At 71.7% G+C, this 114,611-nt stretch carries 93 protein-coding genes and 2 tRNA genes (1 of these 95 running past the window's edge); 52 read left to right on the forward strand and 43 right to left on the reverse strand.

The window, feature by feature from the left end:
- Window positions 1-64: 64 nt before the first annotated feature.
- Window positions 65-457, reverse strand: coding sequence for a VOC family protein (locus tag ACWGJ2_RS13390; protein WP_453346192.1), 393 nt, complete (start codon window positions 455-457; stop codon window positions 65-67).
- 170 nt (window positions 458-627) lie between these two features.
- Between ACWGJ2_RS13390 and ACWGJ2_RS13395 the strand changes: the two genes are divergently transcribed.
- Window positions 628-1,230, forward strand: coding sequence for a DUF2165 domain-containing protein (locus ACWGJ2_RS13395; protein ID WP_453346193.1), 603 nt, complete (start codon window positions 628-630; stop codon window positions 1,228-1,230).
- Between the two features lie 154 nt (window positions 1,231-1,384).
- Here ACWGJ2_RS13395 and ACWGJ2_RS13400 read toward each other — a convergent pair whose 3' ends face one another.
- The 6 genes from ACWGJ2_RS13400 to wrbA all read right to left on the reverse strand — a co-directional run bounded on the left by ACWGJ2_RS13400 (window position 1,385) and on the right by wrbA (window position 6,912).
- Entirely contained in the window at window positions 1,385-2,119 is a 735-nt protein-coding gene (locus ACWGJ2_RS13400) for a DUF3618 domain-containing protein (protein WP_453346194.1), read from the reverse strand.
- Window positions 2,116-2,559: a phage holin family protein gene (locus ACWGJ2_RS13405; protein WP_453346195.1), complete on the reverse strand. Its 444-nt coding sequence runs from the start codon at window positions 2,557-2,559 to the stop codon at window positions 2,116-2,118. Before ACWGJ2_RS13405 ends, ACWGJ2_RS13400 begins: the two co-directional genes overlap by 4 nt.
- 55 nt (window positions 2,560-2,614) lie before the next feature.
- Complete coding sequence (sph, locus tag ACWGJ2_RS13410; protein WP_453346196.1) at window positions 2,615-3,688, reverse strand: sphingomyelin phosphodiesterase; 1,074 nt, start codon at window positions 3,686-3,688, stop codon at window positions 2,615-2,617.
- Between the two features lie 145 nt (window positions 3,689-3,833).
- Window positions 3,834-3,906 (reverse strand) — tRNA-Arg (locus tag ACWGJ2_RS13415).
- A 116-nt stretch (window positions 3,907-4,022) separates the two neighbouring features.
- On the reverse strand, window positions 4,023-5,903 hold the full coding sequence (locus ACWGJ2_RS13420; RefSeq protein ID WP_453346197.1) for a glycoside hydrolase family 3 protein: 1,881 nt from the start codon (window positions 5,901-5,903) through the stop codon (window positions 4,023-4,025).
- Window positions 5,904-6,288: 385 nt separating this feature from the next.
- Window positions 6,289-6,912: an NAD(P)H:quinone oxidoreductase gene (gene wrbA / locus ACWGJ2_RS13425; protein WP_453346198.1), complete on the reverse strand. Its 624-nt coding sequence runs from the start codon at window positions 6,910-6,912 to the stop codon at window positions 6,289-6,291.
- Window positions 6,913-7,439: 527 nt separating this feature from the next.
- Here wrbA and ACWGJ2_RS13430 point away from each other — a divergent pair.
- Together ACWGJ2_RS13430 and ACWGJ2_RS13435 are read left to right on the forward strand one after the other, a co-directional pair.
- On the forward strand, window positions 7,440-8,129 hold the full coding sequence (locus ACWGJ2_RS13430) for a TetR/AcrR family transcriptional regulator (RefSeq protein WP_453346199.1): 690 nt from the start codon (window positions 7,440-7,442) through the stop codon (window positions 8,127-8,129).
- Window positions 8,130-8,564: 435 nt separating this feature from the next.
- The gene (locus tag ACWGJ2_RS13435; RefSeq protein ID WP_453346200.1) at window positions 8,565-10,115 is read left to right on the forward strand and encodes an MFS transporter; all 1,551 of its coding nucleotides are present in this window, start codon (window positions 8,565-8,567) and stop codon (window positions 10,113-10,115) included.
- Between the two features lie 161 nt (window positions 10,116-10,276).
- On the opposite strand, the gene ACWGJ2_RS13440 is transcribed toward ACWGJ2_RS13435, so the two are convergent.
- Window positions 10,277-10,792, reverse strand: a complete 516-nt coding sequence (locus ACWGJ2_RS13440) for an N-acetyltransferase family protein (RefSeq protein ID WP_453346201.1) — start codon at window positions 10,790-10,792, stop codon at window positions 10,277-10,279.
- Window positions 10,793-10,966: 174 nt separating this feature from the next.
- Here ACWGJ2_RS13440 and ACWGJ2_RS13445 point away from each other — a divergent pair, with 174 nt between their 5' ends.
- From ACWGJ2_RS13445 to ACWGJ2_RS13460, 4 genes are all read left to right on the forward strand, one after another.
- Window positions 10,967-11,983 (forward strand): sigma-70 family RNA polymerase sigma factor, encoded by a 1,017-nt coding sequence (locus ACWGJ2_RS13445; protein WP_453346202.1) that lies wholly within the window; start codon window positions 10,967-10,969, stop codon window positions 11,981-11,983.
- Window positions 11,984-12,291: 308 nt separating this feature from the next.
- Entirely contained in the window at window positions 12,292-13,077 is a 786-nt protein-coding gene (locus tag ACWGJ2_RS13450) for a DeoR/GlpR family DNA-binding transcription regulator (RefSeq protein WP_453346203.1), read from the forward strand.
- A gap of 5 nt (window positions 13,078-13,082) precedes the next feature.
- Window positions 13,083-14,087, forward strand: coding sequence for a 1-phosphofructokinase (pfkB, locus tag ACWGJ2_RS13455; protein ID WP_453346204.1), 1,005 nt, complete (start codon window positions 13,083-13,085; stop codon window positions 14,085-14,087).
- On the forward strand, window positions 14,084-16,291 hold the full coding sequence (locus ACWGJ2_RS13460) for a fructose-specific PTS transporter subunit EIIC (RefSeq protein ID WP_453346205.1): 2,208 nt from the start codon (window positions 14,084-14,086) through the stop codon (window positions 16,289-16,291). Before pfkB ends, ACWGJ2_RS13460 begins: the two co-directional genes overlap by 4 nt.
- 209 nt (window positions 16,292-16,500) lie before the next feature.
- Here ACWGJ2_RS13460 and ACWGJ2_RS13465 read toward each other — a convergent pair whose 3' ends face one another.
- The gene (locus ACWGJ2_RS13465) at window positions 16,501-17,553 is read right to left on the reverse strand and encodes a P1 family peptidase (RefSeq protein ID WP_453346206.1); all 1,053 of its coding nucleotides are present in this window, start codon (window positions 17,551-17,553) and stop codon (window positions 16,501-16,503) included.
- Window positions 17,554-17,597: 44 nt separating this feature from the next.
- On the opposite strand from ACWGJ2_RS13465, the gene ACWGJ2_RS13470 reads away from it, so the two are divergent.
- On the forward strand, window positions 17,598-17,840 hold the full coding sequence (locus tag ACWGJ2_RS13470; RefSeq protein WP_453346207.1) for a hypothetical protein: 243 nt from the start codon (window positions 17,598-17,600) through the stop codon (window positions 17,838-17,840).
- 139 nt (window positions 17,841-17,979) lie between these two features.
- Here ACWGJ2_RS13470 and mscL read toward each other — a convergent pair whose 3' ends face one another.
- The 5 genes from mscL to ACWGJ2_RS13495 form a co-directional block, all read right to left on the reverse strand.
- Window positions 17,980-18,558, reverse strand: a complete 579-nt coding sequence (gene mscL, locus ACWGJ2_RS13475; protein ID WP_453346208.1) for a large conductance mechanosensitive channel protein MscL — start codon at window positions 18,556-18,558, stop codon at window positions 17,980-17,982.
- Between the two features lie 978 nt (window positions 18,559-19,536).
- Window positions 19,537-20,367: an S-methyl-5'-thioadenosine phosphorylase gene (locus tag ACWGJ2_RS13480; RefSeq protein WP_453346209.1), complete on the reverse strand. Its 831-nt coding sequence runs from the start codon at window positions 20,365-20,367 to the stop codon at window positions 19,537-19,539.
- Window positions 20,368-20,571: 204 nt separating this feature from the next.
- Window positions 20,572-20,928, reverse strand: a complete 357-nt coding sequence (locus ACWGJ2_RS13485) for an FmdB family zinc ribbon protein (protein WP_453346210.1) — start codon at window positions 20,926-20,928, stop codon at window positions 20,572-20,574.
- A gap of 67 nt (window positions 20,929-20,995) precedes the next feature.
- Window positions 20,996-22,462 (reverse strand): MFS transporter, encoded by a 1,467-nt coding sequence (locus ACWGJ2_RS13490; protein WP_453346211.1) that lies wholly within the window; start codon window positions 22,460-22,462, stop codon window positions 20,996-20,998.
- 327 nt (window positions 22,463-22,789) lie between these two features.
- Window positions 22,790-24,298, reverse strand: a complete 1,509-nt coding sequence (locus tag ACWGJ2_RS13495; protein WP_453346329.1) for a potassium/proton antiporter — start codon at window positions 24,296-24,298, stop codon at window positions 22,790-22,792.
- Between the two features lie 318 nt (window positions 24,299-24,616).
- Between ACWGJ2_RS13495 and ACWGJ2_RS13500 the strand changes: the two genes are divergently transcribed.
- Entirely contained in the window at window positions 24,617-27,325 is a 2,709-nt protein-coding gene (locus tag ACWGJ2_RS13500) for a penicillin acylase family protein (protein ID WP_453346212.1), read from the forward strand.
- A gap of 134 nt (window positions 27,326-27,459) precedes the next feature.
- Here ACWGJ2_RS13500 and ACWGJ2_RS13505 read toward each other — a convergent pair whose 3' ends face one another.
- Window positions 27,460-28,116 (reverse strand): 5-formyltetrahydrofolate cyclo-ligase, encoded by a 657-nt coding sequence (locus tag ACWGJ2_RS13505; RefSeq protein ID WP_453346213.1) that lies wholly within the window; start codon window positions 28,114-28,116, stop codon window positions 27,460-27,462.
- A gap of 61 nt (window positions 28,117-28,177) precedes the next feature.
- On the opposite strand from ACWGJ2_RS13505, the gene galU reads away from it, so the two are divergent.
- The 8 genes from galU (at window position 28,178) to ACWGJ2_RS13545 (ending at window position 35,356) form a co-directional block, all read left to right on the forward strand.
- The gene (gene galU, locus ACWGJ2_RS13510; protein WP_453346214.1) at window positions 28,178-29,080 is read left to right on the forward strand and encodes a UTP--glucose-1-phosphate uridylyltransferase GalU; all 903 of its coding nucleotides are present in this window, start codon (window positions 28,178-28,180) and stop codon (window positions 29,078-29,080) included.
- A 4-nt stretch (window positions 29,081-29,084) separates the two neighbouring features.
- Window positions 29,085-30,389 carry a molybdotransferase-like divisome protein Glp gene (glp, locus tag ACWGJ2_RS13515; protein ID WP_453346215.1) on the forward strand — a complete coding sequence of 435 codons (1,305 nt, stop codon included), beginning with the start codon at window positions 29,085-29,087 and terminating at the stop codon, window positions 30,387-30,389.
- Between the two features lie 275 nt (window positions 30,390-30,664).
- Window positions 30,665-31,198 carry a cyclic pyranopterin monophosphate synthase MoaC gene (gene moaC / locus ACWGJ2_RS13520; protein WP_453346216.1) on the forward strand — a complete coding sequence of 178 codons (534 nt, stop codon included), beginning with the start codon at window positions 30,665-30,667 and terminating at the stop codon, window positions 31,196-31,198.
- Between the two features lie 14 nt (window positions 31,199-31,212).
- A complete protein-coding gene (locus ACWGJ2_RS13525; RefSeq protein WP_453346330.1) occupies window positions 31,213-31,782 on the forward strand; it encodes a MogA/MoaB family molybdenum cofactor biosynthesis protein in 570 nt (189 codons plus the stop codon).
- Window positions 31,779-32,408, forward strand: coding sequence for a GNAT family N-acetyltransferase (locus ACWGJ2_RS13530; protein ID WP_453346331.1), 630 nt, complete (start codon window positions 31,779-31,781; stop codon window positions 32,406-32,408). Before ACWGJ2_RS13525 ends, ACWGJ2_RS13530 begins: the two co-directional genes overlap by 4 nt.
- A gap of 166 nt (window positions 32,409-32,574) precedes the next feature.
- Window positions 32,575-34,095 carry a divisome protein SepX/GlpR gene (gene sepX / locus ACWGJ2_RS13535; RefSeq protein ID WP_453346217.1) on the forward strand — a complete coding sequence of 507 codons (1,521 nt, stop codon included), beginning with the start codon at window positions 32,575-32,577 and terminating at the stop codon, window positions 34,093-34,095.
- A 165-nt stretch (window positions 34,096-34,260) separates the two neighbouring features.
- Window positions 34,261-34,334: transfer RNA gene (locus tag ACWGJ2_RS13540), tRNA-Ala, on the forward strand.
- Between the two features lie 224 nt (window positions 34,335-34,558).
- The gene (locus tag ACWGJ2_RS13545; protein ID WP_453346218.1) at window positions 34,559-35,356 is read left to right on the forward strand and encodes a hypothetical protein; all 798 of its coding nucleotides are present in this window, start codon (window positions 34,559-34,561) and stop codon (window positions 35,354-35,356) included.
- A 1,080-nt stretch (window positions 35,357-36,436) separates the two neighbouring features.
- Here ACWGJ2_RS13545 and ACWGJ2_RS13550 read toward each other — a convergent pair.
- Both ACWGJ2_RS13550 and ACWGJ2_RS13555 read right to left on the reverse strand, forming a co-directional pair.
- Entirely contained in the window at window positions 36,437-36,955 is a 519-nt protein-coding gene (locus ACWGJ2_RS13550; RefSeq protein ID WP_453346219.1) for a GNAT family N-acetyltransferase, read from the reverse strand.
- A gap of 153 nt (window positions 36,956-37,108) precedes the next feature.
- A complete protein-coding gene (locus ACWGJ2_RS13555) occupies window positions 37,109-37,606 on the reverse strand; it encodes a DUF1269 domain-containing protein (RefSeq protein WP_453346220.1) in 498 nt (165 codons plus the stop codon).
- 71 nt (window positions 37,607-37,677) lie between these two features.
- Between ACWGJ2_RS13555 and ACWGJ2_RS13560 the strand changes: the two genes are divergently transcribed.
- Complete coding sequence (locus ACWGJ2_RS13560) at window positions 37,678-38,388, forward strand: HdeD family acid-resistance protein (RefSeq protein WP_453346221.1); 711 nt, start codon at window positions 37,678-37,680, stop codon at window positions 38,386-38,388.
- A 156-nt stretch (window positions 38,389-38,544) separates the two neighbouring features.
- Window positions 38,545-39,561: an ACP S-malonyltransferase gene (locus ACWGJ2_RS13565; protein ID WP_453346222.1), complete on the forward strand. Its 1,017-nt coding sequence runs from the start codon at window positions 38,545-38,547 to the stop codon at window positions 39,559-39,561.
- A 387-nt stretch (window positions 39,562-39,948) separates the two neighbouring features.
- Here ACWGJ2_RS13565 and ACWGJ2_RS13570 read toward each other — a convergent pair whose 3' ends face one another.
- The gene (locus ACWGJ2_RS13570) at window positions 39,949-40,425 is read right to left on the reverse strand and encodes a GNAT family N-acetyltransferase (RefSeq protein WP_453346223.1); all 477 of its coding nucleotides are present in this window, start codon (window positions 40,423-40,425) and stop codon (window positions 39,949-39,951) included.
- Between the two features lie 88 nt (window positions 40,426-40,513).
- On the opposite strand from ACWGJ2_RS13570, the gene ACWGJ2_RS13575 reads away from it, so the two are divergent.
- The 3 genes from ACWGJ2_RS13575 (at window position 40,514) to ACWGJ2_RS13585 (ending at window position 43,978) form a co-directional block, all read left to right on the forward strand.
- Entirely contained in the window at window positions 40,514-41,320 is an 807-nt protein-coding gene (locus tag ACWGJ2_RS13575) for an exodeoxyribonuclease III (protein ID WP_453346224.1), read from the forward strand.
- Between the two features lie 226 nt (window positions 41,321-41,546).
- Window positions 41,547-42,380, forward strand: a complete 834-nt coding sequence (locus tag ACWGJ2_RS13580) for an alpha/beta fold hydrolase (RefSeq protein WP_453346225.1) — start codon at window positions 41,547-41,549, stop codon at window positions 42,378-42,380.
- A 287-nt stretch (window positions 42,381-42,667) separates the two neighbouring features.
- Window positions 42,668-43,978, forward strand: a complete 1,311-nt coding sequence (locus tag ACWGJ2_RS13585; protein ID WP_453346332.1) for a cytochrome P450 — start codon at window positions 42,668-42,670, stop codon at window positions 43,976-43,978.
- 54 nt (window positions 43,979-44,032) lie between these two features.
- On the opposite strand, the gene ACWGJ2_RS13590 is transcribed toward ACWGJ2_RS13585, so the two are convergent.
- Entirely contained in the window at window positions 44,033-45,307 is a 1,275-nt protein-coding gene (locus tag ACWGJ2_RS13590) for a hypothetical protein (RefSeq protein ID WP_453346226.1), read from the reverse strand.
- A gap of 813 nt (window positions 45,308-46,120) precedes the next feature.
- Between ACWGJ2_RS13590 and ACWGJ2_RS13595 the strand changes: the two genes are divergently transcribed.
- A complete protein-coding gene (locus ACWGJ2_RS13595) occupies window positions 46,121-48,280 on the forward strand; it encodes an ATP-binding protein (RefSeq protein ID WP_453346227.1) in 2,160 nt (719 codons plus the stop codon).
- A gap of 274 nt (window positions 48,281-48,554) precedes the next feature.
- Window positions 48,555-48,884: a hypothetical protein gene (locus tag ACWGJ2_RS13600; RefSeq protein ID WP_453346228.1), complete on the forward strand. Its 330-nt coding sequence runs from the start codon at window positions 48,555-48,557 to the stop codon at window positions 48,882-48,884.
- A 128-nt stretch (window positions 48,885-49,012) separates the two neighbouring features.
- On the opposite strand, the gene ACWGJ2_RS13605 is transcribed toward ACWGJ2_RS13600, so the two are convergent.
- Window positions 49,013-50,368, reverse strand: a complete 1,356-nt coding sequence (locus tag ACWGJ2_RS13605; RefSeq protein WP_453346229.1) for a hypothetical protein — start codon at window positions 50,366-50,368, stop codon at window positions 49,013-49,015.
- 337 nt (window positions 50,369-50,705) lie between these two features.
- Between ACWGJ2_RS13605 and ACWGJ2_RS13610 the strand changes: the two genes are divergently transcribed.
- Entirely contained in the window at window positions 50,706-54,122 is a 3,417-nt protein-coding gene (locus ACWGJ2_RS13610; protein ID WP_453346230.1) for an AfsR/SARP family transcriptional regulator, read from the forward strand.
- A 28-nt stretch (window positions 54,123-54,150) separates the two neighbouring features.
- Here the strand turns inward: ACWGJ2_RS13610 and ACWGJ2_RS13615 are convergent, their stop codons facing one another.
- Both ACWGJ2_RS13615 and ACWGJ2_RS13620 read right to left on the reverse strand, forming a co-directional pair.
- The gene (locus ACWGJ2_RS13615) at window positions 54,151-54,321 is read right to left on the reverse strand and encodes a hypothetical protein (protein ID WP_453346231.1); all 171 of its coding nucleotides are present in this window, start codon (window positions 54,319-54,321) and stop codon (window positions 54,151-54,153) included.
- A 181-nt stretch (window positions 54,322-54,502) separates the two neighbouring features.
- Window positions 54,503-55,426, reverse strand: coding sequence for a MerR family transcriptional regulator (locus ACWGJ2_RS13620; RefSeq protein WP_453346333.1), 924 nt, complete (start codon window positions 55,424-55,426; stop codon window positions 54,503-54,505).
- Window positions 55,427-55,724: 298 nt separating this feature from the next.
- Here ACWGJ2_RS13620 and ACWGJ2_RS13625 point away from each other — a divergent pair, with 298 nt between their 5' ends.
- From ACWGJ2_RS13625 to ACWGJ2_RS13640, 4 genes are all read left to right on the forward strand, one after another.
- Complete coding sequence (locus ACWGJ2_RS13625) at window positions 55,725-57,314, forward strand: flavin-containing monooxygenase (RefSeq protein WP_453346232.1); 1,590 nt, start codon at window positions 55,725-55,727, stop codon at window positions 57,312-57,314.
- Window positions 57,314-58,372, forward strand: coding sequence for an alpha/beta fold hydrolase (locus ACWGJ2_RS13630; protein ID WP_453346233.1), 1,059 nt, complete (start codon window positions 57,314-57,316; stop codon window positions 58,370-58,372). The genes ACWGJ2_RS13625 and ACWGJ2_RS13630 overlap by 1 nt, the downstream gene beginning before the upstream one ends.
- The gene (locus ACWGJ2_RS13635; RefSeq protein WP_453346234.1) at window positions 58,369-59,253 is read left to right on the forward strand and encodes an SDR family oxidoreductase; all 885 of its coding nucleotides are present in this window, start codon (window positions 58,369-58,371) and stop codon (window positions 59,251-59,253) included. The genes ACWGJ2_RS13630 and ACWGJ2_RS13635 overlap by 4 nt, the downstream gene beginning before the upstream one ends.
- A 353-nt stretch (window positions 59,254-59,606) precedes the next feature.
- Window positions 59,607-60,152 (forward strand): hypothetical protein, encoded by a 546-nt coding sequence (locus ACWGJ2_RS13640; protein WP_453346235.1) that lies wholly within the window; start codon window positions 59,607-59,609, stop codon window positions 60,150-60,152.
- A gap of 168 nt (window positions 60,153-60,320) precedes the next feature.
- On the opposite strand, the gene ACWGJ2_RS13645 is transcribed toward ACWGJ2_RS13640, so the two are convergent.
- Window positions 60,321-60,557 carry a DUF397 domain-containing protein gene (locus tag ACWGJ2_RS13645; RefSeq protein ID WP_453346236.1) on the reverse strand — a complete coding sequence of 79 codons (237 nt, stop codon included), beginning with the start codon at window positions 60,555-60,557 and terminating at the stop codon, window positions 60,321-60,323.
- Window positions 60,554-61,426, reverse strand: coding sequence for a helix-turn-helix domain-containing protein (locus ACWGJ2_RS13650; protein ID WP_453346237.1), 873 nt, complete (start codon window positions 61,424-61,426; stop codon window positions 60,554-60,556). The genes ACWGJ2_RS13645 and ACWGJ2_RS13650 overlap by 4 nt, the downstream gene beginning before the upstream one ends.
- 210 nt (window positions 61,427-61,636) lie before the next feature.
- Here ACWGJ2_RS13650 and ACWGJ2_RS13655 point away from each other — a divergent pair, with 210 nt between their 5' ends.
- Together ACWGJ2_RS13655 and ACWGJ2_RS13660 are read left to right on the forward strand one after the other, a co-directional pair.
- Window positions 61,637-62,062 carry an ATP-binding protein gene (locus ACWGJ2_RS13655; RefSeq protein WP_453346238.1) on the forward strand — a complete coding sequence of 142 codons (426 nt, stop codon included), beginning with the start codon at window positions 61,637-61,639 and terminating at the stop codon, window positions 62,060-62,062.
- 25 nt (window positions 62,063-62,087) lie between these two features.
- A complete protein-coding gene (locus ACWGJ2_RS13660) occupies window positions 62,088-62,348 on the forward strand; it encodes a hypothetical protein (RefSeq protein ID WP_453346239.1) in 261 nt (86 codons plus the stop codon).
- On the opposite strand, the gene ACWGJ2_RS13665 is transcribed toward ACWGJ2_RS13660, so the two are convergent.
- On the reverse strand, window positions 62,282-65,938 hold the full coding sequence (locus ACWGJ2_RS13665) for a S41 family peptidase (protein WP_453346334.1): 3,657 nt from the start codon (window positions 65,936-65,938) through the stop codon (window positions 62,282-62,284). The two genes, ACWGJ2_RS13660 and ACWGJ2_RS13665, sit on opposite strands and share 67 nt — an antisense overlap.
- Before the next feature lie 328 nt (window positions 65,939-66,266).
- Between ACWGJ2_RS13665 and ACWGJ2_RS13670 the strand changes: the two genes are divergently transcribed.
- A complete protein-coding gene (locus ACWGJ2_RS13670; RefSeq protein ID WP_453346240.1) occupies window positions 66,267-68,564 on the forward strand; it encodes an MMPL family transporter in 2,298 nt (765 codons plus the stop codon).
- An 87-nt stretch (window positions 68,565-68,651) separates the two neighbouring features.
- On the opposite strand, the gene ACWGJ2_RS13675 is transcribed toward ACWGJ2_RS13670, so the two are convergent.
- Together ACWGJ2_RS13675 and ACWGJ2_RS13680 are read right to left on the reverse strand one after the other, a co-directional pair.
- Window positions 68,652-69,503: a PP2C family protein-serine/threonine phosphatase gene (locus ACWGJ2_RS13675; protein ID WP_453346241.1), complete on the reverse strand. Its 852-nt coding sequence runs from the start codon at window positions 69,501-69,503 to the stop codon at window positions 68,652-68,654.
- On the reverse strand, window positions 69,500-69,919 hold the full coding sequence (locus ACWGJ2_RS13680) for an SsgA family sporulation/cell division regulator (protein WP_453346242.1): 420 nt from the start codon (window positions 69,917-69,919) through the stop codon (window positions 69,500-69,502). Before ACWGJ2_RS13680 ends, ACWGJ2_RS13675 begins: the two co-directional genes overlap by 4 nt.
- Before the next feature lie 207 nt (window positions 69,920-70,126).
- Between ACWGJ2_RS13680 and ACWGJ2_RS13685 the strand changes: the two genes are divergently transcribed.
- The 5 genes from ACWGJ2_RS13685 (at window position 70,127) to ACWGJ2_RS13705 (ending at window position 76,196) form a co-directional block, all read left to right on the forward strand.
- Window positions 70,127-71,776 carry a sigma factor gene (locus ACWGJ2_RS13685; protein WP_453346243.1) on the forward strand — a complete coding sequence of 550 codons (1,650 nt, stop codon included), beginning with the start codon at window positions 70,127-70,129 and terminating at the stop codon, window positions 71,774-71,776.
- Between the two features lie 151 nt (window positions 71,777-71,927).
- Window positions 71,928-73,193, forward strand: a complete 1,266-nt coding sequence (locus ACWGJ2_RS13690; RefSeq protein WP_453346244.1) for an energy-coupling factor ABC transporter permease — start codon at window positions 71,928-71,930, stop codon at window positions 73,191-73,193.
- 1 nt (window position 73,194) lies between these two features.
- The gene (cbiQ, locus tag ACWGJ2_RS13695; protein WP_453346245.1) at window positions 73,195-73,971 is read left to right on the forward strand and encodes a cobalt ECF transporter T component CbiQ; all 777 of its coding nucleotides are present in this window, start codon (window positions 73,195-73,197) and stop codon (window positions 73,969-73,971) included.
- Window positions 73,959-74,774: an energy-coupling factor ABC transporter ATP-binding protein gene (locus ACWGJ2_RS13700; protein WP_453346246.1), complete on the forward strand. Its 816-nt coding sequence runs from the start codon at window positions 73,959-73,961 to the stop codon at window positions 74,772-74,774. Before cbiQ ends, ACWGJ2_RS13700 begins: the two co-directional genes overlap by 13 nt.
- Before the next feature lie 147 nt (window positions 74,775-74,921).
- Complete coding sequence (locus ACWGJ2_RS13705) at window positions 74,922-76,196, forward strand: serine hydrolase domain-containing protein (RefSeq protein WP_453346247.1); 1,275 nt, start codon at window positions 74,922-74,924, stop codon at window positions 76,194-76,196.
- Window positions 76,197-76,245: 49 nt separating this feature from the next.
- Here the strand turns inward: ACWGJ2_RS13705 and ACWGJ2_RS13710 are convergent, their stop codons facing one another.
- A complete protein-coding gene (locus tag ACWGJ2_RS13710; RefSeq protein ID WP_453346335.1) occupies window positions 76,246-77,115 on the reverse strand; it encodes an arylamine N-acetyltransferase family protein in 870 nt (289 codons plus the stop codon).
- A gap of 177 nt (window positions 77,116-77,292) precedes the next feature.
- Between ACWGJ2_RS13710 and ACWGJ2_RS13715 the strand changes: the two genes are divergently transcribed.
- Window positions 77,293-78,084: an SDR family NAD(P)-dependent oxidoreductase gene (locus ACWGJ2_RS13715; protein WP_453346248.1), complete on the forward strand. Its 792-nt coding sequence runs from the start codon at window positions 77,293-77,295 to the stop codon at window positions 78,082-78,084.
- Between the two features lie 477 nt (window positions 78,085-78,561).
- Here ACWGJ2_RS13715 and ACWGJ2_RS13720 read toward each other — a convergent pair whose 3' ends face one another.
- From ACWGJ2_RS13720 to rsmI, 6 genes are all read right to left on the reverse strand, one after another.
- Complete coding sequence (locus ACWGJ2_RS13720; RefSeq protein ID WP_453346249.1) at window positions 78,562-79,485, reverse strand: 4-(cytidine 5'-diphospho)-2-C-methyl-D-erythritol kinase; 924 nt, start codon at window positions 79,483-79,485, stop codon at window positions 78,562-78,564.
- Window positions 79,482-80,465, reverse strand: coding sequence for a 16S rRNA (adenine(1518)-N(6)/adenine(1519)-N(6))-dimethyltransferase RsmA (gene rsmA, locus ACWGJ2_RS13725; protein WP_453346336.1), 984 nt, complete (start codon window positions 80,463-80,465; stop codon window positions 79,482-79,484). The genes ACWGJ2_RS13720 and rsmA overlap by 4 nt, the downstream gene beginning before the upstream one ends.
- A 120-nt stretch (window positions 80,466-80,585) precedes the next feature.
- Entirely contained in the window at window positions 80,586-82,046 is a 1,461-nt protein-coding gene (locus ACWGJ2_RS13730) for a ubiquitin-like domain-containing protein (RefSeq protein ID WP_453346250.1), read from the reverse strand.
- Between the two features lie 112 nt (window positions 82,047-82,158).
- On the reverse strand, window positions 82,159-82,974 hold the full coding sequence (locus tag ACWGJ2_RS13735) for a TatD family hydrolase (RefSeq protein WP_453346251.1): 816 nt from the start codon (window positions 82,972-82,974) through the stop codon (window positions 82,159-82,161).
- Window positions 82,975-83,087: 113 nt separating this feature from the next.
- A complete protein-coding gene (locus ACWGJ2_RS13740) occupies window positions 83,088-83,405 on the reverse strand; it encodes a hypothetical protein (protein ID WP_453346252.1) in 318 nt (105 codons plus the stop codon).
- A 154-nt stretch (window positions 83,406-83,559) separates the two neighbouring features.
- A complete protein-coding gene (rsmI, locus tag ACWGJ2_RS13745) occupies window positions 83,560-84,435 on the reverse strand; it encodes a 16S rRNA (cytidine(1402)-2'-O)-methyltransferase (protein WP_453346253.1) in 876 nt (291 codons plus the stop codon).
- Window positions 84,436-85,622: 1,187 nt separating this feature from the next.
- Here rsmI and ACWGJ2_RS13750 point away from each other — a divergent pair.
- From ACWGJ2_RS13750 to ACWGJ2_RS13780, 7 genes are all read left to right on the forward strand, one after another.
- Complete coding sequence (locus tag ACWGJ2_RS13750; RefSeq protein ID WP_453346254.1) at window positions 85,623-87,377, forward strand: dolichyl-phosphate-mannose--protein mannosyltransferase; 1,755 nt, start codon at window positions 85,623-85,625, stop codon at window positions 87,375-87,377.
- 281 nt (window positions 87,378-87,658) lie between these two features.
- Window positions 87,659-89,308: a penicillin-binding transpeptidase domain-containing protein gene (locus ACWGJ2_RS13755; RefSeq protein ID WP_453346255.1), complete on the forward strand. Its 1,650-nt coding sequence runs from the start codon at window positions 87,659-87,661 to the stop codon at window positions 89,306-89,308.
- A 197-nt stretch (window positions 89,309-89,505) separates the two neighbouring features.
- Window positions 89,506-90,006: a YbaK/EbsC family protein gene (locus tag ACWGJ2_RS13760; protein ID WP_453346256.1), complete on the forward strand. Its 501-nt coding sequence runs from the start codon at window positions 89,506-89,508 to the stop codon at window positions 90,004-90,006.
- Entirely contained in the window at window positions 90,003-90,875 is an 873-nt protein-coding gene (locus tag ACWGJ2_RS13765; RefSeq protein ID WP_453346257.1) for an EamA family transporter, read from the forward strand. Before ACWGJ2_RS13760 ends, ACWGJ2_RS13765 begins: the two co-directional genes overlap by 4 nt.
- Before the next feature lie 616 nt (window positions 90,876-91,491).
- The gene (locus tag ACWGJ2_RS13770) at window positions 91,492-93,342 is read left to right on the forward strand and encodes an ABC-F family ATP-binding cassette domain-containing protein (RefSeq protein ID WP_453346258.1); all 1,851 of its coding nucleotides are present in this window, start codon (window positions 91,492-91,494) and stop codon (window positions 93,340-93,342) included.
- Between the two features lie 289 nt (window positions 93,343-93,631).
- On the forward strand, window positions 93,632-95,569 hold the full coding sequence (locus ACWGJ2_RS13775; RefSeq protein ID WP_453346259.1) for an outer membrane protein assembly factor BamB family protein: 1,938 nt from the start codon (window positions 93,632-93,634) through the stop codon (window positions 95,567-95,569).
- A 219-nt stretch (window positions 95,570-95,788) separates the two neighbouring features.
- Window positions 95,789-96,571 (forward strand): helix-turn-helix transcriptional regulator, encoded by a 783-nt coding sequence (locus tag ACWGJ2_RS13780; protein ID WP_453346260.1) that lies wholly within the window; start codon window positions 95,789-95,791, stop codon window positions 96,569-96,571.
- Window positions 96,572-96,655: 84 nt separating this feature from the next.
- On the opposite strand, the gene ACWGJ2_RS13785 is transcribed toward ACWGJ2_RS13780, so the two are convergent.
- Window positions 96,656-97,015, reverse strand: coding sequence for a hypothetical protein (locus ACWGJ2_RS13785; RefSeq protein ID WP_453346261.1), 360 nt, complete (start codon window positions 97,013-97,015; stop codon window positions 96,656-96,658).
- 23 nt (window positions 97,016-97,038) lie between these two features.
- Window positions 97,039-98,709: a sodium:solute symporter family protein gene (locus ACWGJ2_RS13790; RefSeq protein WP_453346262.1), complete on the reverse strand. Its 1,671-nt coding sequence runs from the start codon at window positions 98,707-98,709 to the stop codon at window positions 97,039-97,041.
- Between the two features lie 238 nt (window positions 98,710-98,947).
- Here ACWGJ2_RS13790 and galT point away from each other — a divergent pair, with 238 nt between their 5' ends.
- From galT to galK, 3 genes are read left to right on the forward strand one after another with little or no spacing between them, the layout of a single operon-like run.
- A complete protein-coding gene (galT, locus tag ACWGJ2_RS13795; protein ID WP_453346263.1) occupies window positions 98,948-100,051 on the forward strand; it encodes a galactose-1-phosphate uridylyltransferase in 1,104 nt (367 codons plus the stop codon).
- Window positions 100,044-101,078, forward strand: coding sequence for a UDP-glucose 4-epimerase GalE (gene galE / locus ACWGJ2_RS13800; RefSeq protein ID WP_453346264.1), 1,035 nt, complete (start codon window positions 100,044-100,046; stop codon window positions 101,076-101,078). The genes galT and galE overlap by 8 nt, the downstream gene beginning before the upstream one ends.
- Window positions 101,078-102,289: a galactokinase gene (gene galK / locus ACWGJ2_RS13805; RefSeq protein WP_453346337.1), complete on the forward strand. Its 1,212-nt coding sequence runs from the start codon at window positions 101,078-101,080 to the stop codon at window positions 102,287-102,289. The genes galE and galK overlap by 1 nt, the downstream gene beginning before the upstream one ends.
- 292 nt (window positions 102,290-102,581) lie before the next feature.
- On the opposite strand, the gene ACWGJ2_RS13810 is transcribed toward galK, so the two are convergent.
- On the reverse strand, window positions 102,582-103,025 hold the full coding sequence (locus ACWGJ2_RS13810; RefSeq protein ID WP_453346265.1) for a GNAT family N-acetyltransferase: 444 nt from the start codon (window positions 103,023-103,025) through the stop codon (window positions 102,582-102,584).
- A 230-nt stretch (window positions 103,026-103,255) separates the two neighbouring features.
- Between ACWGJ2_RS13810 and ACWGJ2_RS13815 the strand changes: the two genes are divergently transcribed.
- On the forward strand, window positions 103,256-104,017 hold the full coding sequence (locus ACWGJ2_RS13815; protein ID WP_453346266.1) for a LuxR C-terminal-related transcriptional regulator: 762 nt from the start codon (window positions 103,256-103,258) through the stop codon (window positions 104,015-104,017).
- A 36-nt stretch (window positions 104,018-104,053) separates the two neighbouring features.
- On the opposite strand, the gene ACWGJ2_RS13820 is transcribed toward ACWGJ2_RS13815, so the two are convergent.
- From ACWGJ2_RS13820 to ACWGJ2_RS13830, 3 genes are all read right to left on the reverse strand, one after another.
- Window positions 104,054-106,078 (reverse strand): beta-galactosidase, encoded by a 2,025-nt coding sequence (locus ACWGJ2_RS13820; RefSeq protein ID WP_453346267.1) that lies wholly within the window; start codon window positions 106,076-106,078, stop codon window positions 104,054-104,056.
- A gap of 38 nt (window positions 106,079-106,116) precedes the next feature.
- Window positions 106,117-106,905: an SDR family NAD(P)-dependent oxidoreductase gene (locus ACWGJ2_RS13825; RefSeq protein WP_453346268.1), complete on the reverse strand. Its 789-nt coding sequence runs from the start codon at window positions 106,903-106,905 to the stop codon at window positions 106,117-106,119.
- Between the two features lie 998 nt (window positions 106,906-107,903).
- Window positions 107,904-108,401 carry a MarR family winged helix-turn-helix transcriptional regulator gene (locus ACWGJ2_RS13830; RefSeq protein WP_453346269.1) on the reverse strand — a complete coding sequence of 166 codons (498 nt, stop codon included), beginning with the start codon at window positions 108,399-108,401 and terminating at the stop codon, window positions 107,904-107,906.
- Window positions 108,402-108,473: 72 nt separating this feature from the next.
- Here ACWGJ2_RS13830 and ACWGJ2_RS13835 point away from each other — a divergent pair, with 72 nt between their 5' ends.
- Window positions 108,474-109,322 (forward strand): methyltransferase domain-containing protein, encoded by an 849-nt coding sequence (locus ACWGJ2_RS13835; protein WP_453346270.1) that lies wholly within the window; start codon window positions 108,474-108,476, stop codon window positions 109,320-109,322.
- 20 nt (window positions 109,323-109,342) lie between these two features.
- Window positions 109,343-109,726: a VOC family protein gene (locus ACWGJ2_RS13840; protein ID WP_453346338.1), complete on the forward strand. Its 384-nt coding sequence runs from the start codon at window positions 109,343-109,345 to the stop codon at window positions 109,724-109,726.
- Window positions 109,727-109,756: 30 nt separating this feature from the next.
- Here the strand turns inward: ACWGJ2_RS13840 and ACWGJ2_RS13845 are convergent, their stop codons facing one another.
- Together ACWGJ2_RS13845 and ACWGJ2_RS13850 are read right to left on the reverse strand one after the other, a co-directional pair.
- Complete coding sequence (locus ACWGJ2_RS13845; protein WP_453346271.1) at window positions 109,757-110,419, reverse strand: TetR/AcrR family transcriptional regulator; 663 nt, start codon at window positions 110,417-110,419, stop codon at window positions 109,757-109,759.
- Window positions 110,416-111,432: an acyl-CoA desaturase gene (locus ACWGJ2_RS13850; protein WP_453346272.1), complete on the reverse strand. Its 1,017-nt coding sequence runs from the start codon at window positions 111,430-111,432 to the stop codon at window positions 110,416-110,418. Before ACWGJ2_RS13850 ends, ACWGJ2_RS13845 begins: the two co-directional genes overlap by 4 nt.
- 246 nt (window positions 111,433-111,678) lie before the next feature.
- On the opposite strand from ACWGJ2_RS13850, the gene ppc reads away from it, so the two are divergent.
- Window positions 111,679-114,444: a phosphoenolpyruvate carboxylase gene (gene ppc / locus ACWGJ2_RS13855; protein WP_453346273.1), complete on the forward strand. Its 2,766-nt coding sequence runs from the start codon at window positions 111,679-111,681 to the stop codon at window positions 114,442-114,444.
- Between the two features lie 71 nt (window positions 114,445-114,515).
- On the opposite strand, the gene ACWGJ2_RS13860 is transcribed toward ppc, so the two are convergent.
- Window positions 114,516-114,611, reverse strand: the 3' portion of a protein-coding gene (locus ACWGJ2_RS13860; RefSeq protein ID WP_453346274.1) for a hypothetical protein. Its footprint extends 417 nt past the window's final position; 96 of the gene's 513 nt are visible here — the last part of the coding sequence; the start codon falls outside the window, past its right edge — the gene reads right to left on this strand; its stop codon occupies window positions 114,516-114,518.

Genomic DNA, 114,611 nt, shown 5'->3' on the forward strand with positions numbered 1-114,611 from the left:
GGCCGGGACACACTGTCCCGGCCCGCAGTCGTGCGCCCCGTGGTCCAGGAGATGGCGCTTCGCGTCAGCTACCGCTTCCGCTGCCGTAGGGGCGGGTGATGATCTCCAGGATGTGGCCGTCGGGGTCGGACCAGTAGACGCCGCGGCCCCCGTCGTTGTGGTTGATCTCGCCGGGGCGCTGGCGGTGCGGGTCCGCGTAGTAGGTGATCTTGCTGTCCTTGATGCGGCCGAAGATGGCGTCGAACTCGTCCTCGGACACGATGAACGCGTAGTGCTGCGGGGTGATCGGCCCGTCGCCGGCGTCGGCGAAGTCGAGAGCTACCTCGTTGCCGGTCACGACGGGGATGAACGGCCCGTACTGCGGCTGCACTTCGAGGCCGAGCAGGGTGGCGAGGAAGTCCGCCGACGCCTTCTTGTCAGTGGCATGGACGATGGTGTGATTGAGCTGAACAGACATGGCCGGTCTCTCCTGACGTCCCGGTGGTACGGCTCTGCTGACAGGCTTGTCCATTCCAACGGGAGTGACAAGCAACGCTATTTCGGAATGTGCTCGGCCTTTCGGCTTAGTCCTCGGGGCCCAGAACGGGACACCCGAGCACCGGGGCGCGGGGACGGGGAGGGGAAGCGATGAGGGAGAAGGAACGTACGGGGAGACGGCCGTCGGCCCGGGCCGGTGTCGGCGGCGGAGGCGGCGGTGGCGCGCGGGGAGGGGTGCTGCGGCTGGGCACGCTGCCCGTCGTGGCCACGGCCCTGACGGGCACGCTCGCGCTCTACATGGCGCTGGTGGCCTTCGGCAACATCACGGACTTCGGCACGAACCAGCAGTTCGTGCGGCACGTGCTCGCCATGGACACCACGTTCAAGGACGAGGACCTGATGTGGCGCGCGATCGAGTCGAGAGGGCTCCAGGACGCCGCGTACGTCGCGATCATCGCCTGGGAGACGGTGACGGCCCTCGTGCTGGTCTGGGCGACGGCGCTGTGGGCGGGCGGGCTGCGCCGCCCCGGCACGTACGAGCGGGCCCGCAGGGCGAGCACGCTGGGGCTGGTGATGCATCTGCTGCTGTTCGGCGCGGGGTTCATAGCTGTCGGCGGCGAGTGGTTCGCGATGTGGCAGTCCTCGGACTGGAACGGCCTGGACGCGGCGGCGCGCAACTTCGCCGTAGGCGCCTTCGTGCTCGTCCTCGTCCACCTGCCGTCCCGCCAGTGGAGCGCCGCGGGGAAAGACTGAGGCCGCGCGGCGACGCGACGCGCGCCACGGGGCGGGCCGACGGACACGACGAGCGGGCGGGCCCGGCCCGGACCCGCCCGCCGCGTCGGCGCTGACGCCGGTGGCCGTGACGGACCGGCGGTCCGTCACCGGCCACCGGCACCGTTGCCGTCGGTCAGTGGTGGACCGCGTCCTTCGCGCCGCGCTTCGCCGCGCCGACGGCCTTGCCCGCCTTGTAGGCGAGGGCGGTGCTGCCGGGCACGGAGTCGTACCAGTGCCGCTTCGCGAACGGCACGGTGTGCCGCGCACCCCTGTACCACCGCTTGCCGTGCTTGCCCGCCGCCTTGCTCGCGGTCCGGCTCGCGCGCCTGCTCGCCGACCCTGCCGTGTCCGCGGTCCTGCGCGCGCTGCGCGCGGTCTCCCGCGCGGCACGCTGGGCGGTCCGCCTGGCCGTCTTGCCCGCGCTCTTCCCCGCGGCCTTGCCCGCCGCGCCGAGCGCCTCGGCGTGCTCGCGCACGGCGGGCGCGTTCAGCGCGTCGAGGCGGCGCAGGGCGCGTGCCCGTCCCGCGCCGTGGCCCTTGCCGCCCAAGCGGCGGCGGGCCAGCAGCCCGGCGGCGGTCACGGCGACGAGCGCGCCACCGGCCGCGGCGATGGGCTTGGCGTTGCGGCGGCCGGATTCCACGGCGTGCGCCGCGGCCTCCTGGGTCCGCGTCTTCACATCCGCCTTGGCCACCAGTTCCTCGATGGTGGTGCCCAGTTCGTCGCGCGTGCGGTCGATCCTGGCGCGCAGGCCGTCGGTGTCCGTGACGCCGTCGGAGTCCGCGGCGCCCGCGCCGTTGGCCGCGCCCTTCGCGTCGGTGCGCGTATCGGCGCGTGTATCGGTGCTGGTACGGGTGTCCTTCGAGGTCATCGGCGTGTCCTGCCCTTCGTCCTGATCGTCTCGATGTCCGCCTGCACGCCCTCGATCGCCTGCCGCGGTACGGGCGGCGCCGCCTTGCGCAGCTGCGCCCTGCCCATCAGCGCGAGCACGCCCGCGAGGGCGAGCAGCACGCCGGTGACGACGAGCGCGGACAGCCACACCGGCCAGACCTCGGCCGGCCCGGCGATCCCCGCCGCCACCCCAGCCATGGCCGCGAGCAGCCCGAGGAGCCCGGCGGCGCCGTACAGCCCACCGCCGCGCCCGGCGCTCCGGCCCTTGACGTTCAGCTCCACCCAGGCCAGCCGCATCTCGTCCCGAACGAGCTGAGAGAGCTGCGCGGAGGCGCGGGAGACGAGCGTGCTGACGGGCGTGCTGACGGGCGTCTGCCCGTCCACGTGCCGCTTCCCTGTCTGCTGCGCTACGTCGGTCACGCCGGGCCGGGTACCTCACCTCGGGCCGTCTAATCGGCCTTCTCGCCGTGCCTGCTCAGCCCGCCGTCAGCGGGTAGTGGTCCGAGAGGTTGACGTAGGTGTAGTCCTTGCCCCAGCTCGACACCGTCCAGGGCTCGCTCTGCTCCTTCACCACGTGGTTCCGCCAGTTGTCCGGGCGGGCGTGGCCGCGGCGGTGCAGCACGTGGTCGAGGTCCTCGCTCGGGTCGTCGGGGTAGCGCTCGGCGGCGATGGAGTTCTCGTCCGTGTCGAAGGAGTACGGGTGCCCCGTACGCGCGTCGGCGGGCACGGCACCGGCGTTCGCCAGCATCGATTCGTACTCGTCGCCGTGCGAGTCGACGTTCAGGTCACCGGCCAGCATGACCTGCTCGTCCGAGGGGATGTGCTTCGCGTCGAGGAAGGCGTCGATCTGCCGGAACTGCGCCGCGCGGTCGGCGACGGCCTCCCCCTTGCCGCAGCCCGAGTCGGTGGACTGGGTGTGCGTGCCGACGATGTGCACCTTGGTGCCGTGCACGTCGAGCACCGCGTACAGGAAGCCCTTGTTGGAGTACGCGTCCGAGCCGCACGCGTCCGGATACACGTACTGCTCCTGCCGTACGATCGGCCACTTGCTCAGCAGCGTCACGCCGCCGTCCTCGGGGGTGGTCGCCGAGTACGCGCCGCCCGTGGCGTCCCACCCGCTCCTGCTACGTCCGACGACGGGCGTCTGGTGCGGGTACCGGTCGGCCGCGTTCCGCTTCAGTGCCTCGGACGAGGAGTTGTCGAACGCCTCCTGGAGCACGACCACGTCCTGCCCCTGGAAGAAGTCCGCCGCGGGAATCGCCTGGGCCCGGTGGTCCTGGCCCCAGTTCGGGTACAGGGCCCGACTCATCAGGAACGCGTTGTACGTGAGGACCTTCAGCCGGGGCGTCTCCGTCCGCGTCTCCGTCCGCTGTTCCGGAGCCTGACGGGAGGTCTTCCTGGCGGCCTGCCCTGACGCGTGGCCGACGGCTGTGGCGGGCACGGCCGCCGCCAGTACCGCCACGGCGGCCCCGACCCCGACGACGGCCCCCGCCGCCCTGCCTGCCCGTACCCGTATCCGAACCGGAATCCGCGCTATCCGCTTGCGCACTGCGTCTCCTGCGATGTGGGGGGTTTGCATGAGCCCACCCATCAAAGCAGCCCGCATTACTGGCGGGTATACACGCGTCCCACGGCACTGCTCCCTGGGACGCGAAAGGCCGCCTGCCCGGGTGGGCAGACGGCCTTCTGTCCGGTGCCCCCGGCAGGATTCGAACCTGCGACACCCGCTTTAGGAGAGCGGTGCTCTATCCCCTGAGCTACGGAGGCGGGAGGCCCCGTCGAGGAGCCCAGGACAGGTTAGCTGATCCGGCGTCGGGGTGGGGAACGAGTAAGGAGCCGGGGGCGGACGGCACGTCGGTACGGCAGTACGTCGGCGCGTACTGTCAGTAGGACAGCCCGTGCCCGAACCCGTAGAGCGTGGTGGACGGGGAGTCCAGGGCCGGGACGGTGACCGGGAGTTTGCCGCGTGGGGGCACCGTGCCGAAGAGGACGCGGGCGAGGGAGGTGAGGGCGGGGGCCCCGTAGGAGTACGTGGCGAGGTAGGCGGGGACCTCGGGGAAGCGGCGGATGTCGTACGGGTTGCGCACGGCCGCGACGATCACCGGGATGCCCGTGTCCATGAGCGCCTTCACCAGCGCCGCCTGGGCGACGCCCTTCTCCGCCCCCGCCGCGGCCGCGTTCGAGGACACCAGCACCACGTCGTGGGTACGCGCCACCGCCGCGGCCTCGTCGATCGCGGCCTGCTTCGGCACCGTGCCCGTCTCCAGGCCGGTCGCGGACTGCCCCTCGTACGCCGAGACCGCGGTCACCAGGTTCTTCACCTGCGTCGCACCCCACCCGGTGACCAGGACCGAGCGCGCAGTGGCGGGGGAGAGCGGGAGGACGCCCTCGTTCCGTACGAGGGTGACCGCGCGGTCGGTCAGGGAGGCCGCGGCGGAGAGGTGGGCCGCGCTGCCGACCGTACGGGCCGCGGCGGTCTCGCTGACGAACGGCCGCGGATGCAGGCCACGGCGCAGCTTGTGGGCGAGGATGCGCGTGACGGACGCGTCGAGCCGGGACTCCGTGACCTTGCCCGAGCGGACGGCGTCGAGGACGGCCGCACGGGCGACGTCGAGCTTCGGTGCCAGCACGAGCTGGTCGCAGCCCGCCTGGAGGGCCCTTACGGGGGCGATGTCCGGCGGGAAGTCGCCCGTCGCGCCGCCCATGTCGAGGGCGTCGGTGACGATGAGCCCGTCAAACCCCAGTTCCTCGCGCAGCAGCCCCGTGATGATCGGCTTCGACATGGTCGCCGGGACCCCGCTGGCGTCCAGGGACGGGACGACGATGTGCGCGGACATGATCGTGTCCACGCCCTGCTTGATCGCGGCCCGGAACGGGGGCAGGTCGATGCGTTCCAGCTCCGCGCGGCTGTGCGTGATCACGGGCAGCCCTGTGTGGCTGTCGGTCTCCGTGTCGCCGTGGCCGGGGAAGTGCTTGGCCGCGCTGGAGACGCCGCCCTCGTGGTAGCCCCGTACGGCCGTGGCCACCAGCGACGAGCACAGCGCGGTGTCCGACCCGAAGGAGCGCACGCCGATGATCGGGTTCTCGGGGTTGATGTTGACGTCCGCTACGGGGGCGTAGTTCTGGTTGATGCCCATGGCCGCCAGCTCCGCGCCGATGATCTCCGCGGCGCGGAGAGTCTCCTTGCGCGAACGGGTCGCCGCGAGCGCCATGTTGCCCGGGAACTGGGTCGCGGGCTCGACCATGCGGTAGACGACGCTGCCGCCCTCCTGGTCGATGGAGACGAGCAGGGGGACGCGGGCGCCGGTGCGGAGGGCGGCGCGCTGGAGCCCGTTGGAGAGCGCGGCGACCTGGCGGGGCTCGCGGACATTGTCGGGGCCGCGCCGCGCGTCGAAGTAGATGACCCCGCCCGGCTGGTACTTCGCGACGACCTCGGCGGGCGTCGCGACCCCGTACAGCGCCTGGTTCCTCGGGTGCGAGGTGTCGGCGGCCTGGCCGTAGACCTCGACCACGAAGAGCTGGCCGACCTTCTCCTCCAGCGACATCCTGCGCATCAGGGCCCTGGCGCGGGCCTGTACGTCCGCTGAGGCCGCCGAGGCAGTCGCGGTCGCCGAGGCCGCCGCTGAGCCCGCAGACGCGCCTGTGGCGGCCGTGGACGCGCGGGCGGCACCCGTCACGCCGAAGGCCGCGGCGACTCCGGCGGCCGAGGCGAGCACCTGTCTACGGGTGGCGGACTGCTGCTGCGTCGAACGCGTCGGGCGCATCGGAGCTCCTCACAGGGCGCGGGCGGGACAAGGGCGGACACGGCTGATCGGGTGGAGCGGGGGGCTCGACGGTTCCGGTGGTCTGGACGGGCGGGGCGGTCGGCGTGGTCGGGGCGGGGCACAGGGATGCCCGAGGGCGGGGAGGGCGGGCACGTGGGGTTCGCCGTACGGGGTACGGCCCGCGGAGCCGTACCGAGTCCTACGGAGAGGCCACATCGTCGCAGCGGCCCGGGGCGGAAACCAGATGCCACACGGGACTTCATGGGTCCAGTCCACTGACGGCCCCGGGCCGCTCAGGGCTGCTCAGCGCCGTCAGTGGCTGCGCGGAGGCAAGGGGACGCTGGGGGCTCGGGGAGGCCCGAGGCCCGGGGGCGCCGGAGGGGGCTCAGGCGGAGAGGCCCGCCTTGAGCGCGGTGGTCATGCGCACGACGCGCTCCGCCTGGACGCGCGCTGCCTTGCGGGCGGTGTCGTCGACGGGGTTCTCGCCCTGCGCGTCGACGTGGGAGGTGCCGTACGGGTTGCCGTCGACGAACTTCGACGCGGCCGTGTAGCCGGGCGCGACCAGGATGCCGCCGAAGTGGTGGACGGTGTTGTAGAGGGCGAGCAGGGTCGACTCCTGGCCGCCGTGCAGCGTGGCGGAGGAGGTGAACCCGCTGTAGACCTTGTCGGCCAGCTTGCCCTCGGCCCAGAGGCCGCCCAGCTGGTCGATGAACTGCTTGAGCTGCGATGTCACGTTTCCGAAGCGCGTCGGGCTCCCGAAGATCACCGCGTCCGCCCACTCGACGTCCTCCGGGACGGCCTCGGGGATGTCGGCGGTGGCCCGTACGTTCGCCGCCCACGCGGCGTTGGACTCGATCGCTGCCGGGGGCGCCAGCTCGGCCGCACGGCGCAGCCGCACCTCGGCCCCGGCCTGTTCCGCGGTGTTGGCGATCTCCTTGGCGAGGGCGGCGTTGGTGCCGGTCGAGGAGTAGTAGATGACGGCGACCTTGGCGGGGGCGGGAGTGGCCATGTGCGGGTGGCTCCGTTCGGGTTTGGGACAGGGGACGGCGTGGAGACGGACGGGCGTCGGCCAGCGCCGGTGTCAGTGCTGGTGTCAGTTCCGGTGTCGGCGCCGGTGCTTGGCCGGGGGCGGTCGGACGGTGGGTTCACATGCTTATGCCCGATTCTGGACCGGAGTGGCCGCCGGGGCATCCGTTGCCGGGTCGAGTGTCGCGCCGGATTCACCCGGCGGGGCTCCATGGGCCCATGGGGGCCTTGTGGGGTCCTGTGGCGGCCTGCGGGGCCTACGGGAGCCTGTTAAGCCTCGCGAGCCCCCTGTGACGCAGGACACGTCGGAGCCCCGAAATAAACGGGGAAGCTTTCCCCGTTTGAGCCTGTGTCTCCGCAAAGCGGGGAGCCAGTCCCCGGAACGTTCCGGAGGCGGAGCCCTACAGGGTTCTCCGTCTTCCGCGAGCGGCCCGGAACCGGAACCAGAGCTGGAACCGGGACCGGGGCCAGGGACCGGCAGTAGACGGACCAGAGTCGAGGAGCCAGGCCATGGGCAGCATCGGCACCGCACCCGCGGCGAACCGCAAGCACGCGGCCCCGAAGGTGCGCGCGGACGCCACCCGTAACCGGGAGCGGATCATCTCCGCCGCCCGGGAAGCCTTCGTCATCCACGGGGCGGACGCGCCCCTGGATGAGATCGCCCGGCACGCCGGGATCGGCAACGCGACGCTCTACCGGCACTTCCCCGACCGCGACGCGCTCGTACGGGGCGTCGTACTCGCCGTGACCGACCGGATCGCCACCCGTGCGCGGACCGCGATCCAGGAGGCGACGGCCGAGGCCGGAGGGGGCGGCGACGGTGCCGCCTTCGAGGCGGTGCGCCGCTTCGTCTTCGGTGCCGTGGAGGAGCGCGTCGGCGCGCTCTGTCCCATGCTCTCGGCCCGCTTCGACAAGGCGGACCCCGAACTCCTCGCCGCGCGTCAACGCCTGGAGGGGCTCGTCGAGGAGCTGATCGACCGCGCACAGCGTGCGGGGGAGCTGCGGCCCGATGTGGCCGTCGGGGACCTGATGGTCGCCCTCAGCCAGCTCACCAGGCCGCTGCCGGGCTCCGGCTGCGCCGAGATCGGCCGCTTCGTGGACCGTCACCTACAGCTCTTCCTCGACGGGCTGCGCGCCCCGGCGAGGTCCACGCTGCCCGGTCACGCCGCCACCCTGGAGGAGCTGCGCAAGGGCTCTTGAAACGGAACCAGGCGGAACCCGCCATGTGAACCGGACTTCCCTCCCCGTAGCGCTTCGTTTTCCCCGACCGGCTGGCCGGCCGACCGGTCCGGGACCACTGGCTGACGCCGTCACCGCGGCCGAGCCGTACCCGCGCCGTACGCGCAAAGACGCCCGTACCCGCCACCCGTATCCGCACCCTCCCCTTCCGCATCCGTAACCGAGGCTCTGGGCGGCCGTCCGTGGCCCGCGACCAACCGCCCGCACGGCCCCCGCCCGTCACTCCCTGGCAGCGACGCGCACCGTGACGCCACCCGGCGCCACGGCGCGGACCGCGCGCGCCGTACCCGCGCACCTGCGTGCCTGCGCCTGTGCACCTGTGTGTACCGGCGCATGTCATTTACGTGGCATTACGTCCCGTTTTCACTTACTCCGCACCGTGAGGTAGACCCACCCATGTACGATTCCGTGAGCCAGCTCGATCCGAGACGCTGGAAAGCGCTCGCCTTCATCGCCATAGCGCAGCTCATGGTCGTGCTCGACGCGACCATCGTGAACATCGCGCTGCCCTCTGCCCAGGCCGACCTCGGCATATCCGACGGCAACCGGCAGTGGGTCATCACCGCCTACGCCCTCGCCTTCGGCGGGCTCCTCCTCTTCGGCGGCAGGATCGCCGACCTGTGGGGACGCCAGCGCACCTTCGTCACCGGCCTGGTCGGCTTCGCCGCGGCCTCGGCGCTCGGCGGCGCCGCCATGAACACCGAGATACTGCTGGGCGCCCGCGCGCTCCAGGGCCTCTTCGGCGCGCTGCTCGCGCCCGCCGCGCTGTCCCTCCTCGCGGTGATGTTCACCGACGGCAAGGAGCGCGCCAAGGCGTTCGGCATCTACGGGGCCATCGCGGGCGGTGGCGGCGCCATCGGCCTGATCCTGGGCGGCGTACTGACCGAGTACCTGGACTGGCGCTGGACCTTCTACGTCAACATCCCCTTCGCCGTCATCGCGGCCGTCGGCGCCCTGCTCGTCATCAAGGAGCCCGCCGAGGCGCGCAACCGCTCCTCCCTGGACATCCCCGGAGTGGTGCTTTCGACGCTCGGCCTGGTGGCGCTGGTCTACGGGTTCACGCGCGCCGAGTCGCACGGCTGGGGCGATGGCGGCACCATCGCCATGTTCGTGTCGACGGTCGTGCTGCTGGCGGCCTTCGTCGCCGTCGAGGCGCGGGTGAAGGCCCCGCTGCTGCCCCTGCGCGTGATCACCGACCGGAACCGCGGCGGTGTCTACCTGTCGCTGGGCCTCGCGATCATCGCGATGTTCGGGCTGTTCCTCTTCTTGACGTACTACCTCCAGATCGTCAAGGGCTACTCCCCGGTGAAGACCGGGCTCGCGTTCCTCCCGATGATCGCGGGCATGATCACCGGTTCCACGCAGATCGGCGCCCGCCTGATGACGCGGGTGCAGCCGCGGCTGCTGATGGGCCCCGGCTTCGTGAGCGCGGCCCTCGGCATGCTGATCCTGACGCAGATGGAGGTCGACAGCTCGTACGCGACCCTCATCCTTCCGGCACAGTTGCTGCTCGGCCTGGGCATGGGCACGGCCTTCATGCCCGCCATGTCGCTGGCCACGCAGGGTGTGCGGCCCGCCGACGCGGGGGTGGCCTCCGCGATGGTCAACACGTCGCAGCAGGTGGGCGGCGCCATCGGTACGGCCCTGCTGAACACGATCGCGGCCAGCGCCACCACGTCCTACGCGGCGGCGCACGCGGCCGGGGCCACCACTGAGCCCGCGCGCCGTCTGCTCACGCTCCAGAGCATGGTCCACGGCTACAGCTCGGCCATCTGGTGGGCCGTCGGCATCCTCCTGACCTCTGCCGTGATCGCCGTGACGCTGGTGACGACGCGCGGCGGCCAGGGCGGGAGCGCGGCAGCCACCGACGGGTCCGACGGTGCCGCGCTCGGCGACGACAGCGCCGACGAGGCGGAGGCGCAGCGCATACCGGTGATGGTGCACTGAGCGTCCGCTGCTGAGCGCCTGAGTGCCTCAGCGGCCTGACCGTGCCGAGGGCCCCGTTCCCCAGGGAACGGGGCCCTCGGCGTGCGAGTGGGGGCCGTGGCCCGGAGTGGTCGAGGACTGCTTGAGAAACTGCTTCTTGAGGACTGCTCCTCGAGGGCTGCTCAGAGCCGCTTCGCGTAGTAGTGGACGTCATGGAAGCGCCCGAATTTGCGCCCTGCTCCGTCCAGTGTGCCGACGTGCTCGAAGCCGAAGCGGCGGTGGAGGCGGACGGACGCCTCGTTCGGAACCACGATCCCGGCGAACGCGCGGTGCAGATCCTGGCCCTCCAGGGCCTCGAAAAGGTGCTTGTAGAGCAACGTTCCGAGACCGCGGCCACCCGTGTCGGGGGCCAGGTAGACGCTGACCTCGACGGAGGTGTCGTAAGCGGGTTTCGGGCGGAACTGGCTGCTGGTGGCATAGCCGAGCACGCGAGAGGTACCGGTCTCCAGCGCAACCATGAGGCGGTGCGGACCGTCTTCCAGATGGGAGAGCAGCCAAGGACGTCGCTCTTCTGGGGTGAACGGTTCGATGTCGAATGTGATCGGCGTCTCACGGATGTAGTGGTTGTAGATGTCTGTGAGCGCCCCGAGGTCACCCTCGACGCCCGCTCTGACCAGTACCTCCGCGACGTCCGCCACCGTGGCCTGCCCCCTTCGTTGGCCGGGCAGGGTACTGCATGATCGGGAAAATGATGCGCGAGTTTGGGAATTCTGTCCGGATTCCCCTCGTTGAATCCCTCAGATGCAGGGCACTCGGAGAGTGTCCGAAGCAGCCACCCGGCCAGTTTTGAGTCCACTCGCAAGGGAGCACGCATGGCAACCCGTGCCGTCGCCCGTCGTCAGGCAACCGCGACCGGTGCCAATGACACGGCAAGCAGTGTTCGCGCCGCAGGCAGCGAAGTCGCGGACCGCGACCTGGTCGGCATGTATCTCGACGAGATCGCCCGCACTCCGCTGCTCGACGCGGCGAAGGAAGTAGAGCTCTCGCTCGCCATCGAGGCGGGGGTGTACGCGCGTCGAATACTGGACGGGGACGAGAAGCCCCTGACCTCGGACTCGGCGAGCGCGACAGCGTCCCGCGAAGAGCTGGAAGGCGTCGTCGCGGAGGGCGAGCGGGCGAAGGACGTCTTCATCCGCTCCAACCTCCGCCTGGTGGTGGCCGTGGCGCGGCGTTACCCGCGCAGCGGGCTGCCGCTTCTGGACCTCATCCAGGAGGGGAACGCGGGCCTGGTCCGCGCGGTCGAGAAGTTCGACTACACCAAGGGCTTCAAGTTCTCCACGTACGCGACGTGGTGGATCCGGCAGGCCATCACGCGGTCGATCGCCGACCAGTCCCGCACCATTCGGCTGCCCGTCCACCTGGTGGAGGAGCTGGGCCGTATCCGGCGCGTGCAGCGGGAGTTCAACCGCGAGCACGGCCGCGAGCCCGAGCCCGAGGAGATCGCCGCCGAGCTGAGCTCCACGCCCGAGCGCGTCACCGACGTGCTGGACTGGGCGCGCGACCCGGTCAGCCTCAACATGTCGGTGGACGACGAGGGGGAGACCCAGTTCGGCGATCTGCTGGAGGACACCTCGGCGGCCTCGCCCGAGCAGTCGGTGCTGACGCTGCTGCGCCGCGAGGAGCTGGACGATCTCATCGGCCGCCTCGACACCCGTACCGCCTCGATCATCAAGGCGCGGTACGGCATGGTCGACGGCCGGGAGCGCACCCTGACCGAGGTCGGCAAGCAGCACGGGCTGACCCGGGAGCGGATCCGCCAGATCGAGAAGCATGCCTTGCTGGAACTGAAGAAGATGGCCCACGACACGGGCTTCGACGAGGCGGCGTAACCGCGCACGATCGACGGCCGACCGCCCTTACTGGAGACGGCGCGAAAGCCGCCGCCCACCCCCTGAACGAGCCCCGATCCACTCCCCCGAGGGTCGGGGCTCTCTGCTGTCCGGGGGGAGAGAGGGCTGAGGCCTCTGGCGTGGGGCGGGACATGGCCCCGCACCGGGGGCGAGGGGAGGGGGAGGCGAGGCGAGGTGGGTGTCCGGTTGAGTCTGCGGGGGTGCCCGAGTCTGTTTACTTTTCCGTTCGGTAGTCGTAACGTGACGAGGAAACCACAGGAACGGGCACTGAACGGACCCAAACCCACATGTACGCACCGGAGCGTCAGCAGGAGATCCTCCGCCTCGCCCATGAGCGCGGACGGGTCGACGTGCCGTCCCTCGCGGCGGAATTCCAGGTCACCCCGGAGACCGTACGTCGCGACCTCAAGGCCCTGGACCGCTCCGGACTCGTACGACGGGTGCACGGTGGAGCCATCCCGGCCGGGCGGCTCGACTTCGAACCCGACCTGAGCGAACGCGAGTCCTCCGCCACCGAGGAGAAGGACCGCATCGCGCAGGCGGCGGTCGAGGAACTGCCCTCCGAGGGCAGCGTGCTGCTGGATGCGGGGTCCACCACAGCCCGGCTCGCCGCGGCCATCCCGGTGGAAGCGGACCTGACGGTCGTCACCCATGCCCTGCCCCTCGCGGCCCGGCTCGCCGACCACCCCGGCATAGACCTGCACGTCGTCGGCGGACGCGTACGACACCGCACCCGCGCCGCCGTCGACGCCTGGGCCCTGCGAACCCTGGCCGAGATCAACGCCGACGTCCTCTTCCTGGCCACCAACGCTTTCTCGCTCGACGGCGGCCTCACCACACCCGACCTCGCCGAGGCGGCAGTGAAGCGCGCCCTCATCGCGGCGGCCGGAGGCACCTCGCCAGGGGGGTGGGGCAAGGTCGTGCTCCTGGCGGACTCGACGAAGTTCGGCCGGACCCACTTCGCCCGCTTCGGCGACCTCTCCCACGTCGACCTGCTCATCACCGACACCGGCCTCAGCCCAGACGACGCCCGCGCCATCGAGCGTCAGGGCACCCACGTAAGGCGCGTTTGAACCCCATGACCGTCATCAACACCATCCTCACCGTCACCCCGAACCCCAGCCTGGACCGCACCTACGAGATCGTGGCCCTAGACCGCGGCGCAGTGCTGCGCGCGAGCACCGACCAGGTCGACCCGGGCGGCAAGGGCGTCAACGTCTCCCGCGCGGTGGCCGCCGCTGGACTCCGCACCGTCGCGGTGCTCCCGGTCGGGGGACCGGAAGGGGCACTTCTGACGCGACTGCTCGGCGACCTGGGAATCGAGGTGGCGGGCGTGCCCGTTCGCGGCTCAACCCGGGTCAACATCTCACTCGCCGAACCGGACGGCACCCTCACCAAGATCAACGCTGCGGGGCCCGAGGTGTCCACGGACGAGGCGGAAGCACTGCTGGAGACGGTCAACGCCCAGGCGTCGGCGTCCGGCGTCGGCTGGATCGCCTGCTGCGGCAGCCTGCCCCGGGGCCTGGCGCCCGAGTGGTACGCCGAACTGGTCGCCCGCGCCCACTCGATCGGCGCCCGTATCGCACTCGACACGTCGGGCCCAGCACTGGGCGCCGCGCTACGGGAACGCCCGGACGTCGTGAAGCCCAACGCCGACGAACTGGCCGAGGTCGTCGGCCGCCCGCTCGCGACAGTGGGCGACGCGGTCAAGGCCGCCGAAGAGGTACGGGCCGCAGGCGCCCGCACCGTACTCGCCAGCCTCGGTGCCACCGGACAACTTCTGGTCGACGGCGCCGGCACACATTTCGCCAGCGCCCCCGTCGAGGCCGTCCGGAGTGATGTCGGAGCCGGAGACGCCTCGCTCGCGGGTTTCCTCGCGGCGGGCGGTGCAGGGGCCGACGCGCTGGTCTCGGCCGTCGCCCACGGAGCCGCTGCGGTCCAGTTGCCCGGCAGCCAGATGCCGACACCCGCCGACCTCCGCCAGGACGCGGTCCGCGTCACGGCCGATATCCCCCTCGACCACCCCTTGGGCCACCCCCTACTCCCCGAAGTGCCCGACAGCGCCAATGGAGCCGTGCGATGAGCCAGTTGATCAATGCGGAGCTGGTCGATCTCGACCTGACCGCCTCTACCAAGGAAGAGGCCGCGCGCCTGCTCGCCCAGCGCATGGTCTCCGAGAGCCGCGTCACGGATCTGGAGGGATTCCTCGGTGACGTGGCGGCCCGTGAGGAACAGATGCCGACCGGCCTCGAAGGCGGCATCGGCATACCCCACTGCCGCAGCGCCCACGTCACCGAGCCCACGCTCGCCTTCGGCCGTGCCATCACACCCGTGGACTTCGGTGCCACAGACGGCCCCGCCGACCTGATCTTCCTCATCGCCGCCCCCGACGGCGCCGACAGCGACCACCTCACCATTCTGTCCAGCCTCGCCCGGCACCTCATGGACGAGGAGTTCACCGGCGCCCTCCGTGCAGCCGCCGACCCAGAGCAGACAGCAGCCCTCATCCGGGGCGACGCACCAGCGGAGGAGACCACGCCCGCCCCGGACGCCGCGTCCTCAGAGGGCGGGTCCCCAGGGCCGGACGAGTCGTCCACCGAACCCCGCGAGGGCGCGACCGGCGACCCCAAGTCCCGCGAGAGCGACCCCCGCGATGAAGCGGCCTCCCTTCCCGAGTCGCCCGAGAACACGTCCGGCGAGACTCACACCCCCGGAACAGCGCCCAGTACCGGGGGAGGCCGCCCCTTCCGCATCGTCGGCGTGACGTCGTGCCCCACCGGCATCGCCCACACCTACATGGCCGCCGAGTCCCTGGAACGCGCCGCGGGGGAAGCCGGAGCGGAGATCGTCGTCGAGACCCAGGGCTCCGCCGGGTTCGAACGGCTCGCCCCTGACATCATCGCCGCAGCCGACGGCGTGATCTTCGCCCATGACGTGGAGGTCCGTGAGAAGGAACGCTTCGCGGGCAAGCCCACCGTCGACGTCGGTGTGAAGGCAGCCATCAACCGGCCGGCCGAACTCATCGAAGAGGTACGCGGCAAGGCGGAACGCGGCGAGAGCAGCGCTCCCGCCTCCGTGGCACCCATGGACAACGAAGCCGAGAGTGGGGACGGCTTCGGCACCCGGCTGCGTAAATGGCTGATGACCGGTGTGAGTTACATGGTCCCGTTCGTCGCCGCGGGCGGCCTCCTCATCGCCCTCTCCTTCGCGCTCGGCGGATACGAAATCACCGAAGCCAAGTCCGTGGCCGACCACTTCGTGTGGACCGAGGTCCATAGCTGGGCCGCTCTGCTCAACCAGGTCGGCAGCCTCGCCTTCAGCTTCCTCGTGCCCGTACTCGCGGGATACATCGCCTACGGCATGGCCGACCGGCCCGGCCTGGTGCCCGGCTTCGTGGGCGGCGCCATCGCTGTCCAGATCGACGCCGGGTTCCTCGGCGGTCTTGTGGCAGGTCTCCTCGCCGGGGCCGTGGTGATGGCGATCCAGAAGGTGAACATCCCGCCCGTGCTGCGCGGCATCATGCCCGTCGTGGTCATCCCGCTGATCTCGTCGGCGGTCGTCGGAACGCTGATGTTCGTGGTGATCGGTACGCCCATCGCCACCGCCCAGAAGGCCATGACCGACTGGCTCGGCGGCCTCACCGGCGCCAATGCCGTCCTCCTGGGCCTGCTCATCGGCCTCATGATGTGTTTCGACCTCGGCGGCCCCGTCAACAAGGTCGCCTACGCCTTCGCGACCGGCGGCATCGCCACCGCGGACCCGGGCAACGGCAGCCTGATGGTGATGGCCGCGGCAATGGGCGCAGGCATGGTCCCGCCGCTGGGCATGGCCCTGGCCACAACTGTGCGCGGCAAGCTCTTCAACAAGGCCGAGCGCGAGAACGGCAAGGCGGCATGGGTGCTCGGCGCCTCCTTCATCACCGAGGGCGCGATCCCCTTCGCTGCCGCTGACCCGCTGCGCGTCATCCCCTCCTCCATGGCGGGCGGCGCCGTGACCGGGGCCCTGACGATGACTTTCGGGAGCACTCTCCGCGCCCCGCACGGCGGCATCTTCGTCGTGCCGCTCATCGGAATGCCGCTGCTCTACCTGGTCGCCATCGCGGCCGGTACCGCGGTCACCGCGGCGCTCGTCATCTTGCTCAAGGGAGTCGGCGCCCGTAAGCACGCCGCCGACGGGCGGGAGGCCGACCGGAACGTGCAGTCTGGCGCCACCACCGAGGCGGGAGCGGCCCAGGCCGGCTCCGGCTCCGCGAACGGCACCGACGGCAAGGTCGGCGTTCCCGCCTGACACCTTGTCGGACAGCCGCCGCCGGGTCTCCGGCGGCGGCTCCGTCCGCTCCATACGTCGTCGGCCCGGAAACCGGCAGAGGTGCCCACGTCCCTGCTCGTGCCCATCCACGTGCCCTGGCAGGGCTTCCGTCCGGGGCATCGGCACCGCGCCTCGGACGGCACCGGGGCCGAGCCCGCGCCGGGACGACCGGGGCACGCTCGGCGCGTTCAGCCCTGGCGCCTCGCGCCGTAGAGGTCGCCGTACGACGGGAAGATCCCGCCCGGGGTGTCCGCGCTCTCCGCTGCCAGGACCGCTTTGACCACCGCACGGGTCAGCACATCCGCTCCGGCCGCCAGCAGGTCGTTCAACTCGCCGTCCCCCAGAGCCCGCTCCTCCGTGGCCATCGCGAAGATGGTGTCCCCGTCGTGCATCAGGTGCACCGGCCGGACCGCCCGGGCCAGACCGTCGTGCGCAGCGCCCGCCAGTTTCTGGGCCTGCGGCCGGGTCAGCCCGGCGTCGGTCGCCACGACCGCAAGAGTCGTGTTGAGCGGTGGTCGCAGGGGCCCCGCCGTGCGCCTTGCCGTCTCCTCCCTGGCCTCGGTCAGTCGCCGCATCGCCTCCGCGTGCGTGTCCTCCTCCGGAGCCTGGGGGCGGCCGCCGAACAGCTCCCCGTACAACGCGCCCGTCACCGGGTCCAGCGCCGAGCCCGCCGCGTTCACCACGGCCAGCACGCCGACCGTCGTGCCCGACGCCAGCACTGTGCTCGCCGAGCCGACCCCGCCCTTCAGCCCGCCCACCACGGCTCCGGTCCCCGCTCCCGTACAGCCCTGCGGCACGGGCGCGCCCGCCTCTGTACGGAAGGCGGCCTCCGCTGCCTCCTTGCCCAGGTCCGGGCCCGGCCGGGCGCTCCACTGGCCCCCGCGTCCCAGGTCGAACAGGACCGCTGCCGGGACCACGGGTACAACCTGCGCCGGGTCGGGACCGACCTGGACGCCGCGGCCGTGCTCCTCCAGCCAGCTCATGACGCCGGAGGCGGCGTCCAGCCCGAAGGCGCTGCCGCCGGTCAGCGTCACCGCGTGGATCCGCTCCACCAGGTTCCGCGGATCCAGCGCGTCCGTCTCCCGGGTGCCGGGGCCACCCCCGCGCACGTCCACCGCTGTCACGGCCCCGCCCTCCGGCGCCAGCACCACCGTCGTGCCCGTCAGCCAGCCGTTCCCGGCCTTCTGCGCGTGTCCGACCCGCAGTCCCCGTACGTCCGTGAGTGCGTCGTGTGTCTCCATGTGGCATGGATACCAGTGCGGCGGGGCCGCCGTACCCTTGAAGAATGAGCACGAGCCCGCAACAGCCTGGCCGGGGCCCGCGACAGCCGGGCGATTCCATTCGGCGCGAGCCGGCCGATCCGGCTGCCGCGCTGATCTTCGACGACCCGCTGAGTCTGCCGTCCTCGGACGACACCGACCGTGGCTGGGGCGACCGGCCCTCCGGCGGAACTGGGGCCTCCGGTGACGCGGGTGCGGCAGCCGACCTCGCCCGTTTCCTGAACGAGAAGCCGCCGCACCACATCTGACCGCGCCACCTCTGGTGCGGAGCGTGGGCCGACGCGGTGACCCGGGTGCGGGCGCCGCTCACGGACGCCGCCCGCGTTGCGTTTCCCGCGTTTCCGCTACGGGCGGTTCCCTCGGACCGCGTGGTTTCTCCGCTGGGCGCTACTTCTCCATGGAGGCCGGGCCGCTGCCCGTGCCTCCGGTGCCGTCGCTCGAGCTGTCCGGAGAGCCCGTCGAGGCCGGGCCGGGGGAGTCCGCGCCGGGAGCCGTCGCGCCGTTGCGCTGGGCGACGAGCGCGTCGCGGATCTCCGTCAGCAGCTCGACCTCGGTCACTTCGTTCGGCATCTCGTCGAGCCCGGCCTTGGCCGCCCGGCGCTCCTTGTACTTGCTCATCGGCAGGATCATGAGGAAGTACACGACCGCCGCGGTGATCAGGAACGTCAGCGAGGCGCTGAGTACCGGACCCCACTTGATCGGCACACCGCTGATCACTTCGCCGGTGGTCTCGTTCACCTCGCACGGGGACTTGAGGCAGGACTCGTACTGGTCCAGATCCTGGGTGCCGATCGCGCCCACCAACGGGTTGATGAGTCCCTTGACAATGGCGTCCACGATCTTGCTGAAGGCAGTTCCGACGACGACGGCAACGGCCAGTTCGACCACGTTGCCCCGCATCAGGAATTCCTTGAATCCCGCCAGGAGTCCTGTCTTCCCGCTCTCGGCGGCTTTCTGCTCGCTCAACGAACTGCCTCTTCCCGAACCAACTGATCCAACTGCGTACACGGCGCACGGAGCGGATCACACGCGAAGCCAGCGCGTCCAGAAGCCTCAGCACAGTGTCACCGCCAGTCGGGAGGTGGCAGCCGCGCCGACGAGTTCGGTCGCCGTTTTTCGCGGCACCGCGAGCACGACAAGCGCCCCGTCGCCCGGGACAGTGTCGCCGGACTCGGGGACATCAGCCACTCGGACATTACGTGCCACTACTCGCGCAGAAGTCGACTCCCTGCTGCTCGCGATCACGTCTACCCGGTCATCGCGTTCCAACAACCGGACGGTCGCCGCGTCCGAGATCCGCACCGGCGCGATGACGGTGGCGCCCTCAGAGCCGCCGACCCGTTTCCCTTCCGGACGGGCAAGGGAACGGCTGCCGGAGTCCGCACCCGCCCCGGCCCCTCGCGGCGGTCCCGACGTGATCTGGCCGTCTTCCGTACGGGGAGTGGAGGCCAGCAGAGCGGTCGCCGCGACCGCTGCCACGACAGCCAGCAGCCGTCGCCTTCTCCGCATGAACCGCCGCAGCCCGTAGCGTCCGCGCCCGGCCCGTACCGGTGTGAATTCCGGCACAGTGCGACGGGAGAGCGGGGGCTGTGGGGATCGGACGGGTTCTCTCGCGCCACCTGAGCCGGGCGCACGCCTGGGGTCGAAGTCTTGGGACACGACGCTCACCGCCTGCGGTCGAAGAAGTCGGTCTACCGCAGCTACAGTGCAGGCTTTCCGAAAATCCCGCTGGCGCCTGTGGCTGGCCGGGCCACTGTGGAAAACGCGTTCACCCTCACGCGTCCAACCGGTCTCACCCGGCATTCAGAACCTCAGCGGTCCCGCCCCTGCGCGCCACGGTGACGTTCCCGAAGCCTCCGAGTACCGGGCCGCCTCGGCGGCCCGGTCAGTCCCCGCTCGGTTCGGCCAAGCCCGGCCTCATCAGCCGGACCCGGGCAGGCACCCTTACGGCAGCGCGATCCCGGTGTCGAGCCCGGCCAGCGCGTTGCCGCAGCCGCAATCGCGCTTGGTGGGCAGCTTGCCGACAGCGTTGAAGAGCACCTCACGCAGTCGCCCGACGTTCTCGCCGAAGACCCGCAGGACCTCCTCGTGCGAGACGCCCTCGCCGGTCTCCGCACCCGCGTCGAGGTCGGTGACGAGAGTGAGGGAGGAGTAACAGAGTTCCAGCTCACGGGCGAGCACGGCCTCGGGGTGGCCGGTCATGCCGACGACGGCCCAGCCCTGCGCGGCGTGCCACTGCGACTCGGCGCGAGTGGAGAAACGGGGCCCCTCGATGACGCACAGCGTGCCCCCGTCGACCGGCTCCCAGCCGTACTCGCGCGCGGCGGTCAGCGAGGCTTGGCGTCCGGCCTCGCAGTACGGGTCCGCGAAGCCCAGGTGCACGACGTGGGGGACGCTGCCGTCGGGAAGGGGATGGCCGTCGTAATACGTCTGTACGCGCGACTTGGTGCGGTCCACCAGCTGGTCGGGCACGAGCAGAGTGCCGGGCCCGTACTTGGTCTGGAGCCCGCCGACCGCGCAGGGCGCCAGGACCTGACGCACGCCCGCGGCGCGCAGGGCCCACAGGTTGGCGCGGTAGTTGATGCGGTGCGGCGGCAGGTGGTGCTTGCGGCCGTGCCGCGGCAGGAAGGCAACCCGTCGGCCCGCCAGTTCGCCGAGGAAGAGCGAGTCGCTCGGCTCTCCGTAGGGGGTCTCGACAGTGACCTCTGTCACGTCGTCGAGGAATGAGTAGAAGCCGGACCCGCCGATGACGCCGATCTCTGCCTGTTCGCTCATGCCGCTCACCCTAAGGGCCGCTGCGCGGGCAGTGGACGGGGGCCGTACACGCGAGAGCGGGCGCCCTGCGACAGGGCGCCCGGCATCAAGCGTAGGTCAGGCTGGGCCGTACCCGGGACGAGTAAAGCTCGGGCAAGGGGCCGGATGGAGAGGGCCGGGAGCCGTTGTGGCGGTCGGTCGGCAGGCCCGGTGACCGGTCTCCGGTCAGGCGGCCGAACTGCTTGCCTTACTCGTGCTCTTGGAGTCGCCCTTGCTGGACGTGCTCGACGAACCGGAGTCCGAGGAGGACGAGGACGTCGAGGAGCTGGAGTCGCTGTCGCTCTTGGACGAGGACGACGAGGAGTCCGAGGAGCCCTTCGAGGCCGGGGTGCTGCTCGACGTGGAGCTGCGGCTGTCGTTGCGGTAGAAACCGGAGCCCTTGAAGACGATGCCGACGGCCGAGAACACCTTCTTCAGGCGGCCCTCACAGTTGGGGCACTCGGTCAACGAGTCGTCGGTGAACTTCTGCACCACCTCAAGGCCCTCGCCGCACTCGGTGCACTGGTACTGGTAGGTCGGCACGTTCTTCCTCCTGGCACTCTCACTCATTGAGTGCTAACGACGCTCCATAGTGCAGTATTCCCGCGCGTCAGTCCACTGCGACCGGCGTACGGTGACCGACTCCACGTGCTGTGACCCTTCCTTCGGAGGGCGTGGCGAGCCGTCCGCGGAAGGCAACGAGCACGGTCAGAGCCAGTCCCGTGCCCACGAGCGGCGCGAGGAATCCGCTGCTCGCGCCGAAGCTGTCGGTGAGCTGTCCCGAGGCCGTCGTACCGGCCGCCTGGCCCAGTGCTACCGCACCCGTCAGCCAGGTGAACGCCTCCGTGCGAGCGGTCGCGGGGACCAGCATCTCCACCAGCGTGAAGCTCGTGATCATGGACGGGGCGATGCAGAGCCCCGCGAGGAGGCCCAGACCGCCCAGCAGCGGTGTCCACGGTCCCAGCTGCGCCACGCCCGCCAGGGCCATGGTCGCCAGCACGAGTGCGGGGTAGGCCGCCAGGAGGCGGGCCCGAGGGCTGCGCTTCCAGTGGATGGCGCCGACGGCGAGGGCCGCGAGCATGTTTCCTCCGGCGAAGACCCCGTAGAGCACGCCGTTGATGCCGGGCTGGCCGGAGGACTGCGCGAAGGCGGCCAGGGAGACCTGCATGCCGCCGAAGACCGCGCCGATGCCGAAGAGGAGCGCGATGAGCACGCGGACACCGGGCGCCGAGAGCGCGGACGCCCGCTTCTTCCGCGCCCGGTCGGCGCCGCCGTCGACGTCCTGGCCCGCGTGCGGGGCGGCGTGGGGCCTGTGGCGTGCTGGTACCGGCTGGGTGCGGCGCTGCGCCGCGAAGACCAGTCCGCCGAGCGTCATCAGCACGGCCTCCGCGATCAGTCCGGCCGCCGGATGTACGCCGGTGCACAGGGCCGTGGCGATGACCGGGCCCACGACGAAGGTGAACTCGTCCGTGACGGACTCGAAGGCCGCCGCCGTCGTCATCAGCGGAGAGCCCTCCAGCCGAGCCGCCCAGCGGGCACGCACCATCGGGCTGATCTGCGGGGTGGTCGCGCCCGCCGGTACGGCGGCGGCGAACAGGGACCACAAGGGCGCGTCCAGCAGCGCCAGCGCCGTCAGCAGGCCGATGAACAGGGCGTGCAGGAAGATGCCGGGAACCAGCACGGCACCTTGCCCGAAGCGGTCGGCCAGCTTGCCGCTCTGCGGGGCGAGCAGGGCCATGGCGACACCGGCGGTCGCCGATACGGCGCCGGCCGTGCCGTACGAGCCGGAGGTGTGCTCGACCAGCAGAACGATGCCGATGGTGAGCATCGCGAACGGCTGTCGGGCGAGAAATCCGGGGAGCAGGAACGTCCACGCGCCGCGGGTGCGCAGGAGCTGGCCGTATCCGGGGCGTGATGCGCCCTTGTCGCTGTCGTGAGAAGTGGTGGCCGGGGGTCTCACGGCCGGGCCTTTCTGCCACCTGGTAGCGCGGTTGATCACGTTCGATCGCAGACGTTCCTGCGCGAACGCGTTGTCACGCCCTTGCGTGAACGCGCCGAGGGCTGTCCTCTCGCGCATGACCTGTCCAGGCCGCGCCAGCCCTGCATCAGGCAGAGTCGGGTGAAACTTGCCTTCAAAAGGGTAACGGCTGACGGCGCGTCCCCGCGAAGGGCCGCGTCCCGGCGCAGTGCGGGAGTGCGGCGACCGGAGCGCGCGCCTTCCTCCAGGAGCGCCCGCACCCGAGGACCGCTCGCGCTCGGCTCGCCCCGCGCCTCGGTTCTCGGCGTCGAAGGCCCCGCGGGCCACCGCTCCCCCGGAGGGGGCGGAAGGGGCAGTCGGGCTGCCCTCCACGTTCGCGCGCGCCGATCTGCCCCTCCCCGCCCTTCCGAGCGTCCCCGCCGTCCCTCAGCGCCGTAGGCCCGTGCTGCCGCCCGTGCCGAGCCAGCCCGCCAGCTTGCCGCCCCGGCCGACGGCCAGGAGGCGCCGTTCCGCCGCGTCCCGCACCTCGTCCGTCGCCACCACCAGGAGTTCGTCCCCGTGCCGCAGCACGGTCGTGGGCAGGGGGACGAAGCTGGAGCCGCCCCGTACGACCAGGGTGACGGCGGCCCCGTGGGGCAGGCGCAGTTCCGTGACCTCCACGCCGTGCATCTTGGAGGCGGCGGGGATCGAGACCGACAGCAGGTGGCCGCGCAGTCGCTCCAGGGGAGCGGATTCGATGTCGACGTCGAGGGCCTCGGAACCGTTGCCGAGTTCCAGTTTGCGCGCGAACCAGGGCAGCGTCGGGCCCTGGACCAGGGTGAAGAGGACCACGAGCACGAAGACGATGTTGAAGATCCGCTCGCTGTCGTCCACTTCGGCGACTCTCGGGATGGTCGCCAGGACGATCGGCACAGCCCCGCGCAGGCCCGCCCAGGAGAGCAGCGCTTTGTCCTGCCAGGGGTGGCGGAACGGAATCATGCTGACCAGAACCGAAAGCGGACGGGCGACCACGGTCAGCGCTAGTCCGATGACGACCGCGGGCAGGAAGTCGTCGCCCAGGTCGTGCGGGGTGACGAGCAGGCCCAGCAGCACGAAGAGCCCGATCTGTGCCAGCCAGGCCAGTCCGTCGGCGAAGCCCCGTACGGCGGGGCGGTGCGGCAGCTTCGCGTTGCCGAGGATCAGCGCGCACACGTAGACGGCCAGGAAGCCGGAACCGTGTGCCAGTGCGCCACCGGCGTAGGCCAGGACGCACAGGGCCATCACGGCGATGGGGTAGAGGCCGGAGGCGGGCAGGGCCACACGCCCCAGGCCGAGCGCGCCCAGCTTGCCGACGGCCAGGCCGATCAGGAGGCCGATGGCCAGTTCCAGCAGGATCTCGCCCAGCAGCAGGTACCAGTGGTCGGGGCTGAAATCGAGCGTGGAGAAGGCGACGACGAGGATGACGACCGGAGCGTCGTTGAAGCCCGACTCGGCCTCCAGGACGCCCGTGAGGCGCTTGGGCAGGGGCACCCTGCGCAGCACGGAGAAGACCGCCGCCGCGTCGGTGGAGGAGACCACGGCGCCCATCAGCAGGGAGGTCTGCCAGTTGAGGCCGACCAGGTAGTGGGCTGCGCAGGCGGTGACCGCCACGCTCACGCCGACGCCCAGGGTGGAGAGTACGGCCGCGGCGGGTACCGCCGGGCGGATCTCGTGCCACTTGGTGCCGAGGCCGCCTTCGGTGAGGATCACGACGAGGGCCGCGTAGCCGAGCACTTGCGTCAGTTCGGTGTTGCTGAAGTCGACTCCGAGGCCGTCCTGCCCTATGGCGATGCCGATGCCCAGGTAGACGAGCAGGCTGGGCAGGCCGCTGCGCGAAGAGAGGCGTACGGCGACGACGGCGACGAGGAGGACCAGGGCGCTGAGGAGCAGCAGTTCGTTGAGACGGTCGACAGTCAGGGGCGGATCCTCTCTTCGGGGCCTTGGCCTCGCTGCCTCGCCGCTCCGCCACCGTCCCGGTCAGGAGGGGCGCGCGACGGCTCGCTGCCTTGTGGCGTGCTGGCTTCGCTGGGGCGTGGTCGGCCGTTTCCTTGCCGATTCCTTTTTGATCTTCTTAGTTCGTTTGGGTAGCTAATAATTTACCATTGCTTGAACGTTCCAGCTTCGTAGCTGGTGGCTCGCTGCACGGCCGTGCGAGGGCTCGTCCTATGGTTGCTCCAGCACGGATCCGTCCGGGCCTTCACGCACAAGGTCCACCCTGCCGCTCGAAGGACAGCGATGCCCGCCAAGAAGACCTCGCGACGCGCCCGCCTGATCGTGATCGCAGTCGTGTTGCTGCTCGTGGCTGGCATCGGCGGCGGCACGTTCTGGACCATCAGTACGGTGCGGGACTCCTTCCCGCAGACGACTGGCTCCCTCAAACTCAAGGGCCTCTCCGACCCCGTCACGGTCAAACGCGACAGCAGCGGCGTCCCGCAGCTCTACGCGGACAACTCCAAGGACCTCTTCCAGGCCCAGGGTTACGTCCACGCCCAGGACCGCTTCTGGGAGATGGACGTACGCCGCCACATGACGTCTGGGCGGCTCTCGGAGATGTTCGGCGCGGGCCAGGTGGAGACCGACGCGTTCCTGCGGACGCTGGGCTGGCGGAAGGTCGCCGAGCAGGAGTACGCGAAGCTCTCCCCCGAGACCAAGAAGAACCTCCAGTCCTACTCGGCCGGCGTCAACGCCTACCTGAAGGACCACAAGGGATCCGCCGCCTCCGTCGAGTACGCGGCCCTGGACATCACGGGCGACTACTCGCCGCCGAAGTGGAGCCCCGTCGACTCCGTCGCCTGGCTGAAGGCCATGGCCTGGGACCTGCGCGGCAACATGTCCGACGAGATCGACCGCGCCCTGATGTCCAGCAGGCTGACCAAGGACGAGATCGAGGATCTCTACCCGGAGTACCCGTACGAGCGGAACAAGCCGATCGTCGACGGCGGCTCGGTCGATCCCGCGACCAAGGAGTTCGACCCGGAGGGCGGCGAGACGGCCTCCGAGAGTGCGTCGGGCCAGGGGTACCAGCAGGCCGCCAGCAACGCGGGCACGCAGTTGGACCGGATCTCCAAGAAGCTCGACGAGATTCCCTCGCTCCTGGGGCCCAACGGCAGCGGCATCGGCTCCAACTCCTGGGTGGTCTCCGGCAAGTACACGACCACCGGCAAGCCTCTGCTCGCGAACGACCCGCACCTGGCGCCGCAACTGCCCTCCCTCTGGTACCAGATGGGCCTGCACTGCCGCACCGTGAGTTCCTCGTGCCCGTACGACGTCTCCGGGTTCACGTTCTCCGGGATGCCCGGCGTCGTCATCGGCCACAACCAGGACATCTCCTGGGGCATGACCAACCTGGGCGCGGACGTCACCGACCTGTATCTCCAGAAGATCAGGGACGGCGGGTACGTCTACGACGGCAAGACCGTCCCGTACAAGACCCGCAAGGAGACCATCAAGGTCGCGGGCGGGAAGAACCGCGAGATCACCGTCCGGGAGACCAACAACGGGCCGGTCATCTCCGACCGTGACTCCGAGCTGCGGAAGGTCGGCGACGAGGCGCCCGTCGACAACGCGGCACCCGACCGCAGCGACGGCTACGCGGTCTCCCTCCGCTGGACCGCGCTGTCGCCCACCAAGTCCATGGAAGCCGTCTTCGAGCTGAACAAGGCGTCGGACTTCAAGGAGTTCCGCGCGGCGGCCCGTGACTTCGCGGTGCCCTCGCAGAACCTCATCTACGCCGACACCAAGGGCAACATCGGCTACCAGGCCCCCGGCCGCATCCCCGTCAGGGGCGCGGGCGACGGCCGCTACCCGGCGCCGGGCTGGGACCCGCGCTACCGCTGGAAGGGCTACGTCCCCCAGTCCGCGCTGCCCTGGGAGTACAACCCGGACCGCGGCTACATCGTGACCGCCAACCAGGCCGTCATCGATCAGGAGAAGTACCCGTACCTGCTGACCGAGGACTGGGGCTACGGCGCCCGCAGCCAGCGGATCAACGACCTCATCCAGTCGAAGGTCGAGGACGGCGGGAAGATCTCCATGGGCGACATGCAGACCATGCAGATGGACAACAGCAGCGAGATCGCCAAGCTGCTGGTGCCCTACCTCCTGAAGGTCGACGTCAAGGACAAGTACGTCCGGGAGGCCCAGAAGCTCCTGGAGGGCTGGGACTACACCCAGGACGCCGACTCGGCCCCGGCCGCCTACTTCAACGCCGTCTGGCGCAACATGCTGATGCTCGCCTTCGGAAACAAGCTCCCCAAGGAGCTGCGGGTCAAGGGCGACTGCCTGAACGTGCGCCCCTCGGACGACTCCGGTCCCATCGACGACCTGGAGGGCAACGAGCTACTGGTGCGCGAGTGCGGCGAGCGCAAGCCCGACTCGGCGCAGCCGGACGGCGGCGACCGCTGGTACGAGGTCGTACGGAAGCTCATCAAGAACCCCGACGACGAGTGGTGGAAGACCGAGGGCACCAAGCGCCGCCCCGGGGACAAGAACCGCGACGAACTGCTCTCGCACGCCATGAAGGACGCGCGTTACGAGCTGACCGCCAAGCTCGGCAAGGACATCGACACCTGGAGCTGGGGCCGTCTCCACCGGCTGATGCTCAAGAACCAGACCATCGGCACCAATGGCCCCGGCTACATGCAGTGGCTGCTCAACCGCGGCCCCTGGGACCTCGGCGGCGGCGAGGCGGCCGTCAACGCCACCGGCTGGAACGCGGCGGGCGGTTACGACGTGACCTGGGTGCCGTCCATGCGCATGGTCGTCAACCTCGGTGACCTCGACAAGTCCCGCTGGATCAACCTCACCGGCGCCTCGGGGCACGCGTACAACTCCCACTACACCGACCAGACCGGAAAGTGGGCCAAGGGCGAGCTGCTGCCCTGGGCGTTCTCGGAGAAGGCAGTCGAGAAGGGCACCGAGGACAAGATGGCGCTGACGCCGTAGACAGCCGCGTCAGCTCGTAGAGGGCTGTGAAGAGGGCCGGGTTCCCCCTGTGGGGCCCGGCCCTCTTCTTTGCCCGGTCCCCTTCACTGCCCTGCCTCGCTCAGCCGTCCTGCGTCCCGGCCGCCCTGCGCTCCTCAGCCGTCGAACCGACGTACACCCGACGGCGTCACCGCGGCGTGCACGGCCCTGTCGTGGGGCTCGGCCGGGACGTGGCCGATGATCTCGTCGTCGTACAGCAGGACCGTCAGCAGGGGCCCGCCCTCCTGCTGCCGCGCCCCCTCCGCACTGGGGACGGCGTGGGCGTCGAGGCGCTCCAGTACGCGGTCGTACGAGCCGCCCCCGCGGCCCAGCCGCATGCCCTGTCCGTCGACCGCCAGCCCGGGCAGCAGCACCACGTCCGCCTTGGTGACCGCTTCCGGGCCAAACCTGCTTCCACCCGGCTCCAGGAGCCCCCGCCCGGCGCGTACGAGTGAGCCGGGGCCCTCGTACGCTCCCCAGTCCAGGTCGTTGTCGGGCAGCAGCACCGGAAGCAGAACCCGCACGCCACGGGCGCGCAGTGCGTCCAGGAGGGGGCGGGTCCCGGGCTCCCGGCCGACCGACATGTAGGCGGCGACGGTATCGGCCGCGGCCACCTCGGGAAGTTCCTGTGCCCGTTCCGCGAGAAACGCCGCTCTGGCCGACGCGTCATCGGCAGTCAACCGAAATCTCACCGCCAGGATGTCCTGTCGCAACATCCGCTTACTAGCGTGAATCTCGCTCACGTTGTGCCCAAATCCTTCCTGTGTCCACATAAGGCAACAAACACAGCGGACACTTACCTTCCACATAAAGTCAGTGGTTATGGTGCGGGACATGACTACTTCACGTACGAGGATCAGCAAGGCTGTCATCCCCGCAGCGGGCCTGGGCACCCGCTTTCTGCCCGCGACCAAGGCCACGCCCAAGGAGATGCTCCCGGTCGTCGACAAGCCCGCGATCCAGTATGTGGTCGAAGAGGCGGTCACAGCCGGTCTCTCCGACGTCCTCATGGTCACAGGCCGGAACAAGCGCCCCCTGGAAGACCATTTCGACCGCAACTACGAGCTTGAGCAGGTTCTTCGCGACAAGGGCGACGGAACGAAGCTCGCCCGCGTCGAGGAATCCAGTGACCTGGCGACGATGCACTACGTGCGCCAGGGCGACCCCCGCGGTCTCGGACACGCCGTCCTCTGCGCGGCCCCCCATGTGGGTGACCAGCCCTTCGCCGTGCTGCTCGGCGACGACCTCATCGACCCCCGGGACCCCCTGCTCGCCAGGATGACGCAGATCCAGGAGCAGCACGGCGGCAGCGTCATCGCCCTCATGGAGGTCGATCCGGCGAGCATCCACCTGTACGGCTGCGCGGCTGCCGCGCCCACCGGGGAGGACGACGTCGTCAAGGTCTCCGACCTCGTGGAGAAGCCCTCGGCCGACGAGGCGCCGTCAAACCTGGCGATCATCGGCCGGTACGTTCTCGACCCCGCCGTCTTCGAAGTCCTGCGCAAGACGCAGCCGGGCCGCGGCGGCGAGATCCAGCTCACCGACGCTCTCCAGGCCCTCGCCTCCGACCCGTCCCTCGGTGGCCCCGTCCACGGCGTCGTCTTCCGTGGCCGCCGCTACGACACCGGAGACAGGGGAGACTATCTGCGGGCCATTGTCAGACTGGCATGCGAACGTGAGGACCTGGGACCGGACTTCCGGGACTGGCTGCGCAGTTACGTCAGCGAGGAGATGTAGGGCATTGAGCAAGACCTGGTCGGTCGACGAGCACCTGGAAGACATCCTCCGCGGCGTACGCCCACTGGAGCCCATCGAGCTCCAGTTGCTGGAGGCACAGGGCTGCGTCCTCGTCGAGGACGTCACCGTGCCCGTCTCCCTGCCGCCCTTCGACAACAGCTCGATGGACGGCTACGCGGTGCGCACGGCCGATGTCGAGGGCGCGAGCGAGGAGTTCCCCGCGGTGCTCACGGTCGTCGGGGACGTCGCCGCGGGCAGCGGAGACCTCCCCGCCGTCGGACCCGGCCAGGCCGCCCGCATCATGACCGGGGCCCCGCTGCCCCCCGGGGCCGAGGCGGTCGTCCCCGTGGAGTGGACCGACGGAGGGACGGGCGGCGGCCCCGCCGATTCCATGACGCCCCGGGGCGAGTCTCCGGGCGGCGCGGAGGGCGAGGTCCGCGTCCACCGCGCGGCTACCCAGGGAGCGCACGTACGGTCGCGCGGAAGCGACGTCCAGGCGGGCGCGGTCGCGCTGAGCGCCGGTACGGTCCTGGGGCCGCCGCAGGTCGGCCTGCTCGCCGCCATCGGCCGCGGCACGGTCAAAGTCCGCCCGCGCCCGCGCGTGGTCGTGCTGTCCACGGGGAGCGAACTGATCCAGCCAGGGGAACAGTTGGGGTCCGGCCAGATCTACGACTCCAACAGCTTCGTGCTCACCGCCGCCGCACGCGCGGCGGGCGCGATCTCGTACCGCGTGGGTTCGGTCTCCGACGATCCCGAAACCCTCCGTTCGACCATCGAGGACCAGCTCATCCGCGCGGACATCGTCGTGACCAGCGGCGGTGTGAGCGTCGGCGCGTACGACGTGGTCAAGGAGGCGCTCTCCCAGATCGACGACGAGGAGGGGAGCGTCGAGTTCCGCCGCCTGGCGATGCAGCCGGGCAAACCCCAGGGCTTCGGACTGATCGGCTCCGAGCGCACCCCGATCCTGGCCCTCCCGGGCAATCCGGTGAGCGCGTACGTCTCCTTCGAGCTCTTCGTGCGCCCCGCCATCCGCACCCTCATGGGCCGCGATCCCGTCCGGCGCACGCCCGTACGCGCCCGCCTGGAGAGCGAGAAGCCGCTCACCTCGGTCGACGGGAAGCGCCAGTTCCTGCGCGGCAGCTACACGCCGCCCCCCGAGGGCGAGACCGTCGGCACCGTCTCGCCCGTCGGCGGCGCGAGTTCACACCTGGTCGCCGCGCTCGCCCAGGCCGACGCGCTCATCGACGTCCCCGAGAAGACCACGGAGGTCGCCCCGGGCGAGGAGCTGACTGTGCTCCCGCTCGACTGATCCGGGCGCCCCGGGCGCCCCGGATGCCCCTGGGACACCGGGTCGGCGGTTCACCGGATCAGCGGTTCTCCGAGGCGTACGCGCCCGGCCAGGGCCCCTGGAGCGTTGGGAGCGGCGTGGGACGCCCGTAGGCCCGCGTAGAGCCGCGTACACCCCCGTACGGCCGTGTCGCGGCCACGTACGCGGGTGTAGGCGGCGTCGGCCCGGCACTCGGACGTCCCACGCCGAGGTGTGACCGGTACCGTGTCTGGGCACAGAGACGGACCGGGAGAACGATGAGCAGCGCCGAGCAGCAGCACCTCACCCATATCGACGAGGCCGGGGCCGCCCGCATGGTCGACGTCTCCGCGAAGGACGTCACCGCGCGCACCGCCCACGCGACCGGCCGCGTGCTGGTCTCGCCCCGTGTGATCGAGCTGCTGCGGGGCGAGGGTGTGCCCAAGGGAGACGCCCTGGCCACCGCCCGTATCGCGGGCATCATGGGCGCCAAGAAAACCCCGGATCTCATCCCCCTGTGCCACCCGCTCGCCCTGTCCGGGGTGAAACTCGACCTGTCGGTCGCCGACGACGCGGTGGAGATCGCGGCCCGGGTACGGACGACCGACCGCACGGGCGTCGAGATGGAGGCCCTGACGGCGGTTACGGTCGCCGCTCTGACGGTCATCGACATGGTGAAGGCCGTCGACAAGTCCGCCGTCATCACGGACGTACGTGTCGAGGAGAAGACCGGCGGCAAGTCGGGGGACTGGACCCGCGACGAGCGGCCGGAAGAGTCGTCGAGGCCCACGCAGGAAGGAGCCGGAGCGTGAGTGGCACGCACGGCATGGACGGCACGCACGAGGGCAAGGGGGCACACGGTGCGCGGGGTCCGGACGGCCCCGACGCCCCCGGCACGCCCCGTACCCCGTACCGCGCACTGGCCGTCACCGCGTCGAACCGCGCCGCTGCGGGCGTCTACGAGGACAAGGGCGGCCCCCTCCTCGTAGAGGGCCTCAAGGGGATGGGTTTCGAGACGGAGGGGCCGAGCGTCGTCCCGGACGGCGAACCGGTCGAGGAGGTGCTGCGCGCGGCCGTCGCCGCCGGCTTCGACGTCGTCCTCACCACCGGAGGCACCGGCATCTCGCCGACGGACCGCACCCCGGAGATGACCCGCCGGGTGCTCGACTACGAGATCCCCGGCATCCCGGAGGCGATCCGCGCCGAGGGCCTGGCCAAGGTCCCGACCGCGGCGCTTTCCAGGGGCACAGCGGGCGTCGCGGAGGGCACCCTGATCGTCAACCTCCCCGGCTCCTCGGGCGGGGTGCGCGACGGGCTCGCCGTACTGGGCCGCCTGCTGGTCCACGCCGTCGACCAGGTCCACGGTGGCGACCATCCCAGAGGGGGAGCCAACTGAACGCCTCCTGGCCGGTCGAGCTGACGGACGGGGCAACGGCCCTCCGTCCGATACGGCTGCGCGACCAGCGTGCCTGGCGCGAGGTGAACCTGCGCAACCGCGACTGGCTGCGCCCCTGGGAGGCCACTATCCCGCCCGCGCTGCCCGGCCACGCGCCGCCGCGCCGCCCTACGTACCGTCAGATGGTGCGCCACCTGCGCGCTGAGGCCCAGGCGGGCAGGATGCTGCCGTTCGTGGTGGAGCACGAGGGGCGCCTCGCGGGGCAGTTGACGGTCGCGGGGATCACCTGGGGCTCGATGTGCTCGGGCCATATCGGGTATTGGATCGACAGGTCCGTCGCCGGCCGAGGGGTCATGCCGACGGCGGTCGCGCTCGCCGTGGACCACTGTTTCCGTACGGTCGGGCTGCACCGCATCGAGGTGTGCATCCGCCCGGAGAACGCGCCGAGCCGCCGGGTCGTGGAGAAACTGGGTTTCAGGGAAGAGGGTCTGAGGCCCCGTTATCTCCACATCGACGGTGGGTGGCGGGACCATTTGGTGTTCGCGCTGACCGCCGACGAAGTCCCGGAGGGGCTGCTGAACCGCTGGCACCGCACGAGCCCCGGGCGATCCACGGAAATAAAATAAACGTTCGATACGTGTCGCGGAACGACTCCCTCATGGCCATTTGTTGGCCACATTTGGTGACGCGGATCTCAGTAATCACAAAAAAAGTTCGAGAGATCAGCCAGATCGTGCGACACACCGCCGTATTTGGCAGATGGGCCCGTGCGATCCCCTCTACCGTGTGAGGGTGAGCAGCAGTGGCCTCATCTACGCAGTCATCGTCGGGGCCTGGGCCGCCTATTTGGTGCCGATGTGGCTCCGTAGACAGGACGAGCTGAACGAGGCCCGTCCGACGGAACGCTTCAGCACCGCAATCCGGCTGTTGTCCGGAAAAGCGGCCATGGAACGGCGCTACGCGAAGGACGCCGAGCGGCGCGAGGCGGAAGCCTCGGACGCCCGGCCCGGCTTCGCCGAAGCCGCCGACTCCGGTCCGGCCGACGGTGACGTGGCGGAAACGAGTGCTCCGGACGCCGCGGAGGACGCGGTCGACGTCCGGGCCTTCGCCGACCCCACGACCATGATCGGCGGCTCCCTCCCCGAGGCGCCCACCGCGATAGTGGCTCCCCCCGGGGACCCCGGCGCGGCGGCTGCCGCCTCCGGTTCCCGCCGTGCCGCCGTCTCCGCGGCCGAACGCGCCGACCGGCCCGGTCGTGACGGTGTCACGGCCAGGGCCGAGCACGAGCGGGTACGGGGCGAGCGGGCGCGGGGCGGTCGCGTACGGGACAGTCAGGCCGCAGGTCCCGCTTCCGGTTCCGGCCCCGCTGCCGGTTCCGCTTCCGGTTCCGGCTCTGCGGGGCGCTCCGGTGCGGGGCGCGGAGGGCGCGGTGAGGGCGACGACGCGGAACGTGGCGTCGCGCGGCAGGGCCGCGCCGACCAGCGCGGCCGGGACGTCCGGCGTGACGGGCGTGACGGCCGCGACGGGCGTCCGCAGGGCAGCAAGAACAAGCGGGCCAAGGTGCTCGCCCGGCGTCGGCGCACCACGATGGCGCTGTTCCTCGCCTTCACCGCGGGCGCCATCGTCGCCGCGGTCGGCGGGCTGGCGTTCCTGTGGGCGCCCGGAGTTCCGGCCGTGCTGCTGAGCATGTACATCGTTCACCTGCGCGTCCAGGAGCGCCGCCGCTTCGCGGTGACCATGGACAGGCGTCGGGCGGAGGACGCGGCGCGGCGGCTGCGCGAGCGGCGCTCGCGGCAGCGCGCCGCCGCCACCGAGGTCCATGAGCAGAGCGGCGCGGCCGAGGCCGAGGCGGTCCACGGGACCGGTGCCGAGTACGCCTCCGCGCACGGCGCCCTGGCCGAGGAGGAGCCCGGCGCCGCCGACCGGCGTGCGCTCGTCGAGCAGACGGACCACGCCGAGTGGGTCGACCAGCAGCGCGGGCGTGACCGCGAACAGGGCGAGGGCGAGGGCTGGGACCCGGTCCCGGTGCCCCTGCCGACATACGTCAGCGCGCCGGTCGCGCCGCGTGCCACGCGCGGTGTGGACCTGGAGGCCCCGGACACCTGGAGCTCGGCCCGCTCCAGCACGGTGGACGGCGGTCGGTCGTCCCGGAGCGAGCCGGAAGCGCCCGGCGGCGCCACGTCGTCCCCGGACAGGGGCGCCGCCTCCGCGCCCGAGCCGGACCCCCGGGCCCGGCGCCCACGCGAACGGGGCCGCACTCCGCTCTTCGACCAGTACGAGGACGAGGACCGGCCCCGCGCCGCCAACGAGTGACGGGGCCGGGGCCTTCCGGTCCCGATCCTGGTTCCGGTGCTGTGGCGGGGAGCGTGGCCGGGCCGTGAACGGGCTCACGACGGATGCTGCCGCGACCGTCATGACCAGCGCGGGAACGGATTTCCTCATCACCCGATGGGGATGCTAAAGTTTTGAGCGTTGCAAGGGCCTGTGGCGCAGTCCGGTAGCGCATCTCGTTCGCAACGAGAGGGTCAGGGGTTCAAATCCCCTCAGGTCCACAGCACGTCAGAACCCCTGTCGGAGAGATCCGGCAGGGGCTCTTTCTGTTGCCGTGTGGCCGTGAGGGGCGGGCGCGTATGGGGCCGGCGGCGAGGCAGCAGTGGGGCCTTTGGCTTCGCGGCCGGTGTGTGTCAGACCCGGCACGTAGGGTGAAACCAGCGAATCGAACGGACTCACGCACCACCTGCGCGACCGCGATGAGGGACATCACCGGGAGGGAATCGTGGCCAGGGAACGGGACTTCGGGCCTGTCCAGCTTGCTGACTGGCTGGGGCTTGAGCCCAGGACGGTACGTCGGGCCCAGGCGCGAGGGCTCATACCGCCACCGGACATCGATGACGAGCGGTGGTCGCTCGGGCTGGCGAAGACGATCCCGGACCGGCTCGTAGAGATCACCGCGGCCTTTGGCGACGGGGAGGCCGCGTCGGGGAGCACGGGGTCGGCCCCGAAGGAGCCGCGCCGGGCCGGTGCCGCGAAGGGGCGCAGCTTTGGGCCCTACCAACTGGCCGGAAGGCTGGGGCTGGAGAACTGGCAGATCGGGCGTGGCCAGCAGAAGGGCGTGGTCCCGCCGCCGGACGTCGACGGCAAGCGGTGGTCGGAGGCGGTGGCCGACATGCTCGCGGGCCGCGTCGAGGAGATACGCGCCACGGTGGGCGATCACCCCGGGGTCGGCTCGGTCAAGGCAGCGGAGCATCTGGCGAGCCGTACCGGGCTGGAAGTTGATCGCGTCGACGTGCAAGCTCTGGCCGGGCGGGGCCTGTTGGAGCCCGTGGGGACCTTCAAGGAGCACCCCATGTACTCCCTGGACGACTTGGACGGCCTTCCCGCGGAAGAGGTCGGTGCCACGGTGAGGGAGCGTGAGGACTGGCTTGCCGCCAGCATGACGGGCAAGGAGGCCGCGGCGTATCTGGGTTGGCCCCTCGGCACGTTCGAGGTCACGGCCGAACGCGGCGGCGTACGGGCGGGCAGGCTCGGGCGGTATGCCAGGACGGACGTGGACGGTCTTCGCGAGGACGCGTAGGGCTGGCCCCCCGGGAGGCGAGGGGCTTCCTGGCGGTCATGGGGCGCGCCCCTGGGGCGGGATCCGTTGGGCCCCTGCTCCGGGGGTTTCGGTGGTACGTGTCCGTAGGGCCGTCAATCGGTCCGGAAACCGGTGAGCGTCAGGCTGTGGCCGGAGTGAGTGTGAAGATTCCGCAGGGCCAGATGTAGTCGGACTTCTTCGGACGGAGGGTTGCCGGGGAGTGGGCGCGCAGGGCGCGTAGTTCTCCTCGCCTCGGCAATCCCGGTCGCTTCGCTGAAGTTGGCCGACCGCGTCGAGTCGATTACCGGGTATTGCGGCTCGGCGTTGAAATCGCCGAGGATCGCCAGCCGTGGCGGTGGTCGGCCGTGTGTGACCTTGATGAGTTCGTTCACCTGCTGGGCCCGGCCGCGTCCACCAGTGCTCTGCTTTCCATCAACCGCGCCCTGGGGCCTGTTCGCCGCTCGTCACCTCGTGGCGCGGGCGGGGACCCGGGCGAGCCAGGCGTCGGCTTGCTGTGCGGACGCGGTCCCAGGCGCGGTGACGTGCGTACCGTCCGCCGTGAACTTTTTCGCGCCGCCCTGCATCGAACGCTGTGTCAGGGCCCGTGGGCGGGCCGGCCGATCGTCGGCCCGGGGAGCCCACGGGGTGGTGGCACGGGGGTGAGGGGATTTCTGGAGGGGCGGTCGGCAGGAGCTGACCGGTGGAATTGTTTTCTTCGGGCGTCACTTTTTGGTGGCGTCTCACAAAGACGTGCCCCGGTGCCTTTTCGTTGAATTCGAAGGTGCCGGAAAGAGTTATGCCATGAATACACTCGGGGCGTCATGGATGTGTAACAGAGGCCCCGAGAAGTGGAATTGGCCCGGGTGAGCGTGGTTATCTGGGTGCAGAGCAAGGGAGCGGTTAACGCTCCTTTTCGCAGGTTCGGTTCGGTCGTACGGGAAATTCGTGACCACGTATTTCCGTCGGACCCGACGGGCCTGCCGCACTGAACTCCGGTGTTCTCGCCGTCGAAGAGCGAGGGCATCGGCCGCCGCGACCCGCGGCGGAATGATGTGGGGTCAGCCCCCGGCCCCACGCATGTCAGGGCCCCTGCCGGAGGGATTCGGCAGGGGCTTTGGCGCGTTCAGGGGCCGTCCGGGAGGTGGCGGAGGCGGGGAGGGCGAGGGGGCGCTGGAGGACGATTTCGCCGTCTTCGTAGGCGCCGGTTTCCCGGAAGCCCGAGGTGGCGTAGAGGGCGCGGGCCGCGTGGTTGGAGGGGACGACGCTGAGGCGCATCGTGGTGTAACCGTCGGCCCTGGCCGCTTCGATGAGGGCCGTGATGCCCGCGCGGCCGAGGCCCCGGTGCTGGAAGCGGCGGTCGATCATGAAGCGGATCAGGGCGATGGTCCGCGGCTGTGACGCGACGGGCGCCAGCAGCGCGAAGCCCGCGAATTCCTCCTCGGCCAGCAGTACCAGGGGGCGGGCTGCGGGATGGGCCCACGCGTCGGCGAGGGAGCGCACGTTCGGGGCGACGAAGTCGCGCTGCTCCTCCCTGACTTCCAGCTCGATGACGGCTTCGTAGTTGTCCGCCGTCACCGGCTCCCACCGCGCGTGTCGCATCCCCCAGACCCTAGTCGCGCTCCCCGGGGAGACTCACATCCTTTTCGACGCGTCCCACGTCCGTGTCAAGTGGTCCGGTTCCGGCAGGCGTGGTGCGCGATGTTTCTCCGCCGTGGAGGCCCGGCCCGGAGAGCCGCACCGGGGGCCGACGGCTCAGCCGTGGCCGTCGCCGGACAGGGCCGCCTCCAGGTGCTCGCGGAAGGTGGCCGACGGGTAGCGGACGACGTCGGGGCCCAGCACGCGGTCGACGGCGTCCGGCGAGTGCTCGGAGACCTCGGCGGCGAGCACTGTGCGGCCGGGCGGTACGGCGTCGGCCAGGGTCTCCAGCGCCGCGTTCGTCTCGGTCGCCCTGCGCGCGTCGCGACCACCGCCGATGAGGCCCCCGGCGCTGAAGCCGATCATGGCTCCGACCGGCCCGCCCAGCAGCCCGACGAGACCGCCCACCAGGCCGCCGACGGCGAAGCCTGTGGCGTGGGTGTGGTCGACGGTCTCGGGGATGTCGAGGGTGCCGTCCTCGGCCCGGGAGATGAGCGTGGCCTCGTGCAGCCTGATGTCACCGTCGGAGTGGGCCTGTCGCAGCGCGTCGAGTGTCCCGTGTGCTTCGTCGGCGCCGTGGTCGGTGAGGTCCAGGAACAGCATGTTCTCGTCCATGGGCCCACTATGCCCACGCGTCGTGGGCGGGGCGCGAGCGGCAGCACCGGGAGTGGGGCGAGAATGGTGTTATGTCTCAGTTTGCACCCCCTGGTGGTGGTCAGCGCCGCCCGGAGTCTCCGGGGTCCTCGGAGTCCCGGCAGCCGGGCCGTTCGCACGCGGATCCCCCGTACTCCCGTGGCGCCCGCGAGACCCGTGAGACGGGCGGTGACGCCGTTGGCGGGCTCCCCGACTCGCCACTCGTACGGATGGCGGCGGGCAAGAGCGCGCACGCGCTCGTCGTCGCCGGGATCGTCGCGTGCGCCCTCGGAGTGCTGGCGCTGGTGTGGCCAGGGGTCACGGTCGTGGTCGCGGGGGTCGTCTTCGGCGCGTATCTGGTGGTCAGCGGGGTCGTGCAGGTGGTCTCCGCCTTCGGTACGCGGCTGACGACGGCTACCCGCGTGATCGGGGTGGTCAGCGGCGCGGTCTCGGTGCTGGCGGGGCTCTTCTGCTTCCGGGGAGAACTCCAGTCGGTGCTGCTGCTCGCGCTGTGGATCGGGGTGAGCTGGGTCCTGCGCGGCATCACACAGCTCGCGGGCGCGGCGGGGGACGCGCAGGCGCCCGCGCGGGGCTGGCAGATGTTCCTGGGCGCGGTGAGCGTGCTGGGAGGCGTCGTGCTGATCGTGGCCCCGTTCCCCTCGGTCACGGCCTTGACCGTGGTCACAGGGGTCTGGCTGCTCGCGCTGGGCATCGTCGAGCTGGTGACCGGCCTGCGGCTGTGGCTGCACCTGCGGCAGCGGTAGGCGCAGACCCAGCCCCAGATCCAGCCACAACCGCAGGCGCAGCCGCAGCGAGGCCAGGGGCGCCGGGGGCAGGAGCGGGGCTGAGGCGGGGCGAGCAGGAGCGGGGGAGGGGCGCCGCACTGGCGCCGTCGGCTCGGTGCGGGTGAGGGTAGCTCCATGAGCATCGCGTTCCTCTTCCCCGGTCACGGCTCCCAGCGCCGCGGCATGCTGCACCGTCTGCCGGACACCACCGCGTCCGCGACCGTCCTTGCCGAGGCCGACCTGGCCCTGCGGAACGCGGGCGCAGGCCCGGGGGCGGGGAGGGGGCCGGGCGCGGGTGGAGGTTCCGGTTCCGGGGACGGTCCCGTACTGGACCTCTCCGGGGGCATCGCCGAGCTGGACACGGCCGAGGCGCTGGAGAAGTCGCCCGTCGCGCTCCACCTCGCGCTGCTGATCGCCGGTGTGGCGGGGGCGCGGGCCATGGCGGAGGACGAGGGTGTGCCGCCCGGTCTCGTCGTCGGACACGGCGTCGGCGCGTTCGCGGCCGGGGTGACGTGCGGGGTGCTCACCTTCGAGGAGGCGCTCAGGGCCGTACGGCTGCGCGGCGAACTCCTCGAACGCGGTGAGGAGCCCGGCGGCATCCTCCCGATCCGGCTCGCCCAGCATCTGGCCACCGTCAGGCGCCGTCCGCAGACCGTGCCCTACCTGAGCGGCTTCTACGGGCGCGTACTGCGCGAGGACGCCAACGCCGTCTTCGACGACATGGCGCGGTGTGCGGTGGGACCGCCGCGCTGGGACGAGTCTGTCGCGGCGATGGCCGCCGAGGGCGTCGACTGCTGCGTCGAGATGCCGCCTGGGCGTGCCCTGAGCGAGCGGCTGGCCGGTGGGGCGCCCGGGATACGCGCGGTCTCCGTGGAGGAGTGGGGGATCGCGGAGGCGGGCGAGCTGGCGCGCGCCGTGGCCGGTATCGCGGACCCGTCAGGCGCGGGTGAGGGCATGACCGAGGAGGACTGGGGGCCCGACGGACCCATTCCGGCCGGCTGGGGCGGTACGGGGGCGGCGGGCGGCGCGAACCCGGACCGCCCGGCCGACGCACCCGGCGTCCCCGGTGTTCCGGGTGGCCCCGACAGCCCCGGTGCCCCGGCTGGCCCTGGCGCCCCTCATCACACCGGTGCGCCGGACAACCCCCGGTAGCCCTCACGGCCCCGGTGCTCTGGCAATCCCGTCTGCCCGGGGAGCCCCGTTCCCCCGTGGAGCCCTGTTCCTCCGGGGATTCCTGTTCCTCCGGGGAACCGCGTCCCTAGGGGAAACCCCGTCCCTCCGGGGAGTCCTGGTGCTCTGGCAACCCGTCCCTGCGGGCAACCCCGCCTCTACGGGGAGCAGCCCTGGTGTACTGGCAGCCTTTGTCCCTCCGGGGAGCCCCGGTGCCTCCGACAACCCGTTTCCCCTGGCAACCCCGTCCTCCCCGGGGAAACCGCCGCCCCAGGGGCCCTGGCGCCGAGGAAACCGCCGCCCCAGGGGCCCCGTGCCTCCTGCGCACCCGATGCAGCCCGTGCGTCCCGCGCTCCCGGGGAGCCCCGGTCAGAGCGGTTTGGCGTAGCAGCGGCTCTTGGCCTCGAAGCGGTAGTGCCCGAACTTCTTCGTCGGCTCGTAGCCGGAGGAGGTGTAGAGGGATATCGCCTCGGGCTGCTCCGTGCCGGTCTCCAGCACCATGCGTGTGCGTCCCGCCGCGCGGGCGTCGTCCTCCAGGGCGGCGAGTATGCGGCGGGCGAGGCCCTGGCCGCGGACCTCGCGGATGACGAACATGCGCTTTATCTCGGCGTCGCCGTCCGAGTACCCCTCGTCGTTGAGGTCCTGCGCGCGCCAGCCGCCGGTCGCGACAGGGTGGCCCTCTTCGTCGTAGGCCACGAGATAAACCCCTCGCGGCGGGTCGAACATCTCCGGCTCCAGGGGTGTGACATCGCCCTCATCGCCGTAGCGCTCCGCGTACTCCAGTTGCACGACATCGTTGAGTTTGCGCGCATCCGGGTGGTCGAAGCGCACGGGAAGGATCTGCATGCCCGCATCGTAAGGTTGCAGAAATGCTCAAGGTGATGACGGCGAACGTGACGTCCGCGACTTCCCGCGCGGCTGCGAGGAGCGTGTCTTGCTCAAGGTGACAACGGTCAACGTGAACGGCCTGCGGGCCGCTGCCCGCAAGGGCTATGTCGAGTGGCTGGCGGACACGGAGGCCGATGTGATCTGCCTCCAGGAGGTGCGGGCCGAGGGCCACCAGCTCGCCGACGAGGTACGCGAGCCCGAGGGCTGGCACACCGTCTACGCCCCCTCCTCCGCCAAGGGCCGCGCGGGCGTCGCGCTGCTGACGCGGCGCGCGCCTGAGCGGGTACGGGTGGGCTTCGGTACGGCGGAGTTCGAGGAATCGGGCCGCTACGTAGAGGCCGACCTCCCCGGGCTGACCGTCGCCAGCCTCTACCTGCCCTCGGGCGAGGTGGGCACCGAGCGGCAGGACGAGAAGGAGCGCTTCATGGTGGCCTTCCTCCCGTACCTCAAGGACCTGCGTGAGCGCTCGGCCGCCGAGGGGCGTGAGGTGCTGGTGTGCGGCGACTGGAACATCGCGCACCAGGAGGCCGACCTCAAGAACTGGCGCGCCAACCGCAAGTCCTCCGGCTTCCTCCCCGAGGAGCGGGACTGGCTGTCGCGGGTCTTCGACGCCTCGGACGGTGGCTACGCGGACGTCGTCCGCGCGCTTCACCCGGGCGTCGAGGGGCCCTACTCGTGGTGGTCGTACCGTGGCCGGGCCTTCGACAACGACACGGGCTGGCGCATCGACTACGCGGTGGCCACGCCCGGCCTGGCCGCGCGCGCCGTCAAGGCGGTCGTCGAGCGGGCGCCCAGCCACGATCTGCGCTGGAGCGACCACGCGCCGGTGACCGTGGACTTCGCCGACCGGTAGGCAGGACGACGGGGCGGGCCCGCGTTCCCGTGTTCCCGTGCCCCGTGATCCCGTAGCCCCCGGGGCGCGCGGCGCGCGGTCTTGCCGGGGCACCCGGTCGTCGGCACTGTGGAGCGCGCGTGGGGCGACGGTGCCCCACGTGCCGGGCGGGTACGCGGTACACGGGCACGCGGGTGTACGCGGGTACGGGGCCCGGTGTGGGCTGTGCACGGGTGGAGGTCGCGTCATGGGTGCCGTCGAAGGAAGCTCTGCCGTCGTACTGCCGCACACGCTGACGGGGGAGGGGCCGCACCGTGTGATCGCCGTGCACGGCTGGTTCGCCGACCGCAGCGCCTACGCGGGGGTGCTGCCCTCGCTGGACGGGCAGCGTTTCCGCTACGCCTTCCCCGACCTGCGCGGCTACGGGGAGGCGCGCGACGTGCCCGGCGCGTACACCACGACTGAGGCCGCCGGTGACGTGCTCGCCCTCGCCGACCGGCTCGGCTGGGAGCGGTTCTCGCTCGTCGGCCACTCGATGGGCGCCGCGGTCGCGCAGCGCGTCCTGGTGGCCGCGCCGGAGCGCGTGCGGCGGCTGGTCGGAGTGACCCCGGTGCCGGCGGGCGGGGTGCCCATGGAGGGCGAGCAGTGGGAACTGTTCGCCGGGGCGGCCGAGCGGCCCGAGAACCGGCGCGCCATCATCGACTTCACCACGGGCGGGCGGCATCCGGACACGTGGCTGGACAACATGGTCCGCGTCTCCCTCGAACGCAGCGATCCCACGGCGTTCCGGGCATGGCTGGACTCCTGGGCGCTGGAGGACTTCCACGAGGACGTGGAGGGCGCCTCCCTGCCGGTGCGCCTGGTGGTGGGCGGGCACGATCCGGCGCTCTCGGCCGAGGTGATGCGGGCGACGTGGCTGCGCTGGTACCGCGCGGCCGAACTGGTCGAGCTGCCCTCCGCCGGGCACTACCCCGTGGACGAGACCCCGCTCGAACTCGTCCGCGCGATCGAGGACTTCCTCCGGGCTGACGATGAGACGGGCGGGGCCGGTGTGGAGGGTGGGGGAAGGGCGTCGCGGTGAACGAGGCTGCTTCCGCGGGCCCCGGGGATGCCGGGGCGCCTGAAGAGTCCGGGGCCTTGTCAGGGTGCCCCGCTCCGGCCGCCAGGACGGCGTCTGCCGCCGCGTCTGCCGGGTCTGCCGCGTCCGTTGCGCCAGCCGCGCCAGCCGCGCCAGCCGCGCCAGCCGCGCCTGCGGCGCCTCACGGGACCGTCGAGCCCGTCGAGGAGCCCGTCGAGCCCGGCGGGGCCGTCGGCCCGGACGACCTCGCCTCGTGCGACGTCTTCGACCCGCGCCGCTACGCCTCCGGCATCCCCCACCGCACCTTCCGCGCCCTGCGCGACGGGCTGCCGGTGGCCTGGCAGGAGGAGTACGAGGTGCTCGGCTGGCCCGAGGGGCCCGGATTCTGGGCCGTGACGCGGCACGCCGACACCGTGCGCGTGCTGCGCTCGGCCGACGCGTACTCCTCGTCGCTCGGTGCCACGCAGATCCGCGATCCGGACCCGGAGGACCTGCCGTTCATCCGGCGGATGATGCTCAACCAGGACCCGCCCCAGCACGGGCGGCTGCGCACCCTGGTGAGCCGCGCCTTCACACCGAGGCGCGTGGAACGGTTCGAGGCCGACGTACGGGCGAGGGCACGCTCGCTCCTGACGGCCGCGCTCGCGCAGGGGGACACGTCAAAGGGCAGTCCCGAGGATGCCGGTTCCGGCGCCTCCGGTTCCCCCGACTCCCGCGACTCCCTTGACGTCCGCGACGCCCACGGCTCCGGCTGGGAGTGCGATCTCGTCGCCGCCGTGACGGACGACTTCGCGCTGCTCAACCTCGCCGACCTGCTGGGCGTCCCGCCAGGCGACCGGGGCCTCCTCCTGGAGTGGACCGAGCGCGTCATCGGCTACCAGGACCCCGAGCGGGCGGTGACCGTGCTCGGTCCCGACGGCAGGCCGGCCAACCCCCGCTCGCCCGCGATGCTGCGGGAGATGTTCGCGTACGCGCGGGAGCTGGCCGCGTACAAGCGCGCGCATCCGGCCGACGACGTGATGACCTCCCTGGCGCACGAACTCACCGGGCCCGAGCTGGAGATGTTCTTCTTCCTGCTGACGGTCGCCGGGAACGACACCGTCCGCAGCGCGGCGCCCGGCGCCTTCCTCGCGCTGGCCGAGCACCCTGGTGAGCAGCGGCGGCTGCGCGAACGCGGCCCGCGCGAGGCCGGGTTCGTGGCGCGGGCCGTCGAGGAGCTGCTGCGCTGGCATCCGCCGGTGCTGAGCTTCCGGCGTACGGCCACGAGGGACGGTGAGCTGGGCGGGCAGCGGATACGGGCCGGTGACAAGGTCGTCATCTTCCACGCCTCGGCCAACTTCGACGAGCGCGTCTTCGACGAACCGGGCCGCCTCGACCTCACCCGTGACCCGAACCCCCACCTCTCCTTCGGCGAAGGCCCGCACGTCTGCCTGGGCGCCCATTTCGCACGCCTTCAACTGAGGGTGCTGCACGAGGAGGCGCTGCGCGTACTGCCCCCGTACACGCTGGCCGCGCCTCCCCGTCGGCTCGTCTCGAACTTCATCAACGGGGTGAAGTCCCTGCCCCTGCGCGCGCTTGACGAGTCCGAGGTGCGGTCCTAGCCGCCCTGCCGCACTGCCATCCCTGGGTTTCGCGGGAGTCGCCTCGACGCGAGGTCACCTGCTGCGCATGGCGGCGGCCTGTGCGGGAACCGGCGTCCAGGCTCGGGGAGTGCTGGGCCGGGAGGAAGTGTCCCCAGGTACCGACTGTGGCCTGGACTCGGGGGTGGGCGGCGCGTACCGCGACGCGATCGAGCTGCGTGCTTCGGACGTGACCGGGCTGGGTGCCCTTGACGGGATGGGGGTGGATTGCGCCGATACGTAGGGGGTGGAGGCCGCCGATGCGGTGGGGCTGGGTGCTTCGGGCGCGACCGGGCTGGGTGCCCTTGACGGGATGGGGGTGGATTGCGCCGATACGAAGGGCGTGGAGGCCGCCGACGTGACGGGGCTCGGCACCGCGGACGTCACCGGGGTGGGCGCTGACGGGGCGACCGAGTTGGACGCTGCCGCGCCCGGAGGGGGAGGGAGGTGAGCGGCTGCCCGGGCCGGGGGCTCAGGGGTGGGGGCGGAACTCTGTACAGCGGAATTCTGTACGGCGGAACTTTGCAAAGGGGCCAGCTCGACACCAGGCTGTTGCGGAGCTGCTTCGGACGCGGGCTTCTGCGCGTATTTCTCGTACAGGGGGTAGGCGAGCCGCGCGGCTTCCGCAGCCGCCACTACTCCCGCCCCAACGGCCTGGACCGTGTCGCTTTTCAGCGCGGCTCCGACAGCCCACGCGCCTGCGCCGATTCCATGCGCCACGAGAGCCTTGTCCTTCGTGGCGTCTACAAAGAACCCCAGCGAAGCACTTCCGAATGCGAGCGTGCGAGCCACAGGATGCTCCGTGTAACCTGCGCCCGTGAATGCGGCCATCTCGGCCGCATCGATCAGCTCTCTCCCCCATCCTTCCTTGCCCTGGTGGTAGCGAAGCGCCGCAGAGGTGATATTCGCGGTGAAATTGATGGCCGGGCCCACGGTCTGCGCGATCCGGTTGCCGGTCCCGATCCCGGCCGACCACACAGCGGTACCGAGCGTATTGACCACACTTGTCGCGGCTGACTCGGGGTCCTTGGGCCAGCTTTCCGCCGCTTTTTCCGCGCTGTGGGCGGAGAGCAGACCGAATCCGATCGCTTTCCAAATGCGTTTGTCCCGCGCATAGCCGTAGGACACCGAGGTCATGGTGCCGGTCAGGGTGAACTTCTTGGGTATGTCCCAGCGGCTGCTCTTGTCCGCGCTCGCATCGGGTTGTTCCTCGTCACCAGTGACGGGCGCCGCAGGCCCCCTCTCCAGATCGATCCCATTTCTTTCCTGGGTCTGGGTTTCCCCATGCGATCGATTGATCGAGTTAGCCATGTGAGCGCCTTCCGCTTTGATCCCGGAAAGCGTGGGGATAGCACCTGCCGCGCTGCAAGTGGTCTGCGCACCCATGGGTTCCGTACGGATCAAGTGAGTCCGGTATGTGAACGTCGCCCGAAAGCTTCAATGGGCTGTCATCCGTTGTGGTGCCGCGCTGGTGACCAGCGAACCGGTCCCGGCCCGGGTGGCGCAATCCGCATATCTCGGCCTCCCAGGAAAGCCCGGCAGGAGATCTCCCGCCACTCCACGACAGATTTACTCCACTAAGAGTTCAACTGCCACTGCCCTTCTGTCAACAATGCCGGTTCCCTGGAAGCTCCACGCGGCCTGCTGCGGAAGGGGATTGAACCGGGCCGAAACTGACTGGATTGGCTGAGGTGCGGGCACCGGGGTTTGGGCGTGTCCCCTTTCCGTCTCGTCTGCCTCGTCCGCTTCGGCGAGGCGTCCGCACGCGAGGAGCGGGCGCCCGGCAGAGGTCCCGGCTCGACCGTTTCGGTCATCGGGTGCCTGCTGAAGAGGGCCAGTCGGGCACGGCGGTGAGGTGTGCAGGCCGCCGCGGGTGGCGAAGATTTGACATGTTCGTCACACGCGACGGCCCTCGGGTGGCACTGGAGAGGCACGTCACGCCCCGAAGGCGGGTAGCCCAGGGCGGGGCGGAAAGGATGGCACCGAAGACTGGTGCTTTCTCTCGCCTTCGGAGGGGGACGGGTGCGGGAACGCGAGCCAAGCGGGTCCGACGGGCTGAGCGGGTCCGACGGGCCGAGCGGGTCCGACGGGCCGGGTGGGCCCGATGGACCGGGCGGGTCCGGCGTGACAAGCGGGTCCAACGAGCTGAGCGGCGTCGTGTACGGCCCCAGCGTCCAGGCGGGGACCGTGCACGGCGGCGTCCACGTGTGGTCGGCTCCGGACCCGCGGGAGCACGTGCCGTGGCAGTTGCCGCCCACGGTGCACCTGACGGACAGGTCGGACGAGCTACGGGCCCTGGAGCGGCACCGCGCCCGCGCCGCGCGGGAGGGGCACCCCGTGCTGGCCACGGTCAGCGGCCTGGGCGGCGTCGGCAAGACGGCTGTGGCGCTCTCCTGGTTACACACTTTGCGCCCCCACTTCCCCGGTGGGCAGCTTTACGCGGACCTCGGCGCCCAGGCGGCGGGCGGCGCGGGCACGGCCGACCCCGCCGAGGTGCTGGGGCACTTCCTGCGGGGGCTCGGAGTGCCGGGTCCGCGGGTACCGGTGGACTTCGCCGAGCGCTCGGCGCTGTTCCGCTCGCTGACCATGGACCGTCGGCTGGTGGTCCTGCTCGACGACGCGGCGACCGCTGCCCAGGTCCGGCCGCTGCTGCCCGGCGGCGGGAACGTGGTGGTGGTCACCAGCCGGTGGCGGCTGTCCGGGCTGACGGTGGACGGCAGCCATCCGCTGCACCTGGAGCCGATGCCCACGGAGGCCGCCGTCGAGCTGCTGGCGGACACGCTGGCCGACGGCCGGGTCGCCGCGCAACTGGAAGAGGCCCGCGCGCTGGTGGACCTGTGCGCGGGGCTGCCGTTGGCCGTACGGGTGGCGGGTGCCCGGCTGGCGGCTCGGCCGCTGCGGCGCATCACGACGATGGTCCAGGCGCTGTCAGAGGAACGTGACCGCCTGGAGGGGCTCGCGATCGAGGGCGACCACAACGTGCTCGCTGCACTCGACCTCTCGTACCACGGCCTACCCGCGGACGCCGCCCGCCTGTACCGGCTGCTGGGGCTGCATCCGGGGCCCGAGTTCGGCGCCGGAGTCGCCGCCGCGCTGCTGGCGGAGCCCGGGGGGAGCGAGCGTCGCGCGAAGACGCGTACGGCGCGGCTGCTCGACGTCCTGCACGACGCGAACCTCCTCGTGGACGCAGGGGACGAGCGGTACCGCTTCCACGACCTCGTACGGCTGCACGCCTACGCGAAGGCCGAGGAGGACGAGACACGGCAGCAGCGCGCCGCCGCCCAACGCCGCCTGGCGGACCACTACCTGGCGACGGCGACCCACGCCGAGGAGACCGTCGACCCGCAGCACCGCACCCTGGCGCGCGACTACGGAGAGGGCCCGGTTCTCGCCGACGACCCCGGGCCCGAGCCCGAGGACGCCCTCGACTGGCTGGAGCGCGAACTCCCCAACCTGATGGCCCTGGTGCGCAGGGCCCGGTGCCTGGGGCTTCCCACCGTGTGCTGGCAGCTCGTCGACGCCATGTGGCCGCTGTTCGTGCGGCGCAAGCACTACGAGCAGTGGCGTACGGCCCACCAGGAAGGGCTCGCCGCGGCGGAGGAACTGGGCGACACCGTGGCCCAGTGCCGCATGCTCACCTCCGGGGGGCTCGGCGAACTGGGCTCGGGCGCACACGAGCGCGCGCTGGAGATGTTCGACCGTGCCTCGCGGCTCTTCGAGGACAGCGGCGACCCGCTGGGCCACGTCCGTACGCTCAACTACCGGGGCCTGGCGCACCAGCGCCTGGGCCGTCCCGGCCGGGCGGCGGAGCTCTTCGAGCGCGCGGCGGCGGGACTGGCCCGGCTCGGCGACGCCCGCGCTGCGGGCCTCGCCAGGCTGAACCTGGCCGACGTCGCCCTCGGCACGGGGGAGGCCGACCGCGCGCGGGACGAGGCGAGCCGCGCCCGTGCCGCGCTGGCGGAGGAGGGCGACCGCTACAACGCGGCGCGCGCCGCCACACTCCTCGGCCGCTCCTGCCTCGCGCGAGGGGAGACGGACGAGGCGGAGCGGTGGCTGTCGGACGGGCTGGCCGCGCTGCGGGAGATGCGGGCCGACTATGAGACGGCCCGCTCCCACCAGGCCCTCGCCGAACTCGACGAGGCACGCGGCCGTCCCGTCCACGCTTTGGACCACTACAGGGAGGCGCAGTCCCTGTACACGACGGCGGGCCGTCCGGAAGCGGCGTCGGCGGTAGGGCAGCGGCTCAGGGAGCTGGGCGGCGACGCCGATTCCGGGGCTCCCTAGAGGGCCGGTTCCATGGAGCCTTCCCGGGAGGTACAGGAAGCCCGGGAGAAGGCTCCCGGGGCTGAGCGACGCCCGGTGCCGGGGCGTTTTCGCGCGGCGTGGGACGGGGCGGCGGCACGATGCGCCCCGTAGCCGTGCGCAGCCCCTCGGCGGGCAGGCCCGCCACCAGCCAGGCGTGGGCCAGCGACGCCCAGGCCGCCCAGGAGAGCCCCGGCACGGGGCAAGCGCGCAGTTCCAGCGCGGTGCCCTCGGCCGCGCGTTCACAGCCGCGCTCGTGCTCGTATCCGTCGCCGACACCGGGGGCGAGCCGGAGCCAGCAGCGCTGAGCGCTGGACACCGCCACGACAAGGGCGCCCGGGTGGCGGGTGCGGAGCACGGCCGCTTCCCGAGCGCTCCCTCCCCGTCGCACCAGGACGTCGGCGAGGGGCAGCGGTGGCCCCGGTACCGTCGCGTCGGCGCGCAGGTGCAGATCGCGGAGGGACGCGTACTCGTACCCCTGACGGGCCTCCCCGGGCACCTCCGCGTGGACGTCCACTTGGACGTGCCGTGCCGTTCCGCTCCCCCGGCGCCCACCGGGGGCGCCCACCGCGGCGGCCGTCGATGACATCTCGAAGACCAGCGCCACGGGCGGCTCCCCTGCCCTCGCCCAGGACGCGCACCCCGGGAACGTGGGTCCCGGCCCCCGGCCCCAGCCCGTCACCCGCACGGACACCCGCGTCCCCGTCACGCCCGTCATGGCGACAGCGCCCCGGAGCCCTCGTACGGCAGGGTGTGCGGCAGTCGCGCGGGTTCCGTGCGCAGCCGTGCGGACGGGGCGCGCAGGCGCAGCTTCCGGTAGATGAGCTGCCGCATCTTGCGGGCGAACTGTCCGGGCTCGGAGGTGATCCGGGCGGCGACGCGCTCGTACTGACGCGGACGGTACGTCGCCGCGCTGCGGTTGAGCTGCCTGCGCAGCGGCCGGTCCGGCAGCAGGCGGTAGGCGAACGAGCAGAGCTCGGCAAGGGGCGAGTCGGGGTCCACGTCGGCCTCGGGGTGGCCGGTCATCAGGACCGGGGCGCTCGTCATCGTGCCGTAGAGCGAGAGTGACCCGTGGTCGCCCACGATGTAGTCGCCCGCGACGAGGGCACCGCGCCAGTCCGCGTACTGGCTGACGACGGCGAGCCCGGCCCTGCACAGTTCGGCCAGCCAGCTACGGATCTGCCATTCGCCGTGCGTGTTCCAGACGTTGGGGTGGAGGAGGGCGGCGACGCGGTACTCCTCGCGGGGCAGTTCCGACGTCAGCCGCTCCAGGAGTTCCCAGTCCTGGCCCAGCAGCGACCTGGGCCCCCAGGTGGAGCAGAAGAGGACGAGCTGCTGCCCTGGTGCGACGTCGAGTGCTTCCCGGTACAGGGCGCGGGAGGGCAGGCTCGCGGCGATCCGGTCGTAGCAGGGGTCGCCGACGACCTCGGCCGCGGGCAGCGCCTCCGGGCACTCGCGTCCCAGGCGGGCCAGTTCCTCCTGGTGGGACAGAACGATGGCCTCGGGGATGACGGCACCGTCCCTGACCAGGCGCTGACGGCTGAGACCGTACACATCGCGCGCCGGTGTCCCCTCGGGAACGCGTGTCCCCGTAGAGACGTGTTGTGTCGCCGTGCGCTTCTTGGGGGCCGCGTCCTTCTTGGCGGCGTGCTTCCTGGGTGTGTGCTTCCTCGCGGTGTGCTGGGCGCGGGCCGGGACGAACTTGTTGTGGCCCGCGCCGTGGGACAGCACGACTACGGGGGCGTGCAGTTCGTGGAGCGCGCCATGGCTGGCGGCCAGTGCCAGATCGAACTCCGTCTGCACGGCCTGGCTCCAGGGCAGCACCAGGGCCCTCATCCTGGCGAGGAAGTCGTCCACGCCGTGGCTGAACACGTCGGGCGCGGCCGTGAAGACCACCTGCACCCTGGTCTCCCCCTCCAGCAGCCGCACCGCTTCGAGCAGCCGCTGCCCCGACGTCACCGTGTGCACGACGGCGAGGACCCTTCGGCGCACTTGGCGGGTGGCCCACCGTTCGACGTCCAGCCGCAGTGGTACGTGACGCCAGGCGGCGTCGGGCACTGTCACGCTCATGGAACTCCCCCGGATCTGATCTGTCTTCTTGGTCCGTTCATGTGTGTGCTCGGGGCCCGTCGTCCGCTGTCCGCTGTCCGCCGCACCGCGTCGTGCGTCACGCGTCGTACGTCGCGCCGGACGAGTCGACGGGCCGATGAGGCGAGGATTGCCCAGGGGATTGGATGGCCGGATTGCAGGAAGCTTGCACTCAGCCTGCGTCGGCACCCTGCGCCCCCCTTGCGCCCGTGCGCCGCTGTCCGCCCCCCGAAGGGCGCGGCAACAGTGGGATGACTGCCGCACAGGTGTGCGGCGGTCGCCACCGAGGCGGTGGGATGACGCGGGACCACCGGGGGGAATGGTGGAACTTCTTGCGCTAGGGCCTCTTGAGCTGTGGCACGAGGGACGGCAGTACGAGCTGGGCTCGGTGAAGGAACGCCGCGTCCTGGCGGTGCTGCTGCACGCCCGGGGCGAACCGGTCAGCGTGGACGCCCTCATGGCACGCGTGTGGGACGACGAGATGCCGCGCACGGCCGTGGAGACGCTGCACAGCTACCTGTCGCGGCTGCGGGGCCATCTGCGGCAGGCTGTCGGCGGCCTCGCGTGGGTGGAGCACCCCTCGTCGCGCCTCTACCAACTGCGGGTCGACAACTCGGACGACGTGGACCTGCTGCGCTTCCAGCGGCTGCGCAACGACGCCCAGGCGGCGGCGGGACGGGGCGACAGGGAGCTGGCCGTGGGGCTGCTGACCACGGCCGAGGCGCTGTGGAGGGGGCAGCCGTTCGCCGAGTTCACCGGCGGCTGGGCCGACTCGGCGCGCGCCCGGCTGAACGAGGACCACCTGCGGGTCAGGGAGGCGCGGATCCGGCTGGAGCTGGAGATGGGGCGGCACGCCGACCTCATCGGCGAACTCCACGAACTGGCCGCCGAGAACCCCCTCGCCCAGCAGATCACGGCGGCCCTGATGCTGGCCCTCTACCGGTCGGGCCGACACGTCGAGGCACTCGCGCTGTACCAGAACACCTACCGGCGCCTGCGCAGGGAGCTGGGCATCGAACCGGGCCCGGAGTTACGGGAGATGCACTGCCGCATCCTGGAGCAGGACCCCGCGCTGCTGGGGAACGGCCAGGGCGACGGGGCTCCGGGGACGGTGACCGGCACCCCCGTCGCCGCCGAAGAGGGGCGGGCCGAGCCTCCCCCCGCCCCCAGCACGCTTCCGCGCGACACCCGCCACTTCACCGGCCGCGCCGACGAACTGGCCACGCTCCTCGCCGAGTCCGACGCCACCCACGCCGTCGGCATCGCGGACCTGGACGACGCCGACGGCGCTGACGACACTCCCGTATCGCCCGCCTCCCCTGTACCGCCCGCCTCCCGAGGACCGGACCCAGCCGGAACCGTTGCTCCCGCAGCAACTGTCGACTCCGCCCGAACCGTTGCTCCCGCAGCAACCGTCACCCCGGCCGGAACCGCTGCCCCCGTAGGCAACGACGCCCCCGTAGGCAACGCCACCGCGCTCCCGCTCACCGTCGTCCACGGCATGCCGGGCGTCGGGAAGACCGCTCTCGCCCTGCGCGCGGCGCACCGGCTCAGCGCGCGCTACCCGGACGGGCAGTTCTACGTCGACCTGCGCGGCTACAGCCCCCAGCCACGCTACGAACCGGCCGAGGCCCTCGCAGCGCTGCTCCGCGCCGCCGGAGCCGGACAGAGCGGCGACGAACTCCCCGACTCGCTGGACGAACTGACCTCCCGCTGGCGGGAGTGGACCGCACGCCGCCGGGTGCTGCTGATCCTGGACAACGCGCGCGACGCCGAGCAGGTGACCCCGCTGCTCCCTGGGGCCGCCGCCTGCCGCGCGATCGTGACCAGCCGCAACCGGCTCGCCGGGCTGGACGGCGCCTCCTGGCTGTACCTGGACGTGCTCTCCGCGTCCGAGGCGGCGACGCTCTTCACACGCGTCGCGGGCGCCTCCCGCGCGTCCGACACCGTCGCGCTGCGCAGGCTGGTGGAGGCGTGCGGCTGCCACCCGCTGGCGCTCCAGCTCCTGGCGGGCCGCTTCCGGCACCGCGAGTCCTGGGACCTCCAGCACCTCGTGGACCTCCTCGACCAGGCCCCCGACACTCTCGACGAGTTCGACGACGGTGTCGCCTCGGCCTTCCAGCTCTCCTACGCCGGACTCGACACGTCCACCCAGCGGCTGTTCCGCCGTCTCGCGCTGCACCCGGGCCCCGATCTCACCCTCGACGGGGCCGCGGCGCTCGCGGGCACGGACACCGCCAGGACCCGCCGCGAGGTGGAGGAACTGCTCGACCGCCATCTGCTGGAGGAGCCCGTACGAGGGCGCTACCGGCTGCACGACCTCGCCCGCGCCTTCGGACGCCGCGCCTGCCGGGGCGACGAGCCCGCTGACGGCTGCCGTGACGCCCTCCAGCGGCTGCTGTCGCTCTTCCTCACGGCCGCCGACCGCGCGGACCGCCTCGCCCACCCACAGCGCCGCAGACTGCCCGTGGGCGCCGAGCGGGAGTCCGCGTACGTCACCGGGTTCGCCGACCGCGACGAGGCACTGGTCTGGCTCGCGGTGGAACGCGCCAACCTGCTCGCCGTGGCCCGTACCGCAGCGGCCCAGGCCCCCGCCTACGCCGCCTACGCCGCGCTCTTCCCGCATGTGCTGGCCCAGGTGCTCAAGCTGTGGGGTGCATGGGACGTCGCGGCGGAGCTGCACGGCGCCGCCGTCGCCGCCTTACGGGAGAGCGGCGACCGCCGCGCGCTCGCGCAGACCCTGGTGGAGCGCGCCGACGTGCTCGCCCAGGGGCATCACGAAGAGGCGCTGCGCTGCGCCCGTGAGGCCCTGGCGCTCTTCGACGCCCTCGGGGACCCGCGTGGCCGGGCCGACGCGCTGTTGCAGACCGGCCGCGCCCGGCTGGCCGCCGGCCAGGGCACGGCGGCGTTACGGGACCTCGACCAGGCCCTGGCCCTTTACCGCGACACAGGGGCACGCCATGGGGAGGCCGAGACACTCAACGTACGGGGCGTGGCGCTGCACTACGGGGGCGACTACGAGGCGGCCGTCGAGTGCTTCCTCGCCATGCTCGCCATCTGCGAGGCGCTCCGGGACCCGCACGGCCAGGCACAGGCCCTGAACAACCTGGGCGAGATCCAGTGGCTGGAGGGCCACTACGAGCGGGCCCGCGAATACTACGAGCGCTCCCTGACGCTGGTGCGCGACTTCGGCGGACGCCAGGAACTCGCCATCCTCGACACCAACCTCGGCGGTGTCCACCGGGCGACGGGCGACACGGAACGGGCGCTCGGCTGCTTCCACCGCGCCCTCGCCAGCTACCGGGCGAGCTGCGACACCAGCGGCGAGGCGGACACGCTGATCAGCCTGGGCACCGCCTACGCGGACATGAACCGCAGGGGCGAGGCGCTGCTGCACTTCAACATGGCGGAGGAGGTGGCCCGGCGCACCGGGAACGCCTACGAGCGGCAGCGCGCGCTCATCGGCGTCGCCGGTGTGCAGCGGGAGTCGGGCAGGTTCACCACCGCGATGGAGATCTACGAAGAGGCGCGACGGGTGGCCCACGAGATCGGCTTCCCGCTCGGCTCCGCGCACGCGCTGGCGGGGCTCGCGAGGACCTCGCTGTCGTCGCACAGCATCGAGGAGGCGAGGTCCTACGGCGAACAGGCGCTCGCGCTCTACCGCGACCTGGGCGCGGAGGCGGAAGAGGGGGCCCTGCGGGGGCTCTTGAGGGGGCTGGGGGAGACGGGGTCCTGAAGTCTGTACCGCCCTGTACCGGTGCCGGTCACCACATCATCCGCATGAGCATGGCGCAGATGACGTGCACGGTCTGCATGATCCAGTCTGCATTTGTGGTGTTCGCCGCGCTGGCGAAGGAGGCCACGTAGGAGGCCGTGAACGCCACGATGGGGACGGCGTAGCCGAATATCGCGGCGAGGATGAACTTGCGGTTCACGAGCGGTACTCCTGGAGTCCGTACGGGGGAGTGTCGGGCTCGCGGTGTTGACACGCGAGGGGGTGACGTTACAGACGGGAGCGTTCCGCGATCTAGAGCTGGCACGTGAGATGCCAAGAACTGCTCGGAGAAACTGGTGAGAGCTTCGGATCATGTTCGCTTCCGATCGAACATGATCCCCTCAGTCCTCCTGTTCGCCCTCCGCCACGTCCGTCCCCATCCCCTGTGCGTCGAGCCAGTCCTCCAGTTCGGCGCGGACGCGGCGGTCCAGGGACATGCCCAGTTCGGCCATCACGATCTCCTTCGCGATGGGCTGGAGCCGTTCCAGGAGGTCGTTGATGTTGTCCGCGTCCGCGCGGGTCGGGGCGTCGGAGACTTCCTTCGGGAGCAGATGCGTGCGGAATATGTCCGCGAAGATGTCGGCGATGGAGTCCGTGCGCTCACGCAGGTCGCGTCCCGCCGCCAGCACGGCCGAGAGCGGCACGCCCTTCCTGACCAGTTCGGCCGACGCGTTCAGCAGCCGGGTGCTGACGTGGACGAACTCGTCGCCGTCGACGGCTACGTAGCCGATGTCCAGTGAGGTCGCGAGGTTTTCCGGGGTGACCTCGCCCTGGAAGTAGTCGGCCAGTTCCTCGGGGGTGAGGCGGACCTGCGTCTCCTCGGAGAACGGGGTCGTCAGCGCGGACTCCAGGCCCAGGAGTTCGGCCGTGCCGCGTGAGTCCCGGCCGCTCTCGAAGGCGCCCAGGAGGTCGGCGATCCCGCCGAGCGTGTGGCCGCGTGACAGGAGCCCCGTGATGGTGCGCAGGCGGGCGAGGTGGTGCTCGTCGTACCAGGCGATGCGGCCTTCGCGGCGCGGCGGCGGCAGGAGTTTGCGCTCCCTGTAGAACCGCAGTGTGCGGGTGGTGATGCCCGCCTCCCGCGCCAGCTCGGCCGTACGGTACTCGCGCTGCGCGGGCTGTCCGGGCTGCGCCGACGCCTCGGGCTGTGCCGACTGCTCGGGCTGCGCCCCAGGCCGCTCCGACCCGTTCGCCTCTGGTGCGTCTGGTGCGTCCGCCCCCGGCCCGTCCGCCCGCTGCCGCTGCCGTCGCTGCTGCTCGTCTGCGATCCCCACGCCGCCCAGCCTAAGCGGCGGCCCGCGTCCCCCCGCCGCCCCCGCGCACCGTCAGCCCCGCGTGAGCGGGATTCCGGGGCGCCCCCACGTGCTCCCGTCCGTCGTATCCCCGCTCCCTTCCTGGTGGCGGAGGGTGCGCGCGGGACTACGGGAGGGCGCGTGGGCGAACCGGCGGTAACTTTCCCGCGCGAGACCCCTACCCATGAGTATGCGTCTGCCTTACTCTCCCAATCGTGCCAGTAATCACTGGCACGGTACGTAGGCGGCGAACAGACCCTCGGGAGGCGGCGGCATGGCGGCCGAGCGCGAGCATGAGCACGTACGGGTGGCGGTGATCGGATCCGGATTCGGCGGCCTGGGGGCTGCCGTACGGCTGCGTCGCGCCGGAATCACGGACTTCGTGGTCCTCGAACGCCGGGAGGCGGTCGGCGGGACCTGGCACGACAACACCTATCCCGGCTGTGCGTGCGACGTCCCCTCGCACCTCTATTCCTTCTCCTTCGCGCCAAACCCCGAATGGCCCCGGAACTTCTCCGGGCAGGAACACATCCGGCGCTACCTGGAGCGGGTGGCCGACACCTTCGGGTTGCGGCAGCACCTCCGGTTCAACTCCGAGGTCCAGCTCATGAGCTGGGACCCCGAGGAGCTGCACTGGAACATCGAGACCGCCCAGGGCAAGCGCCTCAGCGCCGACTTCGTGGTCTCCGCGACGGGCCCGCTCTCCGACCCGAAGCTGCCCGACATCCCCGGGCTCGACGGTTTCGAGGGCAAGGTCTTCCACACCGCGCAGTGGGACCACGACTACGACCTGCGCGGCAAGCGCGTCGCCGTCGTCGGTACGGGCGCCTCCTCGATCCAGGTCGTGCCCGCGATCCAGCCCGAGGTCGGCCATCTGACGCTCTTCCAGCGCACCCCCGCGTGGGTCATGCCGCGCGCCGACCGCAAGATCTCGGGTTTGGAACGCTGGCTGCACACAAAGGTCCCGGCGAGTCGCGCGCTGCGCCGTCAGATCCTCTGGACCATCCGCGAGCTTCAGGTGGGCGCGTTCACCAAACATCCCAATCAGCTCGGTCTCATCGAGAAGCTGGCCTCGGCCCACATGAAGCGCGCGGTCAAGGACCCGGAGCTGCGCCGCAAGCTCAGCCCCGACTACCGCATCGGCTGCAAGCGCATCCTGCTGTCCAACAGCTACTACCCGGCGCTCGCGCAGCCCAATGTGGACGTCGTCGCCGCAGGCCTCAAGGAGGTGCGCGGCAACACTCTCGTCGCCTCCGACGGCACGGAAACCGAGGTCGACGCGATTGTCTTCGGCACCGGCTTCCACGTCACCGACATGCCGATCGGGCACCGCGTCAAGGGCGCCGACGGCACGACGCTGATGGAGCACTGGCGGGACGGTATGAAGGGGCTGCGCGGCTGCACGGCCGACGGCTTCCCCAACTTCATGACGATCATCGGCCCCAACACGGGCCTCGGGAACAGCTCGATGATCCTCATGATCGAGGCCCAGCTCAACTACATGGTCGACTACGTCAGGAAGCTCGACACCCTGGGTGGCAAGGTCGCGCTCGACCCGCGCCCCGAGGCGGTCGACGCCTGGAACGACCACATGCAGGACCGCATGAAGCGCACCGTGTGGAACACCGGCTGCGACAGCTGGTACCTGGACGCGAACGGCCGTAACACCACCGTCTGGCCCGGCACCACAGCGGAGTTCCGCAAGGTGACGCAGGAGGTCAGGCTGGAGGAGTACAACGTGGTCCGGGCCCCGGCCGACGGAGCCGCCTCGACGGGCGCGGGCGCCTCCGCGCGGGCCGTGCTGCCCGGCAGCGCAGGACGCGGCGCGTCCACCGCCGCGTTCCACGCGGGGGAGGAGGGCTGATGGCACGCCTGACCCAGGCCGCGCGCCTGCCCGAGGGCCGCTACGCGCACCCCGCGCCCGCGCGCGAGCTGACCGTCACCTCACCGGACGGCTCCAAGCTGCACGTGGAGGTGCACGGCCGCGCCGACGACCCGGCGGTCGTCCTCGCGCACGGCTGGACCTGTTCGACGCTGTTCTGGGCGCCCGTCATACGCCGGCTGACCGCCGACGGGCACCGGGTCGTCGTCTACGACCAGCGCGGGCACGGCCGTTCACCGGCCGCGACGACCTACGCGTACAGCCCCGCCTCCCTCGCCGACGACCTGTGCGCCGTGCTGGACGCGGCCCTGGAGCCCGGCGAACGGGCCGTCATAGGCGGCCACTCCATGGGCGGCATGACGATCATGGCGGCGGCGGGCAGGCGGCAGCTCACGGAGCGTGCGGCGGCGCTGATGCTGTGCAGCACGGGTTCGGCACGGCTGCTCGGCGAGTCGCGCATACTCCCCTTCCGCTCCGTGCGCGCCCGCTCCGTGGGGCACCGGCTGCTGCTGGGTTCGCGGGCGCCGCTCGGCCCGGTCACGCCGCTGACCAAGCGGGCGCTGAAGTACGGGACGCTGGGGCCGGGTGCCTCGGCCGAGCAGACCGAGGTCGTCGCGCGCATCGTGCACGCCTGCCCCTCCGGGGTGCGGGCCGCGTGGGGCGCCGTGCTGGCCGATCTCGACCTGTCCGCGAAGATATCCGGCCTGGCCGCGCCGACGGCGGTCGTCGTCGGCACCGCCGACCGGCTGACCCCGGTCGTGCACGCCAGGGAGCTGTGCGACGCGCTGCCCGACTGCGTCGGGATGCACGAGCTGACCGGGCTGGGGCACATGACCCCGACCGAGGCGCCGGAGGCCGTGAGCGACGTGCTGAGCGGGCTGGTGCGGGATCACCTCGTCGGCGGTGCGGCCGAGGACGCCGGGGCTGACGGAACCGCCGAGACCGCCGGGGCTGACGGAACCGCCGGGGCCAACGGCAAGGGAGCCACGGCCAAGAAGGCCAATGCCAAGTCCAAGAAGGACAGGGAGGCGTGCGCATGAGCCGCAGGAGTCTTGAGGGGCAGGTCGTCGTCGTCACCGGCGCGGCGCGGGGCGTCGGCGAGCTGCTGGCGCGGAAGCTGGCGGCAAGAGGCGCGAAGCTCGCGCTCGTCGGCCTGGAGCCCGACGAACTGAAGCAGGTCTCCGAGTCGCTGCGTACGGAGTCGGACTACTGGCACGCCGATGTCACCGACCACGAGGCGATGGCCCGGGTGGCGCAGGAGGTGAAGGAGCGGTTCGGCAAGGTCGACGTGGCCGTCGCCAACGCCGGTGTCGCCTCGGGCGGCCCCTTCATGGACTCGGACCCGGTCGCCTGGCGCCGCGTCATCGAGGTCAACCTGATCGGCGGCGCGGTGACGGGCCGGGCCTTCCTGCCCGTACTCGTCGAGTCCCGCGGCTACTTCCTCCAGATCGCCTCCCTCGCCGCGCTCACCCCGGCGCCGATGATGTCGGCGTACTGCGCGTCCAAGTCGGGCGTGGAGGCATTCGCGCACAGCCTGCGTGCCGAGGTCGGCTACAAGGGTGTACGGGTCGGCGTCGGCTACCTCTCCTGGACCGACACGGACATGGTGCGCGGCGCTGACCAGGACGACGTGATGCGGGACCTGCGCAAGCGGCTGCCCTGGCCGACGAACAGGACGTACCCGCTGGGCCCGGCCGTCGACCGCATCGTCGACGGTATCGAGCGCCGTAGCAGCCATGTCTACGCCCAGTGGTGGCTGCGCGGCATGCAGAGCATCCGTGGCTATCTGCCCGCCCTCATCGGCACCGTCGGCCAGCGCGAGATGCGCCGGTTTGAACCCAGGCTGGCGACGAAGGGGACCCAGACGGGTCTGGTCGGCGCGGGCGGCGCGGCGGACGAGAAGGAGCGGGCTGCCCGTTAGGGCATCTTTTTCTGAAGTCTTTTCCTTTGGGTGTGCCTCCCCGGTGCGGTCCGCCGCACCGGGGAGGAGGCTGTGACGTGCGCATTCGGTGGAGAGTACGGAGGTCCTGGGATGTCCTGGGGTGTCCTGGGCGTGCCTGGACGGGCCCGCGAGGAGGCCCGAATCGTGCCCGTTTCGCCAATTCGGGGTGAACCGATCCGTTTTCTCGACGTTGTCGAGTGTGAAAGGGGGCGCACGCTGCCCGTGAAGCGCGATTTGGTTCCGGTGCGCGGTAGTGGACCGAGGACGCTTCACAAAGGCACGGGCGCGCGACTTTCGTAACTCCATGGACAACACGACGAGAGGTTCAGCTCATGCCCGATCCCAGTTTTTACACCCAGGACCAGTACAACAGGATGAATCAGTTCGAGGACCTGAGGGCAGACAACTACGAGCGGGACCCCAACCAGCATTACCTGGCCAACGCGGACTCACAGACGCAGCAGATGTACGCCGATGCGCGGAGTTCGGAGTCGTACTTCCAGGTCACGGGAAGGAAGCTCGACGAGACCGGCCAGGCGTTTGCCCAACTTCAGGAGCGGCGGCAGCAGGGGCATCGGGTGCGCACGAGCGATTACGAGCGGGCCGAGCGCAGGTACGCGATCGCTTACAGCAGCCACTCCGAGAGCATTGAGCCGTATCTGCAAAATGGGTTGAACTACGAGCGGAGGATGGAGGGGATTCTCGACCGCGCGGGTGTCCCCCGTCCGGGTTCCATGGCACAGATGGCCATGGCCACCCAGCCGGCGCAGTCGCACGGCAGCTCGCACGGCGGCTCGCACCAGTCGACGACCGGTCACGGTCACCACAGCTCCCACCGCAGCTCCCACCACAGCTCCCACCGCAGCAGCAGGCGTTGACGGCGACATCGCATCGACGGTCCGCCACTTCTGGACTGTGACGCGGCCAGCGGATCCCTCCGGCGTGAAGGCGCCGCAGGTCGCCGTTTCGGTCAGGGGGACCGGAGAATTCCTGTCGGGCCGTCCCGTTCTCCGCATCGGGACGGCCCGACATCCCGCCATGAGGGTCTACGGTTCGATGAGGTGGTCGAACTCGCCGTTCTTGGCTGCCTTGAGGAAGGCGGCCATTTCGGTGGGGGTGTAGCGGAGTGGGGGGAGGTCGGGGCGCTTGGAGTCGTCCAGGGCTATGCCGCCGTCGATCGGCATGAGTCGGACGCAGTCGGCGCCGTTGCTGGCGCTGTAGCTGGACTTCACCCACTGGTTGTCCAGGGGTGCGGCGTAAAGTTCACTCTTCTCAGGGTTCACAGTGCCTTTTCGATTTCTTCGAGGAGAGAGGTGGTCTCGGTCGGGCTCAGTGCGTGGGCAGCCAGGTCGGCGAACTTCCGCCGTGTCTGACGGACCACGAACGGCTCGTCCGTTACGTCATCGTTGTTGGTCGTTTCACGGATGACGACGCTGAGATCATCCGATCCCGGGAAGTCGAACACCGTGAAGGGAGTTCCGAATACTGCTGCGACACCTGCGGAATACGGAATGGCTCGCAGAGTGACGTGTGAATATCTCGTCATCTGCCGGAGGTGTTGAAGCTGCTCCCTCATCACCTCGGGACCACCGACGACTGCGTGCAGGGCAGCTTCGAGGACGAGGGCATTCAGGAGTACCGGGCGCTGCCTGCTGAGCACTTCCTGCCGCTTCACGCGGGCCTTCACGAAGCGCTCTCGGTGCAGCGCGCTCTCGTCCTTCTGGCCGAACTCGGCAAGGGCCTCGATGTAGGTGCGCGTCTGGAGAAGCCCGGGCACGTAGGTGCCGCTGTGAGCCCAGATCTTCTCCGCCGAGTCCTCCAGTGGGAAGAGCTTGCGGGCGTCGCCGGGGAACAGGTCGCGGAACTCCGGGTCGTCCCACCAGTTGCGGATGCTCTTGCCCGCATTGACCGTGGCCTCGATCTCCGCGCGTTTCACGTCGTCGACCTGGTACGTCTCGAACATGCCCTTCAGCAGAGCTGCGTCGGGCCAGCGCTTGCCGCGCTCCACGTAGCTGATCTTGCCTTGCGAGCAGCCCAGGATCTCCGCGACGTCGACCTGCTTCCGGTAACCGGCCTCCAGGCGGATGCGCCGCAGTTCCTCACCGAGCTTCCGCAGGAGCGTGAGGGCGTTGGTGTTGACGCTTGTCGACACGTCAGTTCTCCCTCGGAGTTGGGCACGCCTGCTCGGTCAGCGTAGCGCGCGAGCAGGGGTCGGATGCCCGTAAAGATCGGCTTTCCGAAGCAGCTTGCATATTAATCTCCGTATGCATCAGACTCATTCGCGCACGCACTGCAACATCGTCGTCGCGGTGCGTATCCCTGCCCCCTGTGTGGGCGGTCGCGCCCTGCGCGGTCGCCGTCCGTGCGACGGAAGGACCTGATGATGTGCGGGTTCGTGCTGGCGGTCGAGCGGTTTCCCTGTGTGCCCGGTTCCGTCGCGCGGGCCAGACGGAGGGCGGCCGAGGCGTATGCCGCGTATCCCTCCGTCGACGCCTTCACCGTCGAACTGCTCGTCTCGGAGGCCGCGACGAACGCGGTGTGTCACGCGGCGTCCGGGGGCGACTTCTACGTCCTGTGCCACGCGCCCGCCTCCGGCGCCGTGCAGATCGAGGTGCACGACGGGGGCGACGGCACGCCCGTACGGCAGTGTGCCGCACGGCTCGATGAGCACGGGCGGGGGCTGGAACTGCTGGACCTGCTCGCGGCGGGCTGGCGGACCGAGCCGACCGCGCACGGCAAGTGCCTGATCTTCACCCTGGGCGAGCGTCCTCGTCCGGTCACCCCCTGAACCCCGAACGCCGACGGAGATCCCCGTGCTCTCTCCTCTCGTACGCACCCTCACCGTCCTCGCCTCCGACCTCCGGCCCGGTGACGTGATCGCCGTGGGCGGCATCCCGCACCGTGTCCGCGATGTGCGGGAGGTGTATCCCGCCCGTAAGCGCGTGGAGTTCGAGGACGGGAACGCCTACGTCCTCGCCCGGACGCGGACCATCGACGTCACCCGGCGCTACGAGCCCTCGCCCATCCCGCGTGGCGGCAAGGGTGGGCGGCGGCGGTCGGGGGTGTCGCTGTAGTCGGGGGGTTCGGCGGCGGGGTGCTCGTCCAGGAGGCGGAGCGCGGTGCGGACGGCCTCGTCCAGGATCGTGTAACGGCCCTCGGCCCAGTCCAGGGGCGTGCGCACCGTCTCGATGTCCGGGGCCACACCGTGGTTCTCGACGGACCATCCGTACGCGTCGAACCAGGCCGCGTTCATCGGCACCGTGATCACCGTGCCGTCCACCAGCCGGTGCCGTCCCGTCATGCCGACGACCCCGCCCCAGGTGCGCGCCCCGACGACCGGGCCCAGGCCCAGCAGGCGGAAGGCGGCGGTGATCATGTCGCCGTCGGAGGAGGTGCCCTCGTCGGCGAGGGCGACGAGCGGGCCCCGGGGCGCGTTGCTGGCGTAGCTGACGGGCTGTGCGTCGCGGGCGAGGTCCCAGCCGAGGATGGTGCGGGTCAGCTTCTCGACCACCAGCTCGCTGATGTGCCCGCCCGCGTTGCCGCGTACGTCCACGATCAGCGCGGGCCTGGCCACCTCCATGCGCAGGTCCCGGTTGAACTGCGCCCAGCCGGAGCCGCCCATGTCGGGGATGTGGAGGTAGCCGCACTTGCCTTCGCTCAGTTCGCGGACGACCTCGCGCCGCCTGGCCACCCAGTCCTGGTAGCGCAGCGGACGTTCGTCGACGAGGGGGACGACGGCGATACGGCGCGGCGGCAGCACCCTCGCGGGCGGCTCCTCCTCCGCTTCCTCCGCCCCCTGCACCCCCTCGGGCAGGACCGGAGCGCCCGGGTCCACGGGGACGAAGGACAGCTCCACCGTGGTCCCCCCGGCCGCCGCCAGCAGCGGCGCCGGGCCGGTCACCGGATCGACGGGCCGACCGTCGATGTGGGTGAGAACGGCGCCCTCCCTGATGCCCGAACCCGCCAGCGGCGAGCGCGCCTTGGAGTCCGAGGAGTTGCCGGGCAGGATGCGCGCCACGCGCCACTCGCCGCTGGGCGTGCGCGCGAAGTCGGCGCCCAGGAGCCCGATGGGGCGCTGGTAGTGGGGCGGGCCCTCGTTGCGCCGCGCGGGCGCCACGTACGCGTGCGACGTGCCCAGCTCGCCCATCACCTCCCGCAGCAGGTCGGCGAACTCGTCGGGCGAGGCGACCCGTTCGACCAGTGGACGGTACTGCTCCAGCACCGCGTCCCAGTCGATGCCGCACATCTCCGGCTCCCAGAAGTAGGCGCGGATCAGCCGTCCCGCCTCCGCGTACGCCTGCCGCCACTCGGCCGCCGGGTCCACGTCGTGGAGGATGCGGCGCAGGTCGATGAACGTCGTGGAGTCGGCGTCGGGCGTCTCGAACGAGGGGACCGCGCGCAGCTCGCCCTCGGCGTTGAGCACCAGCCGCGAACCGTCGCCGCTCAGGGCGAACCAGTCCACGTCCGCGGTGAGTTCGGTGCGCTTGGCCTTGACGAGGTCGAAGTGTTCGAGGGTGGGCCGCCCCGACATGTCCGCCGGGTTGGCGAACGTCTCGCCCAGCGCGCCCGAGATCGGGAACCGCAGCCAGATGAGGCCTCCGCCCGAAACGGGGCGCAGCGCCGAATACTTCGACGCCGTGACCGGGAACGGCGTGACCCTGCTCGCCAGCCCCTCCGCCTCCACCAGTACGGAGCCGTACCCGCCGCCGCTGTCCATGGGGTCCAGGCCGCCAGCCGCCGGGCGGCCCTCCGGGGACAGCGCGAAGGGCGAGGGCGTCGCGGAGGACAGGGGGACGAGGTACGGGCGGCAGCCGAGCGGGAAGGAGAGGTCGCCGGTGTGGACGTCGTAGACGGGGTCGAAGCCGCGCCAGGAGAGGAACGCCAGGTAGCGGCCGTCGCGCGTGAACACCGGCTGCTCGTCCTCGAACCGGCCGTCCGTCACGTCCAGGACGGGGCCCTTCCCGTCCAGCTTCGCGATCTTGATCTGGCTGAGCGAGCGCCCGACGCCCGGATGCGCCCAGGCCAGCCAGCGCGAGTCGGGGGAGAAGGCGAGGTCGTGCACGGGGCCGTTGAGGGAGCGGATCAGCTCGGTGACGGTCACGCGGGGCGGCGCGGGCGGTGACGGGGGCGCCGCCTCCTCCCCGGGCTCCGGCTCCTTCCCGGACGCCGCCTCCTCCCCGGGCTCCGGCTCCTCCCCGGGCTCCGGCTCCTTCCCGGACGCCGCCTCCTCCCCGGGCTCCGGCTCCTCCCCGGAGGACGGCGCCGGGTGGTCCTCCGGGGCGACGTCCGCTCTGCGCAGCACCGGGCCCTCGGCCGCGCCCGCCGCGCCCGCCCCGCCCGCCCCGTCCGCCCCGCCCGTCGAACCCGCCGCGCCGTCCTCCGCGCTCAGCTCGCGCAGATCCAGCAGCAGGAGCCGCCCGTCGTGCGACGCGACGGCGAGCGTCTCGCCGTCGGGCGAGGAGACCAGCTCGCGCACCCTCCCGAGCAGCCCGGCGGCCAGCCGCCGCGGCGGGCGCGGGCGCATCGCGCGCGGCAGGTCCGCGATCTCGACGGCGTCCTCGCCGTCCGCGTCCGTCACGTACGCGATCCGCCCCGTGTCCCCCAGCATCTCCGGCAGCCGCACGCGCACGCCCGGGGTGTCGGCGATGGTGCGCGCGGGGCCGTCGCGGTGGGTGAGCCAGTAGAGGCTGCCGCGTACGCAGACGGCGCTGGCCCGCCCCGTCGGGTCCACGGCGAGGGAGTCCACGTTGGCGGCGGCCGGTACCTGGTACGTACGGCGGCCCGCGCGCGGGCCGCCCAGCCGGACGTCGAGGCGGCGCGGGGTGCCGGTGCGCGAGAAGTCGTCGACGAGCCAGAGGTCGCCCGCGCACTGGTAGACGACGCGGCGTCCGTCGGTGGACGCGTGGCGGGCGTAGAAGTCCGCGTGGTCGGTGTGCCGTCGCAGGTCGGAGCCGTCGGGGCGGCAGGAGTACAGGTTGCCGACGCCCTCGTGGTCCGAGAGGAACGCGATCCGCGACCCCACGAACATCACCGAGTCCAGATGCCCCCCGATCCCCGGCAGCACCTCGTCCCCGTGCAGCCACAGCTTCCCCATGGCCCCGCCCCGGTACCGCTTCCAGGCGGCGGGCTCGTGCGGGGGCTTGCCGGTGAGCAGCAGCGTCCTGCGCTCCCCGTCCAGCTCGGCGACGGCGATGTCCGCGACGGGCCCCCACGGCAGGCGGCTGCCGGGGCTGCCGTCGGTGGGCAGGCGGTAGGACCACGTGTAGTACGAGAAGGGCATCCCGTGCGACGCGACGGCGAGGATGTCCCCCTCGGGCGTCCACCCGCACACGCGGGTGTCGCGGGCTCCCCAGTAGGTGAGCCGCCGCGCGGGGCCACCGTCCACGGGCGCGAGATAGACCTCGGGATCGAGGCTGCGCCAGTTGGTGTACGCGATGTGCGTGCCGTCGGGCGAGAAGCGCGGGGTGCCGATGCGTGTCCTGTCCACGGTCAGCCGCCAGGGGCGCGCCTTGCGGTCGGTGGCCGACGGGGAGGACGGGGGCGCGGTGTTGGACATGTCGGGGTCCGGGACGAGGGGCGCGACCCAGAGGTCGTCCTCGGCGACGAAGCAGATGAGGTCGCCGTGCAGGTGCGGGTACCGGAGGTAGACGTCCCCCTCAGTCACGGCGGTCACGGGTTCCCCCATGGCCATGCGCCGTCATAAGGGTCCGGGGACACCCCGTCGCGTATCCCGTCGAGGAAGAAGCCGGACATCGTGCTGGATGCGCCATGAAAGGTATGTTTCGCGGCGAACCGCCCTCCGGCAACTCGTACGGTTCACCCTCACCCTGTGACGTACCCCTCATTCCGTCCCCGCGCTCACCCTGATCGTGCGAGGCGGCGTCTTTTGGCATGAGCTGACACCCGTGGCACGACCGTGGCCCCCCACCCGGGACGTCAGTCTCCGTTTTCGTCTTCCGTCCATACCGATCCGAGACCGGAGAAACACGCTCGTGGCCACGTTCCTGTACAAGCTCGGCAGACTCGCCTTCCGGCGGCGCCGCTTCGTCGCCCTCATATGGGTGGCGCTGCTCGTCGCCGCCGGAGTGGGCGCCTCCACCGCTTCCAGTCCACCGGACGACGACTTCGCGCTCCCCGGAACGGAGGCCCAGCGGGCCTTCGACCTCCTGGAGGACCGCTTCCCCGACGCCAACGCCGACGGCGCCACGGCCCGCATGGTCTTCCGCGCCCCGAACGGCGAGAAGATCACGGCCGCCGACAACAGGGCCGCCGTCCAGGAGACGGTGAAGGAGCTGGGCGGCGGGCAGGCCGCCGCCGTCTCCGACCCGTTCGCGCCGAAGAGCGGCGCCGTCAGCAAGGACGGCACCACCGCCTACGCCTCGGTGACCTACAAGGTCGCCACCACCGACCTCACCGACGCCACCCGCGAGGGCATCGAGGACGCGGCCCAGCACGGGCGCGACGCGGGGCTGACCGTCGAGACGGGCGGCGACGCGCTGCTGACCGAGCCCGACATGGGCAACGGCGAGATCTTCGGTATCGCCGTCGCCGCCGTCGTCCTCGTCCTCACCTTCGGTTCGCTGGTGGCGGCCGGGCTGCCGCTGATCACGGCGCTGATCGGCGTCATGATCGGCATCTCGGGCATCGCCGTGCTGGGCTCTCCGCTCGGCCTGTCGGCCAACACCACCACCCTGGCGATGATGATCGGCCTCGCGGTCGGCATCGACTACGCCCTGTTCATCGCCTCCCGCTACCGCGCCGAGCTGGCCGGGGGCCGGGAGCGCGAGGAGGCGGCGGGCCGGGCAGTGGGCACGGCGGGCTCCGCCGTCGTGTTCGCCGGGCTGACGGTGGTCATCGCGCTCGCGGGACTCGCCGTCGTCAACATCCCCGTCCTCACCAAGATGGGCCTCGCCGCAGCGGGAACCGTCGTCATCGCCGTCCTCGTGGCGATCACGCTGGTGCCCGCCGCGCTCGGCCTCGTCGGCAAGCGCATCTACGGGCGCAAGGTGCGCAAGGCCAACCCGGAGACCGGGGTACCGGCCCGGCGCGCCGAGGGCGCCAGGCCCCCGGCGGGCGCGCGCTGGGCGGGTTTCGTGCTGCGCCGTCCGCTGATGGTGCTGGCCGTTGCCGTACTGGGCCTCGGCGCCATCGCCGTACCGGCCGCGAGCATGCAGCTCGGCCTGCCCGACGAGGGCAACCAGCCGGCGGACACCACGCAGCGCAAGGCGTACGACCTGCTGTCCGACGGCTTCGGGCCCGGCTTCAACGGGCCGCTGATGGTGGTCGTCGACACCCGGCAGAGCGACGATCCGAAGGCGGCGGCGCGTGAGGTCGGCGAGCGGGTCGCGAAGACCGAAGGCGTCGTGGCCGCCGCGCCGCCCGTCTTCAACAAGACCGGCGACACCGCGACCCTCACCGCCATCCCGGATTCGGGGCCGAGCAGCACGAAGACCGAGGACATCGTCCACGCCATCCGCGACCAGGCGGGCTCCATCGAGTCCGCGACGGGCGCGAAGGTGCTGGTCTCGGGCGCGACGGCCGTCACCATCGACTTCTCCCAGGTGATGAACGACGCGCTGGTGCCCTATCTGGCGCTGGTCGTCGGGCTGGCCTTCCTGCTGTTGATGCTCGTCTTCCGCTCCGTGCTCGTCCCGCTGAAGGCCGCGCTCGGCTTCCTGCTGTCGGTCCTGGCGGCGCTGGGTGCCGTGGTGGCCGTCTTCCAGTGGGGCTGGCTGGCGGGGCTGATCGGCGTCGAGCAGACCGGGCCGATCATGAGCATGATGCCGATCTTCATGGTCGGGGTCATCTTCGGCCTGGCGATGGACTACGAGGTCTTCCTGGTGACGCGCATGCGCGAGGCGTATGTGCACGGGGAGGGCCCGGGGCAGGCCATCGTCACCGGGTTCGAGCTGGGCGCCCGCGTCGTCACGGCAGCTGCGGTGATCATGATCAGCGTCTTCGCGGGCTTCATCGGGGCCTCGGAGGCGATGATCAAGATGATGGGCTTCGGCCTCGCCGTCGCGATCCTCTTCGACGCGTTCGTGGTGCGGATGGCGATCGTCCCGGCCGTGCTCGCGCTGCTGGGCAAGAAGGCGTGGTGGCTGCCGGGCTGGCTCGACCGCATCCTCCCGAACGTCGACGTGGAGGGCGAGAAGCTGCGCCGGCGACTGGAGGCGGAAGCGCCCGAGGACGGTGGCGGCGGTGGTCACGGTGACGGTGGCGGTTCCGGCGGGCCCGCGCCGAAGCCGTGGATCCCGAGGCAGCGCGACCACGAGTCGAGCGGGGTCTGACGGGCCCCGGTCCGACGGGGGGCGAGGGGGACCCGGTGCGGTGCGCCGGGTCCCCCTCGCGCTGCCCGGCCCGCCCGGCCCAGGCGGCTAAGGCGTGGTGGCCGTCTCCCAGCGGGAGGTGGCGGCCCGCGCCCGCGAAGGGCGCATCGCCAGCACGGCCATGTCGTCCCTGACGTGGCCGTCCGTGTGTGCGTGCACGTCGCGGCGCAGGTGCCGCACCAGCTCGGCGGGGGTGCTCGCGGCGTACGGGGCCAGCCGCCGCACGGGGTCGTAGAAGGCGCCCCGCGCGTCGCGGGCCTCGGTCGTGCCGTCCGTCATCAGCAGGAGCGTGGCCTCCTCGGGGAAGGCCAGCGCGACCGTACCGGCCGCACCCCGCGCCGGAGCCAGCGCCCGCAGCCCGAGGGGCAGACCGGGCCGCACCGGCTTCAGCGCCCGTACGGTGCCGTGCCCCGACGCGGCTCCGGGGTCTCCGGGGTCACCGGGGCGCAGCAGCAGGGGCGCGGGGTGGCCCCGGTTGAGCAGGCGCAGCACGCCGGTCGCGGGGTTCAGCTCGGCCGCCACGACGGAGGCGAAGTGCTCGTCGGCCAGCGGCCCCTCGCGGCGCGAGGTGTGCCGGAGCATGGCCTGTTCCAGCATGTCGACGAGAGTGTGCAGCGTGGGCGCGCGGTGCGCGGCCGTGCGGAAGGCGCCGAGCAGCGCGTTCGCGCCCCCGGCCGCTTCCGGGCCCTTGCCGCGTACGTCGCCGATCAGCAGCCGCAGCCCGTACGGGGTGTCGGCCGTCGCGTGCAGGTCGCCGCCGTCACGGCCCGCGGCGACGCCGGGGCCGGGGGCGCCGGGGGCGTTCGCCGGTGCGGGTGCCGTCGCCAGGGGCGGCGTCGGCGATGTCGGCGGCGTCGGCGGGGCGCCGGGGCGGCCGTGGGTCAGGTGCCCGGTGGTCATGGCTGCACACCCCTGAGCAGTGCGGCGAGCCCGCGTTCGAGCCCGAGCCGCAGGGGTTCCTTGCCGGGGGCCACGACGTCGTACGAGCGCAGCAGGAAGTGCCGCAGATCCGCGCTGCGGAACTCCAGCAGGGCCACGCCCTCCGGCGAGCGCAGCTCGATCACCGTACGGTCGGGTCCACAGGGCCAGACGTGCACGTCGCCTTCGCCCGAGGGGGCGCGCAGCCCCCCGATCAGCAGATCGCGGGCGAAGGCCCAGGTCACCTCGGCCCCGTCGAGGGACGCGTCGGCGGGGAAGACGAGCCGGACGGCGAGCGGGTCGCCACCGTCGTACCGGAGGGCAGCGCTCAGTGTCCGCCCGGCGGGCGGCTGAGCGATCAGGCGTGCCTGTGCGATGTGGTCGATGACTGCGGACATCGTCTGCTCCTCTGGTGTCGGGGGCGGCGGAGCCGCACAGCTCCGTGTTGCCCCTTCGACCTGTGAGACGCGTGGTGCATTACGGGGGTCACCCGGAAAACGGGGTGAGCTGTGCCACAGGGCTGGCGGAATGTGACCCATGCCACCTCTAAATGGGTTAAATAGCACTTACGGTTTAAGTCGCACCAGCCAAGGGAGTTTCCTGCCATGAACGACCCCCGACACCGCGCCGAGGGGGCCGAAGCCGACGCCCACACCGGTGCTGTCCCCGACGCGCAGGCGTACGCGCGCGTCTACGAGGAGGAACATCCCGGGCTCGTCTCCTACGCGCGCACCCTGACGGCCAACCGCTGGCTGGCCGAGGACCTGGTCGCCGAGGCCCACTTCCGGGTCTGGCGGCGGATCTCCTCGGGGTACGAGGTCGAGAACGTCCCCGCCTACCTCCGTACCGTCGTGCGCAATCTCGCCCTGACGGTCGGCGCGGCGCAGGCCCGCGAGACCCCGCGCGGGCTGGCCCCGGGGTCCGGGCCGGGCGCCGGGTCCGGCGGTGACCCGGGGCAGCGGGTCGCTTACGTGGACCTGCTGGCCAGGGTGCTGGAGCAGCTTCCCGAGCGGCAGGTGAAGGCGCTGTGGCTGGCCGAGGCCGAGGACCAGCCGCTGGAGGCGGTGGGCCGCACGCTCGGCTCCAGCCGCAACGCGACGGCCGTCCTGCTGCACCGGGCCCGCGAAGGACTGCGCCAGGGGTTCCTGCGCCAGCAGCCCGGCACCCCGAGGGACGCCGCCTGCGCCGCGCACTGGGAGCGGCTGCCCGCGCATGTGCGGGGCATGGGCTCCGACCGCGCCACCCGCGATCTGGAGCGGCACCTGGGGGAGTGCGCCGACTGCCGGGAGCGGATGGCGCTGCTGATGCGCGCGAACGACAGGCTGCCCGCGCTGGTCGGGCCCGCGTTGCTGGTGGTCCTGGCGGGTGGCGGCGCGAAGGTCCTGGCGGCGCTGGCCGGGGCGGGCGCGGCCTCGGGTTCCGACGCGGGTTCCGGGTCCTCCGGGTCCGGGTCCGGTTCGGCTTCCGGTTCCGGCGGGTCCGGGGTCTCGGGCGTCGTGCTCGGGCCCCTGCGGTTCGCCAGGGAGGCGGTCGGGAGGCTGCCGACGCAGGCCACGGTGGGGGTCGTGGGCCTCGCGGCCGTCGGCACCGTGGCCGTGGCCGGGCTGGCCGTCACGGGGCACGGGCAGCCTGCGGGCGAGCGTGCCCAGGGCTCCGGCGGGTCGACGGCGCCCCCGTCCTCCTCCTACGGGGGTGCGGACGGGTCAGGGGAGCGCACCCCCGGCCCCGGAAGCGCCGACCCGACGGAGACGACCGGCCACCCGGACACGCGCTACCCACGCGCGGAGTCCAAGGAGACCACGGAGCCCGCGCAGCGCCCGGATCCGGCGCAGCGCCCGGAGTCCGCGGAGCCCGAGGACTCGACGGCGCCCTCCGACGGGCCCGCCTCGCACGAGCCCCCGGACTCCCCTTCGGACCCTCCGCCGAAGTCGCCGTCGGGCTCCCCCTCGGACAGCCCCGCGACGGACGGGCCCTCGGACAGCCCGACGCCCGAGCCCTCGCGGGACCCGTCGGACTCTCCCTCGGACACCCCGTCGGACTCGCCTTCCGGATCCCCTTCCGGTTCCCCCTCGGAAGAGCCCTCGTCGCCCGCGCCCTCGCCCAGCCCGAGCCACATACCGGAGCGCAGCCCCACGCCGACCGCGCCCACGGGCTCCACGACGGGCTCGGCGACGGCTTCCACGAAGGGCTCCGCCGTCGCGCCGCACCGGACGTGCGTCGGCGCACACCCCGTCTACGTGTGCCAGTACCGCTGACGGTCCCGTCCCACCCCGCCCCGGTCCCGTCCCACCCCGCTCCGTAGTCGCGCACAAGGCACTCTTGCAAAGGGTTTGCAGGTAGCGACTATCATCAAACGGTTGCGCAGCCAGCCGTCAGAGCTGGGAGTGTCGAGAACCGGAGCGCCGCATGCATGTCCCCGACGGATTCATCAACGCACCCGTATCCGTCGCGACGGGCGTGGTCGCCGCCGGTGCCGTCGCCGTCTCGCTGCGCGGTGCGCGCCGCGAGCTGGACGAGCGGACCGCGCCGCTGGCCGGGCTGGTCGCGGCGTTCATCTTCGCCGTGCAGATGCTCAACTTCCCCGTCGCGGCCGGTACGAGCGGCCATCTGCTGGGCGGTGCGCTGGCCGCGATACTCGTCGGCCCGTACACGGGCGTGCTCTGCGTGGCCGTCGTCCTGCTGATGCAGGGCATCCTCTTCGCCGACGGCGGGCTGACCGCGCTGGGCGTCAACATCACGGACATGGGCGTGGTGACCGTCCTCGTCGCGTACGGGATCTTCCGCGGCCTGCTGCGCGTCCTGGCGCGCGGCAAGGGCACGGGTCCCGCACGCAAGGGCGCGGTCACGGCCGCCTCGTTCGTCGCCGCGCTGATATCCGTGCCCGCCGCCGCCGTCGCCTTCACCCTCGTCTACGCGCTCGGCGGCACGGCTGATGTCGCGCTCGGCAAGGTCTTCGCCGCGATGGTCGGGGTCCATGTGCTGATCGGCATCGGTGAGGCCGCGATCACGGCGCTGACCGTCGGCGCCGTCGTCGCCGTACGCCCGGACCTCGTGCACGGCGCGCGTGACGTGATGGCCTCGCCGCTCGCGCTGCGCGTGGTGAGCCCGGCGGCACCCGCGGCCCCCGGCTCGGGCGCTCAGGGCACGCCCCCTGCCGCCTCCGCTTCCACTTCCGTCCCGGCTTCCGCTTCCACTTCCGCTTCCGGCCCGGACGCGGAGGAGGCCGGCGCGACGGCTACGGGCCGCCGCGCCACGTGGCGGATCTGGCTCGCCGGGCTCGTCGCTGCCCTCGTCTGCGCGGGCGTCGTCAGCTTCTACGCGTCCGCCAGCCCCGACGGCCTGGAGAAGGTCGCCGCCGACAACGGCATCGACAAGAAGGCGGAGGACCACGCCGCCGAGGACTCCCCGCTGGCCGACTACGGCGTCAAGGACATCGCGGACTCCCGCCTCTCGGGCGGCCTCGCGGGCGTCATCGGTGTCGGGGTGACGCTCGCCGTCGGCTCGGGAGTCTTCCTCGTCGTACGCCGCCGCACGGCCGCCGCCACATCAACGTCGCCCACATCCACATCCACATCCACGTCCACCTCCGCCTCCGCGTCCGGAAGCGAACCCGGCCAGGCCGGGCAGGGCAGCCAGGACAGCAGCCAGAGCAGCCAAGGCGGCCAGGTCTGACATGGGCGCCGGACACGCGCATCTGCTCTACCAGCACGGGCACTCGCCCGTGCACGCCCTGCCGCCGCACTGCAAGCTCGCCGCCGTCCTCTGCTTCGTCGTCGTGGTCGTCTCCACGCCGCGCGAGGCGATGTGGGCCTTCGGGCTGTACGCGGTGCTGCTCGCGGCCGTCGCCGCCGTGGCCCGCGTGGCGCCCGCGCGGGTGCTGAAGCGGATGCTGATCGAGGTGCCGTTCGTCGCCTTCGCCGTGCTGATGCCGTTCGTGGCAGAGGGGCAGCGGACCGAGGTTGACGTGCCCGTGCTGGGGGCGCTGTCGCTGTCCGTGCCGGGGCTGTGGGGCGCCTGGAACGTCCTCGCCAAGGGCACCCTCGGCGTCGCCGCCTCCGTCCTGCTGGCCTCGACGACCGAGCTGCGGGAACTCCTCCTCGGGCTCCAGCGGCTGCGGCTGCCCCCGCTGCTCGTCCAGATCGCCTCGTTCATGGTCCGCTACGGGGACGTCGTCACCGACGAGATGCGCCGCATGCGCATCGCCCGCCTCTCCCGGGGCTTCGAGGCCCGTGGCGTACGGCAGTGGGGCGTGCTCGCCAAGTCCGCCGGTGCCCTGTTCATCCGCTCCTACGAGCGCGGCGAACGCGTACACCTCGCCATGGTCAGCCGTGGCTACACCGGTTCGATGCCCGTCATCGACGAGGTGACCGCGTCCGGCGCGCAGTGGCGCCGCGCCGCCGCGCTCCCGCTCTCCGCCCTCGCGATCTGTCTGCTGGGATGGCTGCTGTGACCGACCCGAACCCCCGCCCGAACCACCACCCGCACCCCACGTCCCCCTCCGCCCCCTCGCTCCAGGTCGCCGGGCTGGCCTACGCGTACCCCGACGGCCACCAGGCACTGTTCGGCGTCGACCTCACCGTCCAGCGGGGCGAGCGCGTCGCGCTGCTCGGTCCCAACGGCGCGGGCAAGACCACCCTCGTCCTCCACCTCAACGGCATCCTCACGGCGGGCGCGGGCTCCGTCACCGTCGCCGGGCTGCCCGTCGGCAAACGGGACCTGGCCGAGATCCGCCGCCGCGTCGGCATCGTCTTCCAGGACCCCGACGACCAGCTCTTCATGCCGACCGTCCGCGAGGACGTGGCCTTCGGGCCCGCCTCGGCCGGGCTGCGCGGCGCCGAGCTGGAGTCGCGGGTGCACGACGCGCTGGCCCAGGTCGGCATGGCGGCGTACGCGGACCGCCCGCCGCACCACCTCTCGTTCGGGCAGCGCCGCCGCGTCGCCGTGGCCACCGTGCTCGCGATGCGCCCCGAGATCCTCGTCCTCGACGAGCCCTCCTCCAACCTCGACCCGGCCTCGCGCCGCGAACTCGCCGACATCCTGCGCGCCCTGGACGTCACTGTGCTGATGGTCACGCACGACCTCCCGTACGCGCTGGAGCTGTGCCCGCGCTCCGTCGTCCTCAGCGACGGGGTCATCGCGGCGGACGGCGGCACGCAGGAGCTTTTGTGCGACGGCGAGTTGATGGCCGCGCACCGGCTGGAGCTGCCGTTCGGCTTCGACCCGAGGTCGGTCACGGTGCCGGGCGGCCGGTAGCGCGAGCCCGCGCGGGGCCCCGTACGAGTGGGCCGCGGCGACCCGTACGAGTGGGCCGCGTGGGGCCGCGCGAGCGGGCCACGCTCCCGCCCGGCCGGGGCCCGAAGCCGGTCCCGGTGCGTAACCGCATCAGCGGCCCGTTGCACCATGGATGTCGCACAGCAGACGGAAAGCGGCGGGAGCGAAGAAAACGTGGTCGACGTCCAGGGCACGGTGGCGGACGGTTTCGAACCGGTCCGGGACGCCTTCGTACGCAACTTCGCCGAGCGCGGCGACACCGGCGCGGCCGTGACGGTGCACAGGCACGGGCGCAAGGTCGTCGATCTGTGGGGCGGCACCAAGGGGCCTGACGGGGAGCCGTGGACCCGGGGGACGGCGGTCGTCGTCCGCTCGGCGGGCAAGGGGCCGGCGGCGTCCGTGCCGCACATCCTGCACCAGCGCGGACAGCTCGACCTGGACGCGCCCGTCGGCACCTACTGGCCCGAGTTCAAGGCGAACGGCAAGGAACGCGTGCTGGTGCGGCACCTGCTCTCGCACCGCGCCGGAGTGCCCGCGCTCGATGTGCCGCTCACCCCGCAGGAGGCCATCGACGGCGTCAGCGGCCGTCGCGCCCTCGTCGCGCAGACGCCCGCCTGGCAGCCGGGCACCGCGCACGGCTACCACCCGCACACCTTCAGCTGGCTGCTCGGCGAACTCGTGCGGAGGGCCACGGGGCGCTCCCTCGGCCGCTGGTTCGCCGAGGAGATCGCCCGCCCGCTCGACCTCGCGCTCTGGTTCGGGCTGCCCGCTTCCGGCCAGTGGCGGGTCGCGCACAGCGAGCGCGTCGAGACGCCGCCCCCGCCGGCCGCCAAGGGGCTGCGCGTGCGGCCCAAGCGCTCCGTCACCGACGCCTACGAGGACCCGGCCTCGCTGACCAGCCGCGCCTTCGGCTCCATCGACCCGCACCCCGACGAGAACGACGTCCCCTACCGCGCCGCCGGACTCCCCGGCTCCGCGGGCATCGCGACGGCCCGCTCCCTCTCCCGCTTCTACGCGGCGCTCATCGGCCCCGTACACGCGGAGCCGGAGCCAGAGACGGGGCCGGAGACGCCGGGCGCGGAGCCGGAACCGGAGGCCGCGTGCGCCGGGCGGCGGCTGTTCACCCCGGCGACGCTCACCCAGGCCAGGTCCGAGGAGTCCTCGGGCCCCGACCAGGTGCTCGTCGTCTCCACCCGCTTCGGCCTCGGCTTCATGCTGCACGGCCCCGCCTCGCCGATGCTGGGCCCCGGCTCGTTCGGGCACCCGGGGCGCGGCGGCTCGCTGGCCTTCGCCGACCCCGAGACGGGGACAGGATTCGCCTACGTCACCCGCGCGATGCAGCGTTCGGTCACCTCGGACCCGCGCGCCGAGGCCCTCGTACGGGCGCTGCGCGCCTGCGGCTGACGGCGCCGGTACGGGAGCGGGAGCGGGAGACGGGCGGGGCGCTACGGCCTCAGCTCAGCCCGGCGACCAGCCGCCGCGCGTCCTCGGCCTCCAGCCGGATGCCGAAGAGACCGTCCAGCGCCTCGGGGACCTCGCCCGGCGCCAGCTCGCGCGCCTCGCGGGAGCCGTCGAGTGGCCGGGTGGTCGTCAGCGTCAGCCCGTCCAGCACATGCAGCCGGTCGGGCAGCACCCGCTGGATGAAGGGACGCGTGACGAAGGGGGAGCGGGGGTGGGTGGCGACGAAGTGGTTCGCGGCCTCGTAGTCGACGGGGTAGCGCGGGTCCGGCGTCGTGCCGTGCCGGTCGAACCAGCGGCCTTCCGCCGCGTCCCACGCGTACAGCATCCAGCCCCGCGCGCCGGGCGTCACGGTGCGCCACTCCAGGCGGTAGCGCCAGTCGTCGGCGCTCGCCTCCGCGCCGTCGGCCAGCTCGATCGGGGTGAGCGGGCTGGACCCGAAGCCGACGTCGCACAGCCACACGCGCCCCGTCTCCGGGCCCTCTGCCGTCTCTGCCGTCCCCGCCGTCTCCACGCGCAGCATCGCGTGCGTCTCCGGCTTGACCTTGTCCGAGCCCATCCGCACCCGGCCCAGCAGCCCCGTCAGCCCGAAGCCGAAGCGCTCCAGGGCCGCGGCGAAGAGCGTGACGTGCTCGAAGCAGTAGGCGCCGCGTGTGCCGTGCCGACGGTGCACCAGCTTGTCCTGGAGCGCGGCCAGGTCCAGCGGGATGTCGCGGCCGAGGATGATCTCCAGGTTCTCGAACGGGAGCGCCAGCACGTGCGCGCGGTGCAGCTCGCGCAGCGCGTCGAAGGTGGGTGCGCGCTCCCCGTCGTAGCCGATACGGGCCAGGTAGGCGTCCAGGTCGAGCTGTTCGCCGTGCCAGATGCTGTCCACTTCTCGTCCGTCTCGCTCTGCTCGTTCGGTTCGCTCGGTTGGCTCGTCCCGGTCGGTGACCGCGCCCTCCCATGATCAGCGCCCGCCCGGCCCCTGCGCATTCCCGGCCCGTGATTCAGGGGTCTCGTACGGGTGATCGGCGCGCGCGTTCTGCGCTAGCCTCGCCCGATGCGGCGATTCGAGGGGTACGCGGCGCTGGTGACGGGCGCAGGGCGGGGGATCGGAGAGGCGATCGCCAGGCGGCTCGCGGACGAGGGCGCGAAGGTGCTGGTGACGGATCTCGACGGAACGCGGGCCGCGAAGGCCGCCGAACGGATCCGTGAGGCGGGCGGCGAGGCCGAGAGCCGCGCCTGCGACGTGGGGGACAGGATCGCCGTCGAGGAGACGGCAGCGCTCGTGGCGAAACGCTTCGGCGGATTCGACGTCCTCGTGAACAACGCCTACTCCTGCCATCCCGACGCCGACTCCTTCGAGGACGCGTCGGACGACAGCTGGCTGCGCGACATGGACATCACCTTGAACGGCGCCTTCCGCTGCTCCCGCGCCGCCATGCCCTACCTGGCGGCGTCCGGGGGCCGGGGCGCCATCGTCAACATCGGCTCCGTCAACGGCAGCCAGGACTTCGGCAACCACGCCTACAGCGCGGCGAAGGCGGGCCTGGCCAGCCTGACCCGTACGCTCGCGGGCCAGAGCGCCCCGCGCGGCGTGCGCGTCAACCTCATCGCGCCCGGCACGGTCGACACGCCCAACTGGGCGGGGAGGGGCGAGGCGCTGGAGCGCGCCGCCGCGGAGTATCCGCTCGGCCGCGTGGGGCACCCCGGCGACATCGCGTCGGCCGCCGCCTTCCTCGCCTCGTCCGACGCCGCCTGGATCACCGGCGTCACCCTCCCCGTAGACGGCGGCCTCACCTTCAGCAACCTCGGCCTGCGCCGCGCCCTCCGCGGCCAGGACCGCGCCTGAGCGCGGCGCGGGCGCGCTGCGCTGAGCCGTTCACGGACCGGGCGGATGCGGGGCCGATCGGGCGTCGGTCCGTGTCGGCACGGGATGCGCCGGATGCACCGGATGCACCGGGCATGGCCGAGCGGTGAGTTGAGCAGGCGAGCGGGCCGCGCGGTGCGCTGGGTCCCCAGGCGCGCGGGTTGCGGCAGACGGCATGCTGCGCCGGGGCGTCGGGGTCCGGTTGTTCACCGGCCGGCCGGGTCGGCCTGGCGTCGGGCCACGCCGACACCGGAGGCACCGGATGCTGTGGATGCACCGGGCGTGGCCGAGCGGTGAGTTGAGCGGGTCAGCGGGCCGCGCGGTGCGCTGGGTCCCCAGGCGCGCGGGTTGCGGCAGACGGCATGCTGCGCCGGGGCACTGGGGCACCGGAGCCCGGTCCCTCCCAGGGGCCCTGTCCAGGCCGGCAGGGCCGCGCGGCGTTCGTCGCCTCGTCCAGGGTCAGGCGAGGACCCGGGCGCCGGGGGCTGGGCCCGTCGCGGGGCGGGCGGTGCGGCAGGTGCGGGAGGCGAGGAGGGACTCGGCGACGGAGGCCGCCGACTCGGCGTCCTTCGCGAGGAACGCGCACGTCGGCCCGGACCCCGAGACCAGCGCGGCCAGCGCACCGGCCGCCGTGCCCGCCTCCAGCGTCTCGGCGAGCGAGGGCCGCAGCGAGACGGCAGCGGCCTGGAGGTCGTTGGAGAGCGCCCCGGCCAGCGTCGCCGCGTCGCCCGTGCGCAGCGCCTCCAGCAGCCTGTCCGACGGCTCGGGCGCTGGGACGTCGGCGACACCGGCGCCCGTACCCGCGCTCTCGCGCAGCCGGTCGCACTCCCCGTAGACGGCCGGTGTGGACAGCCCGCCCTCGGCGACGGCGAACACCCAGTGGAACGTCCCGCCGGTCTCCAGCGGCGTCAGCAGTTCGCCCCTCCCACGCCCCAGCGCGGCCCCGCCCACCAGGCTGAACGGCACGTCGGAGCCCAGCTCGGCGCAGAGCGCGAGCAGTTCGTCCCGCGAGGTGTGCGTACCCCACAGCGTGTCGCAGGCGAGCAGCGCGCCCGCCGCGTCGGCGCTGCCGCCCGCCATGCCGCCCGCGACGGGGATGTCCTTCGCGATGTGCAGATGCACGCGCGGCTCCAGGCCGTGCCGCGCGGCCAGCGCGCTCGCCGCGCGGGCCGCGAGGTTGGTGCCGTCGAGCGGGATCTCGCCCGCGTCGGGTCCGGAGGCGGTCAGCCGGAGCGCGTCGGCGGGGGTGGCGCTCACCGAGTCGAAGAGGCTGACGGCCAGGAAGACGTTGGCCAGGTCGTGGAAGCCGTCGGCGCGGCGTCCGCCGACCGCCAGCTGGACGTTGACCTTGGCCGGTACCCGGACGGTGACGGTGCTGGTCACGCGGCGCTCCCCCTGTGCTTTCCGTTCCGGCCGCTGCGGCCGTTGTCCTCGTGGCTGGTGTCGTGGCTGTTCTCGTGGCCGGTGCCGTTCGCGCCACCGCCGTCCTCGCGGGCGTACGTGCGCCGTCCCCCTTCACCGGAACCGGAACCCGTGCCGCCGCGCGGCCCGTGCTCGGCGATGGCGGCGAACTCCTCGACCGTCAGCCCCTCGCCCCGCGCCTGGGGCGACACCCCGGCGGCGCGCAGCGCCTCCTCCGCCGCCGCTGCCGAGCCCGCCCAGCCCGCGAGCGCCGCGCGCAGCGTCTTGCGGCGCTGCGCGAACGCCGCGTCGACCACCGTGAAGACCTCGTCCCTGGCCGCGCTCGTGCGCGGCGGCTCGCGGCGTACGAGCGAGACCAGGCCCGAGTCGACGTTGGGCGCGGGCCAGAAGACGTTGCGGCCGATCGCTCCGGCCCGCTTCACCTCGCAGTACCAGGCGGCCTTGACCGACGGCACCCCGTACACCTTCGAACCCGGCGCTGCGGCCAGCCGGTCGGCGACCTCGGACTGGACCATGACGAGCGTGCGCTCGATCGTCGGGAAGACCGCGAGCATGTGCAGCAGCACAGGGACCGCGACGTTGTAGGGCAGGTTGGCGACGAGCGCGGTCGGCGGCGGCCCCGGCAGGTCCGCGGGCCCCACCCGCATCGCGTCGGCGTGCACCAGCGCGAAGCGGCCGGCGCGCTCGGGGAGTCGCGCCCGTACCGTCGCGGGCAGCCCTGCGGCGAGCGCGTCGTCGATCTCGATGGCCGTCACCCGCTCCGCCGTCTCCAGCAGCCCGAGCGTCAGCGAGCCGAGCCCCGGGCCGATCTCGGCCACCACGTCGTCGGCGCGGACACCGGCCGTGCGCACGATCCGGCGGACGGTGTTGGCGTCGATGACGAAGTTCTGGCCGCGCTGCTTGGTGGGGCGCACCCCCAGCGCGTCGGCGAGTTCGCGGATGTCGGTGGCGCCGAGGAGGGGGTCGGCGTGCCCGGTGTCGGGGCCGGGGGCCGGGCCGTCGGAGGGGCCGGGGGCTGGGTCGTCGGGGGCTGCGCTCACCGCGTCAGTTTACGGGCGCGCTCACTGCGTGAGTCTCCGCCCGCAGTGCGGCCACGGGCTCGCGCCCCTGTCCACGTAGAGCTTCTTCGCGCGGAACGTCTGCTCGGCACCCGACGCGTCCTGCGGCCTGCCGCTGCCGCCGAGGCGCCGCCAGGTCTGGGTGTCGAACTGGTACAGCCCGCCGTACGTCCCCGACGGGTCCACCGCGTCCGGCCTGCCGCCCGACTCGCACTGCGCGAGACCGCCCCAGTTGAGGTGGTCGGCGCCCGCGACGGACCGCGGCATCGGCTTGGTCCCCACCTTGACGATCCGGGCCTGCGGGCGGCGCACCACCTCGGTACCGATGCGCTTCGGCTTCTCCTTGACGCCGTTCACGGTGCGCAGCCGGTACGTGGTCCGCCTCAGCCCAGGGCGTCCCTGCCGCTCCACGACCTCGGTGCCCTTGTTCAGCGAGGCGTCCTCGCGGCGCACGGTGTCGTACGGAATGCGCTCCTCCGCCACCTTCTGGCCGCCCGTGATGCGCATGACCTTGATGACCTGCCCGTCGCGCGGGAAGCCGTCGAGCGCGACGGACGTGGTGTCGTCGCCCGTCAGCTCGATGCCCGCCTCGTCCAGTGCCTCCTCGACCGTGGCCGCGTTCGTGCGCACGGTGTGCTCGCGGCCGTCGGCGACGAAGGTGACGCCGCGCTCCGTCCGTACGGACAGGTCCAGGCCCCGCCGCGCGATCCGCGCGCCGCGCGACACCGACAGATAGGCGCCCTCGGCGCGCACGCCCAACTGGTCGAGCGCGCCGTCCACGGTCCGCGCTGTGGTCCACACCCGGCGCCGGCTGCCGTCGAGTTCGAGGGAGAGGGGGCGGCCGTAGCGCACGGCGATCTCGTCCCCGTTGGCGAGCTGCTCGCGCGGGGACGGCGCGACGATGTCGTGCGCGCCGACCTTCAGGCCCTCGTCCTCCAGCAGCTCGCCGACGTCGTCGGCGAAGGTGTGCAGGGTGCGCGGGGTGCCGTCGACGCTGAGGCGTACCGCCTTGTCGTGCGCGACGAACGCGGAGGTGCCGCCCGCGAGGAACGCGACGACCAGCGCCTGCGGGAGCAGCCGCCGCAGCGCGTCCGGCCGCTGGACCGGTCTCCCCGGTCTCCCCGGTCTCCCCGGCTTCCCGCGCCCCCGTGCCCCCGCCGCCGCCTTGCGGGCCGCTGCCCGCCCGCCACTGGGCGCGACGGGCGGGGCGACGGGCGGTACGGGGCCGTCGGGCACGGGCCCGGGTTCGGGCTCCTGGGCCGCCGCGTACCCCTCGTACTCCCCGTACGGGTCGGAGGGCTCGGGGGCGCCGGAGGGGGTGAGGGGGTCGTAGTGCGCCCCGTACGGCTGCGCGTACGCCTGCTCACAAACCGGCTGCCCGTACTCCCCGTCCTGCCCGTACGCGTGCCAGGGGCCTTGCGGCGTCTCGTACAGCGGGCCATACGGTGCGTGCGGCTGACTCACGGCACTCCAAGGTCGTCCGGCGGTGTGGCGGGCCGGGACTGTAGCGGAGTGCACGTGACTCTCCCAAGCGACGCGACTACACAGCGTCACTCGTACGGGGGTGTCAGTAGCCTCAGTAGCCGAAGGCGAGCGCCGTGTTCTTGGCGATGTGTTCCGCCAGCACGTCCTCGGACATCCCCTTCGTCTCCGCCATCGCGCGCAGGGTGACCGGAACGAGATACGGCGCGTTGGGCCGACCGCGGTACGGCGCCGGAGTCAGGAACGGCGCGTCCGTCTCCACCAGCACCAGCTCGGGCGGCGCGACGGCGAGCGCGTCACGCAGCGGCTGGGCGTTCTTGAAGGTGACGTTCCCGGCGAAGGACATGAAGTAGCCCTTGGCCGCGCAGACCTCCGCCATGGCCGCGTCGCCCGAGTAGCAGTGGAAGACGGTCCGCTCCGGCGCGCCCTCCTCGTCGAGGAGGCGCAGCACGTCCTCGTGCGCGTCGCGGTCGTGGATGACCAGGGCCTTGTCCAGCCGCTTCGCGATCTCGACATGCGCGCGGAAAGAGCGCTTCTGCGCGGCGACGCCGTCCTCGCCCGTACGGAAGTAGTCCAGCCCCGTCTCGCCCACGGCCAGCACCTGGGGGAGCGCCGCCAGCTCCTCGATCCCCGCCAGCGCCGCGTCGAGGTCCGGCACCCGGGGTGCCTCGTTGGGGTGCAGCGCGACGGCCGCGTGCACCGACGCGTGCGCGGCGGCGGTCTCGGCGGCCCACCGCGAACGCTCCAGATCGCAGCCGACCTGGACGACCGTGGTGACCCCGACCGAGGCCGCCGCCGCCAGGGCCTCCTCGACTCCGGAGTCCTGCATGTCGAGATGGGTGTGCGAGTCGGCGACCGGCACACGGAGCGGTTCGGGCAGCGGCGGTGCGGGCTGTGCGGTCTTCGGCATGCCCGCGATCATAATTCGTGCCCGCCACGGCCAATTCACCGGATCATACTGTGGGGGGTTTCACGTGGTGCGCGAGTTTCCTGTGGCGTGAGGTTTTCACGCGGTGCGAGGTTTCACGCGGTGCGCGGGATCACCGGCTGTACGGGAGACCTGTGGTGCGGCAATGCGGCCTCCGCCGTGGAAACCCGGCCCGAACGCATGATCCTCACCAGGTGCCCCTCGCAATTGAGGCACGTGGGGTGAGTGAGCGGGGACGGGACGCGTGCGCCATCCGCGTAGTAGACGATGTGCGGGCGGCCGTCGGCATATTCGAGATGCACTATCTCGTACTCCTGCTCCCAGCCGTGCCCGCAGCGCATGCAGGCGAACGAGTAGGACTCGTGGACCGCGTCACTCGCCTCGCCCCCGCCACTGTTGCCCGTGTGATTCATGGCAGCTCCTCTCTCCGAGCGGGTGGCCCACTTACCAGTGGACTCCCCTTTCCGAGGAAGCGCAGCAGCCTTTCGCGTTATTGGGGCAGATTTGGCCTTCACATAGCGAAGGCGGCCACGGCACGGGTCCGGCTTTGCCTTTAACCGTAGCCCTTTACTCGCCGGTCGGCTTTCCGCCCGTGGAATCGTGCGCGTTCTTTACCGCGACCACCGCATCGAATACGTCACGCTTGGGTACCCCCGCATTCCGCGCGACGGCCGCGATGGCCTCCTTGCGGCGTTCCCCCGCCTCCTCGCGCACGGCGACCCTGCGCGCCAGCTCGGCCGCGTCCAGCTCCCCCGGATCCGGCTCCGGGGCGCCCTCGACGACGACGGTGATCTCGCCCCGCACCCCCTCCGCCGCCCAGGCGGCCAGCTCCTTGAGGGGGCCGCGCCTGACCTCCTCGTACGTCTTCGTCATCTCACGGCACACCGCGGCACGCCGCTCCCCGCCCAGCGCCTCCGCCATCGCCGCGAGCGCGGCCTCCAGCCGGTGCGGGGACTCGAAATAGACGAGCGTGCGCCGCTCGTCCGCGGCCTCGCGCAGCCGCGCCAGGCGCTCGCCCTGCTTGCGGGGCAGGAACCCCTCGAAGCAGAACCGGTCGACCGGCAGCCCGGACAGTGCCAGCGCCGTCAGCACGGCGGAGGGCCCCGGGACGGCCGTGACCCGCACGCCGCGCTCCACGGCGGCGGCGACCAGCCGGTAGCCGGGGTCCGAGACCGACGGCATCCCCGCGTCGGTGACCAGCAGCACGCGGGCGCCTCCGGCGAGCGCTTCGGCGAGTTCGGGGGTACGGGCCGACTCGTTCCCCTCGAAGTACGACACGATCCTGCCCTCGGGGCGCACGCCGAGTGCCTGCGTCAGCCTGCGCAGGCGGCGGGTGTCCTCGGCGGCGACGATGTCCGCCTCGGCGAGTTCCCTTGCGAGGCGGGGCGGTGCGTCTTCGGCGTCGCCGATGGGGGTCCCTGCGAGTACGAGCGTCCCAGTCACGCCCCCATCCTCCCAGGACGCGCGGGGCGCTGCGCTGGGCGGTTCGACGTTTGGGGGTTGCCCTCTTCGCCGGGGGTGTTGCGCGGGACGGTTCGCCGGTGTGGTGGGCGCCGCAGGGTCCCGCGCTGATTTTCGTACCGTGGCACGGGGGTGCCGTCGTGTGGCGGAGCGCCGTGTTCGGCTGCCTGGCCGGTGGCTTCGGCGCGGCGTATGGACCGGTGCGTCGCGGCTTGCGCCGCGTGGTTCTTGGCTTGCGCCGGTGGTTATGGGGTGCCTGGGTGGTGGGGGTCGGCGCCGCGCCGGGGTGTCTCCTCGGCGTGAAGGTCTCGTGTTCGGCTTTCGGCCGGTGACTTTCTCGACCTGCGGGGACACCCCACCACGTCCCCTCCCACCCGGTGGCCAACAGCAGGTCGGTGCCCCCTCCGCTTGTGCCCATGCTGTGTGCCCGCACCTGGCGGTACGGGCCCAGCTCTGTCACGGGAAGCCGACGGCGACGGCTCACCCTTGTTGTGGGCAAGCGTCCCGCTCGGCGAGGGGGCACCTCCCAGCGGTAGCTGGGGGAGGGTGGGCACAACCCGTGCCACCGGCCCGCAGCACGCGAACGAACCCCCAAGGGGCACCCGGCTACGCACCCCCGGCAGGGGGTGTTGCGCGGGACGGTCGGCCCGTGGAGTGGGGACCGTAGGTCCCGCGCTGAATTTGTGCCGCCGCACGCCATGGAGTCGGCCCCGGCGGACCCGGAGGAGCAGCGGGTCACCGGCGGGACGGGGACGTGGTGGGGTGTCCCCGCAGGTCGAGACGAACGACGGTGGAAAGCCGAAAACGAAAGCTTCACGCCGAGGAGACACCCCACCGCGGCACCGGACACCCAAGAACACGTACCCCACACGGCCACCGGCGCAAGCCAAGAACCACGCGGCGCCAGCCGCGACGTACCCGCACCACACGCCGCGCCGAAGCCACCCACCCGCACCCGGAAACGGCGAACCGCCCAGCGCAGCGCCCCCGCCCCGGCGTGCTGCGGCACAAAAATCAGCGCGGGACCCTGCGGCACCCACCACACCGGACAACCGTCCCGCGCAACACCCCCGGCGAACAGGGCAACCCCCGTTTTCCTTCCGCACCCCGCGAAGGGAGCCGCCCCCGCGAAGGGTGAGGCCCACAGGCGGGTTCCCTACGATGGGCCGGTGACGACCAGTGACACCGCGGCGGACGTCGAGCGCGAGGCCCCCTCGGACAGCCTGCCCACGTGGCAGTCCCGACTGCGCCGCTTCGGATACGTGGGCCACCCCCGCCCCGGCACGCGGCACCGCCTCGTGCCCCCCTTCCCGTCCCCTGACGTGCGTCTAGGCGCGCTCTTCGGGTTCTCACCGGTCGTCGCGGCCCGCTTGGCGCGGTGGTCCGCCTGGGGCGGCCCGGTGCTGATCGCGCTCGTCGCCGGGCTGCTGCGCTTCTGGCGGCTGGGCTCACCCCACGCGGTGATATTCGATGAGACGTACTACGCCAAGGACGCGTGGTCCCTCCTCCAATACGGGTACGAGGGCACCTGGCCCGAGAACGCCAACGACAAGATCCTGGGCGACCCGTCCCGTATCCCGCTGTCACCGGACGGCTCGTACGTCGTGCACCCGCCCGTCGGGAAGTGGGTGATCGCGCTCGGCGAGTGGATGTTCGGCCTGGACCCGTTCGGCTGGCGCTTCATGACGGCGGTGCTCGGCACCCTGTCGGTGCTGATGCTGTGCCGGATCGGGCGGCGGCTGTTCCGTTCGACCGCGCTCGGCTGCCTCGCGGGCGGTCTGATGGCCGTCGACGGGCTGCACTTCGTGATGAGCCGCACGGCGCTGCTCGACCTGGTGCTGATGTTCTGGGTGCTGGCGGCCTTCGGCTGTCTGCTGATCGACAGGGACAGAACCCGCGCGCGCCTGGCCCGCGCGCTCCCGGAGGCCGAGCCATCGGGGGACGCACCGCCCTCAGGCGAAGCCCCGCGCGAGGTGCGCCCCGACCCCGACGTCGGCGACCGGTTCTCGCTCGGCCTGCGCCCTTGGCGGCTGGCCGCCGGGCTCTGCCTGGGCCTGGGTCTCGCCACCAAGTGGAACGGCCTCTACATCCTGGCCGCCTTCGGCATCCTCACCGTCCTGTGGGACGTGGGAGCACGCCGCACGGCGGGCGCCTCGCGCCCGTTCCTCGCGGCCGTGCGCAAGGACGCGCTGCCCGCGTTCCTCTCGCTCGTCGTCGTGTCGGTCTGCACCTACGTGGTGTCGTGGGCGGGCTGGTTCGCCACCAAGGGCGGCTACTTCCGCGACTGGGCCGACGAGCAGGGCGCGGCCGGGCCCTGGGGCTGGCTCCCCGGACCGCTGCGCAGCCTGTGGCACTACGAGTCCGAGGTGTACGACTTCCACATCGGCCTCACCTCGGGGCACACGTACCAGTCCAACCCGTGGAGCTGGCTCGTCCTGGGCCGTCCCGTCTCGTACTTCTACGAGTCGCCCAAGGCGGGCAAGGACGGCTGCACGGACGTGGCCGAGGGCTGCGCCCGCGAAGTGCTCGCCCTGGGGACACCGTTGCTGTGGTGGGCGGGGTGCCTCGCGGTGCTGTACGTGCTCTACCGCTGGCTCTTCCGGCGCGACTGGCGCGCGGGCGCGATCCTGTGCGGAATCGCCGCGGGCTACCTCCCCTGGTTCATGTACCAGGAGCGGACGATCTTCCTCTTCTACGCGGTCGTCTTCCTGCCGTTCATCTGCCTGGCGCTGGCCATGACGATCGGCGCGCTCGCCGGACCGCCGGGCGTGAGCGACCGCAGACGCACGATCGGCATCGTCGGCTCGGGCGTGCTGGTGCTGCTCATCATCTGGAACTTCATCTACTTCTGGCCGATCTACACGGGCCAGACGATCTCCATGGACGCCTGGCGCAACCGCATGTGGTTCGACACCTGGATCTGAGCAGGGGAAGGTGGGGACTCACGAGTCGCAAGTAGTCTTCATCCGAAACGAACTTGATCTAGATCTCTTCTGGAACTGATCGGTCCGGAAACGACGTCTGTGACTTCGGTTCCACTCCGGGCCCGAAACCCCCGGATCCGGTGAATCCTCGAATCCACATCCCCGCGATATGCCGCCGAACGGGCATACCGGGGCACGTTCGGTAACGCGCGTGCTCTAGGGTGCCTCGGACAGGTCCTTGGTCGCGTTGGCTGAGGCGGGGTGGAGGGGCAGATTCTCAGATGCGTGACAGTCAGAAGATGGCGGTGATCGGCGGCGTGGCCGCCGCGATCGTCGGCGCTACCGGCTTCGGCGTTTACGCCCTTGTCGGCAGCGACGACAAGAGCGGTGGCGGCGGCGAAGGTAGCGTCTCCGCGGACGGCAAGCCGGGCGGGGAGGTCAAGACCGGCCCGCCCAGCAGCGCCGAAGTGCGGACGACCGCCGAGAAGTTCCTGAAGGCGTGGGCCGTCGGCAACACCAAGTCCGCCGCACAGCTCACCGACGACAAGATCGAGGCGGCGAAGGACCTGGGCGACTTCCGTAAGGAAGGCCACGTCGCGAAGCTCGGGCTCACCCCCGGCACCGCCTCCGGCAGCAAGGTGCCGTTCGATCTCGCGGCCAAGATCTCCTACAAGCAGGAGAAGACCTCACTGGCCTACACCTCCGCGCTGGAGGTCGTACGCGACAAGAAGACCGGCGCTGCCGTGGTCGACTGGAAGCCCGCGGTGATCCACCCGCAGCTCCAGGAGGGCCAGTCCATCAAGACCGGTGAGGCGGGCACCCCGCCCATCGAGGCCGTGGACCGCAACGGCGCCGCGCTCACCAAGGAGGAGCACCCCGGCCTCGCCGACGTGCTCGACGACCTGCGCAAGCGCTTCGGCGACAAGACGGACGGCAAGGCGGGCATCGAGACCCGCTTCGTCGACTCCAAGGGCAAGGACACCGGCACCACCCTGCGCACCCTGTCCAAGGGCACGCCCGGTGAGCTGAAGACCACCCTCGACAAGAAGGCGCTGGAAGCGGCCGAGAGCGCCGTCAAGGGCAAGAGCAAGGCGTCCGTCGTCGCGGTCAAGCCCAGCACCGGCGAGATCCTGGCCGTGGCCAACTCCCCGGCCAAGGGCTTCAACACCGCGCTGCGCGGCTCGCTGGCACCCGGCTCCACGATGAAGGTCGTGACCACGGCGATGCTGCTCGACAAGGGCCTCGCCTCGCCGAACAAGGCGCACCCGTGCCCGAAGTACGCGTCGTACGGCGGCTGGAAGTTCCAGAACCTCGACAAGTTCGAGATCAAGGGCGGCACCTTCGCGCAGAGCTTCGCCCGCTCCTGCAACACCGCCTTCATCACCCAGGCCGAGAAGCTGGAGAACTCCGACCAGGCCAAGGAGGCCCGCGAGATCTTCGGCATCGGCCTCACCTGGGAGGTCGGCACCGGCACCTTCGACGGCAGCGTGCCCGTCCAGTCCGGCACCCAGATGGCCGCCTCGCTGATCGGCCAGGGCGCCGTCCGCATGAACCCGCTGACGATGGCGTCGGTCTCCGCGACGGTGAAGGACGGCTCCTTCAAGCAGCCGGTGATCGTCTCCCCGTCGGTGGACGACCGCAAGCTCGCCAAGGCGTCCCGCACCATGAAGCCGCAGGTCCTCAGCGATCTGCGCTCCCTCATGAAGCTCACCGCCACCAGCGGCACCGCGGCCAGCGCGCTGTCCGGGCTCAGCGGCGACGTCGGCGGCAAGACCGGCTCGGCCGAGGTCGACGGCCAGAAGAAGCCCAATGCCTGGTTCACCGCCTACCGCGACGACATGGCCGCCGCGGCCGTCGTCCCGGAGTCGGGGCACGGCGGCACCAACGCGGGGCCCGTCGTCCGCAAGGTCCTGGAGGCCGCGGGCGAGTAGACCCCTCGCGGCGGGGCCCCACGGCCCCCTCCGCCCCGTTCCGCCACCTCACGCGCGTGGCCCGGTGCAGCACCGACCGGGCCACGCGCGGCCGTGTGCGGCCGGGGGCCGTGCGGCTGGTGGGACCCAGCGGGGGCGGTGGGGGCGGGCGGAAACCGCGTCGCCCGGCGCCGCGAGCGGCGGATACGGTCGGATACATGACCGAGCCATCTTCCGCGCACCCGCGCTTCGCCGCCGCCCTGTCCGAACTGGGCCTCACGGACGTGGAGATCCGCGCGTTCCCCGACGCGACGAGAACGGCGGCGCAGGCGGCCGAGGCCATCGGCTGCGAGCTGAGCCAGATCGTCAAGTCGCTGATCTTCGTAGCCGACGGTGAACCCGTCCTCGTCCTCATGGACGGCGCCTCGCGCGTGGACGTCGAGCGGGTACGGGCCGAACTGGGCGCCGAGACCGTGCGCCGCGCCGACGCGGACCTCGTACGCGAGGCGACGGGGTACGCCATCGGCGGCGTACCGCCCTTCGGCCACCTCACCGAAATGCGGGTGCTCGCCGACCGCGGGCTGCTCGCCCACACCGTCGTCTGGGCGGCGGCGGGCACCCCGCACACCGTCTTCGCGCTCGGTCCGACGGACCTCGTCGCCCACGCGGGCGGTTCCCTCGCCGACGTACGTGAGCAGCCCGCCGGCGCCGCTCGATGACCCCGCTGGTCGTCGCCGCGGTGCTCCTGGCCGCCGTGGCGCACGCCAGCTGGAACGCGCTGGCGCATGGCATACGGGATCAGCTTGTCGCCTTCACCCTCGTCGGCGGCGGGGGAGCGGTGTGCGGGGCCGTGCTCGCGTGCTTCGCGCCCGTACCGGCCGCGGCGGCCTGGCCCCCGCTGCTCGTGTCCGTGGCGCTGCACGTGGTGTACCAGTTGCTGCTGATGCGGTCGTTCGGGCTCGGCGACTTCGGGCAGATGTACCCGATCGCGCGCGGCACCGCGCCTCTCGTCGTGACCGTACTCGCGGCCGTCTTCCTGCACGAGCTGCCCGACGCGTGGCAGCTCGCGGGGGTCGCTGTGGCCTCAGCGGGGCTTGTCGGCGTCGCGCTGTGGGGGATCCGGGGTTCCTCCAAGGGCGGTTCCGGGGGCGGCGGCGGGGGCGGGGCGCAGTGGCCCGCGCTGACCGCCGCGGTGGCGACGGGGCTGGCGATCGCGGCGTACACCGTGGTCGACGGTGTGGGCGTACGGGCCTCAGGATCCGCGCTCGGCTACATCTCCTGGCTCATGATCCTGGAGGGCCTCGCGATCCCCGCCTGGGCGCTGGCCACGCGCCGCCGCGCGCTCGTGGAGCAGCTTCGGCCCGTCGCCGGGCGCGGGCTGGTGGGCGGGGCGTTGTCCGTGGCCGCGTACGGGCTGGTGCTGTGGGCGCAGACGAGGGCGCCGCTGGCGCCTGTCGCGGCACTGCGGGAGTCCTCGATCATCGCCGGTGCGGCGATCGGCGCCGTCTTCTTCAAGGAACGCTTCGGCGCCCCTCGCATCGCCGCGTCCGTGCTCATGGTGGGCGGCATAGCGCTGATGCTGCACTAGCCCCTTCGCGGGGGGCGGATTGAAACGGGGGGTTGCCGGTTCGCCGGGGGTGTTGCGCGGGACGGCTGGCCTCTCAGGTGGGCACCGTAGGGTCCCGCGCTGATTTTTGTGCCGCTGCACACGGGGGCGCTGCGCTGTGCTGGGCGCCGTTTTTCGGGTGCGGCTTGGTGGGTGGGCGCGGCGTGTGGTTCCGGTTGTTCGCGGCCAGGGCCGCGTGGTTCTTGGCTTGTGCCGGTGGTCGTGTGGGGTGCTGTGTGGGTGGGGTCGGTGGCGCGCCGGGGTGTCTCCTCGGCGTGAAGGTCTCGGTGTCGGCTTTCCGCCGGTGACTTGCTCGACCTGCGGGGACACCCCACCGCACCACCTCCCAGCCCGGTGGCCACCAGCAGGTTCGCTCCAACTGTTGTGGGCAAGCGTCCCGCTCGGCGAGGGGGCACCTCCCAGCGGTAGCTGGGGGAGGGTGGGCACAACCCACCCACCGGCCCGCAGCCGCGCAGCGAAACCCCCAGGGGCACCGGGGTTGCGCTCCCGTGAGGGAGGTCCGCGGGGCCGGAGCGGTCGGGAGAGGGGAACGGGGTGACTACCCTGGAGGGCTGACCGGTTCCCGTACAGGAGTGAGATGGCTGTCAACCTCGTCAATTTGGAAGCCGTAGGCAAGGTGTACGGCACGCGTGCCCTTCTCGACCGCGTCTCGCTCGGCGTCAGCGAGGGAGACAGGGTCGGCGTCGTCGGCCGCAACGGGGACGGCAAGACCACCCTCATCCGCATCCTCTCCAAGCTGGAGACCGCCGACGACGGCCGCGTCACCCACTCGGGCGGCCTCCGCCTCGGCGTGCTGACGCAGCACGACTCCCTCGACCCGGAAGCCACCGTCCGCCACGAGGTCCTCGGCGACATGGCGGACCACGAGTGGGCGGGCGACGCCAAGATCCGCGACGTGCTCACGGGCCTCTTCGGCGGCCTGGAGATGCCCGGCTTCCCGCAGGGGCTCGACACTGTGATCGGCCCGCTGTCCGGCGGCGAGCGCCGCCGTATCGCGCTCGCGCAGCTCCTGATCGCCGAGCAGGACCTGATCGTCCTGGACGAGCCCACCAACCACCTCGACGTGGAGGGCATCGCCTGGCTCGCGGGCCACCTGCGCACCCGCCGCTCCGCGCTCGTGTGCGTGACGCACGACCGCTGGTTCCTGGACCAGGTGTGCACGCGGATGTGGGACGTGCAGCGCGGCGCGGTGCACGAGTACGAGGGCGGCTACTCCGACTACGTCTTCGCGCGCGCCGAGCGCGAACGCATCGCCGCGCAGGAGGAGAGCAAGCGGCAGAACCTGATGCGCAAGGAGCTGGCCTGGCTGCGGCGCGGCGCCCCGGCCCGTACGAGCAAGCCCCGCTTCCGTATCGAGGCCGCGAACGCGCTGATCGAGAACGAGCCGCCGCCGCGCGACAGGGCGGAGCTGATGAAGTTCGCCAACTCGCGGCTGGGCAAGTCCGTCTTCGACCTGGAGGACGTGACCGTGCAGGCCGGGCCGAAGGTGCTGCTCAAACATCTGACCTGGCAGCTGGGGCCTGGCGACCGCATCGGGCTCGTCGGCGTGAACGGCGCGGGCAAGTCGTCGCTGCTGCGTGCGCTGGAGGATGTCGCGCGCAGCGGGGGCGAGCAGCAGTCGCCGCTGGTCACGGGCGGACGGATCAAGGTCGGCAGGACGGTGAAGCTGGCGTACCTCTCGCAGGAGGTGGCCGAGCTGAACCCGGCCTGGCGGGTGCTGGAGGCCGTCGAGAACGTCCGTTCGCGGGTGGACCTGGGCAAGGGCCGCGAGATGACCGCCTCGCAGCTGTGCGAGCGCTTCGGGTTCGTCAAGGAGAAGCAGTGGACCCCCGTGGGTGATCTGTCGGGCGGCGAGCGGCGCCGTCTCCAGATCCTGCGGCTGCTGATGGACGAGCCGAATGTGCTCTTCCTCGACGAGCCGACGAACGACCTGGACATCGAGACGCTGACCCAGCTGGAGGACCTGCTCGACGAGTGGCCGGGCTCGCTGGTGGTCATCTCCCATGACCGGTTCTTCATCGAGCGGACCACCGACCGCGTGCACGCGCTGCTGGGCGACGGCACACTGCGGATGCTGCCGCGCGGCATCGACGAGTACCTGGAGCGGCGCGAGCGCATCCGCAACGCGTCCGCCGCGTCTGCCCCGGCCCCCTCCGCCGCGTCGGCGCAGGCACAGACGCAGTCGCAGGCCCCGGCGTCGGGCGCTTCGAGCCCGTCGGCGCTGTCCCGTGCCGCGCAGAAGGAGATGCAGCGCATCGAGCGCCAACTCGCGCGCATCGAGGAGCAGCAGGCCGGGCTGCACGCGGAAATGGCCGAGCACGCGACGGACTTCGAGCGGGTCGCGGGTCTGGACGCGAAGCTGAGGGAGCTGTCGGGGCAGCACGAGGAGCTGGAGACGCGCTGGCTGGAACTCGCCGAGGGCGCGTAGCGGGCACGGGGAAGGCGCGTAGCGCGCTTCCGGAGGCGACGGGGAGGAAGCGGCGCACACCGTCCCGTACCGGGCACGGGTCCGGCCGCTTTCTCATAACGACGGCGTTCCGGGCCGGTCTCGTCCAGCGGACAGGGGCGGGAACCGGCCCTTCGGTTGTCGGTGTCCGGTGATAGAAAGAGTCTCCGCTCAGTAGTCAACCGCTGGCGGACTAGATGTCCGATGCGCTCGGCCCTAACGGGGGGTTGAGGGGCAGGGTGTCCGGTCTGTCCGTTAACGAGGGATTGTCATGTCGCAGCCGCCTCCGCCGCCCCACCAGCCGCCGTCGGGCGGCTTCGGCGGGCAGCAGGATCCGCCGGGGCAGGGTCAGGGCCAGGGCCAGGGTCAGCCGTCGTACGGCTACCCCCAGCAGCCGCCCCCGCCCGGCCAGCCGCCGCAGCCCCCACAGGGCCCGCCGCAGGGCGGTGGCGTCCATGACGCGCCGACGATGCTCGGGCCGCAGGATCCGTCCCCCAAGTCCCCGCAGTCCCCCCAGAACCAGCCCCAGCAGCCGCCCCAGCCGCCTCCGCCTCCGGGCCAGCCCCCGCAGGGCCCGCCGCAGGGCGGTTACGGCGCACCCCAGCAGCCCGGCCCGCCGTCCCAGGGCGGCTACGGCTACCCGCAGCAGGGCGGCGCGTACGGCTATCCGCAGCAGGGCCCCGGCGGTTACGGCGCGCCCGCCCCGCCCGGTCCCTACGGGCAGCCCGGTCAGCCGGGACAGCCGGGCCAGCCGCCGTTCGGGCAGGGCGGTCCGGGCATGTACCCGACGATGCCCCCTGGTTCGGCCCCGGGCGGCCCCGGTGGTGGCGGCAACGGCAACGGCAAGGTCGTCGCCATCGTGGCGGCCGTCGTCGCGCTGGTGCTCGTGGCGGGCGTCGGCGGCTTCTTCCTGCTGAGCGGTGACGACGGCGGGAGCGACGACGAGGCCAAGGGCGGCGGCTCCTCGCAGGGCACGGAGGGCGGGAGCAACAAGCCCGCCAGCGTGGACGGCAAGGAGCTCTTCAAGATCCAGTCGCCCACCATCACCGACGACGATCCGGTGAGCGTCGTCGGCGCCTGGGCCACCGAGAAGACCTTCGCCAAGAGCACGGTGAACGGGATCATCGGCGTCAACGCCGCGAGCGGCAAGAAGGCGTGGGAGATCCCGCTGGACGGCGAGGTGTGCGCGGCCTCCCGGCACGTCACCGAGTCCGGCAAGACCGCCGTCGTCTTCGGCGAGACCAAGTCCTCGGACGCCGCGTGCAGCCAGATCGCGGTCATCGACCTGGACAAGGGCAAGAAGGACTGGCAGGAGAAGATGCCGAACGCGGACGACGCGTCCACCCTCGGCATCAACATGACCATCAGCCAGGACGTCGTGGCCGCGAAGTGGCTCGGCGGCTCCGTGGCGTACAAGATCTCCGGCGGCAGCCCCCTCTGGAAGGCCCAGCCGACGGGCGACTGCAAGGACGAGGGCTTCGCGGGCGGCGAGGAGCTGCTGGCGGTCGTCTCCTGCGGCGGCTACGACAACCCGCAGATGAAGGTCCAGAAGCTCAACCCGACCACGGGCAAGTCGAAGTGGGAGTTCGAGGCGCCGCGCGGCGTCGAGAGCATCTCGGTGATCTCCACCGATCCGGTCGTCCTTGCCGTCGGCGCGGGCGAGACCACGACGACCGACGTGATGACGGTCGGCGAGGACGCCAAGCTGAAGGCGAAGATCTCCACGGGCGAGCGCAAGTACGACCCGGGTTGCAGCACGGAGGTCGAGTCCTGCGCTACCTCGGCCGCTGACGACAAGTACGTCTACCTGCCCACCGAGGAGCACCAGGGCGATTCGGACTACGGCCGCACGAACGAGATCATGGCCTTCGACTTCAACACCGGCAAGCCGAAGTGGAAGTCCCCCGCGGGCGAGAAGCGCTCGATCGTCCCGGTCCGCATGGACGGCGACAAGCTGATCGCCTACAAGAAGCCCACCTACGACTCGGGCGGCCAGGTCGTCGCCGTCGATCCGGCGAAGCAGGGCAAGCAGGAGCTGTATCTCCGCAATCCCGACGATTCCGCCGAGGCCGAGAACAACTTCGCGGGTATCACGATGCGTGAGCCTCCCATCTTCGTGGGCGGGCGGCTGTTCCTCCAGCAGACGCTGATCTCCAAGGACAGCACCGACAGTTACGCGAAATACCTGGCGATCGGTTTCGGCAGCTGACGTCTCCCTAGAGGGCCACCCGGGCCCACCGCTTTTCCGCCTCCGGGGCACACGATCGGCCCGTCGACACACCGTCGGCGGGCCATCGCTGTGTGTTGACGGCCCCTTCTGCTCCGTAAGGGGCGCGGAATGACGGGTAAGCGTGTAGCTTCCCGAAACAGGAAAAGGGCTGGGCCTGGGGGTGGACCCTGCCTCTTGGGGATTGTGGGGGGTAGGTCAATGAGCGTGCGGCTCATGGTGGTCGACGACCACAGACTGCTCGCCGAGGCCCTCGCCTCGGCTTTGAAACTGCGCGGCCACCGCGTACTCGCGGCGGCGGCGCCGAGCGCGGGCGCCGCCGATCTGGTGGTGAGCCGGGCGCCCGAAGTGTGCCTGCTGGGCACCGCCATGCCCGCGGAACCGGGGGTCTTCGACCCCATCGTGCGGATCAAGAGGGAGAAGCCGCAGATAGCGGTCGTCGTACTGGGCCCCGTCCCCAGCCCGCGCGGGATCGCCTCCGCCTTCGCGGCGGGGGCGTCCGGCTATGTGCGCCACGACGAGCGGATCGAGGGCGTCGAGCGGGCCATGATGAAGGCGCGGGCCGGAGAGGCGGCCGTGGCGCCGCAGTTGCTCCAGGACTCCTTCGCCGAGCTGCTGAACCCGGCGGCGGAGCCGGACGACGAGGGGGCGCGGCTGTTGCAGTTGCTCACGCCGCGCGAGGTCGAGGTGCTGGTGCGGGTCGCGGAGGGCGAGGACACCCGGCTGATCGCCGTCGGCATGGGGATCGCGCCCAGTACGGCGCGGACGCATGTGCAGCGGGTGCTGATGAAGCTGGGGGTGGGCTCACGGCTCGAAGCGGCGGCGCTGGCGGCCCGTACGGGGCTGCTGGACCGCGCGGCACGCCCCGTCAACCGCGTCCCGGCACCGGCACCGGGCCAGACACCGGGCCAGGCGCCGGATCAGTCGCCGGGTCAGTCGCCTGGCCAGGCCCAGGACGAGGCGGCGTCCTCGTCGGGGGAGTGAGGGACCGGCCCGGGGAGTGACGGGCAGTGAGACGTGCCGTGCGGGGAGCCCGGCCGCGATGACGCGCCGGGCTCCCCGCGGGGGTCAGCCCTCCTTCGCGGCCCCGCCCTCGCCCTCGTTCTCCGCGGACGGCGGCGGGATCGTCGGGCTCAGCCTCAGCCAGACGAGGAAGAAGACGCCGAGCGCCAGCATGCCCAGACCTGTCCACAGGTTGATGTTGATGTCCTGGGCCTTCTTGATGTCCGCGTCCGACGCGAAGATCCCCGCGATGGTGACGATCACCCCGTAGACCACGAACAGGCCGCCGATGATGCGGCGTACGTCGAAGAGCCTGGCCGCGGTCTGGGACCGCCTCTCCAGCTCCTCGACCTCCTGCGCGACGGCCGAGGGGTCGCCCGCCGGGACGGTGGTGCCCTCCGGGCGGTTGGTGCTGTTCTCGCTCATGGTGGATCAGTGTCCTTCGCGGTTCAGAAGGAGAAGGGGATGTAGCAGACGGCTGCCAGGATGATCGCGCCCCAGCCCAGCAGCGCCGGCTTCCGGTACCAGGCGTCGTCGCCCTCGGCGGGCGCCTCCTCCAGGCCCGGCGAGACGGTGCCGTAGACGAGGCCCTGGAGCTGTTCCACGGGCTTCGGCTTGGTGACCAGGGTGACGATGACCATCACGACGGCGCCGACGACGAAGGCGACGATCGAGGAGACGAAGTTCGCGCCCTGTTCGCTGGGGATGTCGATGACGCCCTGCTTGTAGAGCCAGAAGTAGTTGATCATCGCGGCGACCGTACCGGAGAGCAGCCCCCAGAAACCGGCCGCTGGCGTTGTCTTCTTCCAGAACATGCCGATGATGAAGACCACGAACAGCGGCACGTTGAAGAAGGAGAACAGCGTCTGGAGGTAGTTCATGATGTTGCTGAAGGACGAGGCGATGAACGCGGTGCCCATCCCGATCAGCACGCCGATCACGGTGACCCAGCGGGCCGTCTTCACGTAGTGCTCGTCGGGCTGGCCCTTCTTGAAGTACGCGGCCCAGATGTCGTTGGTGAACACGGTGTTGAACGAGGAGATGTTCGCCGCCATGCCCGCCATGAACGCGGCCAGCAGGCCCGTGACGGCGATGCCCAGCACGCCGTTCGGCAGCAGGTCGCGCATCAGCACCGGGATCGCGTCGTTGTAGGTGAGCCCGCTGCCCGGCTTGCCCAGCGACGGCTCCATGACGAGCGCGATCAGGCCGGGGATGACGACGACGGCCGGGATCAGGATCTTGGGGAACGCGGCGATGAGCGGGGTGCGCTTGGCCGCGGAGGCGTTCTTGGCGGACAGCGCGCGCTGCACCTCGGCGAAGTTGGTGGTCCAGTAGCCGAAGCTCATCACGAAGCCGAGGCCGAGCACGATGGTCAGCCAGTTGGCGCCGAGCGGGTTGGCCGAGCCGATGCCCGTGCCCTCCCACGCCGTCATGAACGAGCCGCCGTGCGACCCCGTGAGGGAGTCGGTGAGCCCGTCCCAGCCGCCGACGCGCTTGAGGCCGACGATGGTCAGCGGGATCAGGGCCGCGAGGATCACGAAGAACTGGAGCACCTCGGTGTAGATGGCCGAGGAGAGCCCGCCGAGCGTGATGTACGCGAGGACGAAGAAGCCCGCGATGACGATGGCCACCCACTCCGGCCAGCCGAGCAGCGCCTCCAGCACGATCGCCATCGCGTAGAGGTTGACGCCCGCGATCAGCACGGCGGAGACCGCGAAGATGATCGAGCTGAGGAGGTGCGACGAGGGCCCGAAGCGGTGCAGCAGGAACTCGGGGACCGAGCGGACCTTGGAGCCGTAGTAGAACGGCATCATGACCAGGCCGAGGAAGACCATGGCCGGGATGGCGCCGACCCAGTACCAGTGCACGGTGTAGACGCCGTACTGGGCGCCGTTGGCGGCCATGCCCAGGATCTCCGTCGCGCCGAGGTTGGCCGCGACGAAGGCGAGGCCGGTGATCCACGCGGGAAGGGACCGGCCGGAGAGGAAGAAGTCCAGGCTCGTCTTCACACTGCGGCGGGCCGCGAAGCCGATGCCGAGGACGACGACGAAGTAGATGCCCAGAAGTGTGTAGTCGAGTCCGTTGGTGGGGAGCCGAAGCCCTTCGGCAAGGTATTGCATGGATCTCTCGCTTCATTGCGCGATCGGAACGGACGTGAAGCTACTCGCCGAAGGTCCGCTTATGAAGGGTTACGCTGCTGCAATTTGTTTGATTGTGATGCATGTGACGAGCGTCGCATGGTATTTATCCTCAATGTCCCTTCTGTAGCGTGAAAATCCGCAGGCTCGCGCCAGGCTGTTGGTCTGTGATTCCTTGTGTGCGATTATGTTGAGGCGACAGAGGGTGAGGAGCCTGTACGTGAAGAAGACCTCCAACCGGCTCGCCGACGGCCGGGAGATCGTCTACTACGACGCCCGCGACGACGCCGTGCGCGACGCCGTGGACCAGCGCCCCCTGCCGTCGACGTCCACCGCGTCCGAGATCCGCTACGACCCGCTGCTCTCCGAGTGGACCGCCGTCACCGCGCACCGCCAGGCCCGCACCTACCACCCGCCGGCCGACGAGTGCCCCCTCTGCCCCTCACGCGACGGACGGCTCAGCGAGATCCCCGAGCCCGACTACGACGTCGCCGTCTTCGAGAACCGCTTCCCCTCCTTCGCCGGAGAGCCGGGCCCCGAGACCGCCGAGGGCGCGCACGGCCTGTTCCGGCACGGCGCGGGCGCCGGGCGCTGCGAGGTCGTCTGCTTCACCTCGGACCACCACGCCTCCTTCGCCTCGCTCGGCGAGGACCAGGCCCGCCTCGTCCTGGACGCGTGGACGGACCGCACCGCCGAGCTGTTCCAGCACCCCGGCGTCGAGCAGGTCTTCTGCTTCGAGAACCGCGGCGAGGAGATCGGCGTCACCCTCCAGCACCCCCACGGCCAGATCTACGCCTACCCCTTCGTCACCCCGCGCACCGAGCGGATGCTGCGCTCCGCCGCCGCCTACGCGGAGCGCCACGAGGGCCGCAACCTCTTCGACGACCTCGTGGCCGACGAACTGGCCGACGGGCGGCGCGTCGTCGCCGAGACCCCCACCTGGGTCGCCTTCGTGCCCTACGCCGCGCACTGGCCGTACGAGGTGCACCTCTACCCGAAGCGGCGCGTGCCCGACCTGCTCGCGCTGGACGAGGCGGAGCGCACAGAGTTTCCACAGATCTATCTGGAAGTGTTGCGCAGGTTCGACCGGATCTTCGGTCCCGACGAGCCGCCGACCCCGTACATCGCCGCCTGGCACCAGGCGCCGCTGACGGCCGACGGGCGTGCGGACTTCGCGCTCCATCTCGAGCTTTTCACCATCCGCCGCACTTCCGGCAAGCTGAAGTTCCTCGCGGGTTCCGAATCCGGCATGAACGTGTTCATCAACGATGTGCCGCCCGAGACCGCGGCCCAGCGACTGCGAGAGGTAGCGGCAAGTGAGTAAGTACCTGGTGACGGGCGGAGCGGGATACGTCGGCAGCGTGGTCGCCGCGCACCTTCTGGAGGCCGGGCACACGGTCACCGTCCTCGACGACCTCTCGACGGGCTTCCGCGCCGGGGTGCCCGAGGGCGCCGGGTTCGTGGAGGGCCGCATCCAGGACGCGGCCCGCTGGCTCGACGCCTCCTACGACGGCGTGCTCCACTTCGCGGCCCACTCGCAGGTCGGCGAGTCCGTCGTGGACCCGGACAAGTACTGGCGCAACAACGTCGGCGGCACCATCGAGCTGCTCGGCGCCATGCGCGAGGCGGGCGTGCGCAAGCTCGTCTTCTCCTCGACGGCCGCGACGTACGGCGAGCCCGAGGAGTCCCCCATCAGGGAGGACGCGCCCACCGCACCGACGAACCCGTACGGCGCCTCCAAGCTCGCCGTCGACCACATGATCACCGGCGAGGCCCACGCACACGGGCTGGCCGCCGCCTCGCTGCGCTACTTCAACGTCGCGGGCGCGCATGTGACCGGCGACGGCGTCGCCTACGGCGAGCGCCACGACCCCGAGTCGCACCTCATCCCGCTGGTGCTCCAGGTCGCGCAGGGCCGCCGCGAGGCCATCTCCGTCTTCGGCGACGACTACCCGACGCCCGACGGCACCTGCGTCCGCGACTACATCCACGTCGCCGACCTCGCCGAGGCCCATCTGCTGGCTATGGCCGCGATGCACAAGGGCTCCGAGAGTTCCGGGGGCCCCGGCGGCTCCGGGGACGCCAAGGACGGCATCGCCCCGGGCGAGCACCTCATCTGCAACCTGGGCAACGGCAACGGCTTCTCGGTCCGCGAGGTCATCGAGACCGTGCGCGAGGTGACGGGGCACCCCGTCCCCGAGGTGGCCGCGCCGCGCAGGGGCGGCGACCCCGCCGTGCTGGTCGCCTCGGCGGAGCGGGCGAGGGAACGGCTCGGCTGGCGGCCCTCGCGGGCCGGCCTGGCGGGGATCGTCGAGGACGCGTGGCAGTTCGCACAGAGGACGGGGTCGTGATGAGCGGTACGGGCGAGGACAGCGCGTCGGACGGCGCGGGCGGTACGACGGGCGTGGCGGAGGCCCAGGACGGCTTCCGCGAGGTGTACGGCGCGGAGCCCGACGGCGTGTGGACCGCGCCCGGCCGCGTCAACCTCATCGGTGAACACACCGACTACAACGACGGCTTCGTGATGCCCCTCGCGCTGCCCCACACCTGCCGCGTCGCGGCGTCCCGGCGCGACGACGGAGTGCTGCGCCTGTACTCGGCCGACGCCTCCGGGGGCGTCGTCCAACTGCGCGCCGACGAGCTGGCCCCCCAGGGCGCCACAGGGGACCGAGGCGGCTGGGCAGCCTACCCGGCGGGCGTCGTATGGGCGCTGCGCGCGGCGGGCCACGACGTGGGCGGCGCCGACCTGCACTTCCACAGCACCGTACCGACCGGCGCCGGGCTCTCCTCCTCCGCGGCGCTGGAGGTCTCGACGGCGGTGGCGCTGAACGACCTGTACGGGCTCGGGCTGAGCGCCGAGGACGTGGCCAGGCTGTGCCAGCGCGCGGAGAACGACTTCGTCGGCGTCCCCTGCGGGATCATGGACCAGACGGCCTCCGCCTGCTGCACCGCGGGCAACGCCCTCTACCTCGACACCCGCGACCTCACCCAGCGCCAGGTCCCCTTCGACCTGGCAGCGCAGGGCCTGCGGCTGCTGGTCGTCGACACCCGCGTCAAGCACGAGCTGGGCGACGGCGAGTACGCCAAGCGCCGCGCCGGGTGCGAGGCGGGCGCGCGGGCACTGGGCGTCCCGGCGCTGCGCGATGTCGCGTACGGGGAGCTGGACGCGGCGCTGGCCCGCGTCGAGGACCCGGCGGTGCGCCCGCTGGTGCGGCACATCGTCACCGAGAACGAGCGGGTCCAGGAGACCATCCGGCTGCTCGACGCGGGCGAGACGCGCGCCATCGGCCCCGTGCTGACGGCCGGACACGCCTCGCTGCGCGACGACTTCGAGATCTCCTGCGAAGAGCTGGACCTGGTCGTGGACACCGCGAACGCGTCGGGTGCCATCGGCGCCCGGATGACGGGCGGCGGCTTCGGCGGCTCCGCGATCGTGCTGGTGGAGGAGGCCGCGGCCGAGAAGGTCACCGAGGCGGTCCTGACGGCCTTCGCCGCCGCGGGCCACCGCGCGCCGCGCGTGTTCGACGCGGTCCCGGGCGAGGGCGCGCGCCGGGCCGCCTGACGGACACGGGCCGTCCTGGCGCGCTGAGCCGTCCGGCCGGTACGGGCCGTCCGGCCGGAACGTCCCCAGCCTGTGGACAGTGAACGATGTCGGCGCCGACGCGCAAGGGGGCGCTTTCCGCCCGGAAATTGATTTCCGCCGACAGGGGCTGAGGAAAGCAATTGCCGGACAGATATGCGGCGGATTTTTCCGTCGCGTGACCAGACACGTGACGGATACGTGACCAGAAATTTCCGGCGTTCCGGCGCTTTCCGCCGTTCCTCTCGCGTCCTCTCGCGTCCTCTCGCAACGCTCAGAGCTTCTTGACCAGAAGGTGGTCCGTGCAGCCGGGCGGATAGTCCTCCACCACGCCGACAATCGCGTAACCGAGCTTCTGGTAGAAATCCGGCGCCTGGAAGTCCCACGTCTCGACACGGGAATGAGCGCATCCGTACCGTTCGCGCGCCAGCGCCTCCGCTTCCGCCATGAGCCGCGAACCGAGCCCCTGACCGCGGTGGCGCTCGTCCACCCACAACAGGTCGACGTGGAGCCAGTGGCCCCACGCGTATCCGACGAGACCGCCCGCCACTTCTCCGTTCTCCCCGGTGAGGGCGAAGAGCTGCACGGGTTCCTCCTCGTCCGCCGGAGTGCCGCGCAGCGCGCGCATCACGGGAGAGAGGACGGAATTGGTCGCGTCGAGCCGCTCCTCGATCAGTTGGCGGCGCTGCTGATCGACTGCTGTCTCAATCCGGAACACATGTCTCACTTTAAACGGGTGCGGCAAGCAGTTTTGTCAATCCGCTTCCGTTGTCAGAACCCGGCCGTACTCTGAGTCTGATGCACGGTATCGGTGGGGGCCGGTACCGATCAGGGGGCGAGACAGCCGGGTACGGCGCCCGGGGCGGGGAAGCGGCTACACACGGCGGCGGCCGTGCGGCTGCGCCTATCCTCGTGCCGGGCGCCGTACCCGCACTGCCAGGGGGTGCCATGCAACGTATCCGAGTGCTGGTGGTCGACGATCACCGCATTTTCGCCGAGTCCTTGGCCGCGGCGCTCGCGGCCGAGCAGGACGTCGAGGTCGCCGCGGCGGGCAGCGGCCCCGCCGCTCTGCGCTGCCTGGAACGCGGAGTGGCGGAGGGCCGTCGCTTTGACGTGGTGCTGGTCGACGCCGATCTCGGAGCCCCCATGAGCGGGGGCAACGGAGAGGTGGCGGCGGCCCTCTCGGGCGACGGCTCAGCCACGGAGAACGCCGTCGGGGGGATACCGCTCGTCAGCCGTGTCCGTGCCGACTACCCGCAGCTCAGGTCCGTCGTCCTCGCCGAGCGCGACGATCCGCGGCACGCCGCGGCGGCGCTCCAGGCGGGCGCGGGCGGCTGGGTCGCCAAGGACTGCTCCCTCTCACGGCTGCTCCAGGTCATCCGGGGCGTGCTCAAGGACGAGACGCATCTGTCCCCGGGGCTGCTGACCGGCGTGCTGAGAGAACTGACGGCCACGCGCAAGCACCGCACGGAGAGCGAGCGGCTCGTCGAGTCGCTGACGCCGCGCGAGCGGGAGGTGCTGCGCTGCATGGTCGCGGGGCTGGGCCGCAAGGCCGTGGCGGAGCGGCTGTATCTCTCCCCGCACACCGTGCGCACCCATATGCAGAACGTGCTGGGCAAGCTCGGCGTCCACTCCACGCTGGCCGCGGTGGCGCTGGCCCGCCGCGCCGGGGTAGGGCCCGTCGAGCTGGAACCGGCGCCCGCGCGCTGAGCGTTGCGGCATCGCGGGCCCGGGCCCGAGCCCGCGTCAGGTGAGGACGGCGACCCCGCGCGGGGGCAGGGTGACGTGTGCTTCTGCCGTGCCCCCGGGCTTCAGCAGATCCCGCATGGGCTGGGGCAGGGCCGCGCGGGCGGGCGCCGTGCCGTGGTTGAGGAGGAAGAGGAAGCGGGTGCCGTCGTCCGCCTCCCGGACCGTGGCCTGGATCCCGTCGGGCAGCCCGGGAAGCACGGGCCCGACGCCCGCCTCCTCGCGCACCGCGTCCAGCAGCGCCCGCGTCGCCGAAGCGTCCAGCCGCGTCCCGACGTACCACGCGACGCCCTCGCCGTAGCCGTGCCGGGTCACGGCCGGAGCGCCGTCCAGCTCGCCCCCGTCGAAGCGGGCCACGGCCTCGGCGCCCTCCAGCCGTACGGCCTCGGACCACAGATCGCCACTGGCCTCCCCGACCGGACCCTTTTCATGGCCCGTCCCGCCCCGCACGGTCACCGTCGCGCCCTCGGCCAGCGGCCAGAACTCCTCGACGGTCAGCCCCAGCACCTCCCGCAGCGGCGCCGGATAGCCGCCGAGGTGGACGCGGTCGCAGTCGTCGACGATGCCGGAGAAGAAGGACACCAGCAGATGCCCGCCGTCGCGCACGAACGCCGTCAGCCGGGCGGCCGTCTCCTCGCTCAGGAGATAGAGGCTGGGCACGATCACCAGCCGGTAACCCGACAGCTCCCGGCCCGGCGGCACCACGTCACAGGGCACGTTGGCCTCGAACAGCGGCCTGTGATGGGCGAGGAAGCGCTCCGTGTGGCTCAGCGCGGTGGAGGGGTGCGAGTCCAGCTCCAGCGCCCACCAACTGTTCCAGTCCTGGACGAGCGCGACCTCGGGCGGCGCCACCCTGCTGCCCGCGAGCTGCGGCACGGAGGCCAGTTCGCGGCCCAGCGCGGTCACCTCGCGGAAGGTACGGGTGCCGGTGCCGCCGTGCGGGACCATCGCGGAGTGGAACTTCTCGGCGCCCCCGCGCGACTGGCGCCACTGGAAGTACAGCACCGCGTCCGCGCCCTGCGCCACGGCCTGCCACGACCACAGCCGCATGGCACCCGGCGGCTTGGGGCCGTTGCGCGGGCGCCAGTTGACGGCGCTCGGCGCCTGCTCCAGCAGCATCCACGGCGCGCCGTGCCCGGCCGAGCGCATCAGGTCGAAGGCGAGCGCGGCGCCGAGATGCGTCTCCGGGTCGTGCGGGTCCTGGTAGAAGTCCAGCGAGACGACGTCCTCGTGCGCGGCCCACGCGAACTGGTCGACCGGCTTGTGGTGCGGCATGAAGTTGGTGGTGACGGGAACGCCGGGCGTGACGCGGCCGAGCACCTCCCTCTCGGCCAGATGGCAGGCGAGCAGCGCGTCGCTGCTGAAGCGGTGGAAGTCCAGTTGCTGCGCCGGGTTGGGGAAGGTGGGGGCCGCGCGGGGCGGCAGCACCTCCTCGAAACCGGAGTACGCCTGGGACCAGAAGGCCGTCGACCACGCGTCGTTGAGCGCGTCCACCGTGCCGTAGCGCTCGCGCAGCCAGCGGCGGAAGTCGTCGGCGGAGACATCGCAGTAGCACTGGCGCGTATGGCAGCCGTACTCGTTGCCGACGTGCCACATCGTCAGCGCCGGGTGGTCCGCGTAGCGGGCGGCGAGCCGTTCGACGAGGCGCACGGCGTGTGCGCGGTAGACGGGGCTGGAGGGGCAGTAGTGCTGCCGTGAACCGGGGTGGAGAAGACGGCCATCGGCGGTGACGGGGAGGATCTCCGGGTGCCGGTGGGACAACCACGGCGGCGGCGAGGCGGTCATGGTGGCCAGACACACCTCGATCCCCGCGTCGGCCAGGTTCCCCATGACGCGGTCGAACCAGCCGAAGTCCCACTCGCCCGGGCGCGGTTCGGCACGGGCCCACGAGAAGATCCCGGCGGTCACCATGGTCACCCCCGCCTCCCTCATCAGCCGCATGTCCTCGGCCCACACCTCCTCCGGCCACTGCTCCGGGTTGTAGTCGCCGCCGAAGTGGACGCGGTGCGGTGTGAACGCGGGCACGGGGACCTCCAACGGGGTGGGGGGTGCGGGTCGTCGGGTCAGGCCGAGGTCTTGTAGACGCTCCAGCCGCCGTCCACGACCAGGCTGGTGCCGGTCACATAGGACGCGTCGTCAGAGAGCAGGAACGCGATGCTCGCGGCGACCTCCTCAGGGCGCCCGTGCCGCCCCGCGACCGTCTGCTCCACGGTGCGCCGCCTGTCCTCCTCGCCGACGCCCTCCCAGGCACGGGTGAGGATGGGCCCTGGCAGCACGCTGTTGACGCGGACCGACGGCCCGTAGTCCACGGCGAGCTGACGGCCGAGCCCGGTGAGCCCCGCCTTGGTCGCGGCGTACGCGGGACGCTCCGGCAGCCCGACCAGGGCGTGCACGGACGACGTCAGCACGACCGCTCCCCGCGTCTCCCGCAGATCCCCGAGACACGCCCGCACCCCGAGGAACGCGCCCGTCAGGTTGACGCCCAACTGGCCCTCCCAGTCCGAGAGCGACAGCGCGTCGGCGGTGCCGGGGCGCATGAGCGCCGCGTTGCTGACGAGACCGCTGACGGGGCCGAAGCCCTGGCGCGCCGTGCGGACGGCGCGGGCCCAGGCGGGTTCGTCGGTGACGTCGCCCAGCACGAAGGCCGCGCGGGCGCCGGACGCGGTGATCTCGCGGGCCGTGCGGTGGCCGCCCTCCTCCTCGTTGTCGAGGATGACGACGGCGGCCCCCTCGTCCGCGAGCCGATGCGCCGTCGCGGCACCGATGCCCGCGCCGCCTCCCGTGACGATGACGGTGCGGCCCGTGAAGCGGCCGGTGTTGCGGGATGCGGTTCGCTGTGCGGGGGCGCCCATGTCCGGATGCTAGCCCCTTCGCGGGGCTGCGGAAGGAAACGGTGGGTTGCCGCTTCACGGGGTGGTTGCGCGGGACGGTCGGCCGGTGAGGTGGGTGCCGTTGGGTCCCGCGCCGGGGGTGCGGGTGCGGGCCCGGGTGCGGGTGGGTGGCTTCGGCGCGGCGTGTGGTTGCGGTGCGTTGCGGCTTGCGCCGCGTGGTTCTTGGTTTGTGCCGGTGGCCGTGTGGGGTGTGTGGGTGTGGGGTGTCCGGGGACGCGGTGGGGTGTCTCCTCGGCGTGAAGCTTTCGTTTTCGGCTTTCGGCCGTCGTTCGTCTCGACCTGCGGGGACACCCCACCGCGTCCCCGTCCCGCCGGTGGCCCACCTCCACTCCGGGTCGGCCAATCTCCACCCCCCTTCGCGGGGGTGCGCAGCCCCGGGGTGCCTCCTGGGGTTTCGTTGGCGTGCTGCGGGCTGGTGGGTGGGCACAACAATGGCTGAGGTTGGTCACCGGGTGGGAGGTGGTGTGGCGGGGTGTCCCCGCAGGGCGAGCAAGTCACCGACAGAAAGCCGAGGAACATACCTTTACGCCCGAGGAGACACCCCGGCGCGGCGCCGACCCCCACCACACACGGGCCCCATAACCACTGACGCAAGCCAAGAATCACGCGGCGCCAGCCGCGTACTACCGGTCCATACGCCGCGCCGAAGCCACCCACCCGCACCTGGCCACGATGCCCCGCCGGGCGACGGCGCCAAATGTTGTGGGCAATCGTCCCGCTGGCGAGGGGGCACCTCCCAGCGTTAGCTGGGGGAGGGTGGGCACAACCCGTGCCACCGGCCCGCAACACGCGAACGAACCCAAAGGGGCACCAGGGAAGGCGCACCCCTGCAAGAGCCGGGCACCCCGTGAAGCGGTCAACCTCGCACCCCGTGAAGCGGTGCAGTCCGGTGAAGGGGGAACCCCCCGTTTCCTTCCGCGCCCCGCGAAGGGGACGCGCACTCCGCGAAGGGGGCCGCGTCAGGTGGGGATGTTGTCGAAAGGGGCCGTCAGGCCGCGCAGCAAGGCTGCGAGTTCGGTGCGCTGGTCGGCGGACAGTTCGGCCAGGATCGCCCGTTCCTGCGCGAGGAGCCCCGCGAGGGCGCTGTCGCCCCGGTCGCGGCCCTCGGCGGTGAGCCGGACGAGCACGCCGCGCCGGTCGTTGGGGTCGGGCAGCCGCTCGACGAGCCCCTTCTTCGCGAGCCTGTCGATACGGTTGGTCATGGTGCCCGAGGTCACCAGGGTCTGGGTGAGGAGTTGCCCGGGGGAGAGCTGGTACGGCGTGCCTGCGCGCCGCAGCGCGGTGAGGACGTCGAACTCCCAGGGTTCGAGACCGTGCTCGGAGAAGGCGATCCGGCGCGCTCTGTCCAGGTGGCGCGCGAGCCTGCTGACGCGGCTGAGGACCTCCAACGGTTCCACGTCGAGGTCCGGGCGCTCGCGGCGCCATGCTGCAACCAGTCGGTCGACCTCGTCCTCCATGCCGATCAGTGTAGTAGTTGTGTCGATGTGAAGTCTCTTGACATCGAGATACCTCGGCGGAACGCTGTTCCCATGCCCTCTTCGCCCTCTCCCGTCTGGGACCCGCGGCAGTATCTGCGCCACTCGGGCAACCGCGCCCGCCCCCTGCACGACCTCCTCGCCCGCGTGCCCGAGCTCCCCCGCCTCGCGGCGTCCACGGACGCACCCGGAGAAAGGCCCCGTATCGCCGATCTCGGCTGCGGACCCGGCGGCCCCAGCACACCGCTCGCCGCGCGCTGGCCCACCGCGCACCTCACCGGCTACGACAACTCGCCCGCCATGCTGGAGGAGGCCCGCGCCCTCGCCGGGCCGACGGAGGGCGGCGGCAGCCTCGACTTCGTCCACGCCGACCTCGCGCACTGGCGCCCGGAACCGGGCGAGGCCTTCGACCTGATCTTCTCCAACGCCGCCCTCCACTGGGTCCCCGGGCACACCGCCTCCTTCCCCGCCTGGGTGGACGGGCTCACCCCTGGCGGCGTCCTCGCCTTCCAGGTGCCGGGGAACTTCGCGGCGCCCTCCCACGCGCTGCTCGCCGAGCTGTGCGCCTCTCCGCGCTGGCGCGGGCGGCTGGGCGGCGACGGGCCGCCCCGCGGCACGGTGCTCGACCCCGCCGGGTACCACGAGGCGCTGGCCGCCCTCGGCTGCGAGGTCGACGCGTGGGAGACCACGTATCTGCATGTGCTCTCCGGGGAGGACGCCGTCCTGGACTGGGTGAAGGGCACGGCGCTGCGGCCCGTCCTCAGCTGCCTCGAAGGCGACGCGGAGGCCCGCGCGGCCTTCCTCGCCGAGTACGGGGAGGCCCTGCGCGCCGCGTACCCGCCGGGCCCCCACGGCACGCCCTTCCCGTTCCGCCGCGTGTTCGCGGTGGCGAGGAAGCGGTGAGCGCCGGGCCCGGGGGTGCCGTGCTGGAGGCGGTCGATCACGTCCAGCTCGCCGCGCCGCCCGGCAGTGAGGACGCGCTGCGCGCGTACTACGCGGGGGTGCTGGGGATGACCGAGCTGCCCAAGCCCCCTGCGCTGGCGGCACGCGGTGGCTGCTGGTTCGCCTCCGGCACCCCGACGGGCGCCGCCCCCGGCGTCGTGCTGCACCTGGGCATCGCGGAGGACTTCCGCCCGGCGCGCAAGGCCCACCCCGGCATCCGCGTCAGTGGCCTCGACGCGCTCGCCGAAGCCCTCCGCGCCGCCGGTGCCCCGGTGACCTGGGACGAAGCGCTCCCCGGCCACCGCCGCCTCTACTCCGCCGACCCGGTAGGCAACCGCCTGGAGTTCCTGGAGCCAGCGCCGTAGACGGGCCCCGGCGGGCGCGCCCGGGAAACGTCAGGACCGCCGGTGACCGATCAGCCTCGGCTTGGGTTCCAGGCCGTCGAGGCCGTGCCAGGCGAGGTTGACCAGGTGCGCGGCCACCTCCGCCTTCTTCGGCTTGCGGACGTTCAGCCACCACTGCCCGGTCAGCGCGACCATCCCGACCAGCGCCTGCGCGTACAAGGGCGACAGCTTCGGGTCGAAACCGCGCGACTTGAACTCCTTGCCGAGGATGTCCTCGACCTGCGTCGCGATGTCGCTGATCAGCGACGCGAACGTGCCCGTCGACTGGGCGACGGGCGAGTCGCGGACCAGGATGCGGAAGCCGTCCGTATACAGGTCGATGTAGTCGAGGAGGGCGAACGCGGCCTGTTCCAGCAGCTCACGGGGGTGCCCCCCGGTCAGAGCCCCCGTGACCATGTCGAGCAGTTGCCGCATCTCGCGGTCCACGACGACCGCGTACAGCCCCTCCTTGCCGCCGAAGTGCTCGTAGACGACGGGCTTGGAGACCCCGGCCTTCGCCGCGATCTCCTCCACCGACGTGCCTTCGAAGCCGCGCTCGGCGAAGAGGGTCCGGCCGATGTCCAGCAGTTGCTCACGGCGCTCCTTGCCCGTCATGCGGCGTCGCGTGCGCTTCTTGGGGCTGCTGCTGTCGTCGGTCGGCACGTCCTCCATCATGCCGCTTCGGCCGCCTGCTCCTTACGGCGGGAGTCGATACGTTCGCGGCGCGGCCAGCGCACGTCGTAGGCCCAGCCCAGCTGCTCGAACCAGCGGATGAGGCGCGCGCTGGAGTCGATCTGGCCCTTCTCCACCCCGTGGCGGGCGCTCGTGGGGTCGGCGTGGTGCAGGTTGTGCCAGGACTCGCCGCAGGAGAGGACGGCCAGCCACCACACGTTGCCCGACCTGTCGCGGGACTTGAAGGGCCGCTTGCCGACCGCGTGGCAGATGGAGTTGATCGACCACGTCACGTGGTGCAGCAGCGCGACCCGCACCAGCGAGCCCCAGAAGAACGCGGTCGCCGCGCCCTGCCACGACATGGTGACCAGGCCGCCGACCAGCGCGGGCAGCAGCAGCGACACGACCGTCCACAGCACGAACTGGCGCGAGATCGCGCGGATCGCCGGGTCCCTGATCAGGTCGGGCGCGTACTTGTGCTGCGGCGTCTGCTCCTCGTCGAACATCCACGCCATGTGCGCCCACCACAGGCCCTTGAGCAGGGCCGGGACGGTCTCGCCGTAGCGCCAGGGGGAGTGCGGGTCGCCCTCGGCGTCGGAGAACTTGTGGTGCTTGCGGTGGTCGGCGACCCACCGGACCAGGGGGCCCTCGACGGCCAGCGAACCCATGATCGCCAGCGCGATGCGCAGCGGGCGCTTCGCCTTGAAGGAGCCGTGCGTGAAGTAGCGGTGGAAGCCGATCGTGATGCCGTGGCAGCCGATGAAGTACATCGCCGTCATCAGCCCGAGATCCAGCCAGCTCACCCCCCAGCCCCAGGCGAACGGCACGGCCGCCGCCAGGGCGACGAACGGGACGACGATGAACAGCAGCAGCGAGATCTGCTCCACCGAACGGCGCTTCTCACCGCCCAGCGTCGCGGACGGTACGGGGCTGTTCACGCCGCTGTTCCCGTCGCGCGTACCACCCGCTTTCTCGTCGTGGGGGGCGCTCTCAAGGAGGTCCGGGCTAGTGGTCATACATGTCCCTCGTCATACGGGGCGGGGGCTACGGAACCGTAACCTACGGCTTCGTAAGTATGGCAGCCCTCACACGGGTATCAAGGGCCGAGCGGGGGATACGTCACTCGTGCCCACCCATCGGAACGCGTGCCCATCACTCGGACGGCGTCCCGGCAGCGGGCGCCCCGACCTATCCTGGGGTGCGTGCGTCGGACAGCGCGGTCCGCGATCCGCCAGAAGCAAGAGCTGCAAGGAGCCGCACCTGTGAGCAGTGCCGACACCCACCAGCACCAGCCGGGAGCAGGACCCGAGGACGAGCAGGCCGCGGAGAACGCGACCGCCCTCCGGGCCGACATCCGCCGCCTCGGCGACCTCCTCGGCGAGACGCTGGTACGCCAGGAAGGACCCGAACTCCTCGACCTGGTCGAGCGTGTACGCGCGTTGACGCGCAGCGACGGAGAGGCCGCGGCGGCCCTGCTCGGCAAGACCGACCTGGAGACCGCCACCAAGCTGGTGCGCGCCTTCTCCACCTACTTCCATCTCGCGAACGTCACCGAGCAGGTACACCGCGGACGCGAGCTGCGCGCCCGCCGTGCCACCGAGGGCGGCAACCTCACCCGCACGGCCGACATGCTCAAGGACGCCGACCCCGAGCACCTGCGCGAGACCGTCCGCAACCTCGGCGTCCGCCCCGTCTTCACCGCGCACCCCACCGAGGCCGCGCGCCGCTCCGTCCTCACCAAGCTCCGCAAGATCGCCGAGCTGCTGGAGCGCACCGACGTCAGCGAACGCCGCCGCACCGACCTGCGGCTCGCCGAGAACATCGACCTGGTCTGGCAGACGGACGAGCTGCGCGTCGCGCGCCCCGAACCCGCCGACGAGGCCCGCAACGCCATCTACTACCTCGACGAGCTGCACAGCGGCGCCGTCGGCGACGTCCTGGAAGACCTGGCAGCCGAGCTGGACCGCGCCGGCACCCCCCTGCCCCCCGGCAGCCGCCCCCTCACCTTCGGCACCTGGATCGGCGGCGACCGCGACGGCAACCCCAACGTCACCCCCGCCGTGACCTGGGACGTCCTCCTCCTCCAGCACGAGCACGGCATCACAGAAGCCCTCAACCACATCGACGAGCTGCGCGGCGCGCTCTCCAACTCGATCAGGAACAGCGGCGCCTCCCAGGAACTCCTCGACTCCCTGGAACGCGACCTCGAGCGCCTCCCCGAGATCAGCCCCCGCTACAAGCGGCTCAACGCCGAGGAGCCCTACCGGCTCAAGGCCACCTGCATCCGGCAGAAGCTCCTCAACACCCGCGAACGCCTCGCGGGCGACATCCCCCACGCACCGGGACGCGACTACCTCGGCACCGGCGAACTCATCGAGGACCTCACCCTCCTCCAGGACTCCCTGCGCGCCCACCGCGGCGAGCTGGTCGCCGACGGCCGCCTGGAGCGGGTCCTGCGCACCCTGGCCGCCTTCGGCCTCCAGCTCGCCACCATGGACGTACGCGAGCACGCCGACGCGCACCACCACGCACTCGGCCAGCTCTTCGACCGCCTCGGCGAGGAGTCCTGGCGGTACGTGGACATGCCCCGCGACTACCGGCAGCGGCTCCTCGCCAAGGAACTCCGCTCCCGCCGCCCCCTCTCGCCCGCGCACGCACCCCTGGACGAGGCGGGCGCCAAGACCCTCGGCGTCTTCGGAACGATCCGCAAGGCACTGGACACCTTCGGACCCGAGGTCATCGAGTCCTACATCATCTCCATGTGCGCCGGCGCCGACGACGTCTTCGCCGCCGCCGTCCTCGCCCGCGAGGCCGGACTCATCGACCTGCACGCGGGCTGGGCCCGCATCGGCATCGTGCCGCTGCTGGAGACCACCGACGAGCTGAAGATCGCCGACGAACTCCTCGACGCGATGCTCTCCGACCCCTCCTACCGCAAGCTGGTCTCCCTGCGCGGCGACCTCCAGGAGGTCATGCTCGGCTACTCCGACTCCTCCAAGTTCGGCGGCATCACCACCAGCCAGTGGGAGATCCACCGCGCCCAGCGCCGCCTCCGCGACGTCGCACACCGGCACGGCGTACGCCTGCGGCTCTTCCACGGCCGCGGCGGCACCGTCGGCCGCGGCGGCGGCCCCACCCACGACGCGATCCTCGCCCAGCCCTGGGGCACCCTCGAAGGCGAGATCAAGGTCACCGAACAGGGCGAGGTCATCTCCGACAAGTACCTCGTGCCCTCCCTGGCCAGGGAGAACCTGGAACTGACCGTCTCCGCCACCCTCCAGGCGTCGGCCCTGCACACCGCGCCCCGCCAGTCCGACGAGGCCCTCAACCGCTGGGACGCCGCCATGGACACCGTGTCCGACGCGGCACACGGCGCTTACCGCAGGCTCGTCGAGGACCCCGACCTGCCCGCCTACTTCTTCGCCTCCACCCCCGTCGACCAGCTCGCCGACCTCCACCTCGGCTCCCGCCCCTCACGCCGCCCCGACACCGGCGCCGGGCTCGACGGGCTGCGGGCCATCCCGTGGGTGTTCGGCTGGACCCAGTCACGGCAGATCGTCCCCGGCTGGTTCGGCGTCGGCACCGGACTGCGCGCGGCCCGCGAGGCCGGGCTCGACCCCGTCCTGGACGAGGCGTACGAGCACTGGCACTTCTTCCAGAACTTCCTCTCCAACGTGGAGATGACCCTCGCCAAGACCGACCTGCGCATCGCACAGCACTACGTCGACACCCTCGTGCCCGACGAACTCAAGCACGTCTTCGACACCATCAGGGCCGAGCACGAGCTGACCGTCGCCGAAGTCCTGCGCATCACCGGCGAACGCGAACTCCTCGACGCCAACCCCGTGCTCCGGCAGACCTTCCAGATCCGGGACGCCTACCTCGACCCGATCTCCTACCTCCAGGTCACCCTGCTGCACCGCCAGCGCGAGGCCGCCAAGCGAGGCGAAGAGCCCGACCAGATGCTCGGACGGGCCCTGCTGCTCACCGTCAACGGCGTCGCCGCAGGCCTGCGCAACACCGGCTGAGCCCCGCACACCTCGCCCGGTGAAGGGGGCGGGGCGTGGGCGCCGCTCGCACGTTCTCAGGACCCAAGTCCTCAGAACGTGAGCAGCGCCCACGCCCCCGCCGTCATCGCCGCACCCAGCACACCCAGCGCCAGCGCCGTACGCCGCATCCGCAGCCCCCCGGCCAC

Source organism: Streptomyces sp. NPDC054796 (assembly GCF_053611545.1).

What these genes read in the sequence shown, in the direction of transcription:
- ACWGJ2_RS13390 (WP_453346192.1), bottom strand. Translation starts at nt 457, where the DNA reads ATGTCTGTTCAGCTCAATCACACCATCGTCCATGCCACTGACAAGAAG.
- ACWGJ2_RS13395 (WP_453346193.1), top strand. Translation starts at nt 628, where the DNA reads ATGAGGGAGAAGGAACGTACGGGGAGACGGCCGTCGGCCCGGGCCGGT.
- ACWGJ2_RS13400 (WP_453346194.1), bottom strand. Translation starts at nt 2,119, where the DNA reads ATGACCTCGAAGGACACCCGTACCAGCACCGATACACGCGCCGATACG.
- ACWGJ2_RS13420 (WP_453346197.1), bottom strand. Translation starts at nt 5,903, where the DNA reads ATGCGCCCGACGCGTTCGACGCAGCAGCAGTCCGCCACCCGTAGACAG.
- wrbA (WP_453346198.1), bottom strand. Translation starts at nt 6,912, where the DNA reads ATGGCCACTCCCGCCCCCGCCAAGGTCGCCGTCATCTACTACTCCTCG.
- ACWGJ2_RS13430 (WP_453346199.1), top strand. Translation starts at nt 7,440, where the DNA reads ATGGGCAGCATCGGCACCGCACCCGCGGCGAACCGCAAGCACGCGGCC.
- ACWGJ2_RS13435 (WP_453346200.1), top strand. Translation starts at nt 8,565, where the DNA reads ATGTACGATTCCGTGAGCCAGCTCGATCCGAGACGCTGGAAAGCGCTC.
- ACWGJ2_RS13445 (WP_453346202.1), top strand. Translation starts at nt 10,967, where the DNA reads ATGGCAACCCGTGCCGTCGCCCGTCGTCAGGCAACCGCGACCGGTGCC.
- ACWGJ2_RS13450 (WP_453346203.1), top strand. Translation starts at nt 12,292, where the DNA reads ATGTACGCACCGGAGCGTCAGCAGGAGATCCTCCGCCTCGCCCATGAG.
- pfkB (WP_453346204.1), top strand. Translation starts at nt 13,083, where the DNA reads ATGACCGTCATCAACACCATCCTCACCGTCACCCCGAACCCCAGCCTG.
- ACWGJ2_RS13460 (WP_453346205.1), top strand. Translation starts at nt 14,084, where the DNA reads ATGAGCCAGTTGATCAATGCGGAGCTGGTCGATCTCGACCTGACCGCC.
- ACWGJ2_RS13465 (WP_453346206.1), bottom strand. Translation starts at nt 17,553, where the DNA reads ATGGAGACACACGACGCACTCACGGACGTACGGGGACTGCGGGTCGGA.
- ACWGJ2_RS13470 (WP_453346207.1), top strand. Translation starts at nt 17,598, where the DNA reads ATGAGCACGAGCCCGCAACAGCCTGGCCGGGGCCCGCGACAGCCGGGC.
- ACWGJ2_RS13480 (WP_453346209.1), bottom strand. Translation starts at nt 20,367, where the DNA reads ATGAGCGAACAGGCAGAGATCGGCGTCATCGGCGGGTCCGGCTTCTAC.
- ACWGJ2_RS13490 (WP_453346211.1), bottom strand. Translation starts at nt 22,462, where the DNA reads ATGCGCGAGAGGACAGCCCTCGGCGCGTTCACGCAAGGGCGTGACAAC.
- ACWGJ2_RS13500 (WP_453346212.1), top strand. Translation starts at nt 24,617, where the DNA reads ATGCCCGCCAAGAAGACCTCGCGACGCGCCCGCCTGATCGTGATCGCA.
- ACWGJ2_RS13505 (WP_453346213.1), bottom strand. Translation starts at nt 28,116, where the DNA reads ATGTGGACACAGGAAGGATTTGGGCACAACGTGAGCGAGATTCACGCT.
- galU (WP_453346214.1), top strand. Translation starts at nt 28,178, where the DNA reads ATGACTACTTCACGTACGAGGATCAGCAAGGCTGTCATCCCCGCAGCG.
- moaC (WP_453346216.1), top strand. Translation starts at nt 30,665, where the DNA reads ATGAGCAGCGCCGAGCAGCAGCACCTCACCCATATCGACGAGGCCGGG.
- ACWGJ2_RS13525 (WP_453346330.1), top strand. Translation starts at nt 31,213, where the DNA reads ATGGACGGCACGCACGAGGGCAAGGGGGCACACGGTGCGCGGGGTCCG.
- ACWGJ2_RS13550 (WP_453346219.1), bottom strand. Translation starts at nt 36,955, where the DNA reads ATGCGACACGCGCGGTGGGAGCCGGTGACGGCGGACAACTACGAAGCC.
- ACWGJ2_RS13555 (WP_453346220.1), bottom strand. Translation starts at nt 37,606, where the DNA reads ATGGACGAGAACATGCTGTTCCTGGACCTCACCGACCACGGCGCCGAC.
- ACWGJ2_RS13560 (WP_453346221.1), top strand. Translation starts at nt 37,678, where the DNA reads ATGTCTCAGTTTGCACCCCCTGGTGGTGGTCAGCGCCGCCCGGAGTCT.
- ACWGJ2_RS13565 (WP_453346222.1), top strand. Translation starts at nt 38,545, where the DNA reads ATGAGCATCGCGTTCCTCTTCCCCGGTCACGGCTCCCAGCGCCGCGGC.
- ACWGJ2_RS13570 (WP_453346223.1), bottom strand. Translation starts at nt 40,425, where the DNA reads ATGCAGATCCTTCCCGTGCGCTTCGACCACCCGGATGCGCGCAAACTC.
- ACWGJ2_RS13580 (WP_453346225.1), top strand. Translation starts at nt 41,547, where the DNA reads ATGGGTGCCGTCGAAGGAAGCTCTGCCGTCGTACTGCCGCACACGCTG.
- ACWGJ2_RS13590 (WP_453346226.1), bottom strand. Translation starts at nt 45,307, where the DNA reads ATGGCTAACTCGATCAATCGATCGCATGGGGAAACCCAGACCCAGGAA.
- ACWGJ2_RS13605 (WP_453346229.1), bottom strand. Translation starts at nt 50,368, where the DNA reads ATGAGCGTGACAGTGCCCGACGCCGCCTGGCGTCACGTACCACTGCGG.
- ACWGJ2_RS13610 (WP_453346230.1), top strand. Translation starts at nt 50,706, where the DNA reads ATGGTGGAACTTCTTGCGCTAGGGCCTCTTGAGCTGTGGCACGAGGGA.
- ACWGJ2_RS13625 (WP_453346232.1), top strand. Translation starts at nt 55,725, where the DNA reads ATGGCGGCCGAGCGCGAGCATGAGCACGTACGGGTGGCGGTGATCGGA.
- ACWGJ2_RS13630 (WP_453346233.1), top strand. Translation starts at nt 57,314, where the DNA reads ATGGCACGCCTGACCCAGGCCGCGCGCCTGCCCGAGGGCCGCTACGCG.
- ACWGJ2_RS13635 (WP_453346234.1), top strand. Translation starts at nt 58,369, where the DNA reads ATGAGCCGCAGGAGTCTTGAGGGGCAGGTCGTCGTCGTCACCGGCGCG.
- ACWGJ2_RS13640 (WP_453346235.1), top strand. Translation starts at nt 59,607, where the DNA reads ATGCCCGATCCCAGTTTTTACACCCAGGACCAGTACAACAGGATGAAT.
- ACWGJ2_RS13675 (WP_453346241.1), bottom strand. Translation starts at nt 69,503, where the DNA reads ATGACCACCGGGCACCTGACCCACGGCCGCCCCGGCGCCCCGCCGACG.
- ACWGJ2_RS13680 (WP_453346242.1), bottom strand. Translation starts at nt 69,919, where the DNA reads ATGTCCGCAGTCATCGACCACATCGCACAGGCACGCCTGATCGCTCAG.
- ACWGJ2_RS13685 (WP_453346243.1), top strand. Translation starts at nt 70,127, where the DNA reads ATGAACGACCCCCGACACCGCGCCGAGGGGGCCGAAGCCGACGCCCAC.
- ACWGJ2_RS13690 (WP_453346244.1), top strand. Translation starts at nt 71,928, where the DNA reads ATGCATGTCCCCGACGGATTCATCAACGCACCCGTATCCGTCGCGACG.
- cbiQ (WP_453346245.1), top strand. Translation starts at nt 73,195, where the DNA reads ATGGGCGCCGGACACGCGCATCTGCTCTACCAGCACGGGCACTCGCCC.
- ACWGJ2_RS13700 (WP_453346246.1), top strand. Translation starts at nt 73,959, where the DNA reads ATGGCTGCTGTGACCGACCCGAACCCCCGCCCGAACCACCACCCGCAC.
- ACWGJ2_RS13705 (WP_453346247.1), top strand. Translation starts at nt 74,922, where the DNA reads ATGGATGTCGCACAGCAGACGGAAAGCGGCGGGAGCGAAGAAAACGTG.
- ACWGJ2_RS13715 (WP_453346248.1), top strand. Translation starts at nt 77,293, where the DNA reads ATGCGGCGATTCGAGGGGTACGCGGCGCTGGTGACGGGCGCAGGGCGG.
- ACWGJ2_RS13735 (WP_453346251.1), bottom strand. Translation starts at nt 82,974, where the DNA reads ATGCCGAAGACCGCACAGCCCGCACCGCCGCTGCCCGAACCGCTCCGT.
- ACWGJ2_RS13740 (WP_453346252.1), bottom strand. Translation starts at nt 83,405, where the DNA reads ATGAATCACACGGGCAACAGTGGCGGGGGCGAGGCGAGTGACGCGGTC.
- ACWGJ2_RS13755 (WP_453346255.1), top strand. Translation starts at nt 87,659, where the DNA reads ATGCGTGACAGTCAGAAGATGGCGGTGATCGGCGGCGTGGCCGCCGCG.
- ACWGJ2_RS13760 (WP_453346256.1), top strand. Translation starts at nt 89,506, where the DNA reads ATGACCGAGCCATCTTCCGCGCACCCGCGCTTCGCCGCCGCCCTGTCC.
- ACWGJ2_RS13765 (WP_453346257.1), top strand. Translation starts at nt 90,003, where the DNA reads ATGACCCCGCTGGTCGTCGCCGCGGTGCTCCTGGCCGCCGTGGCGCAC.
- ACWGJ2_RS13770 (WP_453346258.1), top strand. Translation starts at nt 91,492, where the DNA reads ATGGCTGTCAACCTCGTCAATTTGGAAGCCGTAGGCAAGGTGTACGGC.
- ACWGJ2_RS13775 (WP_453346259.1), top strand. Translation starts at nt 93,632, where the DNA reads ATGTCGCAGCCGCCTCCGCCGCCCCACCAGCCGCCGTCGGGCGGCTTC.
- ACWGJ2_RS13780 (WP_453346260.1), top strand. Translation starts at nt 95,789, where the DNA reads ATGAGCGTGCGGCTCATGGTGGTCGACGACCACAGACTGCTCGCCGAG.
- ACWGJ2_RS13785 (WP_453346261.1), bottom strand. Translation starts at nt 97,015, where the DNA reads ATGAGCGAGAACAGCACCAACCGCCCGGAGGGCACCACCGTCCCGGCG.
- ACWGJ2_RS13790 (WP_453346262.1), bottom strand. Translation starts at nt 98,709, where the DNA reads ATGCAATACCTTGCCGAAGGGCTTCGGCTCCCCACCAACGGACTCGAC.
- galK (WP_453346337.1), top strand. Translation starts at nt 101,078, where the DNA reads ATGAGCGGTACGGGCGAGGACAGCGCGTCGGACGGCGCGGGCGGTACG.
- ACWGJ2_RS13815 (WP_453346266.1), top strand. Translation starts at nt 103,256, where the DNA reads ATGCAACGTATCCGAGTGCTGGTGGTCGACGATCACCGCATTTTCGCC.
- ACWGJ2_RS13825 (WP_453346268.1), bottom strand. Translation starts at nt 106,905, where the DNA reads ATGGGCGCCCCCGCACAGCGAACCGCATCCCGCAACACCGGCCGCTTC.
- ACWGJ2_RS13830 (WP_453346269.1), bottom strand. Translation starts at nt 108,401, where the DNA reads ATGGAGGACGAGGTCGACCGACTGGTTGCAGCATGGCGCCGCGAGCGC.
- ACWGJ2_RS13835 (WP_453346270.1), top strand. Translation starts at nt 108,474, where the DNA reads ATGCCCTCTTCGCCCTCTCCCGTCTGGGACCCGCGGCAGTATCTGCGC.
- ACWGJ2_RS13845 (WP_453346271.1), bottom strand. Translation starts at nt 110,419, where the DNA reads ATGATGGAGGACGTGCCGACCGACGACAGCAGCAGCCCCAAGAAGCGC.
- ACWGJ2_RS13850 (WP_453346272.1), bottom strand. Translation starts at nt 111,432, where the DNA reads ATGACCACTAGCCCGGACCTCCTTGAGAGCGCCCCCCACGACGAGAAA.